The organism is Cerasicoccus sp. TK19100, assembly GCF_027257155.1.
GTDB classification, from domain to species: Bacteria; Verrucomicrobiota; Verrucomicrobiia; order Opitutales; family Cerasicoccaceae; genus Cerasicoccus; species Cerasicoccus fimbriatus.
Window position 1 is genome coordinate 57672 of record NZ_JAPWDU010000003.1, and the last position, 115343, is coordinate 173014.

84 protein-coding genes, 2 tRNA genes and 1 other RNA gene (2 of these 87 cut by a window edge) are annotated in these 115343 nt (G+C 56.0%); 36 read left to right on the top strand and 51 right to left on the bottom strand.

What is annotated here, in order from left to right:
- The 3 genes in view from O3S85_RS06900 to O3S85_RS06910 are tightly spaced (at most 48 nt apart) and all read left to right on the top strand, a layout consistent with a single transcriptional unit that may run on beyond the window.
- On the top strand, positions 1 to 869 hold the 3' portion of the coding sequence (locus tag O3S85_RS06900; RefSeq protein ID WP_269539134.1) for a sensor histidine kinase. 1369 nt of this gene lie to the left of the window's left edge; only the last 869 of its 2238 coding nucleotides appear in the window; its start codon lies off the left edge, out of view; it ends in the stop codon at positions 867 to 869.
- Positions 870 to 917: 48 nt separating this feature from the next.
- Positions 918 to 1346, top strand: a complete 429-nt coding sequence (locus tag O3S85_RS06905) for a response regulator (RefSeq protein WP_269539135.1) — start codon at positions 918 to 920, stop codon at positions 1344 to 1346.
- Positions 1343 to 3979: a hybrid sensor histidine kinase/response regulator gene (locus O3S85_RS06910; RefSeq protein WP_269539136.1), complete on the top strand. Its 2637-nt coding sequence runs from the start codon at positions 1343 to 1345 to the stop codon at positions 3977 to 3979. The genes O3S85_RS06905 and O3S85_RS06910 overlap by 4 nt, the downstream gene beginning before the upstream one ends.
- A 143-nt stretch (positions 3980 to 4122) precedes the next feature.
- Here the strand turns inward: O3S85_RS06910 and O3S85_RS06915 are convergent, their stop codons facing one another.
- The 7 genes from O3S85_RS06915 to O3S85_RS06945 form a co-directional block, all read right to left on the bottom strand.
- Positions 4123 to 6825: a DOMON domain-containing protein gene (locus O3S85_RS06915; RefSeq protein WP_269539137.1), complete on the bottom strand. Its 2703-nt coding sequence runs from the start codon at positions 6823 to 6825 to the stop codon at positions 4123 to 4125.
- A 50-nt stretch (positions 6826 to 6875) separates the two neighbouring features.
- Positions 6876 to 7499: a flagellar filament outer layer protein FlaA gene (locus O3S85_RS06920; RefSeq protein ID WP_269539138.1), complete on the bottom strand. Its 624-nt coding sequence runs from the start codon at positions 7497 to 7499 to the stop codon at positions 6876 to 6878.
- Between the two features lie 127 nt (positions 7500 to 7626).
- Entirely contained in the window at positions 7627 to 9099 is a 1473-nt protein-coding gene (locus O3S85_RS06925; protein WP_269539140.1) for a sulfatase family protein, read from the bottom strand.
- A gap of 36 nt (positions 9100 to 9135) precedes the next feature.
- Positions 9136 to 10092 (bottom strand): dienelactone hydrolase family protein, encoded by a 957-nt coding sequence (locus tag O3S85_RS06930; RefSeq protein WP_269539142.1) that lies wholly within the window; start codon positions 10090 to 10092, stop codon positions 9136 to 9138.
- Complete coding sequence (locus O3S85_RS06935) at positions 10074 to 12041, bottom strand: beta-galactosidase (RefSeq protein ID WP_269539144.1); 1968 nt, start codon at positions 12039 to 12041, stop codon at positions 10074 to 10076. The genes O3S85_RS06930 and O3S85_RS06935 overlap by 19 nt, the downstream gene beginning before the upstream one ends.
- A 78-nt stretch (positions 12042 to 12119) precedes the next feature.
- Positions 12120 to 12830, bottom strand: coding sequence for a hypothetical protein (locus O3S85_RS06940; RefSeq protein WP_269539145.1), 711 nt, complete (start codon positions 12828 to 12830; stop codon positions 12120 to 12122).
- Positions 12827 to 16432, bottom strand: a complete 3606-nt coding sequence (locus tag O3S85_RS06945; protein WP_269539147.1) for a hypothetical protein — start codon at positions 16430 to 16432, stop codon at positions 12827 to 12829. The genes O3S85_RS06940 and O3S85_RS06945 overlap by 4 nt, the downstream gene beginning before the upstream one ends.
- Positions 16433 to 16751: 319 nt before the next feature.
- On the opposite strand from O3S85_RS06945, the gene O3S85_RS06950 reads away from it, so the two are divergent.
- On the top strand, positions 16752 to 18920 hold the full coding sequence (locus tag O3S85_RS06950) for an alpha-L-rhamnosidase-related protein (RefSeq protein WP_269539149.1): 2169 nt from the start codon (positions 16752 to 16754) through the stop codon (positions 18918 to 18920).
- Between the two features lie 14 nt (positions 18921 to 18934).
- Here O3S85_RS06950 and O3S85_RS06955 read toward each other — a convergent pair whose 3' ends face one another.
- The 7 genes from O3S85_RS06955 to O3S85_RS06985 form a co-directional block, all read right to left on the bottom strand.
- Entirely contained in the window at positions 18935 to 20308 is a 1374-nt protein-coding gene (locus O3S85_RS06955) for a sulfatase-like hydrolase/transferase (RefSeq protein ID WP_269539151.1), read from the bottom strand.
- Between the two features lie 112 nt (positions 20309 to 20420).
- Complete coding sequence (locus O3S85_RS06960; protein ID WP_269539152.1) at positions 20421 to 21461, bottom strand: LacI family DNA-binding transcriptional regulator; 1041 nt, start codon at positions 21459 to 21461, stop codon at positions 20421 to 20423.
- Between the two features lie 59 nt (positions 21462 to 21520).
- On the bottom strand, positions 21521 to 22609 hold the full coding sequence (locus O3S85_RS06965; protein ID WP_269539153.1) for a glycoside hydrolase family 172 protein: 1089 nt from the start codon (positions 22607 to 22609) through the stop codon (positions 21521 to 21523).
- A 160-nt stretch (positions 22610 to 22769) separates the two neighbouring features.
- Positions 22770 to 26378, bottom strand: a complete 3609-nt coding sequence (locus tag O3S85_RS06970) for a PKD domain-containing protein (RefSeq protein WP_269539154.1) — start codon at positions 26376 to 26378, stop codon at positions 22770 to 22772.
- Positions 26379 to 26416: 38 nt separating this feature from the next.
- Positions 26417 to 29545, bottom strand: coding sequence for an Ig-like domain-containing protein (locus O3S85_RS06975; RefSeq protein ID WP_269539155.1), 3129 nt, complete (start codon positions 29543 to 29545; stop codon positions 26417 to 26419).
- A gap of 171 nt (positions 29546 to 29716) precedes the next feature.
- Positions 29717 to 30589, bottom strand: coding sequence for a hypothetical protein (locus O3S85_RS06980; protein WP_269539156.1), 873 nt, complete (start codon positions 30587 to 30589; stop codon positions 29717 to 29719).
- Positions 30590 to 30729: 140 nt separating this feature from the next.
- A complete protein-coding gene (locus O3S85_RS06985; protein WP_269539157.1) occupies positions 30730 to 33528 on the bottom strand; it encodes a carboxylesterase family protein in 2799 nt (932 codons plus the stop codon).
- A gap of 321 nt (positions 33529 to 33849) precedes the next feature.
- On the opposite strand from O3S85_RS06985, the gene O3S85_RS06990 reads away from it, so the two are divergent.
- A complete protein-coding gene (locus O3S85_RS06990; RefSeq protein WP_269539158.1) occupies positions 33850 to 34377 on the top strand; it encodes a cysteine hydrolase family protein in 528 nt (175 codons plus the stop codon).
- Between the two features lie 42 nt (positions 34378 to 34419).
- Positions 34420 to 35607 carry a retropepsin-like aspartic protease gene (locus tag O3S85_RS06995; RefSeq protein WP_269539159.1) on the top strand — a complete coding sequence of 396 codons (1188 nt, stop codon included), beginning with the start codon at positions 34420 to 34422 and terminating at the stop codon, positions 35605 to 35607.
- Positions 35608 to 35672: 65 nt separating this feature from the next.
- Here the strand turns inward: O3S85_RS06995 and O3S85_RS07000 are convergent.
- The 13 genes from O3S85_RS07000 to O3S85_RS07060 form a co-directional block, all read right to left on the bottom strand.
- A tRNA-Ile gene (locus tag O3S85_RS07000) sits at positions 35673 to 35749 on the bottom strand.
- A gap of 73 nt (positions 35750 to 35822) precedes the next feature.
- Positions 35823 to 36776, bottom strand: a complete 954-nt coding sequence (locus O3S85_RS07005) for a tRNA dihydrouridine synthase (RefSeq protein ID WP_269539161.1) — start codon at positions 36774 to 36776, stop codon at positions 35823 to 35825.
- Between the two features lie 145 nt (positions 36777 to 36921).
- Positions 36922 to 37605, bottom strand: coding sequence for a phosphate signaling complex protein PhoU (gene phoU / locus O3S85_RS07010; RefSeq protein ID WP_269539162.1), 684 nt, complete (start codon positions 37603 to 37605; stop codon positions 36922 to 36924).
- 140 nt (positions 37606 to 37745) lie between these two features.
- Positions 37746 to 38558, bottom strand: a complete 813-nt coding sequence (gene pstB, locus O3S85_RS07015; RefSeq protein WP_269539164.1) for a phosphate ABC transporter ATP-binding protein PstB — start codon at positions 38556 to 38558, stop codon at positions 37746 to 37748.
- Positions 38559 to 38564: 6 nt separating this feature from the next.
- A complete protein-coding gene (locus O3S85_RS07020; RefSeq protein WP_269539165.1) occupies positions 38565 to 40547 on the bottom strand; it encodes a phosphate ABC transporter permease PstA in 1983 nt (660 codons plus the stop codon).
- The gene (locus O3S85_RS07025; protein WP_269539166.1) at positions 40547 to 42880 is read right to left on the bottom strand and encodes an ABC transporter permease subunit; all 2334 of its coding nucleotides are present in this window, start codon (positions 42878 to 42880) and stop codon (positions 40547 to 40549) included. The genes O3S85_RS07020 and O3S85_RS07025 overlap by 1 nt, the downstream gene beginning before the upstream one ends.
- A gap of 159 nt (positions 42881 to 43039) precedes the next feature.
- Positions 43040 to 44011, bottom strand: coding sequence for a PstS family phosphate ABC transporter substrate-binding protein (locus O3S85_RS07030; protein WP_269539167.1), 972 nt, complete (start codon positions 44009 to 44011; stop codon positions 43040 to 43042).
- Positions 44012 to 44155: 144 nt separating this feature from the next.
- Complete coding sequence (gene serS, locus O3S85_RS07035; RefSeq protein ID WP_269539168.1) at positions 44156 to 45430, bottom strand: serine--tRNA ligase; 1275 nt, start codon at positions 45428 to 45430, stop codon at positions 44156 to 44158.
- Positions 45431 to 45581: 151 nt separating this feature from the next.
- Positions 45582 to 45899: an STAS domain-containing protein gene (locus O3S85_RS07040; RefSeq protein ID WP_269539169.1), complete on the bottom strand. Its 318-nt coding sequence runs from the start codon at positions 45897 to 45899 to the stop codon at positions 45582 to 45584.
- A gap of 60 nt (positions 45900 to 45959) precedes the next feature.
- A complete protein-coding gene (locus tag O3S85_RS07045) occupies positions 45960 to 48314 on the bottom strand; it encodes a carboxy terminal-processing peptidase (protein ID WP_269539170.1) in 2355 nt (784 codons plus the stop codon).
- An 84-nt stretch (positions 48315 to 48398) separates the two neighbouring features.
- Complete coding sequence (locus tag O3S85_RS07050; RefSeq protein WP_269539171.1) at positions 48399 to 51158, bottom strand: [protein-PII] uridylyltransferase family protein; 2760 nt, start codon at positions 51156 to 51158, stop codon at positions 48399 to 48401.
- 61 nt (positions 51159 to 51219) lie between these two features.
- Positions 51220 to 52038 (bottom strand): acetolactate decarboxylase, encoded by an 819-nt coding sequence (gene budA, locus O3S85_RS07055; protein ID WP_269539172.1) that lies wholly within the window; start codon positions 52036 to 52038, stop codon positions 51220 to 51222.
- 4 nt (positions 52039 to 52042) lie between these two features.
- Positions 52043 to 53125: a hypothetical protein gene (locus tag O3S85_RS07060; RefSeq protein WP_269539173.1), complete on the bottom strand. Its 1083-nt coding sequence runs from the start codon at positions 53123 to 53125 to the stop codon at positions 52043 to 52045.
- Between the two features lie 110 nt (positions 53126 to 53235).
- On the opposite strand from O3S85_RS07060, the gene O3S85_RS07065 reads away from it, so the two are divergent.
- The 4 genes from O3S85_RS07065 (at position 53236) to O3S85_RS07080 (ending at position 58011) form a co-directional block, all read left to right on the top strand.
- Positions 53236 to 53850 carry a hypothetical protein gene (locus O3S85_RS07065; protein ID WP_269539174.1) on the top strand — a complete coding sequence of 205 codons (615 nt, stop codon included), beginning with the start codon at positions 53236 to 53238 and terminating at the stop codon, positions 53848 to 53850.
- 122 nt (positions 53851 to 53972) lie between these two features.
- On the top strand, positions 53973 to 55889 hold the full coding sequence (locus tag O3S85_RS07070; RefSeq protein ID WP_269539176.1) for a hypothetical protein: 1917 nt from the start codon (positions 53973 to 53975) through the stop codon (positions 55887 to 55889).
- Between the two features lie 192 nt (positions 55890 to 56081).
- A complete protein-coding gene (locus O3S85_RS07075; protein ID WP_269539177.1) occupies positions 56082 to 57341 on the top strand; it encodes a sulfatase family protein in 1260 nt (419 codons plus the stop codon).
- 88 nt (positions 57342 to 57429) lie between these two features.
- On the top strand, positions 57430 to 58011 hold the full coding sequence (locus O3S85_RS07080; RefSeq protein WP_269539178.1) for a superoxide dismutase family protein: 582 nt from the start codon (positions 57430 to 57432) through the stop codon (positions 58009 to 58011).
- Positions 58012 to 58157: 146 nt separating this feature from the next.
- On the opposite strand, the gene O3S85_RS07085 is transcribed toward O3S85_RS07080, so the two are convergent.
- Positions 58158 to 58847 (bottom strand): hypothetical protein, encoded by a 690-nt coding sequence (locus O3S85_RS07085; protein ID WP_269539180.1) that lies wholly within the window; start codon positions 58845 to 58847, stop codon positions 58158 to 58160.
- Between the two features lie 323 nt (positions 58848 to 59170).
- Between O3S85_RS07085 and O3S85_RS07090 the strand changes: the two genes are divergently transcribed.
- Together O3S85_RS07090 and O3S85_RS07095 are read left to right on the top strand one after the other, a co-directional pair.
- Positions 59171 to 61393, top strand: a complete 2223-nt coding sequence (locus O3S85_RS07090; RefSeq protein WP_269539181.1) for an NADP-dependent isocitrate dehydrogenase — start codon at positions 59171 to 59173, stop codon at positions 61391 to 61393.
- 285 nt (positions 61394 to 61678) lie between these two features.
- Positions 61679 to 62848, top strand: coding sequence for an alginate lyase family protein (locus O3S85_RS07095; RefSeq protein WP_269539183.1), 1170 nt, complete (start codon positions 61679 to 61681; stop codon positions 62846 to 62848).
- Here O3S85_RS07095 and O3S85_RS07100 read toward each other — a convergent pair.
- A complete protein-coding gene (locus O3S85_RS07100) occupies positions 62845 to 63795 on the bottom strand; it encodes a DUF4886 domain-containing protein (protein ID WP_269539184.1) in 951 nt (316 codons plus the stop codon). The genes O3S85_RS07095 and O3S85_RS07100 overlap by 4 nt on opposite strands.
- Positions 63796 to 63912: 117 nt before the next feature.
- On the opposite strand from O3S85_RS07100, the gene O3S85_RS07105 reads away from it, so the two are divergent.
- From O3S85_RS07105 to lptB, 4 genes are all read left to right on the top strand, one after another.
- A complete protein-coding gene (locus O3S85_RS07105; RefSeq protein WP_269539185.1) occupies positions 63913 to 65202 on the top strand; it encodes a bifunctional folylpolyglutamate synthase/dihydrofolate synthase in 1290 nt (429 codons plus the stop codon).
- 113 nt (positions 65203 to 65315) lie between these two features.
- Positions 65316 to 65750 carry an LptA/OstA family protein gene (locus O3S85_RS07110; RefSeq protein ID WP_269539186.1) on the top strand — a complete coding sequence of 145 codons (435 nt, stop codon included), beginning with the start codon at positions 65316 to 65318 and terminating at the stop codon, positions 65748 to 65750.
- Positions 65747 to 66328 carry an LptA/OstA family protein gene (locus tag O3S85_RS07115; protein WP_269539187.1) on the top strand — a complete coding sequence of 194 codons (582 nt, stop codon included), beginning with the start codon at positions 65747 to 65749 and terminating at the stop codon, positions 66326 to 66328. Before O3S85_RS07110 ends, O3S85_RS07115 begins: the two co-directional genes overlap by 4 nt.
- Positions 66328 to 67092, top strand: a complete 765-nt coding sequence (lptB, locus tag O3S85_RS07120; protein ID WP_332107536.1) for an LPS export ABC transporter ATP-binding protein — start codon at positions 66328 to 66330, stop codon at positions 67090 to 67092. Before O3S85_RS07115 ends, lptB begins: the two co-directional genes overlap by 1 nt.
- A gap of 4 nt (positions 67093 to 67096) precedes the next feature.
- Here the strand turns inward: lptB and O3S85_RS07125 are convergent, their stop codons facing one another.
- A complete protein-coding gene (locus O3S85_RS07125) occupies positions 67097 to 68050 on the bottom strand; it encodes a tetratricopeptide repeat protein (protein ID WP_269539188.1) in 954 nt (317 codons plus the stop codon).
- Positions 68051 to 68349: 299 nt separating this feature from the next.
- On the opposite strand from O3S85_RS07125, the gene hprK reads away from it, so the two are divergent.
- The 10 genes from hprK (at position 68350) to O3S85_RS07175 (ending at position 77387) form a co-directional block, all read left to right on the top strand.
- On the top strand, positions 68350 to 69333 hold the full coding sequence (gene hprK, locus O3S85_RS07130; protein ID WP_269539190.1) for an HPr(Ser) kinase/phosphatase: 984 nt from the start codon (positions 68350 to 68352) through the stop codon (positions 69331 to 69333).
- A gap of 556 nt (positions 69334 to 69889) precedes the next feature.
- Complete coding sequence (dnaA, locus tag O3S85_RS07135) at positions 69890 to 71299, top strand: chromosomal replication initiator protein DnaA (protein ID WP_269539192.1); 1410 nt, start codon at positions 69890 to 69892, stop codon at positions 71297 to 71299.
- Between the two features lie 442 nt (positions 71300 to 71741).
- On the top strand, positions 71742 to 72038 hold the full coding sequence (locus O3S85_RS07140) for an acylphosphatase (RefSeq protein WP_269539193.1): 297 nt from the start codon (positions 71742 to 71744) through the stop codon (positions 72036 to 72038).
- A 40-nt stretch (positions 72039 to 72078) separates the two neighbouring features.
- Positions 72079 to 72552 (top strand): hypothetical protein, encoded by a 474-nt coding sequence (locus O3S85_RS07145; protein WP_269539195.1) that lies wholly within the window; start codon positions 72079 to 72081, stop codon positions 72550 to 72552.
- A 27-nt stretch (positions 72553 to 72579) separates the two neighbouring features.
- Complete coding sequence (locus tag O3S85_RS07150) at positions 72580 to 73470, top strand: ABC transporter ATP-binding protein (protein ID WP_269539196.1); 891 nt, start codon at positions 72580 to 72582, stop codon at positions 73468 to 73470.
- Complete coding sequence (locus tag O3S85_RS07155; RefSeq protein ID WP_269539197.1) at positions 73467 to 74312, top strand: ABC transporter permease; 846 nt, start codon at positions 73467 to 73469, stop codon at positions 74310 to 74312. Before O3S85_RS07150 ends, O3S85_RS07155 begins: the two co-directional genes overlap by 4 nt.
- A 3-nt stretch (positions 74313 to 74315) precedes the next feature.
- On the top strand, positions 74316 to 75191 hold the full coding sequence (locus tag O3S85_RS07160) for a tetratricopeptide repeat protein (protein ID WP_269539199.1): 876 nt from the start codon (positions 74316 to 74318) through the stop codon (positions 75189 to 75191).
- Positions 75192 to 75250: 59 nt separating this feature from the next.
- Positions 75251 to 75946, top strand: coding sequence for an HAD family hydrolase (locus O3S85_RS07165; protein ID WP_269539200.1), 696 nt, complete (start codon positions 75251 to 75253; stop codon positions 75944 to 75946).
- A gap of 5 nt (positions 75947 to 75951) precedes the next feature.
- The gene (locus O3S85_RS07170) at positions 75952 to 76299 is read left to right on the top strand and encodes a hypothetical protein (protein WP_269539201.1); all 348 of its coding nucleotides are present in this window, start codon (positions 75952 to 75954) and stop codon (positions 76297 to 76299) included.
- On the top strand, positions 76299 to 77387 hold the full coding sequence (locus tag O3S85_RS07175) for a C1 family peptidase (RefSeq protein WP_269539202.1): 1089 nt from the start codon (positions 76299 to 76301) through the stop codon (positions 77385 to 77387). The genes O3S85_RS07170 and O3S85_RS07175 overlap by 1 nt, the downstream gene beginning before the upstream one ends.
- A gap of 110 nt (positions 77388 to 77497) precedes the next feature.
- On the opposite strand, the gene O3S85_RS07180 is transcribed toward O3S85_RS07175, so the two are convergent.
- Entirely contained in the window at positions 77498 to 80419 is a 2922-nt protein-coding gene (locus O3S85_RS07180) for a PD-(D/E)XK nuclease family protein (RefSeq protein ID WP_269539203.1), read from the bottom strand.
- A 168-nt stretch (positions 80420 to 80587) separates the two neighbouring features.
- Entirely contained in the window at positions 80588 to 80998 is a 411-nt protein-coding gene (locus tag O3S85_RS07185) for an OsmC family protein (protein WP_269539204.1), read from the bottom strand.
- Between the two features lie 100 nt (positions 80999 to 81098).
- Between O3S85_RS07185 and O3S85_RS07190 the strand changes: the two genes are divergently transcribed.
- Genes O3S85_RS07190 through O3S85_RS07205 form a run of 4 tightly spaced genes read left to right on the top strand, consistent with a single transcriptional unit; the run spans position 81099 to position 84130 of the window.
- Positions 81099 to 81881 carry a substrate-binding periplasmic protein gene (locus tag O3S85_RS07190; RefSeq protein WP_269539206.1) on the top strand — a complete coding sequence of 261 codons (783 nt, stop codon included), beginning with the start codon at positions 81099 to 81101 and terminating at the stop codon, positions 81879 to 81881.
- A gap of 18 nt (positions 81882 to 81899) precedes the next feature.
- Positions 81900 to 82253 (top strand): DUF4870 domain-containing protein, encoded by a 354-nt coding sequence (locus O3S85_RS07195; RefSeq protein WP_269539207.1) that lies wholly within the window; start codon positions 81900 to 81902, stop codon positions 82251 to 82253.
- On the top strand, positions 82250 to 82669 hold the full coding sequence (locus O3S85_RS07200; protein WP_269539208.1) for a phosphoribosyl-AMP cyclohydrolase: 420 nt from the start codon (positions 82250 to 82252) through the stop codon (positions 82667 to 82669). The genes O3S85_RS07195 and O3S85_RS07200 overlap by 4 nt, the downstream gene beginning before the upstream one ends.
- A 12-nt stretch (positions 82670 to 82681) precedes the next feature.
- Complete coding sequence (locus O3S85_RS07205) at positions 82682 to 84130, top strand: hypothetical protein (RefSeq protein ID WP_269539210.1); 1449 nt, start codon at positions 82682 to 82684, stop codon at positions 84128 to 84130.
- 434 nt (positions 84131 to 84564) lie between these two features.
- Here O3S85_RS07205 and trxA read toward each other — a convergent pair whose 3' ends face one another.
- The 3 genes from trxA to O3S85_RS07220 all read right to left on the bottom strand — a co-directional run bounded on the left by trxA (position 84565) and on the right by O3S85_RS07220 (position 85936).
- Positions 84565 to 84960 (bottom strand): thioredoxin, encoded by a 396-nt coding sequence (gene trxA, locus O3S85_RS07210; RefSeq protein ID WP_269539212.1) that lies wholly within the window; start codon positions 84958 to 84960, stop codon positions 84565 to 84567.
- 64 nt (positions 84961 to 85024) lie between these two features.
- Positions 85025 to 85642 (bottom strand): hypothetical protein, encoded by a 618-nt coding sequence (locus tag O3S85_RS07215; RefSeq protein WP_269539214.1) that lies wholly within the window; start codon positions 85640 to 85642, stop codon positions 85025 to 85027.
- Positions 85643 to 85861: 219 nt separating this feature from the next.
- Positions 85862 to 85936, bottom strand: a tRNA-Arg gene (locus O3S85_RS07220).
- A 152-nt stretch (positions 85937 to 86088) separates the two neighbouring features.
- On the opposite strand from O3S85_RS07220, the gene O3S85_RS07225 reads away from it, so the two are divergent.
- The 4 genes from O3S85_RS07225 to O3S85_RS07240 all read left to right on the top strand — a co-directional run bounded on the left by O3S85_RS07225 (position 86089) and on the right by O3S85_RS07240 (position 90143).
- The gene (locus O3S85_RS07225; protein ID WP_269539216.1) at positions 86089 to 86829 is read left to right on the top strand and encodes an FkbM family methyltransferase; all 741 of its coding nucleotides are present in this window, start codon (positions 86089 to 86091) and stop codon (positions 86827 to 86829) included.
- A gap of 158 nt (positions 86830 to 86987) precedes the next feature.
- The gene (locus O3S85_RS07230; protein ID WP_269539218.1) at positions 86988 to 87881 is read left to right on the top strand and encodes a rhomboid family intramembrane serine protease; all 894 of its coding nucleotides are present in this window, start codon (positions 86988 to 86990) and stop codon (positions 87879 to 87881) included.
- Positions 87882 to 87946: 65 nt separating this feature from the next.
- The gene (locus O3S85_RS07235; protein ID WP_269539220.1) at positions 87947 to 89284 is read left to right on the top strand and encodes a hypothetical protein; all 1338 of its coding nucleotides are present in this window, start codon (positions 87947 to 87949) and stop codon (positions 89282 to 89284) included.
- A 76-nt stretch (positions 89285 to 89360) separates the two neighbouring features.
- Positions 89361 to 90143: a tetratricopeptide repeat protein gene (locus tag O3S85_RS07240; protein WP_269539222.1), complete on the top strand. Its 783-nt coding sequence runs from the start codon at positions 89361 to 89363 to the stop codon at positions 90141 to 90143.
- 17 nt (positions 90144 to 90160) lie between these two features.
- On the opposite strand, the gene O3S85_RS07245 is transcribed toward O3S85_RS07240, so the two are convergent.
- From O3S85_RS07245 to O3S85_RS07320, 16 genes are all read right to left on the bottom strand, one after another.
- Positions 90161 to 90841 (bottom strand): LON peptidase substrate-binding domain-containing protein, encoded by a 681-nt coding sequence (locus O3S85_RS07245; protein WP_269539223.1) that lies wholly within the window; start codon positions 90839 to 90841, stop codon positions 90161 to 90163.
- A 50-nt stretch (positions 90842 to 90891) separates the two neighbouring features.
- Positions 90892 to 93333: a TolC family protein gene (locus O3S85_RS07250; protein WP_269539224.1), complete on the bottom strand. Its 2442-nt coding sequence runs from the start codon at positions 93331 to 93333 to the stop codon at positions 90892 to 90894.
- Between the two features lie 6 nt (positions 93334 to 93339).
- Positions 93340 to 96468, bottom strand: coding sequence for an efflux RND transporter permease subunit (locus O3S85_RS07255; RefSeq protein ID WP_269539225.1), 3129 nt, complete (start codon positions 96466 to 96468; stop codon positions 93340 to 93342).
- A gap of 4 nt (positions 96469 to 96472) precedes the next feature.
- On the bottom strand, positions 96473 to 97600 hold the full coding sequence (locus O3S85_RS07260) for an efflux RND transporter periplasmic adaptor subunit (protein WP_269539226.1): 1128 nt from the start codon (positions 97598 to 97600) through the stop codon (positions 96473 to 96475).
- A 73-nt stretch (positions 97601 to 97673) separates the two neighbouring features.
- Positions 97674 to 98060: a DUF805 domain-containing protein gene (locus O3S85_RS07265; protein ID WP_269539227.1), complete on the bottom strand. Its 387-nt coding sequence runs from the start codon at positions 98058 to 98060 to the stop codon at positions 97674 to 97676.
- A 10-nt stretch (positions 98061 to 98070) separates the two neighbouring features.
- Positions 98071 to 103446: an RCC1 domain-containing protein gene (locus O3S85_RS07270; RefSeq protein ID WP_269539229.1), complete on the bottom strand. Its 5376-nt coding sequence runs from the start codon at positions 103444 to 103446 to the stop codon at positions 98071 to 98073.
- 138 nt (positions 103447 to 103584) lie between these two features.
- Positions 103585 to 105729: a type II secretion system protein GspD gene (locus tag O3S85_RS07275; protein ID WP_269539231.1), complete on the bottom strand. Its 2145-nt coding sequence runs from the start codon at positions 105727 to 105729 to the stop codon at positions 103585 to 103587.
- A 60-nt stretch (positions 105730 to 105789) separates the two neighbouring features.
- Positions 105790 to 106308 carry a hypothetical protein gene (locus O3S85_RS07280; protein ID WP_269539233.1) on the bottom strand — a complete coding sequence of 173 codons (519 nt, stop codon included), beginning with the start codon at positions 106306 to 106308 and terminating at the stop codon, positions 105790 to 105792.
- Between the two features lie 6 nt (positions 106309 to 106314).
- Entirely contained in the window at positions 106315 to 106890 is a 576-nt protein-coding gene (locus O3S85_RS07285; protein WP_269539235.1) for a hypothetical protein, read from the bottom strand.
- Complete coding sequence (locus tag O3S85_RS07290) at positions 106887 to 107540, bottom strand: hypothetical protein (protein ID WP_269539237.1); 654 nt, start codon at positions 107538 to 107540, stop codon at positions 106887 to 106889. Before O3S85_RS07290 ends, O3S85_RS07285 begins: the two co-directional genes overlap by 4 nt.
- A gap of 6 nt (positions 107541 to 107546) precedes the next feature.
- On the bottom strand, positions 107547 to 108575 hold the full coding sequence (locus O3S85_RS07295) for a hypothetical protein (protein WP_269539239.1): 1029 nt from the start codon (positions 108573 to 108575) through the stop codon (positions 107547 to 107549).
- A 381-nt stretch (positions 108576 to 108956) separates the two neighbouring features.
- Positions 108957 to 109052 (bottom strand): AURKAIP1/COX24 domain-containing protein, encoded by a 96-nt coding sequence (locus O3S85_RS07300; RefSeq protein WP_189511993.1) that lies wholly within the window; start codon positions 109050 to 109052, stop codon positions 108957 to 108959.
- A 107-nt stretch (positions 109053 to 109159) separates the two neighbouring features.
- Positions 109160 to 109984, bottom strand: coding sequence for a pseudouridine synthase family protein (locus O3S85_RS07305; protein WP_269539241.1), 825 nt, complete (start codon positions 109982 to 109984; stop codon positions 109160 to 109162).
- 138 nt (positions 109985 to 110122) lie between these two features.
- Positions 110123 to 110383 (bottom strand): 30S ribosomal protein S20, encoded by a 261-nt coding sequence (rpsT, locus tag O3S85_RS07310; protein WP_269539243.1) that lies wholly within the window; start codon positions 110381 to 110383, stop codon positions 110123 to 110125.
- Positions 110384 to 110461: 78 nt separating this feature from the next.
- An RNA gene (rnpB, locus tag O3S85_RS07315) (RNase P RNA component class A) lies at positions 110462 to 110846 on the bottom strand.
- A 154-nt stretch (positions 110847 to 111000) separates the two neighbouring features.
- The gene (locus tag O3S85_RS07320) at positions 111001 to 111984 is read right to left on the bottom strand and encodes a glycosyltransferase family 10 domain-containing protein (RefSeq protein WP_269539244.1); all 984 of its coding nucleotides are present in this window, start codon (positions 111982 to 111984) and stop codon (positions 111001 to 111003) included.
- Positions 111985 to 112174: 190 nt separating this feature from the next.
- On the opposite strand from O3S85_RS07320, the gene O3S85_RS07325 reads away from it, so the two are divergent.
- Positions 112175 to 114121, top strand: a complete 1947-nt coding sequence (locus O3S85_RS07325; protein ID WP_269539245.1) for a hypothetical protein — start codon at positions 112175 to 112177, stop codon at positions 114119 to 114121.
- Positions 114122 to 114357: 236 nt separating this feature from the next.
- A protein-coding gene (locus tag O3S85_RS07330) for a vWA domain-containing protein (protein WP_269539247.1) crosses the window boundary here: on the top strand, positions 114358 to 115343 show its 5' portion. The gene runs 427 nt beyond the window's last position; the window shows 986 of its 1413 coding nt (coding positions 1-986); it begins with the start codon at positions 114358 to 114360; the stop codon falls past the right edge of the window.

The window sequence follows — 115343 nt, forward strand, 5'->3', positions numbered from 1 at the left end:
ACCGCACCAAACACGGTGAGCTCTACTATGTGGAAACGACGATCGTGCCCTTTCTCGATGAGGATGGCAAACCACAGCAGTTCATCGCCATCCGTACCGACGTCACCTCCATGGAACGCGCCAATGAGGCCCTGGCCGAACAGACTGCGGAACTCCGGCGCTCCAATAACGATCTGGAACAGTTTGCCTACATTGCTTCCCATGACTTGCAGGAGCCGCTGCGGGGCATTGACGGCTGCGTGAGGCTCCTTGCCAGCCGCTACCGAGAGCAGTTGGACGACAGTGGCCGCGAATTCATCGACCACGCCGTTGGCAATGTCGAGCGCATGCAACGGCTGATAAAAGACCTCCTGGCCTACTCCCGCGTGGGTATGCGTGGCTGCAACATCGTTGCGCTCAAGCTTCAGGACGCGCTCGATGATGCGCTGATGAACTTAAATACGCTGATCGCCGAACAAAATGCGGTCATTACGAGCGATCCCTTACCCGTAATTTATGGTGACCGCGGTCAGATCACCCAAGTCTTGCAAAACCTCATTTCCAACGCCCTAAAATTTAGCCGCGACACCCCAAAGATTCATATCGGTGCCCAAGGCAGCGGAGATCTGTGGGAGATAGCCATCAGTGACAATGGCATCGGCATCGACCGCGAATATCATCAAAAAATCTTTGTTATTTTCCAGCGTCTCCACAACCGCGAAGCCTACCCTGGCACCGGCATTGGGCTGGCCCTATGCAAGCGCATCGTCGAGCACCATGGTGGCCGCATCCGAGTGATGTCCCAGGAAGGGGCTGGCAGTACATTCTATTTCTCGCTGCGCCCCGTGGAGGGGCAACCTCGACCACAAGGCAAAACAGTAGCCGTTTAACGACCATCGATAATACCATCCCCCAACCGCCAAACCTTTAAAATCGCTATGAGAACGGCAACCATATTACTCGTCGAAGACAACCCAACGGACATACTCCTGGCCGAAGAAGCTTTTAAGATGGTCGATATCCCCCACACACTCCACGTTGTGAAAGACGGAGTCGAGGCAATCAAGTTCCTGGCGAAGCTAAATGGCTATGCCCATGCACCACGCCCGGATTTTATTTTCCTGGACTTAAACCTGCCCCGGAAAAGCGGCCACGAAGTCTTGCGTGACATCAAGGCAAAAGAAGAGTTAAAATCGATACCCGTCATCATACTGAGCACTTCCGACGCACCTGATGACGTAGAACACGCCTACCGAAATCACGCCAACTGCTACATGGTCAAACCCACGAATTACGATCACTGTATCCAGGCGCTGAACAACCTGCTGAAGTTCTGGTCTAACCTCATCAAACTGCCCAGCGCATGAGCAATCCCCTCAGCCTGCTATTAGTGGAAGACAATTCCACCGACCGTCTGCTTGTTCGCGAGTATCTCGCCGATCAGATGGATGTAGATTACCTGCTCGACACGGCATGTAGCATGGCGGAATGCCTGCAGCAACTTGGCCAGAACCACTACGACGCCCTGTTGGTCGATCTAAACCTACCGGACTCCAACGGCAACCAAACACTGCTCAAGATACTCGACCATGCGCCGGAAATTCCAGTGATTGTCATGACCGGCATTGGGGACCGTGCTGACGGCCTCCACGCCATGCAGCTCGGCGCACAGGACTTCCTCGTCAAAGGAGACTTCCACAGTGAGCTCCTCGTCCGCACCATTCGCTACTCAATCGAGCGACACAACTTTTCCCTGCAGCTTCGCCAAATGGCAGCTCAGCTCAAGGAACGAACCCAACAGCTCAGCAAAAGCGAAGCACACATCCGCGAGCTGATTAACATCAGCGAAGACGCCTTGCTCGTCGTCGACCAGGATGAAAAGGTTCAATTTGCAAATCCGGCAGCCTGCGAGCTGCTCCTTCAGCAATACGATCACCTGATTGGAAGCCGCTTTGACTACGATTGGCGAAATGCGCCCAACCATGAGCTCCTCTTACCTACAAAATCAGGCGAGACATGCTTCGTGGAAGTCCGCCATGCCATCACACATTGGAATGAGCAGAGTGCCTATTTGCTGACGATGCGCGATGTCACCAGTCGCAAACGGGCGCAAGAAGACCTGATGCTCTTCCGTCGTCTGATTGACCAGGCGGAGGACTCCATCGTCGTCATCGACGTCGAAACCGGCGGCATCGACGACTGCAATGAGTCCTTTCTCCAGTGGCTGGGCTACACACGAAACGAAATGCTGAAACTGCACGTGTGGGACATCAATCACGATATAACCCCGAACAACTGGGTCGAGTACTATACCGCGGTGCTCAATAGCCCGATGCGCTATCAAGCGGATTTCACCACCATCGATGGGCATACGATCCAGGTCGAAGCAAGTGTGAAGAGTGTTTACCTCGGCAAGCATTACCTGATCGCACTGATTCAAGACATCAGCGAACGCATGAAGGTCGAGGCCCAACTGCGGCAGGATGCGGAAATACTCTCACGCATCGATGATGCCATCATCATCCTCGATTCAGATTTTAAAGTCACCTACTGGAATGACGGTGCCACCCGCTTGCTCGGCTGGACACCCCGCGAACGCTTGGGTTTGCCCATTATGGACATCGCCCCTCAAGCAGATGATCGCGAGATCGCTAAATTGCTGAATAAAACCTTGGTCGGAGAGGTTCAGCATATCGAGCGCAACATCCTTAATAAAGACCGGCTACAGTTGTGGGTCGAGTGGGATTCACACCCAATTCTCAAGGATGACAAAAACCCGTTAGGCGTCATGATTATCCTGCGCAACATTGAGGAACGCCGCAGCCTGGAAGCACAACTACGGCATTCACAAAAGATGGAAGCTATTGGTACGCTGGCAGGAGGCATTGCCCACGACTTTAATAACATCATGGCGGCCATCCGGGGATATACCGAACTGGCTTACCGACGCTGCGAGGACGAATCGCTCAAGCGCGATCTGGGCACCGTGCTTAAATCCTCAGAACGCGCCACCTCCTTGATCGACAACATCCTGACTTTTTCCCGCAAGCAGCCAGAGTCACGCTCACCCCTATACCTGCAAGATGCATTGGCGGAATGCCTTCAGTTGCTACGCGCGACCTTACCTGCCACGATTTCCATTAAATCGAATATCGATGAATCCGCGCCGTCAATCCTCGGCAATCACGAGCAAATCCAGCAGATAGTGCTCAACCTCGGAAACAACGCGATGCAGGCAATGCCCAACCGGTCAGGCAAGCTTTGCATCTCCTTGGAAACCGTTATCATCGATACCGATAGCTCGCAGAAAAACATTCAGCTACAGCCAGGTGTCTATGCCTGCATATCCATCAGCGACACCGGCATAGGCATGAGTCCGGAAATCAAGGAACGCATTTTCGAACCGTTCTTTACCACTAAAGTTCCGGGCGAAGGTACCGGTCTCGGGCTCTCCATGGTTCACGGCATCATGGAAAGCTACAACGGTTCCATCCAGGTAGACAGTGCACCCGACCAGGGAACAACATTCCGTTTATACTTTCCGGCTCACGGTGACGCGGTTGCGGAGATTGATTCCCAAAACGGAGAGGCCGCGTGGGGAAGTGGCGAGAGAATTTTGTTCGTCGACGACGAAGAGTTGCTTGCCGAACTTGGGCAAGAGGCGCTGCAGGCACTTGGCTACCGGGTAAGCATTTGCCTCAACCCGAAGTCGGCGCTTCAAAAACTGGAAGCCGGCGAAGTATTTGATCTGATCATCACCGACCAAACGATGCCCGAGATGACCGGCTTGGAAATGTCCAAACGAATTTTAAGAAAACGACCGGACCAGAAGATCATTATTTCCACTGGCTACTCGCCAACGCTCACTCTGGAAATCGCCAAAGCAGAAGGCCTCAAGAATCTGATCCATAAGCCGGTTAGCATCACCCAGCTCAGCGAAGCAGTCGCCAGCGCGCTTGGCGATTGCACTGAATCAAGGGCTACCTCGGGCATCAATTAACCGGTCGATTCCAGCAGGGCAATCTCAGCGGCCTTCGATGATTATCCATAAGTCTGGGCGCAACGACATGCTCACCCATAAGCCACCTCAAGGAGGCGTTAGTAATACGTTGTGAGCCAAGATTAGACCTACCCGATCCTGCCTCAATCAACTAGCTTAACGGCACCCCAAGCATGCACACCTGCCAGAATCCCGCTCTCTTTTTCACGAGGCCAAGCAAAGTTCGTAGATCGATTCATCGCACCTTCGACCTTCCGCAAGGCAATAGCCATCGATAAGCGTTCTCCATTTGATAAACTCTCGAAATTGAAAGCGGTTGATGGAATGAATACCATTAACATAACCCCATCCCCACTAGAGGAAATCGTCGTCTTCGAGCGAGCATCATCATATATAGTTTTCTCAATGGCGTTACTACGCTTCCACTCTCCGGAAGACACTTTCCATTGCCCTGAATCAAGATACGGCACAAAGAAAAAATGATGCGTCTTTGAGTTCCAACCACTCTCCGAGCTTTCGTCAGGCCCCAGGAAAACTTCCAGATTCGTCCCTTCCCAGAAACTGTGAGGATTACCAGGGTTCAGTTCCGAGCCAGGGATGCGAAAAGCAAGAAACAAACCCTCAGCATTCCATGCGATGCGAGCGTCCAGATCAGCAGCTGCTTCTTGATCACAAACGAAGTATTCACCGTCAAGGAGACCACCCTTGGGCCAAACCTCAGGGAACAGTCCAGCGCCTGAAACTTCTACCTTCGGAGCAAGAATCGCTGAGGGTATTAGTTGAATATCCTGTGAATAGCCATTCTTCGATTGTGCACGAATAATGACAGGTTCATATAAATCACCATTCACCGAGACCTCGATTTTCCTTTTTTCACCAGGTTTCAGAACAAACGAATCAGGCTGCAACACGACTTTACCGTTAGATGGATGAAGCTCCCACTGCTCTTTGTTCTTTGAAACGGAAGTAATCTCAACATTAGATGAAGCATTCGGCACGTATGGCTCACTGCTTACCTTTAGCAACGACTTCACTTTTAGGGTGATGGCAAAAGTTTTATCATAATCACTAGATCCAACCTTGAGTAACAGAGGATGCTTACCCGGCGGTACACTTTCATCAACATGCAGAGTCAAGTTATCCGCTTTCACACCCTCCGGCAAATCTTGCCATTCAAATTGCGCGCCATCGGGTGCCTCTAATTGAACCGTTATTGAATTACCAGGGATTACCGGCAGCACAGACGTGCTGATCAGCTTGGTCTCGAGCATTTCCTTCCACGACTGAGGCAAACTTTCTACGTGGTAATAGTGCACCTCCGGGCCCAACGATTCAGGCGAAACTTCATTGCCAAACATATCATACGTCGTGGTTGCCATTTGCTTCAACTGTTGCGGAACAGGAATCTTCTGCTCGACCGTCCAAGCGGCGACAATATATCCGCCCTCGCATTTCTCTAAAACAACAGCCCACGCATCGGTGTCTTGCAAATCCACACGCCCCAGCATGCGAGAGGTCGCGGTTTCCCGAGAAATCATAGCGAGAGCCGCGCCCGCCGGACGGACATTTCCCTTCAGGTCAATCAGCCCACAGGAACCAAACTTCTGCTTAAAGTTGGGCACATCACGGTCAAAGTACCAAAACACTTTGTCGGACCCCGCCCAACGCGCAGTCAAATAAAGACGTGGCAACAGAATCGTCTGGTTATAAATACCTACCGCCGGGCCATAGAAGACATCGTAGCCTCCTTCAGTCAGCCATGCCTCTTTACCATGTTCTTTAGCGAGCGCATTAACCAATCGTAATTGATCCAGATAGCTAAAGTCCTCATAGCCGGGATCGACCCCGTTGTTCATGTTTGAGCTGGATACCTCCGGCGGCACGGTACCAGTATAGTAGTGGTAGTTAACGACCGTAAAGTAATCAGCATATTTCGACTCCAGCAGTTCGCGGGTAAAATCAAGATGAATGCCAGCGCGGCCATTCATTAACAGATGCGCTTTAGACTTACTTTGCGCCACCCCTTCATAAGCGGCTTCAATGTATTTGCCCCAGCGCTCCGGCGAATCTGCGTCTACTTTTCTTAGCTGGATATCGAATTCGTTTTCAACTTCCCAGTAGGGCAATTCCGGAAAGGCGTCCGCCAACGCTTTGAACCCAGCTTCTACTTCTTTGAGCGGTATGAAATCAGTCTCGTCTTCTAATCGAAAGGCGTGCTCAAGACTGGGCAGTACAATAACATTAGCACTTCTGGCCTGCTGCACGGTTTTGTTAAAATCCAACCCATTTCTCGCAATCGGAGGCTTTGCCCCCTTTCCCAGCCAACCGAAAGAATAATCGCGCACCCAATGGACGCCTAAGCGCTGGAATAAATCCCAATTCGCATTCGCATGGGCATTGAGCCCAATGGATGATGCCATACGTTGTTGCTCTGTTAGCTCAATCGGCTCCACAAGGCGTATCAACGTCAATTCCTGGCTGGCGACTTCCTTGCCCGTCGCCTTGTCGAGTAACTTCGCCTCGATCGTTTGTGGACCGTAATGTGATGTCTCAACATTCCATTTCGTTACGGTGTTACCGCCTTCATAATTAACGGTAATCTCCTTCGACTCAAGAAGCTCTCCATGCCACCCTCGCAACGAAGCCTTGATGAGATAGTCTCGCTTCTCAGCTTCCCAGCTTGAAAGTTTGATGTAGGCAGTGACTTGCCCGTCGTCAGGAACGAGATTCGAATTGGTGTCCGCAAATACGCTCAAATCGGGATGTACCGATGCCGCTCCAGCTTGCGCTCCAAAAACTAGCATGAAGGCAAATATGTGGGTTAAGAGATAAAGCTTTCTGACCATGGGATTACTTCTTTTTGACTCCTACAACTTCGCTTCCAATTCAAAGCCTACTACCAAGAATCGTTGGTGTCGGTAGCCGCTGAATTCTTGGCTGCCGTCATTTTCGCCTCCGGATCGATTGTCACATCAAACCGGCTCAAATATAAAGTGGTTTCACCCGGCTGTGGGTTATTCCAATCATGAAAAGTGATTCCAGTAATAGTAACCGGCTGCATAATGTTAGGCGGCATTTTCTTCGTAATATTCTTCCATCCTTGAAAGTTAACCTTACCTAAGCCAATTTTTTGCCTTTGCCCGGACGCATCATCGACAATGATTTCACAGAAATGCTCCGTGCCGCTGCCGTTAACCCAAAGGCTAAGCTCCTTAAGCACAAAAGGAATTTTGATGTCGCTTGCAGGCGTTAATGCAAAGAGCCGCATACCTTCGCCACCAGGCCAATCAATTTTAATACCAAGCGACTCTTCCAAAGATGGGTCTTCTTTCTTCAATGCCGGCGGGACCTCCGGTCGCACCGCGATTCGGCCCTCGGCAGTGCTCCATTTTGAAGGTTTCCACTCTCCAGGGATACTGAAATCGGTGATTGTGCGGGTATTGTTAGCGTCCGCTCCCAGCGCGTTTAGACTTACTGCCAACAGGCAAAACAAACTTAAACAAAGGTGTTTCATAATCATCTCCAATCGGATGCGTTTAAAGGGTTAATCGGCCAAGTCGCCGTGTAGATATAAAGACAACGTTCAAAACAATTTCGTCGCAATTGCAGGCATGGTTCAATCAATTGAACCAACCAGAAAGGCGGCATTATGATGGAGATTGCAATGCTCCCTGCCACCACGGTGGATCTTGATAAATCAATCCACTGTCAGGGTCTGATGGGATAGATCGCTTTGGGTATTGTCGCCACGTGCCGCTGCCGTCAGTAGCCTCATGCTCACCGACTTCATGCAACCAATTCAAGCAGTCCTTTCTCAGTCGCAACAACGTTTCTCGATGAGATGGAGACTGCGCTAGATTATGATGCTCACCAGGGTCATTCAAACAGTCGAAAAGATACTCCCGCTGATCAGGCGCGCTGAAAATGTATTTCCAGTTCTTACTCACCATAAGGTAAAGGCCGTTTTCAGCCCGATTATACTGGCTGTAGACATACTCCCGGTTTGCCTTGCCAGCGACAACATTACGCAAGCTGCACCCATCAAAATCTTCGGGTGAAAATGGAATCTCTGCCGCCTCAAGGATGGTCGGGGCAAGATCGACCAGAGATGCCACCTCACTGCAAGTCCGCCCGGCATACTCACCACCAGGCCAACGCACTAGCATCGGAACGCGGGCCGACACCTCGTGCATTCCGCGCTTACCAAAACAACCATAATCTCCAAGGTACTCCCCATGATCGCTGGAAAGCATGATCAGCGTATTATCCCATTGCCCGCTCTCTTCCAGCGCTTTGAAGATCCGCCCTAGCTGCCAATCGATAAAAGATACACAGGCATAGTAGTAAGCCCGTATGCAGCGCACGAGATTCAAATCGATCCCGCGGTCACGATACTTGTATCGATTTTGAAAACGATTAACAAAGCACAACAAGTCATCAAGGCTCTGGGGCATATCCGGCAGTGGCATATTTGGAGCCCGATAGCTTTTATGCCAAGGAACTGGTGGGGCAAACGGAGGGTGCGGGTGGACAAAACTACAGAAGGCATACCACGGCTCTTCAGCCTTACCTTGGCATTCGATATATTGGATAGTGTGATCAGCGACCCAGGTAACCGGATGCGCCCTTTCGGGAAGCACACTGACCTGCGGCACATAATACATTTCCCCACGTACACCATGCGGCTCCAATACCCAGTCGTATCCTTCTTCGACCAACCAACGGGCGTAATCGTCAGCATCCCGGTCTTCTACAATCTCTTCCTGGCTAAACCGTTTCTGAAATCCCCTTAAAGCATGAGGGTCTTTAGTGAAATGGCATTTCCCAATACCAACGGTGTTGTAGCCGTTAGACGACAAATGATGCATATAGGTTGGCGTGTCCTCCGCTGGCATTGCCTGCTCATTGCAGTAGCAGTTCGTGCGAGGCGGATACCAACCAGTGATCATGGAGGCGCGCGCAGGAACACATTCGGGCGATGGAGAATAAGCGCGGGTGAACGCCGTGCCTTCATGGACGAGGCGATCAAAGTTAGGCGTATGAATATGAGGATTACCCAACGCACTGATCGTATCGAAACGCTGTTGGTCCGTGAAGAGGTGAAGTATGTTGGGCCGCATTGTTTAATGGGTTTCGCCATACTGGCGGGCCTAAGTTTAGAGATGCTGCTGCAGGAAATCCAGCGCCTGGCGACGCATGGTCGGCGTTTCTTGGTGAGCGACATCTTCTACAACCAGTTTCCAACGATCCTCTGCTCCGAGGCTGGCATATAGCGCCTTCATCGCTTTATCGATTTTCTCTAAACCGGAAATCGGCGTCAGCGGATCGCGGGCGCCGGCTAATGCCAATCGCGCCCGAGGTGCAGCCATGGCACAGATATCGATGGTGTTGAAATGCTTTAGCAGACCCGGCACAAAATAATAAATACTATGCCCTGTGAGGCCAGACTGCTGCTCAAATGCTTCAAAGTCAGTCAGGCAGCAAAGATCGACTCCGACTTTGATGCGTTCATCTAATGCGGCAAGCCACCAGGTCATCGTGCTGCCCATTGATAAGCCCAAAGAACCGATTCGCCCCGCATCCAATTCATTGCGCGTTTCAATGTAATCGAGCGCCTTCAGACTATCATACACCATCATGCCCCAGACAACTCGCCCACGCCAAATCGACGCTTTAAAAAATTCCAATTCCGACCGCCCATGGCGCTCACCGAACAACCAGTGATCGATGCACAAGACGGCAAATCCAAGATTGATTAAGTCGCTTAAGTAAGGGCGCTCAATGAGCTCTGGCCGCGAACGCCTCAATTCTTCTTTACCCAACGCGTAATCACCTCCGTGCGCGTGATTATAGAGCACGACTGGACAAGGCTTCGTTGCCCGCTTGGGAATCGCAAGGTATGCCGGCGTTGGTTCCATGCCATTGAGGTCCAGCACTAGATGCTCTAACCGGTATTCGTCAGTGTCTTCGATGATACGGCGATCTGCCGACACCTTTCGATCAAGCGGCGGCAGATCACCGAGTAGCGTATAGAGCTTTGAGCGACGCACCGTGGTCGCATCCTTGTCCGATGTTTGATGAAGCGCCATTTGAATCAGCGGGCTACAGCCCATGAGAATGAAGAGAGTGACACGGAATCCGCGGTTTGTTGCACGCCGTCACTCGCTGCAAATATCGTTTTGTCACCAATAGAAACCTGACGGCTTTCGGTCCCGTAATTGCAAAGCCCCCAAGCTTCGTCCCCATCATTTCCCACCAGTGGAATGCAGGAAAAATCCGGAGCTGCGGGGTAGCGCTTAACATTCTCACGTTCAAAAATGCCATCCAAGAACGAGCATCGACTTTGCTCATCCAACTCGGAACCAGGGATGTATATAATGCCTTTGCCATGGGTTCGCCGAAGCCCCCAAGCAATGCCAGCAAATCGCTTGCTGGTGTAAACGCCAAGCACTTCATCCGCTTCGCTGGGCTCAAACATGATCGCGAATTGATTCGTACGGCCTGGTCGACCACCGATCTCCACATCGAGCTCACCTGCCTGCAAAATATAACGAGTGCGGAAGCCGATACGCTTTTCCAGTTGCCCCAATAAATGCTCCTGCTGAGCACCATGGTCTTGAGTGCGGAATCCTGTATAAGGCCCGGCAATCCAAACGGCACCTTCCTCCACCAGCGTCAGCGCGCGTTCAATAAACTCATCGCTAGCGTATGGCAAATAAGGCGACACAATCACGCGGCAATCAGGCAACTCAGCTTCATCAAAAACAACGTCACGCCAAATGCCCAAATTGAGCAAAGTTTGGTAATGCTCACGCACACGCTTGTTGTAGTTGTAGTTCTGCTCCAGCCCTCCGGCCCAATCGGCGAAGAAATAACAACCGTTCACTTCCGATCGCACAAACACAACCTCTGCCTTGGCCGGTCGATATGCTTTGCGAATCGGCTCCAGCTTCGTGCGTGTTTCAGACGACTCTGCAGCATTCATCCAGCCCGTAGCCGGTTGGCCGTTGGCGTAGACAATCGAATTGTTGATAATCTCTGCGCCACCAGGTTGTTGCTTCCAAGGCCAGTAGAAGAAACCAGTTCCGCCCATCATGTAGTTGATAAAGCTGTAACAGCCCATCCAACCTTCGGCATACAATTCGCCCCTCATGAAATCTTCGCTTGCGGTTTCCAGCGTCCAAAACGGTTTGCCCTTTAGAATGTTTCGCAAGGAATCAAAACGGAACTGAATAGCTGTGGTCGACTGGTTATGGGTATACAAGTCTGACGACGCAAAATCCAGCACACGGCTTAGCCGCCAATCATCGGTTAGCGCTGTGCTGTTATGCGTGACGGGGGCATCACTGTGCTGTCGGATAATCTCAGCTTGCTCCCGCTGAAATGATGCGATCGCGTCGGCCATGAACCGGCGATAGTTTAGTGTCAGCGCAAAATTCTGCGTGTAATAGCAAAGCCGGTAAGGCGGCGGCACTTGATCGAAACTAGCATAGCGCTGACTCCAAACAACCGTGCACCATTCTCGGTTTAGTGTTTCAATGTCGCCATAGCGATTCTCCAGCCAGCGATGCCAGGCCCGAACCGAATCCTGGCCGAGACATCTTTGTTGATGCGAACCCAGCTCATTGTCAGTTTGCCAGGCCAATAATGCTGGGTGCCCCGCAATGGCAGGGACGATCGCCTGAGTAATCTTACGCGCATACTCACGAAATACGGTGCTATTGTAGGATGCATGCTGGCGAGCACCATGCTTATGCTGATAGCCATCGGGCTCCACATATCCCACTTCCGGATGTTTCTCCAATAGCCAGACTGGCGGTGTCGCAGTCGGCGTGCAGACTACGCATTCAATGTCGTTGGCATGCGCCAAGTCCATCGCGTCAAGTAGCCAATCGGTTTCGTAGCGACCTTCTTCGGGCTCGAAGCAGGCCCAGCCAAACTCTGCAATTCTGACTGTGTTCAGCCCAAGCCGTCGCATAGCGTGCAAGTCTTCCTCCCAAGTATTGCGCGGATATTGCTCTGGATACCAAGCCGCACCTAAATAAAGTTTATTCGAATCCATTCTATTCTTCGTTAAAAATAATACGCTACCCAATCATGAGCACGACTTTGCGCGAACCAGACCGATGCGCGCCGTTCGTTAGCTATCCGATGCCACGCGTTGGGTTACTGCCTGCATTCTTACTTTGCCGTTCTTTGCATCAGGCAAGAAGAGCACGATTAGCCGAACATTCTCCCGATATTGCCAACGGGAGCTAAAGAACGGCTCCCACTGCTTTTCCAAATACGCAGCCAACTTAATCCCAAAGTTCTGCTCTTTGGCGTTTGGCTTTATCGTTTCATAGCCGCCTGGTGCCAAGCGGATCGTTTCATTGTCGAGCACGCCAGCGATGCTCTTGTCCGTTAAGTTCACGAAGCGAATCTCGCCAACATTCAATGAATGCAAGCTATCATCCATCGCGTAGACTTGCCACGGTAATTGCCCGTTAGCGACCGGCATGGGAGAAAAGCACAGCAGGGCTTCATTCACATCATTAGGGATATCTACCTGCGCTTGAGGAACGCGTTTTTGGCCGCCTTTTCCATCAGGCTCCAAGCGAAAGAAGGTCAACGGATTTGGCCCGTTGTAAGTCTGCCTTGGCCCACGCACTGATCCGCCGGGCTGCAATTTCATTGGCTGCCCATTATCTTCATACCAGAGATCACTGGGCATTGACTCAAAAGCAATCGTTGAAAACGCAATCTGACGTGGTGCCTCCTTTTGAGCAGCCACCGTATGAACTGAAGCCATGATAGCGGCACAACAGACGATGCGGAAACAGCAAGATAATGATTTGAAAAAGGGCCTCATAATTCCTCTTTGCTTAACCAACGGAAAGCAATGATACGGTACTCCCGTCCGAATGTTTGATTTTCGACGCTATTCAAATTTGCCACGCCCTCTTCATTCCAGGGTGGGGTGGTTGCGGCATCTGCAAGCGGATCCACGTATTGTGGCAGTCGCTGCACGATCGCCTCACACCATGCTTGGGCTACGACCTCCCCAGTTAATGGATCAGTCGCGCCACCATAGGAACGAATAGTGAAAGTATCTCCTCTCACGGTAAGAAAGGCACCAAAAGCGGAAAGCAAATCTGCCTGAGTCAAGAAACCGGCGACGCCTGTATCAACCGGAACCTTCGCATGGTCATTGGTTATGTAGCCAAGCATCTCATCTTCCAAAATAGTCGGGCTTTCGGTATTTACTTCGGCATTGTTGATGGCTGTTTGCAACGCCCCCGCTTTCGCTATTTCCGGATCGTTGCTGACTGACCGATTCACAAACTCGGACATTGAAAGAAAAGGTCCACGCAACTTTACCTGCTCAACGATTTCTTGGGCCAGACGTTCAATCGCCGCTTGTGATAATGTAGAGTAACCGGACCATTTATTATCCGGATCGCCCAGAGGTGTGGAAAAACGGCTAAATCGGTATTCTTCAGTTTCATCCCCAGCAACCAGTGCACCGTTCTCATTCAGTCTGGTAAGACTGCCACTGCCAATACTGGACAAGACGGACTTCCATGCCTCCTCAGAAGTCGAGTTGACATTGAACAGGCCCTCCACCCCTAAGTATGCCGCGCTCTCCCGGTGAGCGTTTTCTCGAATTTTGTCATCCTCGTCGATCAATGCATTCTGAAAACCTTCGCTTGAATCTCCGATGAATTTGATTCGAGCATTCGGCAGCGAGAAAGTTTCGGTATTTGAAAAATCTTCCAACACCGTTTGGATCGAACGCTCAGACCCATTGAAGATAGCGGCGTTCTGCGGGGTTATGGATGAAAAATAGTAGCCATCCCAAAGGGCATCATTCGTCAGCCAAGCGATATCGATGCTAGCCCGATCCGGTTCTTCTATGACATCAGGCGCGACCCATGGCGGGGCAAAGGAATTGCCAATAGCGTGCGAAGATTCGTAACCATAAATCGCAATGTCTACATGCTGCAATTGCCCCAGGGACAGCAGAGGCGCTTTCGGTATGTCGGTGCCAGCAACGAAACTGCGGGAGTCCGAAGCAAATTCTCGCGTAGGGCCCCAATAGGCCCGGTTGGTATCACCATCGAAATGCACCGCAAAGTATAAATCACTCACCGGAGCGCGGACCGCGGCAAACGGTGGATTGATGACTCCGTAATCACCCGATGACGCCGACTGCTTATTGGTTTGGAAAGCGTTCATCGAAGATAAGCCAAACATTGGATACGGCCGTAATGTGTCATCTTCCGTTTTCAGTCGCAGATCAATCTGGCCCAGCGATTGTTTCTCATCAGCTAGTTGTTGAAAAACTATGTATTCGCCGAGTTCAGGACGTCTGCCGATATTGCCCATCAAATCTGAATCACCAAAGTTGATGTCAGCCCTGAGTGATGTGTAATGCTGAACGGCTTCCGCGTCCTGATAAATTTGATCGCGCTTATCGTATTCGCCATTGGAGACGAGATAAGCATCAATCACCATCTGGTTCTTCGCGAATGCTTTGTCCAGACGGCTCACCCAGATAACTCTCTCACTCGGCAAGACTTTTTCAAAGTTAACTGCAATTTGATCACTTGCCCGACAAAAGATCATGCCGGTTTCCGCTGAGTCTTCGTCGTCTCCGTATTTATGCCCGTAGTAGGTGCCGTCGCCCGATCCAGGAACGGGTTCCGGGTCTAATTTATCCAGGAAGAATCCGCCATCCGGGACCCACCCTTCCACTGCGTCGATAGGCACATTTTGAACATAAGGTGCCGGCTGTGTATTTCCAGGGGAGTAAATTTTCACCTCTCCAGGTGCCAAGGTAATACCTTCGGGATCACCGATCGTGATGATGCCGAAATTACGGTTAGGAATCGCGTCCTTACCCAGTGCCGAGAAGCCAACGATCTCCTCCAAGCTCAACGTATTTGAAACCTGGCCATTCAATTCCCACTGCAACGAGTTAACCAAGGCAGGCACCTTTACGGTGATTCCCTGAAACCACAGATTCGTGCTGTAGGGATTATACAACGTAATGATTGGGTCTACGATCAGACGCAGTTGATATATACCTGACTCGCCTTTGTATTCCGCCGGCTCAATAATTTTACTGGTGTCGGCGACGGGCTCCGCGTTCAGGCTAAGCAACAATTGAACACGCGCCACGACAGGCGCGACCTTTAACGTTCGCGGACGAATGAGTGGGTCGGACCCACTGAAACCTTTGTTATAACGGTTCTGACCATTGTCATACAGATTACTGATGCTCTTACCATTCTTGTTTTCTAATGGGACGGGTAAGGCATGCCTCGCCTCCAATCTGGGTGCCGTAGTCGTGTTATCCAACTCGCGGTAAAGGCGGTAATAATCGCGCAGTAAATGCCAAGTAGGGCCTTTGTAGTGACCGTTGGTGACATCATCATTGCTAGGCAAATTCCATAAATGCTTTACCGGCAATCCATCTGGATTGTTCGTCGTGTATAAGCTCAATGGGCCACCTTCGCCAAAAGCAAAGTCCGCGTGCGCATCAAATGTCTCTTGGTCCATTTCAAATGCCAAGCTGAGATCCTGCTTCAAACCACCATCCCTAACATTCGTTAAGAGACCAACTGAGTTTAACGACAAATCATGGTAATGCTTACCGAATGCGGTGCTTAGCGCAATGACGCCCGTTTCCGTGTCAGCGGTTAATCCAACTTCCGCCCCAAAGACGATATCGCCCAGCTGAGAGTTATGCGAGTCGAAGTATTCAGCAAATGCTCCTTGTGAGTCCGCGTCACGCCCGATGGAATTGATTCCCCATTGGGATGGCGCGGCCAAGTCGAAAGACTGTTGCAGCAAGTCCGCATATGCCGATGTGGGCTCGACCAAATTATACCGCGCCTTCACACTCTCGTCCCCAATCCAATAGGCGAAGCGCCCAGTACGTATTTCCTCCAAGCCCGCGTAGACCATCTCTGTATCCGTCGCTCCTGCGCCCAGAGTTCCTTCGGCGACCATTGGCACCCAATCGTCTGAACGAACAAAACTCCTAGGCAACGTCAGCTCGGTCACATCGAAATCCTCCGGCACCGACACCAGCCATCGTCGAAATAGCGACTCCTTGTCCAAAGGTTGCGCCGGGGCAGTGATGCTCGCCGAATCAGAATCCCAAACCCCAATCCAATTTGGCTGCGCCGGCGATCCACCAAAGCTTTCTTCAAGAATAGAAGCCGTTGCCGTAACTCTTTGGTCTGGACCGGTGTGCTTCTGCAATTCGCCTAAGGCAATCAATAAGCCAAACTGAGCATTCTCACGGGCCGTCAACAAATCCTTCTCCAGTCGAGTCCCTGCCATATCCACTCGAACAGTGAGTACCATCGACAGCAGCAAAAGTACAATGAACCCCATCAACATAAGCGCCAGCACGAGTGCGAAGCCTCTGCTCTGATTTGATTGTTGGGGTTTAGTTTCCATAGAAGATTTTGTTTAGAAACCCTGCAGTTCAAATATATGGGCAGGACCGTAAACGAACTTCCAAGCTAGAGAATTTCAGCATTACGCTCAATCAGTTCTCCCATTCAAGCAATCGAACAAAGTCGGTTATTAACATTTGCGCGCAAGAAAACGGCTCCCGGCCCATCAATAACTCCAGGATGCGTGGAATATACCGGCACTTGATTCGCCAAAAAGCATACGACTTGAACAATTCAAAAGGTTGAATGAGCGACAAGGCCCCCCTCACACCCATTTACATTGCCGCAGAGGATCCGCTTTGACTTGAGTGATCGTCATCATGGCAAATGAGCGCACGATCGAACCACTCCCCCAAGAGCAATGCAGTCAGTGGCTTTGGGCAACCGAAGAATACCCCAATCAAACCCTACTCGTTCGTTGTCTAGTCGACCTGGATAAAGCGGATGATATTCGGATAAACATCTCATCATGTACACGCTACATCCTGTGGATCGGCAGCAAATACATCGGCCAAGGCCCGTGCCCAGCGCCGTGGCCAGAGTGCGCGGTAGATACCTATAAAGTTCCGCAAGGCGAGATCCGGCATGGCATTCTTCCCATTTCATTCATCGTTCACTGGTATGGTGTTTCCACCGTAAGCCACCCACTTGGGAAGCCTGGCTGGATGATAAATCTCGATGTCCTAAGCAACGGCTCCTGGCGCAAAGTTGAGGTAAAGCCCGAGTTCTTCCGGGTATATCAACAAGGCGGATGGATCGCGCAAGCAGCGCGCCGCAGTTGGGCAACCGGATGGATGGAAAACTTTGACGCCAATCAACACCCGCACGGCTGGCATAAGCCAGAATTCGATGATTCAGATTGGGATATTCCAGCCGTCGTGAATCGAGATGAGATTAATCACTTTCCGCGCCCGACGCCCTATTTGAAAGAATGGATGCAATCGCCTGGTAAGCTGGTTATCGCTGCGAGAACATCAGCAGATACGTCGATTGGCCACGAGGGCGCGGGACTCACCAAACTATTGGATGAAGAGCCATGGGATCCGCTTTCAGAACAAGAGCTAGGGGCGCTCGCTAACCAATGGCAGTCAAAGAACACGATTTCAGTCGAAGGTGGTGAACGCGGGCTTGCCCTTTGCTTCGACTTAGGCGCGGCATGCTCAGGCCATCCGGAGTTCCAGTTGGAATGCTCAGACGGTGTGGTGGATTGCTATGGGGCTGAATCACTGCGCGACGGTCGCCCGTGGGCATTTAAAGGAAACGCAGAGTATGCCAATCGCTGGTTTGGTGCACCCAATGCAGACGCATTTCGCCCCATCAACTACAATGGCTTTCGCTACCTGCTTGTCGTCTTACGTCCCGGCTCATCGACAATGACCCTTCGCCATCTGGGCGTATGGCGACGTCAGGCGGATTTGCCAGACTTACCGAAATTCTCAGGAGGCGACGACAATCAAAAACGATTATGGGAAATCAGCCTGCAAACACTTCGCATCTCCACCCAAGAGACTCTGGTCGATTGCCCAACGCGCGAACAAGGGCTCTACATTGGCGACGGAATTTGGAACGGATTGTGGCTGGCGAAACTATGGAATGAGCCAAGCTATCTCGCCTACACCTTGGAGGCCATTGCGAAGAGCCAACACAGCAATGGCTTATTCACATCGGCCATCTTTGCCAGCATGGACCCACCGCAGTATCTGCTGGATTATTGCCTGGCCTTCATTTGGGGCATCGACATCTATCGAAACATCTCAGGTGATCACACACTGGTTAAGCGACTACTACCTGCGGTCGAAAAAGCCTTAAGCTGGTTCAATGAGCACACCAACGAACAGCAACTGATCAGCGTCGATCCCATCAGGATCGATCAAAAACCCGGCGGCGAATTTCAAGTCGTATTCCTCGACCACCCTGGGGTCGGCTGGCATCATTTTCCACATCCAGATATCGAGCGCGACAAGCTACAACTCGGTTTGCAGGCCTTTTGGATCATCGCCATCGACGCCTTTCAAAAATCATCCAACGCAGTGGCCTATAAGCCGACCACAAGCTTTAAGACGTTTGACATCGATCAACTCCGCCAGTCTTGCCGAGAGACATTCTTCGATGAGCAAAACCTCCACATCGCAGACTGCGTTAACACCAATGGCGATCGCCGCGGCCAAAGCGAATTATCCGCGGCATTGGCCATACTATCCGGCATCGTCTCGCCCGAAGAAGGGCGTGTGATGCTGCAGCAAATGTTGGCTGAGCGCCATGATGGAACCATTAGCCCAAGCACGCCCTACTCCTGGATTTACCTGTCTCAGGCCATGGAGCGCTGCGGCATGCAAAGTGAAATACTCCCGCTCGTAGCCAAAGATTGGGGAGCGATGACTCGCTATCCATGGACCAGCACTTGCTGGGAAACATTTGAATATCGGGAAGAGACCAGCCTCTGTCACCCCTGGTCCGCCCTACCCGCCTGGCTACTCAGTGAGCGATAGTGAAACTCACCAGATCAACTTAGCGATATGTTTTCAGCGACCGTTTCGTCCACGCCAAACCCTCTAGCGACTCGCTCATTGCGGAAAAATGTAATCGCTTCCTGATATTGCGGTTCGCCGATACAATTCGTCATTTCGCCAGGATCCGATTTCAAATCAAAAAGCACTTCTGGCACATCCGGACCATACCACTGATACTTCAAGTGGTCGCGCTTAATCATCAAGTGCGTGCCCCAGTATTCGGCGCTTACCATGTTATCCCAGCTCGTGGCATCGCCATCCATCAGCGGGACCAAACTACGGCTATCCAGCCCTTCTGGAACGGGCAGATCACACATATCGCAAAGTGTCGCGAAGAGATCGCAGAGGCTGACATTCTCCGTTACGCGGCCGCCTCCTGCAAATCGCTTCGGCCACCGGATCACGAATGGCGTCCGCACACTGCCTTCAAAAAATTTGAATTTCTCCCACACACAATGCTCACCGAGCATTTCACCGTGGTCAGATAAATAGACAATGATCCAGTCATCCAAATTTTGACCGGCGAACTCCAAGGCGCTAAAGATTTTTTGGAAATCATCGTCCATCGACTCAATCATCCCATAGTAGGCGGCCACCGCACGGCGGATGTCTCGCTCGCAAACATCTACTCCAGGAGTAAGGGTTTTTTGAGCCAATATTGGATGTTCAAAAATCTCCTGACCTGTGAAAGGTTGAACCCGATTCAAGTAGTATTCAAAACGTTCCTGATCGGTGAAGTAGGGATAATGCGGCCGGGCAAAACTAACCTTCAGCATTAAGGGCTCGTCTGGTGTCGCGTTATCGTATTCCGAATCGATGAAGTAACGTCGAATAAAATTGAGTGCTGCATTCAAGGTAAACTGGTCGTCATCCTGATGCGGCCCGCGCCCGACACCCGCTCGCGCCAGCTCTTTGGCATCGGTCCACTTTAAGGAATAATCAGAATGTTTCTTCGTTTTCACCAATCGCTCGGCGAATTCGTTATTGAGCTTCGTATCGCCAGCAATGCGGCATGTCCACCCCTGTAATTGATCGGGTCCACGATGATGCAGCTTACCGGCGCAAACCGCGTTGTAGCCATATTGGCTAAATCGACGCGCATAAGTCATGTGCCCCGGCTGCAAATCCTGATGAAAGCATTCGCAGCCCGTTGTGTGCGGATATTGGCCCGCCATGATACTTTGTCGAGCCGGCACACAGACCGGCGATGGCGTGTAGGCGTTGTCAAAAGTAACACCAGTGCTGGATAACCAATCAAGAGACGGAGTACGAATAACGGCATCACCAGCATAACCAGAGACATCTGCGCGATGCTCATCACTCATCAAGATTAGCACATTGGGACGCTGCTCTAAAGATTTCCGCATGGTATGCGACTGACTTCAACCATCATTCCGCGGCATCGCAAACCGCCAGCGCATTCAATCATTTGAACGACGAGCTTGTGGCCAACTTTGGCACCAACACTAAGGGTATGCCCTACGTCAAAGCCCGCACATTCCGGTTGTTAACCTTGACCGTATTACCTTCGCGCCAAGTGCCTTCAATCACTTGCGTCATCGGATCTTCGGGGCAACCATGCTGTCGGTTCATCATCTCCATGTGCAACAGGCTGATCGCTTGTGCGCCTGCAATCTCCGACTTCATTTGAATCCCGGAAACCTCACCAGCGCCTTCCAAGCAAAGACAGCTGTAGCCAACCTCATCCGGAACTTTAATACCGGCATCCAGCATGAACTGATAAGGAGCTAATTCGTTGCTGATGACAACGTCCGGTTGATTATCCACCAACCATTCCAGAAAAGACTTCCTATCCATCTGGTCTGGAATAAAAACCGGAAGCTTCGCCATGCTACGTGGGAATTCAAATTGCTTGGCCAAATACGATGCAAGCCAGCGACAACGGTGGAGTTTATTCTCTTTTTCAGACACCGCTAAACCAATGCGCCGGTAACCCATAGTCCGAAGAAAATAGACGGTGAGCTGCATTGCCTCGTAATGATTGTGCGTGACCGTATTCACGATTGGCCAATGTAGCGTTCTGCCGACTTGAACAACCGAGAACTTTGAAAAATCAAACTCCATTTCGTGAACATCCGGTGGCAGCGGCATCAGTAATATGCCCTTGATACCCCGATTGTAGAGAATTGATGCGGTTCTAGCTTCGCCGCCGTGCTCAGATATCCAGAACTCCTCAAGTTTGTAGCCAAGCTTTTCGCTCATCCGTTGTGCGCCAGCCCAATAGTTGGCGATCGTTGGATTCTTTTTCCAGGCATCCTTCGTATCCCAATTCGTTAACACCGCAATTGTCGCATTGCGCGAACTTTGCTCATCAACGCGTCGATAAGAGGACAGCGATGACAACCAGGGGTCTGGCGCATACCCGAGCTCCTCTGCCAATTTTTTAACGCGCTCAATCGTCTCTTTGGGCAGTCGTGGATCATTCCTTAAAGCGAGCGAAACCGTGGAAATCGACACTCCAGCTTTCTTGCCGATATCCTTAAAAGTTACTCGCTTCATGAGCCACTAGATTAAGTTATTGAGCCCTTTACTCAAGAAAGATTCACCAAGTGGAAAGATCAATCGACGCTCAAAGCATCGCGATCCGGCAATGCCGGATATACTGGCGTTTCACCATCTTGATACCAAAAAGCAACGGACGAAATATCATCGCTTAAACAGCGATAACGGGCGCGCTGATTCTCCCACCCCAAAGCCTGGATCGTGACACGAATGCGATTACGGAAACGAATTGGGTCGGTGATGTGCCAACGGTAGAGCCCAAAACGTTGCTGCGACTGATAGAGCCCGTCCGGACTCCACACATGGGGCATACCAGCATAGGCCGTAGTGAACGGCACGTAGCACTTTAGTTTCTGGTTCTCGAAATTATATGAGCCGAGGAAATAATCTTCGGTGCCAGTCCCACAAATCGTCGGGTATGCGTCGTCATCATCCAGGTAGAATTTCACTTCTCCCTCGCCCCACCAGCCGTTGGTATTGGACCCCCAGCCGATCACCGTTCCTACGTAATGCCCCCGTCCATGCACGCCATCGAGGATAGTATGTGTCTCCATGCGCGGCAGCGGATTCACCCTGCGAAACTGGGCATGCAGATAGGCAGCATCTGACGCGACTTCGGCCAGAGCATAGTTGATTTGATAGAACAATACGCGATCTTCGTCGTCCAGGTTTTCAATCGTCATCCGCAAACGACGCTTGAATGGCATCGTCCAAAAGCAATTCATCGCAGACCCGGGATTAACACATACCGGTTGCGAGCTTACTTGAGCAAAACGATCCACGGCACCAAACGGCGATGCAAAGAAATCTCCGAGGGGGCACTCAATGGCGGGGTTGGGGCAATCATCGTAATACACCCGCAAGATCAGCATACGCCATGGCCCAGTGGGCGTCATCCAGATTTGTTGAATCGCGCCCGGGCCTTCAACGTCCGCAAGCACGACAGTGCTACCAGCGGGCAGCGGAACATTCGGGCGACATTTCCAGCCCTTACCCAAATGAGCGGACCACTGCTGCGGCTCAGACATACCGCCTTTGCCGGGCTCCCCAGTGGGATTTTCCGGGGTAATTGAGCGACTGAGCGCATCTGAAAGGGTTGGCAGGGTCGCCAAGTTGTTACTCAAACCATTAAAAGGTAAATTCATCGCTTCAATCAGTTGGTATTTAAACTGTCGTGTGTATTCAAACAGATGAATACAGGGTTGCCGCTGAGCTAATCCCGCAAGATTAACCACATCAACGGCAACCCTTATTCAACCAATTGAGCACCCTGCCCAAACAACCAATAAATAAAGTGGCTACGGCTTAAGGAGCTGGCTGCACAAACCCATCGCTAACCGTGTTGATTACAGTCATCTCTGCGGGAATCGCGCTTAGATCGACTTCGGGGTGATCATCGCCATACCAGAGCACCGGGGTGGCACCACCAACAAACCGCATTTCATCAATGCCCAAAGAATAGAATGGCCCCGCGTTTGCCGAGATCAAGGTGACCTTCAACAACTGGCTTAAGTCAACAGCACCAAAGTCACTCAGCGGTATCGTTACTTTCACCCACTGTCCGTCGATAGTAGTTTCATAATTCGACACCGGAACGGCAATCTTTACCGCAGAGGCATCTGCCAGCTCAATTTTTAGGCGCGTCCAATCAATCGGATAAGTAAGATCGAAGCACTTTAAATAGAACTCAATGTCGGTATTGGAAGGCGATGCGCCAAGGACGTCCTTCGGCAACCTCTCCACATCATAAAGGATGGAGAAGGTGCGCCAATTGGCCGCATTGTGGTCAATAGAAAGATACCCACCGGTATCCTCATAGATTAGTGTTACATCGTCCTCACATGTTTTTCCACTATCATCTGTGGCAGTGAGGCGGAACTCATACGTGCCAAAGGTATCCAGCTCTACCGACAAGTCCGGACCATAAATTCCCGTTGCTTGCACGAGATTCGGACCACTTAACTGAGTCCATTCGTAGCTAGTCACATAACCATCAATATCGTAGACGTTGCTAACGAAAGTATAGCTGTCTGCCAATGGTCTGATTATCACGTCGACACCCGCATCGACAAAGGGCGGCTCATTGTAAGGCGGCAACCAGCCAACGCCACCAGTCGTCTCAAAGGTATGCGAGATGTTACTGTTTGACACCGGATTGATCGGATGAGTCTCACCCATCCAAACGAAGGGATCACTGCCACCGCTGAAAATGATTTCGTCCACTCCAATGTCGAACGCATTGGCACCGGCTGAGTTAATGGCAACGAAACGTATGTGATTCAAATCCACTCCCAAAGCCGCAAAGTCAGTCAGCGGAATTTGCACCAGCGTCCAGTTAACGCCAATGTTCGTTTCGTAATTGCCAATGGTTAGTTCTGCGAGCGTTTGACTGGTGTCTTCCAGCGCAACTTTCAGCTTGGTCCAATCCGCGGTGAGACCAGACGACTCATCAGTCAAGTAAAGCTCCAGAAACTGATTACCACCGGCGAGCACATCCACATCATCCAACCAATTATTTTCATAAAAGATCCGCAGTGTTTGCCAGCCAGAAGCCGTATTGGACAGGCTCAGGTAACCGTCGACTGAGGAGCCATCATCATACGGTTGTATATCGATGGAGTCCAGAACAACGCCGCTTGTGTCAAAATAAACACGCATCACGTGGTCGCCGGCGGTTAGGTTTACCGGCGCGGCGACGTTATCGGCGAACACATCCCAATCCCCGGTTTGAATGACCTGCATCATTCCGGAGACGGTGACACCATCCATCAGGACTTTTACTCGTCGATCGTCATTGTAAGCAGCGATTCGAAGATTCATGGAATATAATCCGCTCTCGACAACGGTCACCGAATAGTCCACCCATTCACCAGCCACTACGTCAGTAATGTAGTGCCCACCACTGGAGAATTTGTTGATGTCGACGTCGTCGTCCAGTCGATACTCGCCCTTACTATTTCCCGTCGTTGTATCGTGGTAGGTAATGCCTTCACCACCGTCATCGTAGTCTTCCGCTTCAATCAGGCCAGGAACCGCAAAACGACTGGATAAGTAAGTCGTTCGATTCGTGACCGAGAAAGCCACGACATCACGCACCGTGGCACCGTCATTGTCAGTAGCTTCAACCTGAAAAACATAGTCACCTGCTGATAGATTACTCAGCTGTGTCGCAGCACTCGCAGGCTGCTGAATCGTTGCCGAAGGCCCGGATAATTGAGTCCATTGGTATGCCGCGATGCTTCCATCCGCGTCGCTCGCCTCACAAGTAACCGTGCAAGCTGTCGCTGGTAGCTGCATTTCGAAATCCTTCCCAGCACTGACTTCAGGTGCCAGGTTGGGGCGGATGTTTTGCGTTCCGCTCAGTTTTAGGAATACTGGCGTTTCACTCAACAATGGGATCGTTACGGAAGCTCCCGACTGCCCAGCTTGGGACACATTTAATACCGACGCGACACCGCCAATGATGTCATCTGTAGGCGTGATGAGCTCGCAATCTTCAACGTAGGGAACCGCCAGTGTATAATTAGTGGTCGTGGTTCCGTTATCAAAAAGCGTATCACGCTCACGGCACCAGATCATCAACACGACGTCTGTGTCTGACTTGGAAAACAAGTAAGCGTAAATCTCTGGATCGCCCTGACCAAAAAAGTGGGCACCATCATAAGCATACTCACCAATGGCCTGCGACATAGCAGTCATATAAAAATACGAGGGCTTCGATTCATGCCCAAGCGTTTTGTCTTTAAAAATCCCTGAGCTGGAAAACATCTTGGGACTCGTCGAATTCGGATCAAAGTCATAGAAGAGAAACGCCTTATCGACACCGATCTTCTTGAACAGCGGAAATGTCCGCATGATGTAATTCGCCTGAGACACCTCCGGCGCATAATTCGTGGAATGCGTACCATCCGGTTTTTCGAAAGTATCCCAACCAAATTCAGTTACCCAAACGGGTGTTCCCGGCAGGTTTGCGTCACGCCACTCTATCGTCTGCTGAATCTCTTCCAGTCCACTTTCGATAATATAGTATTCGGGCGAAGTTCCTTTGGCTTCTGGAGGCCAGGGCCACGTATTTGCCGGGTAGAGGTGAGTATTGCGGCAATAAGTGTGGATGTTAATAATGTCGAATGCTTGGCGACCAGCCGAGAGAAACATCATCTCCAGAAAAGTATCGTCGATACCATTATTGTTTAGTCCACCGGCCACGTGAAACGCATTCGGGTCCCCCTGCTTGACGCCCGCGATCGGCATGGACCCATCGCGAATTACGCCCCGTCCGTCATGAAAAGCATTTAGATACTGTCCGTAGTAATCAGCCGGCCAGATATCCTCTCGCCAGTCCTGATTGGGCTCATTGTGATCCTCAAAATAACGGACATAGTCCAGTCCTTGAACCTTGTCCGATGTCTCAAGACGAGACGCAGAAAGTCCGCCGGTTGGGCCATAACGCGCCGCCATCTGAGCAACATACTCAGCGCGCTCACGGTAATGATTAGGTTCTTCGCCCGTGCCATTATCAATTGGCAACTGAATGCTACTACCGACCCATAATGGAGGATCCATTGGGACCACGACTAAGTTGACGCCGTCTTCGTTCAGTAAGCGGTAGTACTCGTCGAAGTAAAAAATACGACCGCCATCTTTACTCATCCATTGATAGTCGTCATTCTCCGGCTCAAACTGATCCCAACGCTGATAGTTACGCGCCCATTTGAATGCCTGGCTGATATCGGTGTGAGAAAACCCGATGCTGGGATCGTCGATGTCTTTATAATAATCCTTCCACAGCACGGAGTGGATATTAATTCCCATGAAGTCATTCATGGTTCCAGAGTACTCCGTGTAAGCTAACACGGAGGAGGCCCCGCAGGCCAGCGACATACAAGTCGTAATGGTTTTGAGGATCGAATTCATAGTGGGGTATCGGGTTGTGGGGTTAGTTAAAATAAAGCTCAAGGTCCGTCATTGCGAATGATCCGTAGCCGCATAAAACGGCCACTGGGCGATATGCTGATTGGCGTGGCGTCGACGACCGAAACGCTAATTACCTCGGAGCCAGTTTCGGCAATCGATTCCGTTCCGCCATCGACATCCAAAAACGGAGCGCCTCCCACGCTACGGGCAATAACCGTCCAGGGCCCGCTAAGGCCATCAGCGGCAATTACCTCGTAAATCAGATCTGTGCGCGCGGGTATTCGCTTAAAAAGAAAACTGAGATGAGCCCCATCGAATGCCGCCGCAGGACGGCTTACTGCTGAAGGTTCCTTGGGGTCGTGCCCCAACGCATATTCAATCAGGTTGGATAGGCCATCGCTATCGGGATCTGCCTCATCACTGCTTATTGCAGGATCGCCCAGTTCTTGTTCAGTAAAGTGCTCTCCTTGCCAATCGTTGTATGGATCATTGTTCTCAACGATGATCGTCACCGAATCACTGCCACTCAGCTCGCCATCGTTCGCCAGCAATCTCAATTCATACTCACCGGTCTCGGAGAAAGTAGCCGTCGTCACTGCGGCTGCAGGATCTGCAAAAACAACACTTCCCGGACCGCTAACTTTGCTCCACAAAGTCTCGGGCACGGAATACAAAGGCAGACCATCATCATCCACGGTTCCAGTCAGCGAAACGCCAACCCCGAATGCGACAGTTTGAGCCGCTCCCGCATCCACCACCGGAGCCAAGTTATCCGGTAGCGATTCGACGTGACTGATCGTGAAGTTATCAAGCAACATGGTAAAATCGCCGCCCACCGCGACACGCAATCGCATGTCCACCGGAGAGGTGTTGGGATAACGTCGGCTCACATTTTCGATCAATGGCTCGACGCCCACGAACAAGCTTTGAGAACCCGCATCGATCGTACGCACAACGCCATTGGGGTCGATGAAAGGCGCAGCCTCGGAGGTGGTATTTACGTACCAGGAAACCGTTTGCAGAGAGCCGTCCGATGGATAGTCCCCCCGGCGGTCTCCCTCGATGCCAAAGCGAAAACGCCCCGTCGTGTTACCCGCAATTTCCAGGCGGGCCGATCGTTGATAGGATGGCGTGTCCGCATTGTAGCCCACTATTTCATCGCCGAAGCTACCGATATCGATGTGGGCCAGCGTATTCTTTACGTTGGGCGTATTGAGGAAGCCAACGTCAAACGTCATCCGTATGACTTGCGGCGTAGGGCTAAGATCTGTCCAACGCATTAGCCCTGCCCCATTCGCACTGGATGTGCTGTTTGCGCGCACCAGCTTAAGAACGCCGTTATCAATGCTCCAGTTGCCTCCATCAGCATTAGCGCCAATATTATTCCACTGACCACCATTGGGAGCTGACGCATCGTAGTAGTCGCCAAGCAGCGATGAGGCGTCAAAGTCTTGGGCGAATAAAGCTGTTTGAGGTGCGGGATAAGCATCGCCGACAATCACCGACACTGCCGCCGTCGCGTTTTCGAATCCGTCCGTCACGGTGTAAGTGAAGGAGTCCTCACCGCTAAAGCCAGGATCCGGGCGGTAACGAATGACGCCATCATAAAGGCGCGCCTGCCCATGCTGCGGCGCATCCACTGAAAGCAAACGAACGATAGTAGGACTCTCGTCCGGATCACTGTCATTGAGCAAAACCGGTAAATCTACCGCCACATCTTGGTAAGTGGCCAATGTATCATCCTGCGGCGCAGGTGGCTCATTTTGCCAAACCCGCAGAAAAGCCTGCGCATAGTTGCCTGCATTATCAAAAACAGTGATCGTGATGAAATTCACGCCGCTTAGGAGCGGTATATCATTGGCCGTCCATGAGGAGGTTCCGACTCCCGAACCGGAAAAGCCACGATCAGACGACCACACGACATTCGTCACGCCGACATTATCTGACGCGGTTCCACTGATTGTAATACTGTCCAAGGTAGTTAAATAACCGCCATCGGTGGCTACCGGCGTAGCGATGGTCAGCATAGGCGGTGTTTCATCGCCTGACGGCACCGAGAAATCATTGACCACAATCGGCGCATTGAAGGTAGTGCTACCACCCGCCAAACCAGGCGCGAAATCAGTACCGGACGCGATGATATTGATTAGATTGTCCCCACTTCGCAGTGGCACATCACTCACAGTCCAGGTATCGGTTCCCGTCGCAATGCCACTGCTTTCCGCATCGCTCTCCCAGCTAACCTGCGTAGTCTGCAGGCTGCTGTCGCGGATAAAACCTTCCGCACTCAACGTGGCACCGACGCGAACCAACGTCATCTCCACAAAAGGAAGCGTCATCGACTGCTGTCCGCGCCGCTGTGAAAACATCCAGTCGACCAAGGGCGGCGTCGCGTAAGCTTCACTCCATATTGCGTGACCACCTTCGTCATAACGCGTGTAAATCGCGCGGTCTCCATTGTTTCGCGTTTCCTGAATGTTGGCATCTGTGCCATTGCCTGCCGTTGGGTCGATCACTCGATCATTACCGGCATGCAACGCCCAAACCGGAATGCCTTGAATATTGTGATTGGGACCCCACCCGCACACTGGCACCATGGCTGCGATTTGACCTGAGTTTCGGTTTACGAAGTCCCAAGTGGAATTGCCGCCCAGCGAAATGCCCGTTACGTAGATGCGATCCGGGTCGATGTTATACTCACTCAGTATTTGCTGAAGCAGCTCCTCTTTCTGTTCACGTCTCAGTGCGTCCACCCATGTCTTTACCGGAGTCTGCGGGGCCAGCATGAATGCTGGGTGTTTTTCACGATTCTCCGCCGTGACAAACACCAGCGGATCTGGAATCCCGTCTAGCTGCGATTGATTATTCGTGCCATACTCGCCTTGTCCGTGGAAGAAATACACTAACGGATATTTCTTAGCCGGGTCATAATGCGTTGGGACGAATAATCGGTAAGGCAGGTCATCGGTGTTACTGTTCGGGTCACTCCCCTGAATGATGCCCGTTATAAAATCTTTCGTCGTCGCATCAGCGTCCGCCGAAATGCCCGTTGTAACGGCCTCGGTTCTGGTTATCCCAAGCAGAAGCGAACCGTAAAGCAACACTCGAGCAGTCGCACGAATCGGAGAGAACAATGACCGAGGAAGATTTTTTAGGGGGGTATCCATATCGCAGCAGGAACACGCCGATTAATTTATTTAGACAAGGCTCCGCCCTGCTGTAGGGCAAACGCGCCTCAACGCCTGATCCATTTAACGCCGCCCAACCATAAGGCGGTTAAAGCCTGATCAGCAGAGCCGGACCATGGCGTCTACCAAGGTCCGGCACTCAAGCTAAAGTTATCCGCGACGATGGCGAATGACCAAGGCACCAGTCAGCATGAACATGCCGGTAATGAGTGCAAAAGTAGTCGGCTCAGGAACAGTGGTAAACGGTGTCACTGAATCGAAAGTCGAGCCCATGCGGAACTCGTCGATATTCAAGGAGTCATTGTTTCGGCTCTGTATAATGGAGCGACTAATGGCGGCTTCCGTGAGGTTAAAGTTCTGCTCACGGCTAAGGTCGCCCGAAGCGATTGGAGCAATCGCCAAATCAGGGTTCACCCAGATATCCAAAACATCGTCACCATTTGTGCCAACACCTTGCTGCAGACGCCCCAGGATAAAATAGGTTTCCCCTTGGGTCAGCGATACCGAGCCAGTGCTTGTGCCACTATTGAAGACTGCCTGAAGACTGCCATCGGTCACACTGAAGCCAGGGCCATTAATGACCGTGTCTCTACTAACCGCACGGAAAAATACATCGGTAGTAGCTTCCATTGCAAAGACTACGCTAAACCACAATTCCGTGCTGGAATTGCTGAACGTTGAATCGTAAATGGTCTTATCAAAATCACGTCCGATGATACGGTTTGCCCCCGGTGCCTTGTAAAGAGACCCTGGAGTAGTAACCAACGAGTTGCCACCACTTGAGTAGTTCAGCGAAGAAGTTACGGTATTAAATTTAGGATCCGACGTTCCCGTGCTGCCGGTCACAAGAGTCCAACTTGAGCCGCCCCAATCGCCTGAGCCACCACCAGTCTGGGTGGTCACGTTTGTGTCCGCCGTGTAGTCGCCAGGGGTCTCAAAGCCGTCATAAATGGCAAATTGAGCGTTCGCTGCCGTAGCAAACACAGTGAGTGATATACCGAGTGCGTAATTAGATATTTTCATTAGTAATGTGTTGAGGGGTTAAGCGTTTCAAATTGATCATTTTAAGGCTCTAAAATATAAGTGGTTTTTGCAATCAGGAGCCCAATTCGAGCTGTTGAATAAGGCTGGCGCATTGGCATCCAGCCTCTGATTTTCGAGCGCTATGGCAGCGAAACAGCCGAAAGCTCCAGAACATTAATTTGGCCGAAACGGGAAGTCGTACCTGGCGTCGGATAGACTTTGATGCGGACCTCTCCAAACGCGTCAGCGACGCAATTGTTGAGCACTGCGGTACCAGTAGAGTTATTGTAGACCTCAAGGTCAGCCGTTGCCGATCCGACCTCATAGCGGCTCATGCGCCCGCGATTATTATCACTGCTCGGATTGGTCGCAAAGATCTCTAAGCGATACACGCCGCCTGGAACTAACCCAGACACTGCCAGCTCACCGAAGCCTGCCGTTTGAGTGGCGTTTACCGCAGTCAGCCAACCGTCCGACGCAATGTTGTTATCATACGGCGTTCCGCTGGCTACGCCATTAGTCATATGTGATTCGAATAAACCATCGACGTTTACAGAAACAGCAGTGTGGCGGCCAGTAATCGTCCCGGCAAATGGCAGAGCCGTGCCGTAGGTTTCGTAGTAGTGCTTGTCCGTGCTATTCCAGTAGCGGCCTTGACTGTCATTAGATAACACCTGCGCGTTACCAAAATCGAACAGCATCAACTCCGTCGGCAAAAGGTCCTGATCCGCAGTAGATTGCGACAAGAGCCATGCATAGGTGTTCGCGTCGGCATAAACCTGCGTCCAAATATCATGCGCATTGGAATTAAACTCCGAGTAACGCAAACCATCCTCTTCGTAGTAAGTGGAACCATCGGAATAGTAAGGCGAGCCATCACTGTAGTAAGGATCGTTAGGATCACTATCCAGAGGGAACGAAAGCGAACTTTTACCTGCCTCCGCACGAATCCAATTTACAGCGCTGCGTGGATTCCAAACGGGCACGACGGAATCGCCTTCTGAATGGAATGCCCAAATCGACAGGCCAACGATATCAGCATATACAGTGGCCCCGCTGGTATCGCCACACACTGGCATCGCCGCAGCAAAGGCTTCTGCATATCTTGAGAATGCGTTCCAAACGCCGCCACCGCCGATTTCTACACCGGTTAAAGAGATTTTGCTAAAATCAATAGTGTAGTAGCGGGTGATATCTGCAGCGACCCGAACAACCTTGTCAATTTCGCTTGAGTTCCAGCTGCCTAATGAATCTGACAACTGCGGAGCATAGATAAAGAAGCCTTCGCTATCGGCATTCGCAATCAGGCCATCAAGTTTGGCATTGATCTGGGCAACATTGTCTACTCCGCGTTCATTATCACCATGAAGGTAAATCACCATGGGCCAAAGTGTGTTTTCGTCGTAACCCGAGGGGACATACAACTGTCCGGGCAAATCAATGTTTCCATCGTTGCGGTGATCAAAACTGTAAACTTCGAAATGTCCTGGAGTCGGTCCCGTTGGCAACGAAACCAGAGCCATCTCCAGCGTGTTAATCTGCCCATAGCGTGAGCCACTGCCCGGTGTTGGATAGACCTTGATTGAGATTTCTCCGTCAGCATCAGCCGTCACCGACGCAAAGGTAGCGATGTTGGCTACATTCTGATGCACTTGAAGGTCGCGCGTATCCGTGCCAACCTCATAACGAGACATGCGCCCGCGACCACCATCGCCATTGGGATTCGTCGCGAAGATGTCCAAAGAATACTCGGCACCAGGGATCAATCCGCTCAGGGTAAGCTGCCCGAAATCAGTCGTGTCGGTTGCATCGATTTCGGTAATCCAGCCGTCCGTACCGATCTTGTTATCGTAGGGAATGCCCGTCGCTGAACCATTGGTCATGTGAGTGGGAAAAATGGCGGACACTTCGATACAAACATGGCTGCTATCGCCATTGGTCTTTTTCGCAAATGGCAAAGCCACGCCTTCTACTTTAAACAAATTTTTGTAGGTGCTATTCCATGTATTTCCGTTCGTATCCGGCACGCTCACTTGAACGTTACCAAAATCGAAAAGGAATGTATCGCCAACGGTCACATCTGGCGAAGAGACTTGCGCCAACAGCCAATCATAAAGGTGCGGTTCATTGTAAGCAGCTCCCCATCCGCCATGATAATTGCCCTCGTACTCACTGTAGTGTAAACTGTCTTCCTCGTAGTAAGTGGACCCATCGCTGTAGTAGGGCGATCCGTCAGAATAATATGGATCGTTGGGATCAGCATTGAGCGGGAAATTCAAAGCACTTTTTCCGTCAGCGTTACGAATGTCATTGATGTGCCCACGGGTAAAGCCCGTCCAGACTTGTGGATCGTTCTCCACATGATACGCCCAAATTGGCTTACCGACCAGCCGTGCGTTATCCATCTGCTTGCCTTGTATGCCTGCGATCGGCACCGCACCTGCCAATCCTTCAGTGTAGCGCGAAATCGCAGTCCAGGCAGCTCCCCCGCCAAGCGACAAGCCGGTTACATAAATTTGCTTGCGGTCGATATTGTATTCACGAGCAGCATTCATCGCCATGATCATTGAATAATCAATGTTCGGGATGCTCCATGAGCTTACATTTGCGGGCCCTTGCGGCGCATAAAGAAAGAAGTCACGCGATTTGGCATTAGCGACAAGGTTGTCGATATTTGGTTTCTGCACGTGTATGACGTTGTCCGTTCCTCCTTCTTGTTGGCCATGGTAGAAAACCACCAATGGATAGGACTGATTCGGGTCGTAGTTTGTCGGCACAAGAAGGCGACCAGGAAGATCGACGACACCGTCGGCATTGTAATCGAGGCTGTGCACTTCAAAATCAAGCGGGTTGGCCGCATAGCCATGATGGTGCAATAAAGCGATGCTGGCAGCCACTGGCAGCCAACGAATGCTATTCGTCAAAGATGAGAGTTTCATACGAGAGTGGGGTTGAGGTTGTAAGCGCAGTTAGCCGAAAGAATGAATTTCCAATGCCTGTCCACGCTATGCTCAACCGAATAGCTCGACTCCTCGCCCTACGGCAACCCCACCTTGCATTCGATCATTTGAACAATCAAAATGACTGCCAATCCCCATAGCGCAATCAAGGCCGCCCTTGAACAATGCCAGTACCGGCTAAGCCATCTATTAAATTGCTCGAACAAGAATACTTCAGCTAAGACTTGATCAGGAATTTTATTACATCAAAAAGACGACCTCCATCGCACCTTTAACATCCTACCATTAACAGTATTTAAGATGAGATCCGCGCTACTCATTATCGATCTACAAAACGACTTCACGAGAAAGGACGGCAAGCTACCCGCCTGCATCGAACAAATGGAGCAAGTCATAGAATCGATAAACCGCGCCGTAGCTCGTCGCAACGCTCAGCAGGAACTGAGCGCAGCAGTCATTACTCAATGGTCGAATCCAATCATACGAATTTTGACCAAAAACAGTGTAAAGCCCGGCACCCACGGAGCCGAGCTAGACGCCAGATTAAATCCGGGAATTACAAACTGCTTCACCAAAAGCAACAAAGACATCTTTTCGAGTAAGGACCTCACTGAATGGCTTCAAGCAAACCACGTTGAGGAAATCATCTTAAGCGGACTTGCCTTGGAATACTGCATAAAAACTTCTGCGATCGCAGCGATCAACCGTGGATATTCTGTGTCCGTACTTCGGGATGGAGTCGCCTCATACCAGTGTAAAAACCGGGAGAAACGATTAGAAGAATTGCTCACAGCTGGCGCTAAGATCCACGCAGGATCGGAAGGCTAGTAATTTAGTAACACGATCTGCCTTAGCCCAGTTCTTTAAAAAATGAAAGCATCGCTGGCAACCATTGTGATGTTATCCCTTGCTAGCCACCTATTCGGGCAAACGTCCCCGCCAAGTTGGGTCACAGAAGGCCCATCCATCCGCGAAGATCCAGCTGCATTTTCAATACCATACTCAGAGCTTGGTACAAAGATATATGTTGTTGTCGAAATCGGCGGCCAGCCGAGGAAACTGGTGTTCGACACCGGCTCCCCTTCGATGATCGACTCAACGATCGTAGATGAAACAGGCATGAGCCTCGTTGGAAAATCCAGCGGGATCGATGCTCACGGAGCCGTCATCGAAAGTAAAATATCTCAGGGCAACCTAAAGATTGGCGATATGGAGATTAACAAATTGCCAATGTTTGTGGCCGACTTTTCCGCGTCACACGCAACTCAGTCGTTAATAGGCGATGGAGTTCTTGGCTCGGACATACTACCTCTGGGCGCTTGGCAAATAGATCCCACCAGCCGCACCATCCGCTTCGCCGCGAAAGCTTCAGACCTGCCGCACGTCTCAAAATCCCACCGCGTCCAACTCCATCATTTTGGCTACCCATACACACCGATCCTGGACGTACACTTTTCCGAAAACGCAAGAAGCAAGGCGATGCTAGACACAGGCTCCCCAACCTACTTCTCGATTTCACCAGCTGATTTCCAAGGAGCAAAGGCATCAAAAGCAATCGGTCGAACTATCAGCGGCTTCGGATCTCCCGGAGCTTCACTTGGCGGTCAAGCAACGGCACAGAATCTACTCATGCTTGAGCTGTCTTCGTTCTCTATTGCTGACCTTGATCTTGGTCGCGTTGAGGCAATACGCAGAGAGATTTCTCCCAGTCTAATCGGTGCCCGAATCCTGGATAACTATGTCATAACTTTAGACATAAATAATGGTGATGCATTTTTCTATAAATTCTCCAATGCACCATTCTCGCACTCGACATTTGGATTTACCTTATCATTCGACGAATCAGTGAATGTAGCTGCGGTATGGGACGATTCTCCGGCTCAACAGGCAGGCTTACGCGCGGGAGACAAGCTAACTAGCCTCAATGGAGAAGCATGCATCACCACCAGCGACTCGATAAAAAGATTCATCAAAATGATGGGAGAAGATAAGATTCGTGTTAGTTGGCAAGGCCAAAGCACCACACTAGACGAAAAGCTAAACTTGCTCTCTAATTGATGAACCCAGCTTAGAGCGTCCATCTTCATAACGACTCAGCATGGGTAAAATCCCGCTTCATTACTTGGTGGGCCCACTCGGACTTGAACCGAGGACCAAGGGATTATGAGTCCCCTGCTCTAACCGACTGAGCTACAGGCCCCAAGCAAAGTTGCAGACAATGATAAGTCAGATTGTGATGGCAAGCCTAGATCGCGGCCTTGTAGCAAACGTGACTATGAAGCGATGCCCGGAATGCGCTCGGCGACCTCGGCCAAGTGGCGCTCAGCGATGACGGGCAGCTCATCGACGTGCGTCATGCCGTCGATGATCGGGCGCAGCTTTCGGCCCAGTGGCATGTCTTTGGTCAGCGCTTTTACTTTGGCGCGCAACCAGCCAACATCCCCGCGATCCTTGTCCGCATAAGGACCGGCGTAGAGCAGCTCCACGAAGCGGAAAATAGTCTGCCAACGCTCTTCGGCCGGTGGTGGTGGCGGGATTTCACCGGTTTCCAGGTAGTGCTTGATCTCGGCGAACAGCCAGGGGTAGCCCAAGGCGGCACGGCCGATCATAATGCCACTCACCGGCGAATCCTTGCTCAGCGCCGCGACATCGGCGCAGGTCTGCACGCCGCCGTTGCCCACTACGGGTATGTCAATTGCGGCGGCCACTTCGTTAATCAGCGCCCAGTCCGCATTACCACGATAGCCTTGTTCTTTGGTGCGGCCATGGATCGCCAACAGCGCTCCACCGGCATCCTGCACGCGCTGCCCGACCTCCAACGCCACGATTTGCTCGTGGTCCCAGCCCGCGCGAATCTTCACCGTTATGGGTAGCTCTGGCACAGCATTGACGCAGGCGCGGGTGATTTTTTCCAGCATCGGCGGGTCCTTGAGCAGCGAGGAGCCGGCGTTTATATCCGTCACCCGACTGGCCGGACAACCGCAGTTAATATCAATAAAGTCCGGCTTCACGCGATCGGCAATCGCGCGGGCGGCGGCGGCCATCCGATCCGGCATCGAGCCGAAAATCTGCACGCCCATTGGCCGCTGCTCTTCGGTAAAGTCTACGTTGCGCCACGCCTTTTCCGTCCGCAGCAGGCTCTCGGCCATCACGAACTCCGTGGTCATCACATCGGCCCCCTGCTCTTTGCACAGTTGTCGAAACGCGCTGTCGGTAAAGCGCGCCATCGGTGCCAGAAATAACGGCATTTTCCCCGGGCCCACCCAAGGTAACGTGTGACTGGATTTTTCCGTGCTCAATGGTCAGTAATCAATATTCAAACAGGTTTAGCCCGCATTGAAAATTGATCACCCAAGTCCGCCAATGAAAATCTTACTGGCGTTCCGGTGCGCGGCGCACGAGATCGGAGTGGCGAATGTCCTTGGCCTTGATCAGGTAGGCAACTTCCTCGCCGAGATTCACGGCGTGGTCACCAATGCGCTCCAAGCTCTTGGAGATGAAAATCAGCTCCACGCCAATGGACACATAGTTCCCGTCGTCGGCGGAACGGCTCATCAGCATGTCGAAATTCGCGCGATTGAGGTCATCCACCTTGCGGTCAAGTTCGGGCAAGCTGAGCGCCAAATCGTAGTCTTCGTTTACGAAGCAATCGATGCTCTTGCGGAGTAGCTCCACCACCATGTCAGTCATCTGCGGAATACCGGCCAAGTCGCCAATCGGCCTACCTTGCCGGGCCAGACGACGCACGCGCTTGGCAATGGACGATGCCTCGTCCCCCACGCGCTCCAAGTCGTGGCAGCCCTTCATACAAATGGTCAGCATGCGGACATCGGTAGCCACCGGCGCGCGCAGGCTCAGGTAGCGCACAGCCTCGGCGTCGATTTGTAGCTCCAACTCGTCAATCTCGTCATCCATCCCCAAAACGCGCTGAGCGATGCTCAGGTCGTTGTCCTCCAATGACTTAAGCGCCAAGCGCGAGATATCCATACACTTTTCGCCCATCAGGACGAGTTTGCGGCGGATGTCTTCGAGTTCGCTTTCGTAAAAATGTTGCATGCTGAAGGGGGAGTTAAAAGGAGTGGATATTTTGTAGCTTAAGCTACATCGGATAACTTCACAACAATAATCCGATAATCTACCTCAATTGTTCCGTATTCCTATACGGAAAAAAGACGGTGAGCACCAAGAATCGCTGATTAACCGAAACGACCGGACACATAATCCTCGGTCTGCGGATTCTCAGGGTTCATGAAGATTTTTTGTGTCTCATCGTATTCGATCAGCTTGCCCAGATAGAAGAAGGCCGTGCGATCGCTCACGCGGGCGGCCTGCTGCATGTTGTGCGTAACGATGACGATCGTAAACTGACGCTTGAGCTGGTGGATCAGCTCCTCGATCTTACCGGTGGCGACAGGGTCCAGCGCCGAGCAGGGCTCGTCCATCAGCAAAATTTCCGGCTGGTTGGCAATCGCGCGGGCGATGCACAGGCGCTGCATCTGACCACCGGAGAGGCCGAGCGCGCTGTCCTGCAGGCGGTCTTTCACCTCTTCCCACAGGGCCGCATTGCGTAAGCTGCGCTCCACGACTTCGTCCAGCTCGCTCTTCTTGTTGCGGCCAGCAACGCGGAGGCTGTAGACGATGTTTTCGTAAATCGACTTTGGGAACGGATTGTATTTTTGGAAGACCATGCCCACCCGCTTGCGCAGGGAGATCACCTCCAGCATCGGGTCAAAAATGCTTTCGCCGCCCACGGTGATGTCCCCATCGTGCTTAATGCCGTCGATGAGGTCGTTCATGCGGTTGAAGCAGCGCAGGAGCGTGGATTTACCACAACCCGATGGCCCGATAAACGCCGTGACCTTCTGCTTCGGCATGGCGAACGACTGGTCGAAAATCACTTGCGACGAGCCATACCAGAACGAAAAGTTTTTCACCTCGATGTATTTCTCATCGGGCGAAGGCGCGCCATGTTCGGTGGTGGTTTGTTCGGATGGTGTGACGTTGGCCATGGCGAATTAGAAAGTTCCGGTAGCGTATTTTTTGCGGAGATGGTCGCGAATCAAAATCGCGCCCAGGTTGAGAACGACGACCAGCAGGATCAGCAGGAACGTCGTTGCGAACACCATTGGCTTGGCCGCCTCGGAGTCAGGAGACTGGAAGCCCAGGTGGTAAATGTGGAAACCCATGTGCTCGAACTTGCGCTCGAAATGGAAGAAGGGATACGTGCCATCGATGGGTAGCTCGTCCACGGCGTTAATGACGCCCACCAGCATCAGCGGGGCCACCTCGCCCGCGCCACGCGCCATGGCCAGGATCAAGCCCGTCAGGATACCCGAGGCCGAAGCCGGCATAACGATGCGCTGAATGGTCTGCCACTTCGAGGCACCGCAAGCCAGGGAGGCTTCGCGCACGCCGCGCGGCACGGCAGCCAGCGCTTCTTCGGTTGCCACGACGACCACCGGCACCGTCATCAGCGCCAGAGTCAGCGAGGCCCAAAGCACGCCACCGGAGCCGAAGGTAGGCTCGTTGAGCATCGCGCGGTCAGCAAAGAATCCGTGGAAGAACGGACTGTAATAAATCAGGCAACCCAGAATGATGATGAAGATGATGGACAAGAACGACACCGCTTGTTGGCGCGGCTTATCGGGCATCCACGAAACCGTTCTCCAAATATGCTCCTGTGCGAGAACGATCACGAAGCCCAGGATCACCAGCGCCACGACCAGCCATACGATCCACAAGGCCACAGCCATCGGGTCTTCGGCACCGCTATCGATCCAGCTACCCATACCGTAGATAAAGAAGCCCAGGCCAAACACCCCGTAAACAATCGACGGCACGCCAGCCAAGTTGTTCACCGCGATGCGAACGGCCTGCGTAAAGAGGCCCTGGGCCGCGTATTCGCGCAGGTAAATCGCCGCCAGCACGCCAAACGGCATCACCGCAGCAGACATCAAAACCGTCATCACGAAAGTGCCGAAAATCGCCGGGAAGATACCGCCTTCGGTCGCCCCTTCACGCGGCTCTTCACTGACAAACAGCCAAAAGTGCGTGATGAAAAACAGCACCTTGTCGATCGCACTGAATTCATTGGGCTGGTAAACCTTCAGCATTTGACCGGAGACGTATTCACGCTCCGGACCGCCGACTACCTGGTAGCGCAGCGTGCCGTTGTTAATCGATGCCTTGAGCGCGTCACTCTCGTCGAAGTAGTGCTGGTATTCTGCGCGCAGAGCCGTGGATCGCGCATGGATGTCCTTCAACTCGGCAAAGGGCCCACCGCGCGCGGCAAACTCATCATACTGTGTCTGAAAATCCTGACGCGCGTCAGCCGCCGAATCATCGAGCATGATCATGCGTGAGTAAATTTCGTCCATCGCCTGGAGCTCTTTACGTTGCTCCAGATTATTGTTCTGCAGCAGGCGGATTTCGAAGGTCAGCTTTTTATTCTTCGCGGCGTAATCACGAATCGGGCCGCGGTCGATTTCCTCTGCCTCGTGGCGCGCTTTCTCGGCCTCGTCGATGAGGCGCTGCATCTCCGGCATAAAGTCCGGGCTGTCGGCGCTGATCGTGGTGCCATCAGTCAGCACCAGCTCAATCGGGTAAAAGACCGCCTTACCGCTACCTTCGCGGTCGGCCATCCAAATGCCATCCGCGACTTCCATGGACTCGATGGAGTCGTGGTCCACGTAGCGGAACTGCGCGCTCACGTCCTTATTGCCGGTAAACAGCTTATACTCGTGCTTAATTTCGCCGCCTTCTTCCGCGACTTTCTTTTCGCGGTCTTCGACGATGGAGGCCGCGACCACCGAACCGTCTTTAAACTTAATTTCGTAAACCGTGCGCGGCCAGAAAACCTCGACGCCATTGGCAATGATGATCCACAGCAGCCCGAGAACCATGATAATACCCGCGGCCAAGCCCATGCCGCACAACCAGACATACATCTCGCCAGCGGGGCGCATCTTTTTATCAAAACCTGGATTCGTGCTGCTCATTATCCGACGGTTTTATAGCGGTTGCGGAGGCGGACGCGGGCCACTTCGGCCACGGTGTTCACGAGGAAAGTCATCAGGAAAAGCAGCAACGCACCGAAGAACAGGATGCGGAAGTGCGTGGACTCCTTGGGCGCTTCGGGCAGCTCCACCGCGATGTTGGCCGAGAGCGTGCGCATGCCGTTGAAGATGTTCCACTCCATGATCGGCGTGTTGCCGGTAGCCATCACGACGATCATCGTCTCGCCCACGGCGCGGCCAAAGCCAATCATCATCGCCGAGAACATCCCCGGAGACGCAGTAGGCAGCACGACGCGTGCGGCAGTCTGCCAGCGGCTGGCACCCAGGGCGAGCGAGGCAGAGGTGAGGAACTGCGGCACGTTGGACATCGCATCCTCGGCAATCGTGAAGATGATCGGAATCACTGCAAAGCCCATCATGAAACCGATCACGACCGAATTGCGCTGGTCGTAAGGCACATCAAACGCCTGCGGCCACCAGAGGCGGAAATCCGCGATTTCCTGGCCCGTCGCGGCGTCCCGGTAAACGAAGATCGCGTTTTCCACAATCGGCCCAAGCGTCCAGCCCGTGTAGGCGACGATCAGCAGTAGCGGGATAAATACCAGGAACTCCTGCCCCGGCTTCAAATAGATGCGGTAGCGCTGCGGCAGCGCGCCAAAGGCGTAGCCAATGATGAGCGCCGTCGCCGGAACCATGAGCAGGATCATCAGCACCGACGGGTAGCGCGTATCCAAGATCGGAGCCAGCCAGAGCGCGCCCAGGAAGCCCAATACCACCGACGGCAGCGAGGCCATGATTTCCATGGTCGGCTTGACGACTTTCTTGTATTCCGGCTTAAGAAATTGCGAGGTGTAAAGCGCCGCCAGAATCGCGATCGGCACGGCAAAAATCATGGCATACAGCGTGCCTTTGAACGTCCCGAAAATCAGCGGAACCATCGAAAACTTCGGCTCCGTAGAGGCGTCCGCCGCCGAGGACTGGTAAATATACTTTGGCTCGTCCTGGCCCTCATACCAGATCTTGCCGAAGAACGCGCTCATGCTCGCCTCGGGGTGCGGGTCATGGATTGAGTAAAAATGCAGGCTACCGGCGTCGTCAGCCAGGAGCATGGTTTCGTAACGCGAACCGAGGATGCCCGCCTTGGGCGTGAAATCGAGCGACTTCTGCCAGCGGATGGAGCCCGTGGTGCCGTAGCGAATAGACGCCTCGCTCCCGCTGGCGAGCAGGAAGGCGCGGTTACGCATGCTGTGCGAGTAGATATCGGCTGCGCCCTGAAGCTTCGGGAAGCTGTTGATTTCCGCAAACTGGCGCTCCGGGCGTTCATCGGCGGCCAGTTGTTCCTCGGTCGCCTCGGGCAGGTATTGCGCGTAGATCACGTTGTCTCCGTCGTCCGAGGTAAAGACCAGCGACTCGTTGCCCAGCAGCCAGTCCATCGATCCAATCCCCTCTTCACCAAAGGGTTGGAAAACCTGACGCAGGCTGACTTCGCCGCGCGAGAAATTGAAGAAATACACGCTGCCTTCACGGGTCGAAACGAGGACGCCATTGCCCTGCCCTGTCACGAGCACCTTGCGCGGCACTCCCTGCACCTGCTCGGTGAGGTTGAATTCGTCGGCCAGCTTCCACGGCCCGACGCCAAACGGAGTCTTTTTGCGATTAAAAGAGGTCACGCGGACTTCCAACCCGCCATCGCCCTCGACCAGGGCCGCGACCAGGCGGTCTTTGTCCGCTGCGTAGGAGTCGATGCTGCGCACGGCACCAAGCCCCTTACCGAGCGAGAATATCTTATCCGCGTTGAGCTTAGCGTTGATCGTGCGGTTGCTGTAGTCGTCAAATTCCGGCGTATATTCGACCTGCACCAGCGTGTAGCGCCCATCGCTCGTGCCAAAGATCACCTCTTCGGTCTGGTGGTGATAAAGCGCGGAGGTAAAGGTGATGTCTTCGCCGTAGTTGGGCTTTTCGTTGTAAATGCCACGCGGGCCGATGACCGGCTCCAGCCCTTCTTTGCGCTCAATGTCGATGAACGTGAACGAGCCGTCGGCCAGATTGACCACAAAAGGCAGCTCACCCCACTCATCGACGCCGATAATCTCGAAATCTGCCACGCCAGTATCGATCACGGCCTGCTGGTGGACCTCAGCCGACTGAAACAGCGGCATGACCTGGGCAGCGATAAAGATAAATATCGCAAACACCGCCAGGATAATGCCGACGCCCCCCACCTTGATGAAGTGCGTCATGAACGTATCCAGCCGCAGCGTGCCCTTCGATACTTCGAAGCGCTCAGGATCGGGTGCTGCAGATTTGTTGGGCATCTTGTCTAATTAAAGAGCGAAGTCAGGCGTGTTAGGCTGTATTGCGTTTGGCTCAACCCTTAAGTGACTTTCGTAACACAACTGTTTCAATTCGGCCTATGTCGATAAGAAAGGCGAAGTATCGAAACTTCGCCTTTCCGCAATTGACCCGCTCTCCAATTAGTTGGTGAGCTCCGCAATGGTCGACTCAACCGCCATGGCTGGCAGCGGATAGTAGCCATCCTTCACGACCACTTCCTGCCCCTGCTTGGAAAGGATAAACTTAACAAATTCCAGCGTCAACGGGTCCAGCGGCTGGTTGGGAGCCTTATTAACGTAGACGTAGAGCAGACGCGCCAGCGGGTAATCGCCCGTGAGGCAGTTTTCCGCGGTCGGCTCGTAGAGCTTGCCGTCCACTTCTGAATCAGCCAGAGACAGGGCCTTCACGCCGGAGGTCTTGTAGCCGATGCCGGAGTAGCCGATGCTGTAAAGATCGCTGGCCACACCCTGCACCACGGCGGATGAGCCGGGCTGTTCCTTGACAGTCGAGCGGTAGTCACCGCCGCCGAGGGCCACCTTCTTGAAGAAGCCGTAGGTGCCGGAGGCGCTGTTACGGCCATAAAGGCTGATCGGGCGGCTGGCCCAGTCACCCGTTAAGCCCAGGTCACCCCAGTTATTGATCGGGCCGCCACCACGCTTGTAGGTGCTGGAGAAAATGTCGTCGACTTCCGTCAGGTCGAGGCCGTCGATGGGGTTGTCTTTGTTGACGAAAACCGCCAGGGCGTCGAGCGCGACGGGCACCGCCGTGGGCTTATAGCCGAACTTGGCCTCAAACTTGTCGATTTCCTCAGCCTTCATCATGCGGCTCATCGGGCCGAGCTGGGAGGCACCCTCGATCAGTGCGGGCGGCGCGGTGGAGGAGCCCTTGCTCTCCACCTGCGTGTTGACGTTCGGGTAGAGCGTATTGAACTGCTCGGTCCACAAAGTCATCATGTTGGCCAGGGTGTCCGAGCCAACGGAGTTCAAGGTGCCGGACACGCCGCTGACCTTCTGATAGGAGGGCAAATCGGGATCAATCAGATCCGAGGCGTTAGCCAAAGGGGCCACAACAGCGGTCAGTCCAATCGCGAGTGAAGATAGAAATCGGTTCATGAGGCAAAGATTCCCTAGTGATTATAGCTCAGGGGCAAGGCAAATGCCCAAAAAAGGCGTAACAATTTAGCGATCAAGATTACAGTTTGATGACGTCTGGGGCCTATCGGCTCCAATTACTCCAAGGTTCTAATGAGAACTTGATTAGAGCGGCCCGAGGCGATCCGAGCCGAACCACTTCTGCAGGCAATCCGGCACGAGGACCGAGCCGTCTTCCTGTAAGTTGTTCTCCAACAACGACGCAAGCACCCGCGGAACCGCCAGGCCCGAGCCGTTGAGCGTGTGCACGATCTCGGCCTTGCCCCCGCCCGATGGACGGTAGCGGATGCCCGCGCGGCGCGCCTGGAAGTCGGTAAAGTTCGAGCAGGACGAGACCTCCAGCCAGCGCTTTTGGCCGCCGGCCCAGACTTCGAGGTCATACTGCTTGGCGTGCGGGAAGCCGATATCCCCCGAGCACATGAGCAGCACACGGTAAGGCAGGCCGAGCTTCTTGAGGATGCCCTCGGCGTCACCACGGAGCTTTTCCAGCTCGTCAAAAGAATTGTCCGGGTGGACCCACTTGACCAGCTCCACCTTGTCAAACTGATGCAGGCGGTTGAGACCGCGCACGTGCGCGCCCCAGCTACCGGCCTCACGGCGGAAGCAAGGCGTGTAGCCGCAGCGGTAGACCGGCAGATCCTTCTCCTCGAAGGTTTCCTCACGGAAGAAATTCGTGACGGGCACTTCGGCGGTCGGGATCAGGTAAAGATCGTCCTTCACCGCGTGATACATCTGCCCCTCCTTGTCCGGCAGCTGGCCGGTGGCGGTGGCGCTGGCCGAGTTGACCAGCAGCGGCGGCAGCACCTCGGTGTAGCCGTTGGCGTGCGCCTCATCCAGGAAGAACGAGATCAGCGCGCGAACGAAACGCGCCATGTCGCCCACGTAAAAGGGGAAACCTGCACCGGTCGCCTTGACGCCGCGCTCGAAGTCAATCGCCTGGCTGAACCACGGGATGTCCCAGTGCGGCTGGGCGTGCGGGGAAACGTCAGCTGGGCTGCCGACCTCGGCGGCGACAACGTTGTCCTCCTCCGTCTTGCCCACCGGCACGCTGTCGTGCGGGACATTCGGGATCTGCAAAAAGAGCGCCTTCCACTGACCTTCGACTTCGGCGGCGTCGGCCTCCAGCGTCTTCACTTCCTCGGCCATGGCCTTCATGTCCTTGAGCGCGGCCTGGGCTTCGTCGGACTTCTTGTCCTTGATCTGGCCGAACTTCTTACTGGCGGCCTTTTGCTCGGCGCGGCGAGTTTCAGCCTTGGCAATCGCGGCGCGGCGCTTGTCGTCGAGCGCGTAGAGCTCGTCCCAGTTTACGTCGAATTTCTTCTTGGCGATGGCTTCGCGAAGAGCTTCGGGTTGGTCGCGGAGGAGTTTTAGATCGATCATGGGATTTTCCGGTCAGTGTTTAGGACCAGCAACCGTTCATAGGGAGCTTCTCGCAAATGAACAGAGAATTTTTTAGGAAACCTTGAGCAACGCCGTCCGCAAGCGGGCAAAATTTCCCACCCAAAACATCCGCCATAGAGCGGAAAGTGCTCTAGCTGTTGGTCTTGGACATGCCAAGCGCGTCCCACAGACCAGCCATTTTGAAGACTTTCTTCACCTCTGGCTGGACGTTGATAATCGTGAAGCCATCCTTCGCCTTGGTGCGGTTAACCGTCAGCACCGTGCGCAAAAAAGAAGACGCGACAAAGGTCACCGCGCCGAGATCGAACACCACGGGACCGTCGTTTTCCTCGACTGCCGCCATGAGGTCGTCGTTCATGGCACCACACGCCGCGGCGTGCAACTGGCCGGTGAAGGTAAACAGCAAACCGGAATCGGTTGCTTCGACAGAAAAGTTCTCCGTGGACATAGTAGTGGGTGAGAGTTAGCGGCAGCCTGCCTGCGTTGGCAATCGAAAATCTGGCCTTCTCTAGCTGCGCGGCTCACCGGCGGGCGTGGAAGCCAGCGCCTGCGAGCTGCCATCCTTGCTGATCGCGATCCAGTCCGCCATGATGCGGAGGCTCTCGCGGAGCTGGATGTCAAATGTGGCCTTCGCGGCTTCTTCCTCTTCGGCCTCGGCCACGACGTCGTCGCCAAACTCCTCAGCTTGTGCGGCCATCAGCTCGTCGTGCTCGCGGTTCTGCTCTTCGGTAACGCTGAGCAGGACTTCGTTTGAGCTGAAATTCAGGCTCTCGGCCAGTGCGTCATACATGGCCTCCATTTTGTCGCGGAAATCGTTGTCCGAGGCGCGGCGTTCGCGGCGCTCGTTCAGGTTGAGCGAGAATTCCTTCTGCTCCTGGCGGTTTTTCACCCAGTCAATGTTCTCCTGCAGGTAGGTAAACTCTTCCAGTGACGACTGGCGCGACTGGCTGCGGTCGGTGAGCTGATCGACAATGGCTTGGTTGACCATGAAGCCCTCGACGTGCGAGTTGTCGTAATCCCACTCCAGCGAGTTGATCGAATCCCACTCCATCGCGTGGTCGAACTCTCCCTCGCCAATCGCAAGGTAGCGGTTTACGGACGGCAGAACGATGTCCGACTTGACACCCTCAATCTGCGTGGAGGAACCGTCGGGCAGGTAGTATTTCTGCACGGTTACCTTGGCCGCGCCCTTGCGGGGGCGGAGCGAAGTGAACCAGTTACCGCCGCGATTCATGTCGAACACGGCCTGCACGGTGCCTTTGCCGTGAGTCAATTCGTCACCAACGATCAATGCGCGCTGGTGATTCTTCAACGCACCGGCAGTAATCTCTGAAGCCGAGGCACTGAAGCGGGAAACGAGCACCATCAGCGGGCCGTTCCAGGCGACTTTGGGGTCGTCGTCCAAAAATTCCTGCACCTTTCCGACGTAATCACGCACCTGCACCACGGGGCCAACCGGGATGAACAGGCCGGTCAGGCGAATCGCCTCGGAGAGGAGACCGCCGCCATTGGCGCGCAAGTCGAGCACGATGCCTTCGACACCCATGTCCTTGAGTTTGCCGATCAACTCTTCCACGTCTTCGGTGGTGCTGTTGTAGCCGGAACCGGGCTCGCCGGAGCCATAAAACGCGGGCAAATCGATCACGCCAATGGTGACCGTGCGGTCGCCGGCGGGTACTTCAAAAACTTCGGCCTTGGCCAGCTTGGCGGTGAGCTTGATTTCGTCGCGGACCAAAATGATCTCCTTGCGGACGGATGGGTCGCCATCGCCGGGGCGGATACGCAGGCGCACCTCGGTGCCCTTCTTACCGCGGATCATTTTAACGATTTTGCTGAGCTTCATGCCGATGGTGTCGACCATCTCGCCATCTTTGCCTTGGGCGACGCCCACAATCTGATCTTCGGGCTGTAGCTTGCCGCTGCGCTCGGCCGGCCCCCCGGGCAGGAGCTCACGGATCGTGCAGTAGCCGTCGTCATCGGACAGCACCGCGCCAATACCCACCAGGGAATTGCGCATGGCGATGGAAAATTCTTCCAGTGTGTCCGCGGACATAAACGTCGAGTGCGGATCGTACTGGTGAGTCAGCGCGGTAAGGAAAGTTTCCTGGACGTCGCTGGCTTCGATCTCCTGCACCCACTTCAGCAGGCGATCATAGCGCTTGTTGAGGTTTTCACGGGCCTCAGCCATGGCTTCTTCGACCGACTTGGGCGCATCGCTGTTGTCAATGCCCTGGTCTTCGAGACCTTCGGGGGCAACCTTGTCGAGCTCCGGGCTGATTTCGCGCAAATCGTCCAAATCAGTTCCCGGCTCCAGCAGGGCCAGGAGCTCGTTGAGCATTTCAAACTGCAGACGGCGCTCCCAAAGCTGGTTAGCCTCGGTGAGGCTTGCGGGCCACTCTGCCTCGGAGCGATCCGGCGCATAGGTAGCGGCGCTGGCGAAGTCAAAGGGCTCATTGATCCGATTTTGGATCCACACGATGCGGCTCTCCACGTTGGTGCGGAACTTGAGGAAAATCTCGAACGCCGGCATCAGGCGGCCGTTGCTGAGGAGCTTGTCCAGGCTAGGTGCAAAGCGGCGCTGGAAGTCAGCCAAGTCGGTCTGCAGGTAGAACATGCGCTGGCTGTCCCAGTCGGTCATGTAGTCCGCAATGAACTCTGCCTGATCAATCTCAGAAATATCCTGGCCGAGATAATGGCTGTTTTCGAGGCGGCTCACGACTTCCTTGGTCTCGTCGCGCATGGTCGACGTGGTCTGGAAGCTATTGACGTCCACGGCCTCGGCGTGGAGCGAAGTGATCAGTAGAATGGTCGCGCTGAAGAGCATCAGCGCCCGGCGGAGGGTGGTTTGGTTGAAGTGACTCACGGGAAAAAAGTGACTAAGAATGCGACCGGTGACGTGTTGGAAGGTTTCACTATAATCGAATCATTTAGTCTGTCGAATAAGAACTTATATAACTTCGGTAGCGGGCGGAGCACTGGCTGGTTCTGGCGGCAGGCTTTCGCGGAGCCAGTCCTCCAGCGCACGTCGGTTCGTGGCGAGCATTTGGGAAAACTCACGCCAGAAGGCCTCGATGTCGCAGAAGTCGTGCCAACGCGCCAAGGTTCGCCGAATCGTTAAATCATCGGGAAGTTCAATAATCGGCTGGAATGACTGCCGCCTAAGCGAGAACTCGATCTGGCGGAGTTTATTCCAGTTCTCGTTGAGCTCGTCAGCAAGTTTTTGCGGAAAAAGCCCCTTGGTGCCCGCCGCCAGCAGGCAAGTCCGCGCGTGGGGCTGCCGCAGTTCCATATTCGACGGACCGTGCGTCATCGCGAGCGCCTCGGTGAGAAATTCCAGGTCGAGCAGGCCGCCGGCCCCGGTTTTAAAAGCCCGCTGCGCCGGGGGTTGGCTGGCGGGCTTTTCCTGCTCAATTTTTTGCCGCATGCGCCACAGCTCGCCCACCTCGGCCGCCGTCATCGGTTTTTGGTAAAGCATTTCGTCGCGCCAGGCCACAAATGCCGCCTGCACTGCCTCCGGGCCAGCAATCGGCCGCGAGCGTACGAGAATCTGCTTTTCCCAGGCCTTCGCGGTGCTGGCATGGTAGTCCCGCAGCGCGGGCAACGTGACCGCCAGCGGACCGGCCTCACCGTGGGGCCGCAGCCGCAGGTCGACGACAAACATCGGGCCCAGCCCGCCGTTGTGCATCAGCAGGGCGCACCAGTCCCGCAGACGCGCAGATGAATCGTCGTCGAGCGGCTCGGGCGCGATCAGCATCAGGTCCAGGTCGGAGCCCAGCGTCAGCTCTTCCGCGCCGAGCTTGCCCAGGGCGACGACGGTAAATGCCTCCACCTGCGCCAACGCCATGGTCTCGCAGACCACCGCTTCGGCCAGCTGGCTAAGCGCCCAGCCCACGGCCTCCAACGAAAGCCCGTGGAGCAGCTCACCGATGGCCATACGGACTTGCTCCGCCTTCACGTAAAGCCACAGCCGCTGGGCGAAACCGTCTTCCCCCGGGGCGAGCAGCTGGATTTCGTCGCGGCAGTCGCGGCGAGTTTTCAGCCGTTTGGGTGCCTCGTGCAGCAGCTCCTCCATAATGCCCGGATGGCGGCACAGCAGCTCGTGGATGAACTGACTGCGGTCAAACAAGAGGCTCAGAATCTCGAATAAAGTCGGGTTGGCCGAATCGCGGAAAAAGTGACGCCGGGCACCGTAGTGCTCCGCAAAACGCCCGATGCGCTCCAGGGTCAACATCGGCCGCGCCAGCCGCGGCAGCGTGCGGTCAAAGTGATGCGCCAGATCGAGAAAACGCAGCACGGCATCGCGCGTAATTAATCCCGGTGAGTCGCCCAGGACAAATTTGCGCAGCCGCGCCTCGACCTCGTCTGAATCCGGGAACCAACGCTCCAGATCGGCGCGCAAGCTGGGCTCTGGTGCCTGCCCAGCCAAAAAAGTGGTCCATGCCTGAATACGCTCCTCCTGCGGATCCGCCGGGAAGCGGGCCACGTAGCGCGCACGGATGCCCGCTCGCCAGTGCTCCATGTCTGCGGCAAACGTATCCCAGTCCTCGTAGTCCATCGCACCGAACAGCCAGCGCTGCTCCTCGGCGTTGGATGGCAGGCAGTGCCTCGGCGTCTCGCCCCGCATTTGCAGGCGGTTTTCCAATTTGCGCAGCCAGCGGTAGGCGTGGTCGAGGAAGCAGGCGTCATCCAAGGGCAGTACCTCGTAGCGCGCGAGCTTCTGGATCGCCTTGACCGTCGAGTTGGTCTGCAAAAACGGATTTTTCCCGCCGTGGATCAACTGCAGCGCCTGCACGATGAACTCGACCTCGCGGATGCCCCCCGGGCCGGACTTGATATCCCGCGCGAGCTCGTCAGCGGGGACTTCTTTCTCGGTCCGCAGCTTCACCCCGGCCACTTCGTTCATTAGGTTATTCGGGGGAAAGCGCGGGTAGCGAAACGGGTTAATCTCCTCCATCACGCCATGCCCCAGCGCCAGGTCTCCCGCGATCGGGCGCGCCCGCAGCCACGCCAGCCGCTCCCAGGTCTGACCCGCCGTCCAGTAGTAGTTGACGAGGCTCGACGCCGTGCGCACCACCGGCCCGCTATCGCCCTCGGGCCGCAACCGCAGGTCGATGTGGTAGAGTACGCCATCCTCGTTCGGTGCGGTCATGTCCGCCGCAATCTGGCGGAAAAACGACGCGTAAAACTCCCGCGTGGTCACGCCCGTAGGGCGACCGTTTTTGCGGCAGTGCCCGCTACCGGCCTTGCAGAATATCAGATCGAGATCGGAGCAGAAATTCAGCTCGCCCGCCCCCAACTTACCTAGAGCAAAAATGCAGTAACCCGCGCGCTGGTCTTCCGCGTCGCACCAGGGCTCACCGAAGCGGTGCAGCCACTCCGCGAAGCGCCACTCGCACAGGCGGCGGACCACGAACTCGGCCAGCATGGAGAGCTCGCGCCAACTGGTCTCCACGTCCGCCAACCCGTTGAGCTCCCGGTAGGCGATCCGCAGTGACATCCGGCGCCGGAACTGCCGCAGCGCCGCCAAGCTGAACCCATCCGGGCAAAATCGCCGGCGCCAGAGGTCCTCCAGCGAAGCGTAGCGATACGGATAATCGCGGTTCTTCGGCTTGTCGAGCCAGTCAATCCAGTCCGGGTGCAGGCGCAGTTGCTGGGCGTAAAACGGGGACGCATCGCCCAATCGCCTGACTCGATTTTCCACGGACATAAGCCGCCCAGTTTACCCGCGCATCCCCTTAGTAAAAGGATAAACAATGATTGTGGATAACTTATTGACCGCGCCCGCGCTCCACCGTTTCCAGCTCTTCGGCACGGTCGGGCGTCAGGTCGACTTCGGCGAAACCGGCGTCATCGGGCAGCTTGAGCACCAGCTCGTCGAGCAATTGCCAGGCAACTTGCACATCCCCCGCTTTGGCGATGGAAAAATCCAGCACGTGCCCGCCAAGCTGACGATCTTCACTGATAAAGTGAAAATGCCAACCAGGCACATTCACGCCACGCGCAAAGGGCGGGCAATAAAAGCCGACCATGGTTCCCTCGATTTCAGCGAAGTTAAACACATTCTGCTCCGCGACCACATCGGCTAGTGCGACATAGGGCGGCGTCTGTTTCGGCACGCTGCGCGCCTTAATCGCCGCGAACGTGCCGGTTAACCGCACGGCGTAGAATTTGTTTTCGCTGAGAGGATCAGGCTGCCGAAAATACATGACGCCAGGCACCGTAGACAAGGTCTGCCAGCGGTGGTCAAAATCACTAAACGAGCTCACTGGCCAAAGCGGAAAAGACATCTCCGGCTCAAACCGGCACACCGTTGCAAACGGCGTTTTCTCGCGGGGGTGCTTCACTCGAACCCGACCGCTGTGCGCCACCTGGTAGACCACGCCATCGAGCATGAGCAGCTCGCCGTCGAGCGCGTTGAAGGTGCCGATGCCAAAATCGCCGGCCTCTTGGAGGTCGGCGATTGTCGTGGGGCCGTTGTAAACTCCGGCCAATAGCGCATCGATGACGGAGAACTGCGTGATTTCGCCCCGCGCCAACAGACTGGCTGGCAGCGCGAGGCAAAGCAGGATCCGCAATAGAGCGCGCATGGTATTACATGCCGCCGCCAGCCGGAGCCGGGCCTTGCATATTCTGCATCTGCGACAAGATCAGCATCGGCAGCATCATCAGCATTTGCTGAGATTCACCGGCGTTCATGCCAGTGCTGAAGGTAACGGCTTCACCGTCTTCCGTCACCGACATGCGGTTGACCAACGGTACAAAGAGTGACGTCATCGGGCCGGGCTCCATCGGCTCGGACTGAAAGTCGGCCACGGCCTCGCTGAGTGCGTTGAAAGCTTCGTTGGCAGTTTCCTGATTCGCAAACTTGATGCCGCTGAGGATGTTCAGGCTGTCGGTGATGTTGATGCCAAAGAGGAATTGCTCGGCTTCTTCCACGAACACCGTGTCGTCTTCGCCGTCCATGTTTTCCTTGGCCGAGGCAACGAGCTGTTCCTTCCAGTCCGCGGAGGGCGAGGCCATGATCGCGATGTTTGGCAGGCTGGAGGACAGGCTGGCTGCGGTGGCCAGCTTGGCCGGGAGCTCGCCCTTACCAGTTTTGAGCCCTGAGGTAACGCCGGTATCCGAGCCAATCATGATCAGCGTTTCGGACTCACCCGGCAGGAAGCCCATGGCCAGGCCGGAGTCATCCGTGGAGGAATACATGACACCCTTGCCCACATCACTCTTGGTGGTCTTGTCCTTCTCGGCAGGCGGCGTTTGCATCTCGACCCACTCGTTAAACTTGGCTGCGTCGATCGCCTTGTTAATTTGAACGGTAATCATCACGCCGGTCTTTTCCATCTGCTCCTTGGTGACCTGCGATGGGTCGTTAATTTCCTGAAGCAGCAGCACATCACTGGCGGAGAGGACGATCTTGCCCACGTCCTGGCTGGTTGCGCCGGTGTAGGTCGTCAGCTCCATCGGCAGCGAGTTGGGGTCGCTCTCCGGGTCAAACTGCTGAACCATGGCCTGAATCTGCTGGACCAGCGGCGAGGCTAGCAGCGACTCCAGATTGGCCACGAGGACCATTTCGGCGTCCGGGTTGATCCCGGCGTAATAGGACTCCGACTCGGCGCGGGCCACACCAGCCAGCGCGAGGGGAAACAAGAACATCGACAATAAACGTTTACGCATAAGTTCGCGCAACATAGCAGAATTGATTAATCCTACCAGATTAATTTATTGGCGTCTCAGAGACAAAAGTCGTGCTCGCCGCGCCCGCCGATCCCCCTTATGCAACCTCTATGATGAAACGCTTGCCCGCCATTTGCCTTTTGGCCCTGTGCCAGTTCACGTTCGCCAAGGACTACACTTTGAACATCAACGGCCAGACTTATGATATTGGTCTGGATCAGCCAGAGACAATCACCCTGCCCGACGGTGCCGAGCTGGTCCTCGATCTCAAGCTAAAGGACCAAATCGAATATACCCGCCCCTACTACTCGTTTTCCCACACCAACAAGCTTCGCCCGGCCTTCTCGGAAATCAACGAGATCGTCAGCCAGACGAATATGGCCACGGCACTCGGCGTCATGGTGCTCGTGCAAGAATACCAGGGTGCCGACCCGGCAACACTCGTCGACCGCATGGCCGAGCAATTGACCAAGGAGGAGGTCAACTACGGCTACACTTATCAAGAGGAAGAAATGACCCGCAAAATCGGCGACTACACCCTCGTCGGCAAAAAGGTCGTAACCGAGCTCAAGGAAGATGACGACCAGTGGGTTCGCGAAGTGTTGACCGTTTACAATGGCGAAATGGGACTGCTGATCATCACCATGATTGACGAGACAACCAACGCTGGCGAAAAACAGATCATCACGGATTTCTGGGACACGCTGAAAATCACCCTCGACTAGCCACAACAGCGACCCTCTAAAATTCATTTAAGGCAATGCAAACCAGTGCCTCGATGTCTTTAATTAATCGTTGAATCTGCCGGTGTTTGCGGAAAATATTCTTCCCGTAACAACCTCCCCCAATGCGACTGCATACCTCAAGATTCACCGTAGAAGATATCGAGCACGCGCGCCAACGCGCTACCCTACCGCGCTGGTCGGCCAGCCGCGAACAACTCGCCGCCAAGGCTCAGGCCTTTCACTCTGAGGGCATTGCGATCCCGGAGTTTGACGCCTCCTGGTATGATCCAGACGTCCCCTACAGCGAGACCTACCAGCAGTTTCATGGCTACATTTTCGGGCACCGCCCGCTGTTCGCCAACATCAGCACCCAACTGCTCGCAGGGCTGATCCTCAACAATGACGCCTACCGCCGCCAGGCCATGCAATTCGCGCTGAGCCTGGCCGAAGCGATTGATTTTCGCGTCATGCATTACGACTCCGGCATGGAGTTTGGCAACGTCGGCTGGATGCTTTGTGACGCCCTGCTAGCCGCGCGCGACTTACTACAGGACGACGAGGAATCACGCCTGCTCGCGCAGATACGGAACGCCGCCGACGCCGTCACCCGCTGCAACGAATACTGGCGCGAACACCTGGCCCAAATGGCCTTCAGCAACCACCTGATCTGCCACCTCGGTGCCAGGCTCGCCATGGGGGCGGTGCTGGGCGATGACTCGCTCATCGCGCCAGCCTTCGACCCCACCGACGATCGCTGTTTTCTGAACTACCTTGATGGCGCGGTTTACGATGACGGCCTGTGCTACGAGTCGAGTCTGCATTATCACTACGCGACGACCAGCTTTCTGGTAAAAGTCGCCAGTGCCCAGCGCGCGCTGTTGCCGGATCGGCCGGACCTCTTTCACCTGCGCGGAGCCAACGGCCGCTCGCTGGAGAGCTACTTAAGCGGCCCGCTGGCAACGGCGTTCCCCGACCTCGACATGCCTCGCGTCGGTGATAACTACGGTGCCTCAACCACCGTGCGCTGGCCGATCTATTTCATCGGTTACGCCATTTACAACAACCCAATCTACGGCAGGCTTGCGCAGGAGCAAGCGGACCAGCATCCCGCGCTCGCGCTCGCCTTCGCGCCCGACGAACCAATCAACGAACCCTACCCCGCCCCAACTTCGCGCCTTTTCCCGGAGCACGGCTACGCCTTACTTTGCGATGCAAAGCCAGTTTACCGTCAGGCCTTTCTGGCTGGCGACCGCTCCGGCATCCACCATCAGCACGATGGGCTCCAACTTCAGGTAATGATCGGCGACGAGATCGTACTCTACTGCACCGACATTAAGCCGAAGTCGCTCCACGGATTTTCCGACAGCATCCACAAGGAATACAACCACTGGGCCCAGGCGCACAGCCAGCTGACCGTCGATGAGCTCGACCAAAAGACCTACGCCTCGCCCATCCCGATTCACGAATGGAGCCCGGACGCGCGCATCAAGCGCATGGCCATGGTCGATGAGTTTGCCATGCTGCAGGACGGCGTTCACCAAGGCCGCTTCGTCAGCATGGCCGACGACTGGGTCTGCGACTGCGTCATCGCCGCCGCCACCGAAGAGCGCACCTGGCGTTTGTTCTACCACTTGCCCCAAGGCGCACCAGAAGTCGACGCACCGGACTCTGCGTTGCAAAGTAACTTTGCCCTGCAGAGTCCCAACCAGCCCCCTTGGCACCTCATGCAAATCGAGGGCGGCAGCGCCCCGGCCAGTGCGCACACCTGGCCCAGCGGCAAAGCAAATTTCCAACTCGCGACCAACGATGAATCCGTCCTGCAACGCTTCAGCGTGCCGGCATACGAGGGCGGCCGCGTGGGCCTATTCGCCCAGCAGCGCGGCCAGCACGCCGTTTACATTACGCTGATGTCCCCCAGCGCTGGGCACCGCATCAGCGGCCTGGATGTCCGGGTGTTGGGTAATGAACTGGTGGCCCGTTGGTTCGTGGATCACCACGGCGAACGCACGCGTTTACAGGCGCGGATTAATCTGCCATAGGAACGCGCTGATGGCGGAACGCGAACCTCTGTGTTCGCCTATATTCTACGACTTATCAACCCAGTAGAATTCAGTTGGGTAGTATGCGAACACAGAGGTTCGCGTTCCGCCACTCCGCCGCCTCTCCACCACTCCACCGCCCATGAAATCCGCCTTGCCACACAACTGCACCGACACATAGCATTACCTAACATGAAAGATTCGCGCCCCAACATCCTGCTGTTGCTCACCGATCAACAACGCGTGGACACTATTTCCGCCCTCGGCAGCGCCTTTAGCGTGGAGACGCCCAACATCGACTCGCTCGTTCGCGAAGGCATTACGTTTACCAACTGCCACTGCACCGCGCCGATATGTTCGCCCTCCCGCGCGACACTCATGACCGGGCGCTATCCGACGGAGGCCGGCATGCCGGGGAATCTATATGCGCCGGCCCCACCGCTGGACCCCAGCAATGTCGGCATTGGCAAGCTGATGCGCGCGGCGGGTTACGAGACGGCCTACCACGGCAAGTGGCACCTGGGCGGCAGCATCGAGGCGCACGGGTTCGACATCGCCGCCGAGTGCTCGCACGACGAAACCACCCGCCAGCTCGCGAGCCGCTATTGGCGCGACCGCGACTGGGTCGAGCACGAGCGCCCGTTCTTCCACGTGGTGTCGTTTCTCGATCCGCATGACCTGTATTTCTACGATCCGGAGAAGACCGTCGACGGCTTTGAACGTCCGTGGGAAAACTGCGACCGCCCCGCCGAGGAATACCCCGCCATCGCCGCCAAGAAGCGCGCCGACTGGCCCGAGGAACGCTGGGGTGCCTACCATGAGTTTTACGCCGAACGCGTCGCCAAGGTCGACCGCGACATCGGCCTGCTTCTCGACGAGCTGCGCTGCAGTGGTTTCTTTAACAACACATGGATTATCTTTGCCGCCGACCATGGCGACATGGCGGGCGAGCAGAATATTCCGTTCAAGGGTTCATTTATGTATGAAGGCGTGACCCGAGTGCCACTGGTCGTCGTGCCGCCGCGCAAACGCTTCCTGGGCGACGTCACCCGACCCGTGCTCAACGACCCCATCCCCGCCAAGCAAACCGACTCACTTTGCAGCCTGATCGACATCGTGCCAACCATCCTCGAACTCGCAGGCCAGCAATCGACGCCCGAAATGTCGGGCACGAGCCTGCTGCCCTGGATTCGCGAAGACCGCGCCGACGCACCGCACGACTACGTGTTCGCCGAATGGCACAACCCCAGAGTATTTATGGCCCGCCGTCAGGACTGGAAATACGTCCGCTACCAAGACGGCGGCGAGGAACTTTTCTGCCTCACCGATGACCCACATGAGACCCGCAACCGCGCCAGCGATCCGGCGGTTGCCACCGTCAAAGCCGAGCTCAGCGAAGCCCTCGATGGCCACATCGCTCAACTGGAGCGCAATGCCGTGCGTCTGTTTTAAGTTAACGAAAACCTAACGCCCGAGGTTGATTGCCAGGCACATCTGCCATAGGGTAAGGAAAGCCATCACAAAAATCACCACACTTATAATGAGAAACTTACTTACCACTTCGTCACTCGCACTCATCACCGCCCTGGGCTTGGCGACCGCACCGCTCTCCGCCGCCCCGGAGATGAACCATGCCCACGACCACGGGCATGCGCCTCAAGCCGTAACGCCCATCACTAAGGCAATCGCCGTGATGACCCCCACCAAGGGCAACACCGCCAGCGGCGTCGTCACCTTCGAGAAGCAAAAGGACGGCGTGAAAGTCTCCGGTAAAATCAGCGGTCTCACCCCCGGTGAGCACGGCTTCCACGTCCACCAATATGGCGACATTGACTCCGACGACGGCACCGCCACCGGTGGCCACTACAACCCGTTGGACACCGAGCACGGCGGCCCGGAAATGCCGATGCACCACGTAGGCGACATGGGCAACATTACCGCCGATGAAAACGGCGTGGCAGAATTCAGCTTTGTCATGCCCAAGATGAAGCTCAACGGCCCGACTTCGATCATTGGCCGCGGCCTGATTGTCCACGGCGGCAAAGACGACCTGACCTCCCAGCCCTCCGGTGCCGCTGGCCCCCGCGTCGGCCAAGGCGTCATTGGCGTGGCCAAGGACTAAGCGTCCCAAGATTCCTTTTCAGCAAACTGCGGCCGGGCCTGTGCTCGCCGCAGTTTTTTTGTGAATTGAGGTAGCGGGGATTCTGGTAGCGCGCGAACGTCCTGACGAGACCTCCATCCAAATTTGCGCATTCCGCCAATGGCCAACTACGGATTGGGCAATTGCGCTTCGAAGTCTCTGAGTTTTTTGAGCAAGGAAGCCTCTTGTATTTCGGCATTCTCTGCTAGCTGCACCAAGTCTTCACCTATCTCTACAATCTCCAGACGAAGGCCTCCCTCGGGACTCCAGGTTTTTCCATAAATGAAGCCCATCGCCCAAACCCACACCGAAAATTCATAATTACAACCATCGCTCCCCACAAGGACCTGACGCGGATAGCGTGTTTGTTGGACCATCCGCCCCCAGGAACGTTGAATAGCAACTGCGAGCTCGAAGCTGATCTCGCGATCCACCCGAATAACTTCCAGTGATTCGAGCTCACCCGGGTCGTCATTGCGAGGCATAGCACTCCAAATACTTTTGTTAGCTCTCGTCAGTGTTAAGTGATACAGGCGATCCTTATCCTTAACGAACCGATGATCCTTTCCAATGTCAGCAGGGGCAACCGCTGCATCCACCGAGACACTATACTCAGCCTGAAAGGATGGCTTCACTAGAAATCGCCCGTATTTTCCCTCTGTGACAACGAGCATGTCTCGAACCAGTTGGTCATATTGGGAAGCCGGATACCTCAACGGCGTCAGGTGGTCCGGAAATTCGCCCATCTGGCACCGGTAGAACTCCTGCGCTTGGGCATCTAGTGACAGCATTACCAATAGGAATAAGACATATTTCATGATTAAGATTCACATCCCGCATATTCAACTTCAACAATATTTGCATAAATCCAACTCCTGCGCGACAGCCTGTCTATCCCACCAATGAGCTAATCGAATAAAGACAGTTGCTACCTTCCCCACTCCACCGTAGCGGCTCGCTTGTAAGCGTCGCCCTACCTTTTGCCGCTCTAAAGCACCTGCCATTTGCCCAATGGGTAAATCTACCGGTCCACACTTCGGCAAGCTCAGCATACAGTGGGACGCTGGTTTGAGAGTTGACCTAGCGCGTGTGGGGTTCTTAGTTGGCGGGCTCAAATAAAATACCATTCTTACGACAAACCATGTCTGCACCCACGATTATCTATACCAAGACCGATGAGGCGCCCGCGCTGGCGACTTACTCGTTCCTGCCCATTATCGAAGCTTACGCGAAGCCCGCTGGCGTCAATTTTGAGACGCGCGACATCTCGCTGGCTGGCCGAATTTTGGCCCTGTTCCCGGAGTTCCTGACCGAAGAACAACGCATCGGCGACCACCTTGCCGAACTGGGTGAGCTAACCCTCAAGCCCGAGGCCAACATCATCAAGCTGCCGAACATTTCCGCTTCCGTGCCGCAGCTCAACGCTGCCATCAAGGAGCTGCAGGCAAAGGGCTACAAGCTGCCTGACTACCCGGCCAACCCCGCCACCGCCGAAGAAGAAGACATCAAGGCGCGCTATGATAAGGTAAAGGGCTCCGCCGTGAACCCCGTCTTGCGTGAGGGTAACTCCGACCGCCGCGCCCCGAAGGCCGTGAAGGACTACGCCAAGAAGCACCCGCACTCCATGGGTGAGTGGTCCAGCGAGTCCAAGACCCGCGTCGCCACCATGGGCCAAGACGACTTTTTCTCCAACGAAAAGTCCGTCACCCTGCCCGCCGCAACCGTGGCCAAGATTGTTTTTGAAGCTGCCGACGGCTCCACGGAAGTCCTCAAGGACGGCCTGAAGCTCGAAGCCGGTGAGATCCTCGACGGCACCAAGATGAGCGTCGCCGCGCTGGAAAAATTCCTGGCCGAGCAAATCGCCGCCGCCAAGGCCGAGGGCGTGCTCTTCTCCCTCCACATGAAGGCGACGATGATGAAGGTTTCCGACCCGATCATCTTCGGCCACTGCGTGAAGGTATTCTTCAAGGAACTCCTGACCAAGCACGCCGATACTTTTGCCGAGCTGGGCGTGAATTTAAACAACGGCTTCGGCGACCTCGTGGCCAAGATCGACTCCCTCCCCGCCGACAAAAAGGCCGAGATCGAAGCCGACATCCAGGCAGCCTACGCCGCTGGCCCCGAGCTGGCGATGGTCAACTCCCACAAGGGCATCACCGGCCTGCACGTGCCGAGTGACGTCATTATCGACGCCTCCATGCCCGCGATGATCCGCGTAGGCGGCAAGATGTGGGACAAGAATGACTCCACCCAGGACACCCTGGCCGTCATTCCAGACAGCTCCTACGCCGGTGTTTACCAGGCCACGATCGACTTCTGCAAGAAGAACGGCGCACTCGACCCAGCCACCATGGGCTCCGTGCCTAACGTGGGCCTCATGGCCAAGAAGGCCGAGGAATACGGCTCGCACGACAAGACCTTTGAAATGTCAGCCGCGGGCAAGGTGAAGGTGATCGACGCCGACGGTGCCGTCCTCCTTGAGCACGACGTGGAAGCGGGCGACATCTGGCGCGCCTGTCAAACCAAGGACGCTCCGATCCGCGACTGGGTAAAGCTGGCCGTTAACCGCGCCCGCGCCACGGGCGACCCCGCCGTTTTCTGGCTCGACGAGACCCGCGCCCACGACGCCAACCTGATCAAGAAGGTCAACGAATACCTGAAGGATCACGACACGGCCGGCCTAGAAATTAAGATCATGGCTCCGGCCGACGCCTGCCAGTTCAGTCTGGAGCGCATCGTCGAGGGCAAGGACACGATCTCCGTCACTGGTAACGTGCTCCGCGACTACCTGACCGACCTTTTCCCGATCCTCGAAGTCGGCACCTCGGCCAAGATGCTCTCCATCGTTCCGCTGATGAACGGCGGCGGCCTCTTTGAAACCGGTGCCGGCGGCTCGGCCCCGAAGCACGTCCAGCAGTTTGTCGCCGAGAACTACCTGCGTTGGGATTCCCTGGGTGAGTTCCTCGCCCTGGCCGTCTCCCTTGAGCACCTCGGCGAAACCTTCGACAACGCGCAGGCCAAGGTCCTGGGCAAGGCCCTCGACTCCGCCACCGGCACGTTCCTGGAAAACGACAAGTCCCCGACTCGTCGCCTCGGCGGCATCGACAACCGCGGCTCCCACTTCTACCTCGCCCTCTACTGGGCCCAGGAGCTCGCCGCGCAGGACGACAACGCCGAGATCAAGGCAGTCTTTGGCCCCATCGCCGAAGAGCTGGCCGCCAACGAGCAAAAGATCGTGGACGAGCTGATCGCCGTCCAGGGCAGCCCAGCCGACATCGGCGGCTACTTCCAGCCCTGCGACGAAAAGGCCTCCACCGCCATGCGCCCGAGCGCCACGCTCAACGCCATCCTGGCAAAGATCTAAGCGCGTCACTGAAGTTCATTTAAACAAAAGGCCGTCCCGTTGCGGGGCGGCCTTTTTGTTTGTCGTGCCCCGTGCCATCAGACTAATTGCCTATGGCTTAGTTGTTGGTGTTCGGAACCAAGCTAATCGAAGTAAAAGAACCATCGTAAAACGACGATCGAGACGGGCAAGCAGCGCTGGTCGCCAGGGCGCACTTTAGCGTGGCATTGAATAGGTTTAGGAAATTTGGCGGGCTTTTCATTTGCCTGGATTTCCACGGCGGCGAGATACTGATGGATGCTTGTTATGCCAATCAATCAAATCATCCGCGACCCGAAGTCTCTGGAACTGGCCCAGAAAAACATCGACGCTGGCGACCCCGATACGCTGGCCCAATTGGAAAACCTGCGCGCCGCCGCCGAGGATACGTTGCGCAAGGAGCCGATGACGATCGTCAACAAGGCGCTCACCCCGCCCAGTGGCGACAAGCATGACTACATGAGCGTCGGCCCCTACTGGTGGCCCAACCCCGACACCGCCGACGGCTTCCCCTATGTGGTCCGCGATGGCGAGAAAAACCCCGAGGCCGACCGGACTGATCGCCCGATTATGCGAGACGCGGTCGAGAGTGTAGAAATTCTTTCGACGGCGTGGCTGTTCCTGAAGGAGCCGCGCTATAGCGAACATGCAGGCTTGATCCTGCGCACGTTCTTCCTCGACGCCACCACCCGGATGAACCCCAACCTGAACTTCGGCCAGGCGATTCCGGGCAAATGCGACGGCCGCGACATCGGCATCATCGAAAGCCGCATCTTTGCGCTGTCGCTGGTCGACTCCCTCCTCCTGCTCAAAGGCGCGCCCGGCGTGAACGAAGACGACATCCACGGCATGAAAACGTGGATCGCCGACTTCCTTGACTGGCTGTTGACCAGCCCCAACGGCATCGGCGAATCCAGCAAACGCAACAACCACGGCACCGCTTACGATGTGCAAATCGCCGCGCTCGCGCTTTACGTGGGCGAGGTGGACCTTGCCCGCAAGACGCTCTGTGAAGCCCGCGAACGGCGCATTAAACCGCAGCTAGAACCGGACGGCAGCCAACCACACGAGCTGGGCCGCACCCGCGCCCTCAGCTACTCGACCATGAATTTGCGCCTCTACTGCGCCCTGGCCCAAATGGGGGACAAGCAAGGCATCGACCTTTGGAACTACCGCGATGAAGAAGGCCGCAACATACGGGCAGCGTTCGACTTCCTGATCCCATTTTGGCTTCAGCAAAAAGAGCTGCCGTATGCGCAGATAACTCCCTTTGACTACACACATGCCGAACGCCTCCTGCGCATGGCGGCCGGCGCTTACGCCGCCACCGAATATGAGGCGGCGGCGGAGCAGGTAAACCGGTTTACCGATTACCAAAACCCGGGTGAGCCGGAGCCCAGCTGGCCCCTGCTGCTGCACCCGCGGCGGTATCGTTAGCTTTCGCTTTCGGCGACCAGCGTTTCGTGGGCGACTTCGCGCAACGAGGCGGCTTGGGCTTCGCTGAGTGATTTCGGCTTGTAGGTGACGCTGTTGGCGTCGTGCCCGGTAAAGAATTCAAACCAAACCAGTGCGCCGAGGTATTCGCCAGCGGTGTTGGCGTGGAAGCCGTCGCTGCCGATGTACCATTCGCCGTCCTTCTTCTTCTTCCAGGAGTAATCACTGTTGAGGCTCTTAGGGCTGTTGGGCAGGTTGTCTTTGTCCTCCGGGTAAGTCAGGCTGTGGTTCTTCGGGTCAAAGCCGTCGGGCTGCAGATTCCACATTTCGGTGGCGCGGGCATTCTGAAAGCTGGTGCCCACCGGGATGATGCGCAGGCCATACTCGGCACCGATCTTGGCGTAGTTGGCGTGGAGCTTGGTATACATTTCGTCGGGATCGAGCTTCCAGTCCTTGGCGCGGTAGCTGTTGACGCTGTGCGACCAGGTTTCGTGGATGACGATCTCTGCCTCCGGGCGATACTTGCGCACGTAGTCGATGAGTTCCTTGGCGTAGGGGTAGAAAGTTTCTTCCTTGTAGCTCTTGGTGCTGACCTGCTGGATCGTGATGTAGTCCCACTCTTCGGCGAGGAGGATTTCCTTGAGCGAGGCACCGCTTTTAACTTTCTTGGAATTGAGCTGGTAGTCGTATTTCTTGCCCTTCTCGGGGTCAGCTTCGTGCTCCTTGGCGAGGTTAACATGCTTATCCAGCGGGCAACCACCGATACCGGCCACGGCAACATCGGCATCGACGCCGGGCGTGCTCTCGCAGATGTCGTCCAGGTACTTGACGGCGTTAAACGTGAAGCTGTTGCCAATGCCGAGGATCTTAACCTTCTCGGTGTCGGCTGAAAGCCCCGTGGCAAACAGCAATACAAATGTGAGGATTTTAACGAGGGTAATCGCTTTCATAACGAGCAAGTTTGCCAGCGATCAGCAGGCAAAGGCAAGTTTTGGCTGAGGTGAATCTGTATAGTTAAAAACCAAGCTTGCACGCTCGATAAGGTTTGGTGTTGCTAGAAGATCACTATGCCGACCTATGCCGAGACCCAGGAGTATCTCTTTTCACTGCGCAATCGCGGGGCAAAGCTGGGCGTGGAGCGCATGGAGCGCTTTAACTACGCGCTGGGTCGGCCAGACAAGCATTACCCGATCATCCACGTAGCCGGCACCAATGGCAAAGGCTCCGTGTGCGCCATGCTGGAGGCGATGTATCGCCGTGCGGGCTACAAAACGGGGCTCTTCACCTCGCCGCACCTCGTCCGCCTGGGCGAGCGCGTGCAGGTAAACCGCCAGCCGCTGACCGACGCACAAATCGTCCACTACACGGAAAAACTCCGCGCCACCGCCGAGCGCCTGGCCGAGTTTGACCCCGAGGCGCACCCGACGTTCTTCGAGTTCATGACGGCCATGGCATTCCTGCATTTTGCTGAAGAAAAAGTAGACGTCGTAATCCTCGAAACCGGCCTGGGCGGACGCCTGGACTCGACCAATGTCATCATCCCGCGCGTGAGCGTGATCACCTCGGTCAGCTTCGACCACATGGACCAGTTGGGCGACACGCTTACGAAAATCGCCGGGGAAAAGGCGGGCATTCTCAAACCCAATGGCAACCTCGTCCTCGGTCGCCTACCCGAAGAGGCCGAAGTGGAAATCCGCCGCAAGGCCGACTCCCTCCGCTGCGGCGTGACGACCGTCACCGATGTGTTCGAGGACGATATCGAGCGCTACCCGGAGACCAATCTCGTCGGCGAGCACCAACGGATCAATGCCGCCGTTGCCCTGCTGGCCATGTGCCACGCCGGGCAAGACCTGGCCGTCAGTGATGAGGTCGCCCGCGCTGCCCTAATGGACGTTGACTGGGCTGGCCGCTGGCAAAAGATCACCCTGCGCGACGGCCGCACACTCATCCTCGACGCCACCCACAACCCGGAAGGCTGCGAGGCGCTGGACAAAAATTTGGCCCGCCTGATCGACGAAACCGGCCGCAAGCCGGTCATCATCTGTGGCACATTGGGCGAGGCCCGTGCCCGCGCACTGATGGCCGTCGTCACCCAACGCGCGAAAGACATCTGGCTCGTCCAGCCCGATCAGCCCCGCGCATGCACCCAAAGCGAGCTCCGCGCACTGGCGGTGGGTAAGTTCACCGGCGGTCTCGAGGACGCCAGCGTCTCCGCGCTTTTCCCCGAACCCGGTGTCTGCCGCGCCGGCAACGAGGGCGATGTCATCGTCGCCACGGGTTCGATCTACCTCCTCGGCGAAATTCTCACCCGCCTGGAGGAACAAACCAGCGAAGCGGGCTTACAGGATAAGCTCTGAGCAACGTGCCGTTGCATCCATAGATTTTTGCTAAGCAAAAATAGCCGTGAGGCAATTTTCGGAGCTATGTTTTACCTCGACCCCATCGCACGTTCGTCACTTTAATTAGCACCGTGAAACACACATGGCTCATTTGGTTCCTCTTGCCCCTCCTGCTGGGCGGGCAATCGCGCACGCATATTGGCGCGCCAATTGAGAACTTCCGCCTGCCTTCGTTTGGCGAGGACGGTAACCGCATTTGGGACCTGCGTGGCGACAAGGGCCTGTATCTCGAAAACGGGGAGATCGAAGTCGAGCGTATGATCCTGCGCACTTTCTCCCCCGGCAACCCCAAGGACGCCGACCTGACCATTGAAAGCCCCAAGGCGCGCATTTATCCGGAAGAAAACCGTGCCGCCGGTCCGGGCTATCTTTTCCTGGAGGCCAGTGACGGCAGCTTCGCCATCGTCGGGCGCAACTGGCAGTGGTTCAACGATGAGCAGAAAATCGTGATTGGCGAAGAAGCCCGTGTAACCTTTAAACAAGCCATTGGAAGCATTTTGGAATGAAGCACTTTATTCAAACCCTGGCCCTGCTGGCGCTCCTTGCCACCCAAGCCTTCGGACAACAGGCCACCACCGAGCTCCCCGCTCAAAACACCGTCATCACCAGTGACAATCTGGAGCTGGTCGGCGGCGATAGCGAGAACCGCTTTTTCTTCACCGGCAACGTGAAGATCACCGGCACCAACATGCTCGCCACGTGTGACGAGATGGAAGTCATCGCCGCGCGCTCCGGTTCCACGGAGAAGACGGTGGGCGAAATGGGCGCAATCGAATCCATCATCATGATGGGCAATGTCGTCATCGAGCAGTCCGGGCGCAAAGCTACCGGCGGCCGGGCCGAAATCCTGCCCAACGACGACAAGGTGATCCTTTCCGAAGGCCCGCGCGTGGAAGACAGCCGCGGCGTCGTCAGCGGCTGGAAAATGATTCTCCACAAGGGCGAGCGCAAGGTGGAGGTCTTATCCGACCCGAATGCCACCGGCGAAAGCGGCCGCACCCGCGTGCAATTGCCCGGCTTTAAGGACCTCGGCTACGACGACCCGGAAACCAGTTTCCGCAACCCCGGGAGCAACAGCCAGTAATGGACACCGTCGAAACCACGCCGGAAGTCGCCACCGAAGCGCAAACCATGATCCACAGCAAGGGCTTGGTGAAGGTTTACGGGAAGCGCGAGGTTGTTTCCGGCGTCGATCTAAACGTCAACTCCGGCGAGGTAGTCGGCCTGCTCGGGCCCAACGGCGCGGGTAAGACCACCACGTTTTACATGATCGTCGGCCTCGTCCCTGCCACACGCGGGCAGGTCTTTCTGGACGATCAAGACATCACCAAGCTGCCCATGTATCGCCGCGCGCGGCTGGGCTTGGGCTACCTGCCGCAGGAGGCCAGCGTCTTCCGCAAGCTTTCGGTGTATGACAACATTTTGGCCATCGTCCAGACGCTGAAAGTGCCCCGCAAGGAGCGCCACGACTACGTGATGGCTCACCTGGAGGAGCTCGGTCTCGATCACCTGGCCAAGCAAAAGGCCTACACCCTTAGCGGCGGCGAGCGTCGCCGGTTGGAGATAACCCGCGCCATGGTTTCGCGCCCGCGCTTCATGCTGCTCGACGAGCCCTTTAGCGGCGTCGACCCCAAGAGCGTTGACGAGGTGCAGGACATCATCCTGGGCCTGAAGAGCAAAAACATCGGCATCCTCATCACCGACCACAACGTCCGCGAAACCCTAAAGATCGTCGACCGTGCCTACCTCATCCACCAGGGCAAGGTTCTCTCCGAGGGCACCAGCGACTTCCTCGTCAACGACGAGAAAAGCCGCGAATACTACCTGGGCCGCGGGTTTACGCTGTAGTGCGTTAATATCCCGATGTATACATCGAGCGGCGCCGGTAGGTCCTTAATCCATCCGGCGAAGGCGCCGGGTAGTAGTAGTGTTGCCCATTGGCTATTCGCTGGTAGTGGTCCGGGGGCAATATTTCCAACTCAATCAACTTTTCGATGCCTTGCTTAAGCTTTTGCTCAGCCGCATCTTTATCCCCACGCTCATCGAGTATCTTGCTCCATCTTATATTGTAGTAGGCACCCCGCTTTTCGTCAGCCTGCGAGATGGCGGTTTCCATGGCTCGGTCTGATTCACCATAGCGTTGCATGGCATTGAGAATGCGCGCCTCGAAGTAATAATCGTAGTACTGGAAATTTTCCGGTGCTATTTGCTGAACGGTAGCTAGGGCCTCCGGATATTGCTCCAGATCATAGTATTGGCCAGCGAGGTTACGGCGAATGATGTCCGGCCCAGGGTTCCAAAAATCAAGCAGCACCTTATACTGCTCCACCGAAGCCTTTTTGTATTTTGCCTCTTTGCCATCGGACGCCACCGTGGCAAAGGTCCACACGACAAAAGGCTGGCTAGGATACTGTTTCGCCAATGCATAGAACTGCTCGAAGTCGGTATCGAAATCAGTGTTATTCATCATACGCACCGCGTACAGTGAGGAGCGCCCTTCAAGTGTATTTGGCAATGCTTTGCCAATAGTCAAGTAGAGCTTCTCGGCCTTCTCTTCCTTGCCATAAGCATTGTAGACCGTGGCCCGCAGGAAGATGGACCGGTAGTCAAAGTCGGTCAATTCTCCCTCCTCATGATCCTTGCTAAACTGGTTTAGCCAGCGGTTTACCGATTTTAGGTCGTTCGACTGAATCGAAGACTCAAACCAAATATTATCATTCAGGTATCCCGGCGGTTCTTCGATCGGCTTGATCCCGCCCATCGGCTCCGCTTGGGGAATCGATGGCGAGTCGTCACAACCCCACATTAAACAAACCAGGAATATTAGGCTACATCTGATAATCACAAGGTTAGGAATCTACGACGCATGAAATCATGTCCAGAGATAATCTCGTTTTCTGCTAAAACTTAATAATCAGCGAGACTTCAATGACAACGTAGCGCATGGCTGACCTAACTTGGTTAGTTTTTTCTCCTTAACCATGCGGCCTAGCGGGCGACCTTCAGGATTTAGCCAACGCAGGTATTGCCAGCCTTGGACGAATGCGTCTAATCTTTTTGAAACCTGCCCGGGAAAGGCAGGTCTTTTAATCCACGCAAACCACGATGCCCCGCGCCGAAACCAAAGCCAACGAGACCATCTCCGTGAAGGACTTTTATCAGTCCTACCAGGCAGAGCTTGGGCTGGAGCTGGTTACCGGTCAGTCGGGGCTGGCGAAGGTCATCCGCGACACCAGTATCAACCGCCCGGCGCTGGCGCTGGTCGGCTATTTCCGCTACTTTGCCAACAAGCGCATCCAGCTCTTTGGTGCGGGGGAAATGGCCTTTCTGCGGGATATGCCGGCGGAAAAACAGATCTCTGTGCTGCGCGATATCTTTGCCAAGCACGTGCCCTGCGTGATCATCAGCCGGAACCTCGCCCCCACCAAGCCCCTGCGCGACGAAGCCGAGGCCCACGGCGTGCCCCTGCTCCGCACCCCGCTTTCGACCAAGGAATTTCTCACCCAGGCGACCATTCTACTGGAGTCCCGCTTCGCGCCGACCACCACCTGCCACGGCACCCTGCTCGACGTGAAGGGCATCGGCGTGATTATACGCGGCCGCAGCGGTGTGGGCAAAAGCGAGTGCGCGCTGGCCCTCATTGAGCGCGGGCACAGCCTCGTCGCGGACGACCTCGTCTATGCGCGCCTGGAGTCGGAAAACGAAGTCATCGGCAGCGCCGCCGAGCTTGGCCGGGGTTACATGGAGTGCCGTGGCCTGGGCATCATCAACGTGGCCGACATGTTTGGCATCCGCTCCGTGCGGATGGATAAGCGCATCGACCTGGTGATCACTTTTGAAGAATGGCGCCCCGGAATGCCTGAAGAACGCACCGGTCTAGAGAGGAATTATTACGAGATTCTCGGTGCCAAAATTCCCCATATCGAGATCCCCGTTAAGCCCGGCCGCGATATGGCCCGCCTCACCGAAGCCGCAGCCATGGTCCAAGCGCTTCGCAACATGGGGCACGACTCTGCACAAGAGTTTAATGATCAACTCATTGCGCACATGGAGAACATGGGCGGCACCAGCGCTGGAACCCCAAAGTAGCCCACCATGCACGACATGAACCAACTTTTCCGCCAATTCGTAACAGAAAAACACACAGACAATGTGTTACATTTTTGTGGGGATTACGTCAGAAAATAAAGTTGAACCAACACCGGGTATAAATGCTGCTTCTGAAACACATCTGTAACTTGTTCACTTTGCGTCAGTTCGAAAGACTTTCGCAATCGGGCGAATTGCAACTACAGGGTGACAAACAATACACTTTCCCGATGTGGATAAGATGCGAACAACTTCAACTCGACAATTCACAGCCCGCCAAATTTACTCATTCCCTTCTGTTCTACTGAAGTTGCGGCAATCCCGACCCGACCTAATGCGCACGGCATTGCCTACCCACCATCCAAACAAGCTCTAATTTTATAAATTCATAACAAACAACAACTTAACATCTTGAAGACCTAATTATCATTTCCCGGCAAACCTCTCGGCACCTAGGTTGGCTATACACCCGCCATCTCCAACCCGCCGAAACCCCAGGTTCGCCTTTCCGAATTTTTAGTAACTGTGAATAAACCTGCGAATTTTTGTGACAGGAATGCTTAACGAAACTGTAAATTTCCAACTCTGGGACACCGTAAAAAGCGACTTTTCCGGCCTTTTCCCCAGCGATGTGTTTCGAACCTGGTTCGAACCACTGCGTTGCGTCAGTGAATCTGACGATTGCGTCACGCTGGGCGCGCCCAATGACTTTGCCGTCATTTGGATTCAGGACAATTATATGGACCTGATTACACGTCGCCTTCAGGAAGCCGCCGGACGCACGATCAAGCTAAACGTCGTCGTGGACGACGAAGCTGCCGCCAAGGCCGAGAGCCTCGAGCGCGCCAAAGTGGAAACCGCCTCCAGCATGCGTCCGGGCGTGGAAGCCGCCGCACCGGTCAACCGCGTCAGCGTGTCCGATGCCAACCGTCCCAGCCTGATCCTCAACCCGAAGAACAACTTCGAGAACTTCGTCATTGGGCCCGGCAACCAAATGGCACAAGCCGCGAGCTTCGCGGTGGCCAATACCCCGGGCAAGGCCTACAACCCGCTGTTCCTCTTTGGCGACACCGGTCTGGGCAAAACCCACCTGATGCACTCCATTGCGCACCATATCCTGACCACCCGTCCGGATACCCGCATTGCCTACGTTTCGACGGAGAAGTTTACCAACGAGTACATCGAGGCCATCCAGCACAACAACGTGACCCGTTTCCGCCAGCGCTACCGCCAGGTGGACGTGCTGCTGATCGACGATATTCACTTCCTCTCCGGCAAGGAACGCATCCAGGAGGAGTTCTTCCACACCTTCAACGAACTCTTCGAGCGCCAGAAACAAATCGTGCTTTCCAGCGACCGTCCCGCCAGCGAGATTGCCCGCCTGGAGGCGCGCCTCGTATCCCGCTTCCAGTGGGGCTTCATGGCCGACATCCAGCCGCCGGACTACGAAACGCGCATGGCGATCATCCGCAAGAAGGCGCACAACATGAATCTGGACCTGCCGGACAACATCCTCGACTTCCTGGCCGAGCGCGTGTCCCGCAACGTCCGCCGCATGGAAGGTGCCCTCACCCGCGTGGCTGGCTACGCCGCTCTCATGAAGGGCACGCTCGATATCGACACCGTTGAAACCCTCCTCAAGGACATCCTCCACGAGGAAGCGCAGACACAGGTAACGATCGAGAAGATTCAGCAAAAGGTGGCCGACTACCACAAGCTCCGCCTCGGAGATATGGTCAGCAAGCGCCGCCCGGCCAACATCGCCTTCCCGCGCCAGATCGCCATGTATCTCAGCCGCGTGCTCACCAGCCACTCGCTGCAGGAAATTGGCGACGCCTTCGGTGGTCGCGACCACGGCACCGTGATCCACGCCTGCAAGACTGTGGAAAACATCATGGACCAGGACGACTCCGTCACCCGCACCGTCGACTACCTGAAAAAGCAACTCACCTCCGGCCGCTCCTAAAGCAGCGTGCCGGCCCGGGCTGAGCCTGTCGAAGCCCTGCACCCAGAGTTTTACGCCTTGCGCAAATGCGGCGGGGCAAAGAGCTACGAGAATAAATTTAGCCCGACCGTCCAGTAAATGGCGGTCGGGTTTTTCTTGGAATGCCACCTTCTCCGGCACCGTTGCCTTGCCCGCTGGAATGGTTATGGAGTGCGCCAGCCCTCTGGCGCTTTAGCATTTTGGACGACGCGCAACCCTCCGCCGCGAGCGAATCCTGCCTGCGTTTCATCCACCTTGGCATGCGCAGAAAATCCTATGCGGCAGAGGCCTGCCGCACGCCAAAGCCTGCTAAACGCATCGCTCGAATGACCGCTCCCTGTAGCAAACTTGGAACCGTTTTCCAGTTGAAAACCAGTGCGATAGAGTTAAATTTCCAACTTGTTCCCATACCACTACGCTAACCATGCCTGAATTCACCATGTCTGAGAAAATCTACCGCGAAGAAGTGCACTTCACTGGTCGCGTGCAGGGCGTCGGTTTTCGCTACGCCACGCTCCAGGTCGCCAAGGAATTCGAAGTCACTGGCGAGGTGAAAAACCTGCCCGACGGCCGCGTTTACCTTTGCGCAGAAGGCGCTGAGCGGGAAGTCGTGGCCTTCCGAGAAGAGCTGGAAGACCGCATGAGCCCCTTTATCCGCGAGTCGGAAATAAAATCTGACTTCCGCCCCTCTTCCTACAAGAGCTTCGAGATCACCCGCTAAGGATCGATGTAAGCTCAATCATACGAGAAGAACGAAACTTATGAGCAAAGCCGATTATGTCTCGTATTCAGGATTTGGAAAACGGGAGTATTTTCTGACGGGACAGACCCTGACTATTAAGGGTGAAGTTCCGCAAAAAGGTGATTTCGAAGCATCATTCAATCTGAAAGATACAAGTCCAGAATTTGACCGTTTAAATATCCGTGCAGATCTGCCAGTTGTTTATTTTTTAGTGGTTGGGGTGATTGGCTTTGGGGCATATTTGATGGAAACCAAAGTCTTAAATTTAGACAAATTCGACGTGCTTCCAATCTTGACCATACTTTTCACGTGTTTGTGGATTATGTTCATGGTGGTGAATGCCTTGCAAAAGCATAAAATAGCACGTTTCAAAAATCACAGTGGCACCGTTCTTTTTGACATCATTTCCTCCATAACGAAGGTCGATACCTATGATGAGTTTGTTGCAAAAACCATAGATGTGATAAAAGATACCCAGCAAGCAACCAACTGATGAGACTTCATTAATTGCCCCAAATAGATGAGCGAACCCGCAATCCGCATCAACAACCTCACCAAGGACTTCCGTATCGGCGTCCGCGGCGTCAAGCTGCGCGCCGTCGACGATGTGTCCCTAGAGATTCACGACAACCAGATTTTCGGCCTGCTCGGGCCCAACGGCTGCGGCAAAAGCACGACGATGAAGATCGTCCTCGGCCTCCTGGAGCCAACCCGCGGCGAATGCTCGATCTACGGCGTCAACAGCCACTCGGTGAAGTCGCGCATCAACGTGGGCTTCCTCCCCGAAGCGCCCTATTTTTACAAGTTCCTCTCCGGCCGCGAGCTCGTGCGCTACTACGCGCGCATCTGCGGCGTGGCCAAAGACGAGATCGGCGACCGCACCGAGGAGGTGCTCAAGCTGGTCTCGATGGAAAACGCCGCGCATCGCCGCGTGGGCACCTACTCCAAAGGCATGCTCCAGCGCATCGGCATTGCCCAGGCCCTTGTGCACGATCCCAAACTGATCGTGCTCGATGAGCCCACTGCCGGCGTCGACCCCATCGGCTCGCACGCCATTGCCGAGCTGATCATGGCGCTCAAGGAGCGCGGAAAAACCGTCATGCTTTGCTCCCACCTGCTCGCACAGGTCGAGGGTGTTTGCGACCGCGTGGCCATCATGAGCCGCGGCAAGCTGGTGCTTGAGGGCGGGGTGGACGAGCTTTTGGAAAAAGAAGACCAGCGCAGCCTGATCATTGGCGACTACAACGCCGAGGCGCAAAAGGAGATCGAAGCCGTGCTCGAAAAATACGGCTCCAAGCTGATGAAGGTCGAGGCACCGCGCATCAGCCTGGACCGGCTCTTTTTGCAGCACACCGACGCCGCTGCGATTGGCTCGGGGCAGGATGTTAAAGACAAGGAGGACAAACGATGAACGGCTCATCCGTAGGACGCGTGGGGCTCATCGCCCGCAATACATTCCTGGAGGCCGTCCGCCAGAAATTCTTTAACGTGCTCGTGATCCTCTCCATCGCGATGATCGCCAGTGCGAACTTCTTCCGCCAGTTCGATTTCGGCAGCTCGGAGCTCAAGTTCATTGCCGACTTCGGCATGGGCGCGGTGTTGCTGTTTGGCTCGATCCTGGCCGTGGTGGTGACCGCCCAGCTCTTCTTTAGCGAGATCGAGAACCGCACTGCGCTGACCATGCTCGCCAAGCCGGTTCACCGCTGGGAGTTCATTGCGGGCAAGTTCCTCGGCGTGTTTTGCGTGTTGTTTGCCTTCGTCGGGCTGATGCTGCTCTTGCTGGCGGCCGTGCTCTACTGGCGCGAATCCTCGCTGATGCATCACCATGATCACCAAGACGAGTTCGGCGAGCACCGGCTGGTCAATTACGTGGGCATGTTCCAGTTGGTCTTCTCCGAAGTGCTCAAGTTTGGCATCCTCGCCGCGATCACGCTGTTCATCGCCAGCTTCTCCAATACCAACCTTTACACGGTCATCATCTCGTTCTTCGTGCTGATGATCTGCCAGCTCCAATACATCGCACGCGACAGCTGGACGAACCTCGACAACCCCATCCTGCGCGGGCTGGTCTGGTTCCTCTCCCTGCTCTTCCCGAACCTGCAAATGTTCAACGTCGGCGAGCAGCTAACCTTTCCCACGGCAGACGCCACGCTATCCACCGGCGGCTACCTCGGGCTTCTGGCCTACGGCGCGGTTTACATCACCGCGCTGCTGGCTCTGTCCGCCTATTCCTTCCGCCGCCGCGAGATCTAACCCATGGCAATCGACCGCGAAAGTTGGCTTTACCGCACCGGCCAGCGCCTCCTGGTGACAACAGCGGCGCTCTTTGCGCTGGGCCTCGTCTGCCTGCCCTTGCAAAACCGCGTCTGGGGCGAGGTAAAAACCTTCCAGCCCGAGCTCAACCTGCGCGACGTGGAGTCCGCCCTCGGCCAGGGCATGGTGATCGGCCTACTCGGTGGCTTCCGCACACTACTGGCGGACTTCGTTTACCTGCGGGCCAATTTCTACTGGGAGAAATACGACCGCCCGAACACCGAGGCCCTGCTCGCGTTAACCACCTCCATCGACCCGCGGCCCATGTATTTCTGGCTCAACGGCGCGCGCATCATCAGCTACGACATCCCCGTATGGCGCATCCGCGAAAAAGGCGGTTTCCAGGAAACGCCTCAATTTTACCAGGACGAAATTTTCCGCGAGCAGGTGGAGCGCGCCATCGCCATGCTCGACCGCGCGGAGAAATTTCACCCGGACGACCCGAAGATCCCGCTGGAAAAAGCGCGCATCTATTTCGACAAAGCCAAAAACTACAGCGAGGCCGCCAAGAACTACAAACGCGTCATCGAAATGCCCGGCGCACCTCAATACGCCAACCGTATTTATGCCATTGCCCTGGACAAAGCAGGACGCCCTAAGGAAGCCTATAATTTTCTCAAAAAATACTACCTCGGCCTCGACACGCAGGACCCCCGCACGATGCCAGAGGTCGTCCTGGAGCGCATTCGCGAACTTGAAGACCGGCTCAACATCCCTTACATAGAGCGGCTTCCAGCGCAACCTGGTGAGGTTGGCGACCAGTTTGACCTCGCTCCATTCAGCCAATCGGCATCGGGGTCATCCGACTCTGAAGAGTGAGCAGTAACCACCCGGTTTTCACATTGCAAAGCGCACACCGATCCCCAATATAGCGTCCCATGCCATCCATGCTACAATTGGCGAACGTTCGCGGAGTCATCTTCGACATGGATGGCCTGTTGCTCGATACCGAGCGCCTCTTTAAGAAAGCCTACCAGCGCAGCGCTGCCCGCCATGGCATCGTTCTGGAGGACGAAATTTACGATCAAATGATCGGCCTGCGCTCCGACGCCAGTCAACGCGTGCTGCGCGAACAGCTTGGGCCCACCGCGCCCAGCGCCGCCATTATCGAGGGTGCCCGCCACTACTATTACATGCAGATTGAGGAGGAGGGCATCCCGCTGCGCCCCGGCGTGTTGGAGATGTTTGACTACATCGAGTCCCTTGGGTTTCCCATGGCCGTGGCCACCTCCACCCACCATGAGCTGGCCATGATCAAGCTGCGCTCCGTCAGCTTGCTGGACCGCGTGGTCGGCATCGTCAGCGGTGACCAGGTCGAGCACGGTAAGCCCGAGCCCGATATCTATCTCGCCGCCGCCAAGCTGATCGACATCGAGCCCGAGAACTGCCTGGCCCTCGAAGACTCGCCCCCGGGCGTCATCGCCGCCCGCAAGGCCAACTGCGTGACGATCATGATCCCCGATTTGCAGGCCCCCAACGCCGTCACCCGCTCGATGGCCAACTTCATTTACGAGTCGCTGCATGATGTCGTCCGCGAGCTGAAAAACGCCCGCGCCGCCGAGCTGTCGACCTAAGGCCCATGAAAAAATACTTCATGGTGTATTTAGCCAGCCTGCTCCTGCAAGCACTGGCGATACTCGTGCTTTACCTCTCCGATCACAATCAAGTCAGCGGCATGCCGACAGCTCTATACGCTGTGCTCAGCTTTTTGCTCATGCTGGGGGGCTTGGTGACGCTGAGTGGTTTTTTCGTCAGCATTTACCTGATATGGCGCTATTTGGAGAAAGATTCACTGATCTGGTTTTTAGGCGTGTTCTTTGCCCCCATCTTTGTGATTCCGGTTTTCCTATATCGCGCCGCTTATCAAAAATCGCCTTTCGGGAACGGCTCAACACTGAGCGCGGAACCCTCTGCCAGCGTTAGCTAATGAACCACACCGGCCTCATTTGGGCCATCGTGCTCTTGTTTGCCGCCCTGACGGCCCATGCGGTCGACTGGCGGATTGGCGATCAGGTTTACCGCAATGTCCGGGTGAAGGAAGTGACGCCGCGCGCGGTCATCATATTGCACAGCCAAGGCATCAGCCAGGTGCTTCTCAGCGATCTGCCCCCCGAGGCACAAAAGCACTTCGGCTACGACCCCGAAGCCGCCGCGGCTGACGAACAACGCGCCGATGCCGAACAGGCCGCCGCCCTCGCCCGCCAAAAGGCCGCGCAAGCCGAGCAAGCGGGCACCAGTTCCACAGACGCCCGCGACTCCATGGCGCAGCTCAAGCAGGCCTTTCGCCAACCGGCCGAAATCCGCCCCGAGGTCGACCTGCGCCCCGAGTTGCGCGAGCTCGGCCTGTTTTCCAAGAGCCAGGGCCGACGCCCGAGTTGCTCGATTTTTGCCATCGTTGGCGCGCTGGAGTATCAGGCTTCCAAGGAGGGCAAGCCGACGCAGTTTTCCGAAGACTACGCCATCTGGGCCACTCGCCAATACCTGGCGGAAAGCCCACGTGGCCGGTCCGCCGCCTACGCTGAGGGCGATGCCGGCTTTGCCCTGATCGACGTCATCAGCGCCCTCGCTAAATACGGCCTCGCCGACCGCGAGGACGTGCCCAATACCTTCGGCACCGGCATGGAGCGCATCGAGCCACCGGAGCCCGAGCTGCTTCAGCAAGCCCAGGACCGCGTGCAGCTGAGCGCCCTGCGTATCGACTCCCGCGACGGAGCGGCATCCGTCAACCGCATCATTCATACGCTCAACGCGGGGCTGCCAGTGGTGATCGGCGTCGCCTGGCCGCACGAAAACACCCTCCGCTCCGCGCCAATGATTTCCGGCCAAAACCCCGTCAGCATGCACGCGGTGACCCTGGTTGGCTACCGCTCAGATGAGGGCGGCGAAAACCTGCGCTTCGTCTTCAAGAACTCCTGGGGCCCGCTCTGGGGCAGCGGCGGCTACGGCTGGATAACAGGCGATTATTTAGAAGAGCACCTCTCCACCGCCTACGTGATGGACCCGGCTTTTGAGTGATCGGCAGAAAATCTAAGGTAGGGACGCACCTCCGGGGCGTCCGTGTTTCAATTCGTTGACCCAATGTGACGCAGCGGACGCCCCGGAGGTGCGTCCCTACCAATTTCCAGTTAAAACTCTTCACCCATTGCCTCGCCGCCAAAGGTCAGCGCCCACTTTTCTTCGAGCACGCCCGGGTCGATCGCGAGGTGGGCCAGCGGGTAGTCGCCGACAAAGCGGAAGTCGTCACGCTGGGCACCGCGGAGACCGATTTGGCCCGTGGTCGCCATCCGACGAATCACTTCCCACGGCTCGCCGAGGTCGCGGATTTTCTCCAGCGACATCTGCGACTCGATGGCGTCACCCGGCTTGAGCAAAGTCGTGCAAACCTGCTCGCTGCCCAGCGCGTTCATCGCCAGAGCGTATAGGGCAATCTGGATGCCGCTCCCCTTCTTTAACTGACCGGGCGTGAGCTTGGCGTCGCTGCCGGTCTTAAAATCGATCACCCAGGCGCGCGCCATCGTCGGCCAGGCACCTTCGGGAAAGTCATTTAGCGTGTCCGCGCTTTCGTTGCTAAGCACGACGTCGATGCGGCCCGTCAACACCAGCCCATCGAGCGCGTGGCCGGGCAGGTTGAGCGGCTCGCCGGGGAGCGGCCACTCGGTGCGGATCGACTGCCAATCCAGCGCCTCCAGCGAGGCGGCAAAGCGCAGCGCATGGCTGCGGGCAATCGACCAATCGAGCCGCCACCAATCCGGCAGCTCGCGCTTCGCCGCGCGAAAGGCGTCGGTGATCCGGAAAAAAACAGCCTGCGCCTGCCGCTGGATGTCGAGCGTCCAATCCTCCGCCTCGGGCTTGCCGCGAAAGGCGCGAATCGACTCCGGCGGCTGTACCCAACTATGCGCCCATATGCCGACCGCGAGGCTGCGCGGGTCGTCCTCCTGCAGCTCCTTCAGCGGCTTCACGCGCAGGATGTTTTCCAGCCAGGCGCTGGCCGGCCGCGTAATGGCGTTTTCCCAGGCCTTGCTGGGCAGGGTCAGCGGTTCGCTAAACTCTTCACCAAAGCCAAACGAAAATTCATCGAATGGCTCGCTGATGTTTCGCCGCCAAACGAACGTGCCGGTAATGTCGGGAAAGACCTCCCTAGAAGGCTTTTCGGCAAAGGTCGCCGCAAGCGCCTGGCTGGCGGCGTGCAGCTCGCCATCGCCCGGAATCTCGCCAAAGCGGGCGTGAAAGAGGCGGACCAGCCAGTCGGCCAAGTCCTGCTCGCGCCCGGGGTCGGCGGGGTTGTCGCGATGTGCGGTGAAGAGCGCCGTGGTCCGCACGTTGCGCAGCAGGCTCAGGCAAGAGTCGGTGAAGCGGCGGCGCTCGTCGAGGCTGGTCGGCAGCCAGCTTATGCCCGGGCGCAGGCATTGCTGCCCCTGTCCCACCGGGCTGTCCATGCTGGCACGCTGGTTCAGGCGGCCGCAGAGCTTGGCGTCGAGCAGCAGACTGTCGCTTTGTTCGGCGGGCCAGTCACCGCGGTTGAGCCCGGCAAACACCAGATACTCCCAGGATTGCGCGGCAGCGCGTTCGACAGTCGTTAAAACAATTGGCGCAAAGGCCTCACGCCCAAACGCGGACCGCGTCCGCCCGGGAATGCGTACCACTTCCGCCAGCCAGCGCAGATACTGCGCGCGCTTGAGCGGTCGTTTCAGGTTCTCCACCAACGCGCCCGCACGGTGCTCCCAGGCATCGAGCCGCTCCGGCCAGCGCAGCAGCTTGAGCACGGGCAGGCACTTTTCGGTAAACTCGGCAAAGGTCGCCTGCTCCGGCAGGAGCGGCCATTGGTCGAGCACGCGGGCCGCCGCCTCGCCGTGCCGGTGGGACGGCAGCAACGCGCGCAGCACGGCAACATCCGTCACCATCGCCTGGCTAAACGCATGCTCCAAAGCCTGCCAAACGGCGCGTTCTTCGTCGGCGGTCAGCCTGCCCGCGCGGCGCAATTCGCGGACCAAGCCACGGGCGCTATCGGCGTCGGCCAGCTCCTGGTAGCGTCGCCAGGCCTCCACCAAAATCTGCCCCGGTCGCTGCCCCGGCAAATGCCCGATCTCGTCCTGATGCGCGATGCCGGCCTCGTTCAAACGCCGGGCCACGGCGCGCGCCAGCGGCAGACCGTCTTGCGCAAAGACCACGCCGATCCGTTCACCGGCAGCCAGCTTCGCGCGCCAGCGGTGGATTTCGTTTTCGATGACGCGGGCTTCGCAATTGATATCCGGTGCGATCGCGGCGATAAACGGTGCCTCCGCGGACTCGACTTGCTGGTGAAATTCGACAGCGGTCGCGAGGTCCGCCAACGGGTGCGGATCACCGGGTGCCATTTCATCGGAGTCGCCCAGTTGTTCGAGCGTGGAGCGCCAGATAAGCTCGTCCCGCTGGTCGCCATTGACGGGTAAACAGTAGGCCGCGGAATGCGCCAGCTGCGGCAGCGCGCGCAGCAGAGTCAGGCTGCCGCCGTGCCCTGCGCCAAAGCCGTAGGCCATCACCTGCGCCATCACGGGGCGCTGAGCACCGGCCACGAGCGCGCGATCCGCCGAGGCCGACGTTTGCAGGCCAGACTCGTCCAGCACTTGTTTAAAGCGCTCCGCCAGCGCGCGGGCCTCTTCGATCTGCAGGACACTGGCGTCCCAACCAGCGGCTTCCAGGCGGTCCACTTGCCGCAGGAAATCGCCCGGTTCGCGTGCTGTGGCCTGGGCCACGAGGTTGTCCGGCAAATCGCCTGCAGCGAGCTCCATCAGCAGGCGCAGGTCTTCGCGCAGGGCCAGCGGCTTGGCCTCCAGTTGCTGCCTGAGCAACGCGCGCAGGCCACCGGGGGTGAAAAACTCGATCCCCAGCGCGGGCACGCCAGCCTGCACGAGGCGATGCTTCACCCAGGCGATGGTCGAGCTGTCCGGCGCGAGAAACACCACCGGCAACGCCTGCCGCCACGCCTCACGCGGCCACACCCGAAACCACGGCAACAGCGTCCGCCGCCAAGCGGCGTCTGGGTCACGGTAGAAGATTAGGCGAGGCATGCGGTGGGAAGTGCGTTACTTTACTGGAGGGCAACGCTCTGTCGTCGCCACCCCTTGGAACAATCAAGATAGAAAGATCGCTTCGCGTCGCTGAAGGTTAGCGTAGTTTGTTGCAATGGGTGGCGACGACAGAGCGTCGCCCTCCAGTTTGAAGGATGGTCGATTGGTCTACACGTCCCAATGAAAGTGCAGGGTCTTGTCGATGGCCGGGTGCAGGCTTTGGAAGACCGGGCAGGCGCGGCAGGCGCGCTCCAGCGAGGCACGGTGGTCGGCGGAGACGGAGGCCGGCGCGTGGATTTCTACCGGCAGGGCGGAGATGCGGCGGGGCGGGTCCTTGGACATGTGCTTGGCCACGCTCAGCTTCATGCCCGTCAGGTCGATGCCCAGGCTGTTCGCCTTGATGCCCATGATCGTCGCCATGCAGCTAATTAGCGCCGTGGCGCAAAGGTCAGTCGGGGAAAAGGATTCGCCCTTGCCTTGGTTGTCCACCGGCGCATCGGTGGTCAGCTGGACGCCCGAGGGGCCGTGCGTGGCGATGGTGCGCAAATTGCCTTCGTAAGTCGCGGTGATCTCTACCATGAGGCGATCTTGAGGCGGAATACTCCGGTGCGCAAATCGAAAGCAGAAGATTGCATTCTCCTATTGCCGCGCGGCGGAATTTTACCAATGCTTGGCCAATATGCGTCTACTTAAACTGATCGCCTTACTGGGTTTTGCCGTATTCCTGCAACTGGGCCACGCCTTCGCACAGGAGGAAAAAGCCATGCCGCCTAGCCCCTTTAAAAAGGAGCCGCTCAAGGTCGGCGTGACGCCCGACAGCCCGCCACTCGTCTTTAAGTCCGGCGGCGAATACCAGGGTGTCGAGATCGACCTCGCCAACCTCCTTGGTCGCGAGCTGGGCCGCCCGGTGGTCTTTGTTGACGTCGCGTGGGACGAGCAGTTCAAGGCGCTCGAAGAGGGCAAGACCGACATTATCATGAGCGGCATGACCGTGACCCGCGAGCGCGAGGAAGCAGTCGCCTTCTCCCCGCCCTACCTGAATTTCGGCCAAATGTCCCTCGTCCGCAAAGGCGAGCGCGCGCGCTTTACCTCGCTGCGCAGCCTGCTCGACACCACCAGCAAGGTGGGCGTGATTCCCGAAACCACGGGCGCGGACTTCGTGAAGAAGAATTTCAAGAACGCCGATGTGCAGGAGTTTGACACGCCGGACTCCGCGGTGGACGCCGTCGTCAAGGGCGACTCCGACATCTTCGTCTATGACTCGCCGGTCATCCTTTGGCTGGGTGGCAAGCGCGAGATGGAGCAAGTTGCCCCGATCAACATCAACCTGACCATTGAATACCTCGCCTGGGCCATGCGCAAAGACGACCGCAAGCTGCAAGACCAGGTCGCCAAGGCGCTCTTTACTTTTGAAAACGACGGCCGCCTGCAAACGGTGCTCAACCGCTGGCTGCCACGCTAACCCAAACACCGATACGCCATGCCTGAAGCTGCCAGTAAAGACGAACGCACGTGGGAGATGTTTTGCCATCTTTCCGCATTGCTAGGATTATTTACCGTCAACCTCGGCAGCATCCTCGGGCCGCTGATTGTCTGGCTGATCAAAAAAGATGAGATGCCCGGCGTGGACCGCCACGGCAAGGAGTCGCTGAATTTTCAGATTTCCATGTTCATCTACATGGCCATCTCCGCGATTCTCATCATTGTGGCCGTCGGGCTGGTCTTAGTGCCCATTCTGGCCATCGTTAACATCGTCTGCGTGATCATCGCCACGATCAAGGCCAACAACGGCGAATTCTATCAATACCCGATAACGATCCGTTTCTTAAAATGAGTCGCGAACTGGAAGAAGGAACCGAGCTCAAGCTCGACTTTACGAAGCTAAAGAAAGTCGCCAACTGTGGCGAAGACGTGCTGCCCGCCGTGGCCCAAGACGCCCATTCGGGTGAGCTGCTCATCGTCGGCTACGCCAACCAAAAGGCGCTGGACACCGCGCTGGCCGAGGGCTTGGCGACATTTTGGTCCACCTCGCGCAACGAGCTGTGGATCAAGGGAAAGACCTCCGGCGACACGCTCAAGCTGGTCGAAGTCCGCGTCAACTGCGAGCAGAACAGCATCCTGTATCTCGTCGAGCCGCAGGGTACGGGCTCCTGCCACACCAAGGGAGGCGACGGCAAGGCGCGCAGCGGCTGCTACTATCGCAAGATCGAAACCGACGGCAGCCTGAGCTTTGTGCCTGGCAAAGCGTAACCCTTCCGCACCATGAGCGCCTCACCCAAATCCAACAATCTGGCCGGCGCGATTTTCCTGTTTCTCTTTGGCGGGTTCTTTGCCGCGATGGGCGTCTTTGCCATCGTGCAGACCGCGCAGGGTAACACCTCCGGCAACGATTCGCCCACTGTCGCCTACATCGTGGGCGGCATTTTCACCCTCGTCGGTGGCGGCATCATGGCGGGCGGAGTGTATACACTGGTCGCCGGTAAACGCACGGCCGCGCTCGCCGCCGAGCATCCCGACGCCCCCTGGATGCAACAAAAGGACTGGGCCGAGGGACGCATTGTCGATAGCAACAAGGGCGCGTTTTTCTTCCTGCTGGGCGTTGCGATTTTCTGGAACGCCATTGCGTGGACGGCGACCATCGGCGTCTTCAGCGAAGGCTCCGATGCAGAGGAGGCGGCCAAATGGGTCGTGCCGCTGTTTCCCCTCGTCGGCCTGGGGCTGGCGTGGGCCGCCATTTACCAACTGATTCGCTGGCGGAAGTTTGGCTCGTCGACTTTTGAGATGGCCGTCGTCCCGGGCGTCATCGGCGGGAGCCTCGGCGGCGTTGTGCTGACCAAGGTAAACGTCGCCCCCGAGAAGGGCTTCCTCGTCAGCCTGCGCAACGAAAAAATCGTCACCACTGGCAGCGGCAAAAACCGCTCCACCCACACGACCGTCATCTGGGAGAGCGAGCAGTGGGTGAAGGAAGACGCCTGGGCCGACGATCCCAGCCAGAGCGCGATTCCCGTGCTGTTCAACATCCCCTACAACACCCAGCCCCCCGGCCACGTAGATAACCGCACCGAAGTTCGCTGGGAGCTCAAGGTAAAGGCCGACATGCCCGGCGTCGACTACGAGTCGAGCTTTCGCGTGCCCGTCTTTAAAACCGACCAGAGCGACCCCAACTTCGACGCCAAAGCCGTCCGCGCCAGCGAGCCCGCCGCACCCTTGCCGACCGTGGACTGGCGAAAGGCTGGCATCACCGTGCGCGACGACCTCTCTGGAGCCACCCTGATCGAAACGCGCATGGGCCGGAATTTCCTGTTTCTGTTTGTGCCGACACTGATCGGCGTGGGCATGCTCGTGGGCACCTACTTCGCCTGGAACAGCAACATGCCCAAGATTTTCCCAGTGTTCCTGGCGCTGTTCGGCGTGCTCGTCACCCTGGCCTGCGGCGGCTCGCTGCTGACCTCGCTCCGGCTCAAGGTCTTCCCTGACCGACTGGAGTCCGAGCGCCGCTTTTTCGGTATCACCAAGCATTCCCGCGTCTCAATCGACGAAATAAGCAGCCTCGACACCAAGTCCAACATGAGCTCGGGCGACGTCCATTTCTACGACATCATCGCCCTCAAGCGCAACGGCTCCAAGGTGCGCTTCCCGCTCAGCATCAAGGGCAAATCACGTGCCGAGGCGATGCTCAAGCTGATCGAAAACAAGTTGGAAGCGCGCTGATCCGCCCCACACCGATTGAGTCATTTTTCATCGCCATGGACCACTATTTCTGCCACACTTTCAGGATGAAAAGTCGGCCCGTAGCCGTCACCAGAGCGCATTAAGCATCGACGACTGAACAAGCCAGCGTCGCCGACTGTTGCTCGAAGTGTCGCCGACACTTCCATGGAGCGTCACCGACGCTTCAGCCGACTTAAGGGCGACTGTTAGGACGAAACACGCTCGTAACTCTCCCTGACTCTCGGGCGTGTCTTGGGTTAACTTCCGGGCGACATTCTTCCCTACGACGGCCGTCGCAGCTTGAACAAGCTGGCCTGAGCTACTGGCAGGAAAGTCAGTGTTTAGAGGCTGAAACCAGAACCTTTCCTTTCCGCCACAAGCACCTGAACATGCGCTTTTGCACGCCGGTGATGCTGCTCGTTGACCGAACGGCTCTAGAAGTGCCGCGTCAGGCGGGACTCCGGCACGACACCGACTTCCTGGCCGACCAACTTGCCGTTTTTAAAGATGAGGAAAGCCGGGATGCTGCGGATGTTGTATTTCTGGGCAAGCGCGGGCGCGTCATCAACGTTGACCTTATACACCGCGACCTCGCCACTGTAGTCGTCCGCGATGTTGGCCAATACGGGGTTCATCGTCTTGCACGGGCCACACCACGGGGCCCAGAAATCGACGAGCACCGTCTCCTTGTTTTGCACCGCCTGCTCAAAGCTGCCCTGGATGATGTTTTCCGAGTGGCTGCTCGCATCCGAGCCACCATCGGACCGCTTTTTCGTCGCCATGAACAGGAACGCCAAAATCGCGCAGAAAATGAGAACCGCTTTACCCATGGCTCAAACCAAATCACAGTAATGGCGCTGAGGCAATTCCCGTCGCCCCTAAATTTCTGCGGCTTTAGGCCGAGCCCGTGCGGAATTTGCGCTGCTCCAGCTCGTCGCGCTCCTGCTCGAGCTCGTGGCGCTCGTTTTCCAGCGCATTGGCCTTCTCGGCCACCATTTCCTCGGCTTCGCGGAGGTAGCGCTCACGCTGCTCCAACTGAGCAATGAGGTCATTGGCAGAAAGTAATTTGTCCACCTTGGACTCCAGGCGAAGCAAAATCTCCTCCATCTCGTCCATGCGCTCGGAAACGCTTTTTTGCGTCTTGGCGATTGAAGGCTTTTCGACCGGTTCGGCGGGAAATGGCGAGGGCGACTCCGGCTTCTTAAAGGCCATTGGCGTCTTCGGCCCGGGGGCAGCGGCGCGAAAAATCGTGGTATTGCCGCGGCTCTCCACCTTGCGCACCGGCGCGGCAGCAGCACCCAGCTCGAACCAGCAATTCTCGTCCTCGCCGTCATCACGCACGTGGCAGACCTGGTAGTCGCCCTGCGGGTTCTTTTTCAAGGTGAGCTCGATCGCCTGCAGACTCATCGGGCTGCGGTAGGTAACGCCATTACGGGCCAACCACCACATGTCTTTCAACGACTGTTGAATCATCCGCTCACGCAGATCGCTCAGTGTGACTTTGCTACTCACAATTCAGACAATAGGGTGTTACTCAGTGCTATTCGAAGAGGTCAGAAAATATACGTTGTGCAAAATGCAATCCGCGTCAAGGCCGTATGACCCTAACAGCGACTACCGGTAAATATTTAAAAACTATTTACAAAGCAAGTAGCGCACCCAAGCGATTGCCGATAATACGTTATCGGCCAAATCTTCGCCCCCTTAACCCATCCCCCAACACGGGCCAGATGGTACTCCCGCCGGGAGTCGAACCCAGATCGACGGTACCGGAAACCGTTGTTCTATCCATTGAACTACGGGAGCAAAATCAAAGGCGATAAACTTGAGCGGTTCGAGTGGGGTTGACAAGGCATTTGTGCGAGGGCGATGGCGATGTTCAACCGCGGCGCAAAATGCTTTACGCTGGAGGGCGCATGCCTAATCCTTGGCTGTTTATCCGTCACCCACCTCGCACGATGAGCCTGAATCATGACACCAACACCAACCAGTCCTATGCCCAATGGGGCGAGGACCGGCTCGTATGGGACTTCTTCGGGCACCAGGCCAAGGGCGTGTTCCTGGAGATCGGTGCCAACCACCCCACCCTCCTCAGCCAAACGTATTTGCTGGAGCAACAGGGCTGGACCGGTGTGCTGATCGAGCCTCAGCGCGAGTGCTACGAGTTGCTCGTGGCGCAGCGCCCCGGCAGCCAGGCTTTCCGCTGCGCTGTCACCAGCCCGGAGGGCGTCGGCCAGGCCTACATGAAGATCCCTCCACGCGAGCTCGGCGGCCACGTGATGGCCGAGGTGGTTACCGAGCGCGTCGAAAATGACAATCACTGCTACGAGGAGATCGCCTTACGAACGATCAATGACGTGCTGGCCGAAGCCAAGGTGGGTGCCATTGACTTCATGTCGATCGATATCGAGGGCCTGGAAGTGCCAGCAATGCAGGGGTTTGATTTCGCCAAATACCGGCCCAAGCTGATCTTGATCGAAGACCACTTGGAAGACCTCGGGCGGCATCGTTTTCTGGTCGGCAAAGGCTACAGGTTTGTTCACCGCCTGGGCTCCAACAACTGGTATGTGCCCGCCGACTTCAGCGATTTCACATTGGAAAACCCAATCAGCCGCTTTGAGTATATTCGCAAATTTCACCTGAGCATGCCCTTCCGCAAGCTGCGCATTGGCCTGAAGCGATTGCGGGGTAAGGCCTGACACACAAATCCCAGCGGGCCGTGTATTTAAGCTCTAAAAAGCCGCATCGGCTTGCGATTTAAAATAACCATTGCCTCAATAAACTGAAATGACAGTTTTAATGAACAAGCAGGTTTGCAGATAGTCTTAGCTTAGCGATGTTATATGACCGGCCATACATGCGGGATCGGGCGCCCATTCGTCATGTGGACTACTTTTGGTGGTCCTTCTGGATCTTCGTAGGCGCTTTTCTGATCCAAAACATGCTCGGCGTATGGCTGAATATGGCCGGCTTTCTGTATGAGTGGTTTGCGCTCTCTCCGGCTAACGTCGGCCAAGGCAAAGTGTGGACGATTTTCACCTACAGCCTGATGCACCGCGACTTGTCGCATTTCTTCTATAACGGCCTCATTTTCTTTCTGGCTGGACGCTGGCTATCGCGTGAACTGGCCCCAAAGCGTTACCTCCACCTAATCCTCGGCTCAGTTTTTCTAGGGGGATTAGTATGGCTTGTGCTCCACACGGTGCTGGGTTCATCGGTCGTTCGCGAGATACCCGTAATCGGCTTCTCCGCAGGAACGTCTGGCTTGCTCATGGCCATGCTGCTTATTTGGCCACGAGAAAAGATCGAATTCCTGTTGTTCTTTGTGCTGCCGGTTTCATTCCGCACCAGATCCTTGATCTACGTGTTGCTGGGCATCGAAGTCCTGGGCTTCGTGTTTGTCGAGTTGGCCCTGCTGCTCGGGTTCACCCCAATGCTGCGAGACTCCAGCATTGCTTTTTCCGCGCACTTGGGCGGGGCGCTGGCGGGATACCTGTTTTACCGGATGCTGCAGCGACCGACGCCGATTTTCGAGTCCGTGGCTAAAAAGGTCAGCATTGAACCGGCCAAATGGACCAAAAAGCGCACCCGCGCCTCGACGGGGAAGTTCAAGGTCAACCTCACCAACCGCAAAGACCTGCGCCTCGAGGTGGACCGCATTTTGGACAAGATCAACAAGGAAGGCTTCCAGTCCCTCAATGATGAGGAGAAAAAGGTGCTGGATGATGCGGGAGATTTGTTGAAAAAATAGTCTTTTTCGGCGATAATACCGATTATCCCGCAACTAAATCTGCTAACACTGGTTTCCCGTACGTTATGAACTCCAAGTTGTCACTCTTTGCAGCGCTATGGATTGGAAGTCTCGCTGCCGCTTATTTCGTTGGTCAAAGCACCTCCGAGGAAGCTGAACCATCCGCCGCCACCTCCGCCAGCCAGAAATCCGCCAATGCCAAAATGGTCGACAAAGACGGCGCGCTGATCGCCATCGATGAGGAAGCCGCCGCAGGCCTGATTGCGGAAATCGAAAAAGAAGCGCAGGAGCAATCGCTGGCCGGCTTCACCGCATTGCGCAGTGGCGACTTTAGCCGCACCTCCTGGATGCAGGCCAACGTCGACGCCATGGGCATGAGCGCCAGCCAATTGCAAGACGCGCTCAACGAAGTCCTTGCCATGCCCGCTGGGCGCGAGCGCAACATGCTCGTCTATTCCATGCTGGAGCGCTGGGGCATGCTCGACCCGACCAACGCCCTCGCCTACGCCGATTCACTGACATCGATGGAAATGCGCAGCCGCGGCATCGGCCAGGTGCTCGAAGGCTGGGCCGCCAACGACCCGGTATCGGCCATCAACTGGCTCAACCAGAACGGCTCCGAGCTGTCGGCCCGCATGTATGGCGACTATTTGAATGACATCGTGCAGGGCTACGCCCAGAGCAGCCCGCAGTCCGCCTTTCAGTTTGTCCAGGGCCTGCCCGAAGAAACCGTAGGCGACCGCCGCATCAAGAGCGACGCGCTGGACGAAGTCATTGAGATCATGGTCGAGCAGAACCAGATCAACCAAGCGCTCGAAATGACCCTCGCCCTCGAGCCCGGCAATGCCCGCAACCAGGCACTGGAAGACCTCGTGGACGAATGGGCCGATGTGGACCCGCTCGCCGCCAAAGCCTTTGTCGATAGCATGATTGACGACCCCGCATACGGCGACATGCAGCGCGAACTGCTCAGCGCCTGGGCCGATGACGACCCCGCCGCCGCAGCCGAGTGGCTGAGCAGCCTCGACCCGGAAACGACCGACCAGGCCCGACTGGCCACGTCTCTCGTCGCCAACTGGACACGCTACGACATGGAGGCCGCCGCCAACTGGCTCAACTCTCTGCCGCAAACGCCCGAGCTGGACCGCGCCGTGGGCATCTTTTCCATGCGCGCCGCTCAGGACGATCCGGCCACCGCCCTCACCTGGGCCAACTCCATCAGCAACGAGCAATCCCGCGACCGCCTGGAAAGCATGATCCTCCCCATGCTCCGCGAACAGGACAACGAAGCCTTCGAGGCCTACCTCGCCGACTCCGATTACTCCGACGACAAGAAGCAGCAATTCCGCGAACAGCCTGTCCGTGAGGGTGGCTATCGCGGCTGGGGACGCTGGGGGCGCTAAATTGTCGCAGCCCATCACATTCTCTTTCGCTTGACTACGCGGACAGGTAATTGCAACCTGCCCGTTTTTCCGCTTCATGAATCGCCCTCCCAAGAAAAAGAAGACTCACCAAGATGGACTCGTGGAAGACCCCCGGTTTTCCCGCGAGGAGCTTGAGAATGCCGCACCCCAGCAACCGAAAGCCGAGGGAGACGACCGCAACTTGGTGGAAATCGACGACGCCTTTGCCGAGGCCGATATCGAGGATCGCGCGTGGCTCTACTGGCAGCGCAACAAGGGCACGATCATTGCCGCCATCGTCATCGCCATCCTGGGCGTGGTCGGCGTCAATACCTGGAAGTTGATGCAGGACAACCAAACCGCCGCGCTCCAGGAGGAATACAGCCAATCTCTCGGCGATGCCGAAAAACTTCAGTCATTCGGAGCGGCCAACAGCGACACCACGCTCGGTGGCATCGCGCTGCTCAAGACCGCCGATGACAAATACGCCGCTGGTGATTACCAAGCCGCAATCGGATTTTACCAGCAGTCCCTCACCCCGCTGAAGGACACCATCATCGTCGGTCGCGCAAGCCTCGGCCAAGGCATGGCCCAGATCAAAGCCGGCCAGATTGACGCTGGCAAGGTCACCCTGACTAAGCTGATTGAGTCCACCAGTGTGCTGACTGCCATTCGCGCTGAAGCCGCCCTGGAAGTCGCCCAACTGGAGCTTGCTGCCGGAAACCGCGACGCCGCCAAGGCCCTGCTCGAACGCGTCACCCAGATGGAAGACATCACTTTTTGGAAGAGCATGGCTGAGGGCCTAATCCGCTCGGAAAAGCTCGGCAGCACGGAAAGCCAAGCGAGCCCAAGTCTGTAAACGACTGCGATTACGCGTCAGTTCCGGTCCAGCCGGTCTTCCTGCAGATGACCACGTAGCTGTTTTTCCAGCTGTAGCTGCTGGTTTTCGCGATGCAGGTAGTCCAGAAGCCGCTGGAATCGACGCCGCGCATCCAGTGTTTCAAGCAGTTGCTGCTTGGTATCGATATCCTGGCAAAGCGTGTAGCTGACGAGGTCCACATACGTCTGCGGATCTTTCAACTCCGCGAGAAAATCATACATCTCCTCCGGGTCCTGCTTGGTCAGCTGTTGGTGCAGAGTCACGGCCGCAGAGAGCTTGGACTGATAGCACGAAAGGTGCTCGGCGTCATCCCCGGTCGTGCTCAGCGGCTCAAACTCCGCAACCCGGTAAGGCTGCTCGCTCACAATCCGCACGAAGCGCACCCGGGAAAGCCCCTGGAGGATCAGGTGCGACGCGCCGTCATCCTCACGGTGGCTTGCGCGCACCACGCCGACTGTGGCCACGGGATACGGCGGTTCAAACTCGCCCGTCGTCTGCCCACGCAACTCATCCTCGCGAGCAACGACAAACAAGCGGTCGCCCGAGAGCACATTTTCCAGCATTTGCCGATAGCGCGGCTCAAAGATGTAGAGCGGCAGCATAGCATGCGGGAAAAATACGGTGTTGCTCAGCGTCATGACCGGCAACTCACGCGGAATATTAATCTCTGCGGTCACGTTTAAAACTTAACCGCATCACTGCCGTTCGCAAATCAAAGCTGGGAATATTATTGCGGGGCCACGGTGGTCGTCGTCCGGGGGCGCGAGGGCTCGATGAAGGACTTCACCGAGTTCAGCCACATATCCTGCTGCTCCGGCGTGGAGAGGAACTCAAACCAGTTGATCGCGCGCATGTAATCCACTAAATCCTCCAGGAAGCCGTAGGTGGAAAGCACCTCGTTTTGCTTCTGCACGAAGGCCTGGTTTTGCGCATCGAGCAGATCGACAATGCTCACCCGGCCCACGCGGTATTTCTCGGTGACGATGTCCAAATTCTTCTGGGCGCGGTCAGCGGCAATGCGGCTAAAACGGATGTCGCTGTAGCTGGAACTCAGCGAATACAGTGAGACCAGCACGCGCTCCTCGATGATCTGACGCGTCAACGAGCGGTCGTATTCCCGGCCACGGACGAGCGCCTTTTGCCGCAACACGTTGAAGACGCGGTTGCCCCCCTCGAAGATCGGAATGCTCGCCTGGAAGACGAACTGCCACTCATCCTTGGGCGTATTGGCCGAGCCCGGCAGCGACTCATAGGTGTCCTGCTGGAAGGTGTTCAGGTAATTAAAATTCACTCCGACATCCGGCACGAGGAAGCTGCGCTTGGCGGCACCGAGGCTTAGCTCCTGCGCGGTCACGCGGCGGTCAGCGACCTCCAGCTCCGGCGCGTGAGACATCGCATACTGCATCGAAAACAAGCGGAAACGCTGCGAGCGGGCTTCGCTGGTCAGCAGCTCCACCACGCGGCGCGAGGTGGTGTCGAACGCATCCGAGGACAGACCGATCTGCTCGGCGTCCCAAGTGGTGGCGAGATCGTCCTGCCCCATCACGCGATTCAGCGAGGTCAACGCGGTTTGCACCTGGCTTTCGGCCAACGCAACGGTCGCACGGTCGGATGCCTCAGCCGCTTCAAAACGGTAAACTTCCTCCGGCCCCGAGGTGCCGACATCCAGGCGCACGCGCGCCAGGCCGAGGTTCGTCCGCGTGACGTCCAGATTTTCTTTGGCGATGGCCAGGATGGACTTCGCGGTCAGGTAGCGCAGGTAGGCCACGGAGGAGACTTGGATCACGTCGGACTCCAGGCTCTGCTCCTGGTATTGCGCCACGTAGGATTCTTGCTCGGAAATACGGTAGCCGGTCACGATGTCGTCGTCGTAAACCATCTGCGACACGCCGATGCCCACGCTGTTGGACTGCCGCGGAATGGTGCCCAGCGAGTCGCGCGCGGCGGCGTCGTTGTTGCGCGTGTATTGGTAAACCGCGTTCACCTGCGGCAGCATTTGCGAGAGCGCCTGACGCTGCGCTTCGTAAACGGCCTCCGTGTCTTCGCGGCGGGCGCGCAACTCGTAGTTGGCCTTGATTGCTAGCTCGACGGCCTGCACCAGCGTGAGCGGCACCGCGTTGATCTGCGGTGCCTCGCCACCGATTAGCACGGCGTCGAAGAGCATATCCGTCGGCAGGTCGAAGTTAATCCCCGAGGCGGTGACTATATTCACGTAAAGCTTCTTTTCCACGCGAAAGAGCGCATCGATCTGCGTGGAGGTGCGCCCCTCAAGGAGTTCCTTGATATTGAGCGCGGCGCGGCGGGCCAGCTGTGTGCGGAGATCCGGCATCGTGCCAAACAAAAATCCTTCAGCAACGCCGGACTCCCCCGTCATCGCAAAGGTCGGGATCGCGCGGGCGTTGATGCCGGTAATGTAGTCCTCCAGCTGATCTTCACTCGGGAAGCGAAGTGGCGGGAAAAAGAACACCGCCTCGGCGCGGTCGGGCGTAGCGCGGAGGGAATCCGCCGCCGTTGCGCTGAGCGGAATAAAGCCGTGCGTGATGCCCAGGTCCGTGTCCATCTTGTTGAGCAGCGCGGCGATCTGGCCGTCTTCCTTCACGTCGTTCAGGTAGGCATCCGTCACCGCGTAGAGCACCTTGTCAAAACCGACCAGGTCGTGGAATTTCTTCACGTCGTCCTGCAGCGAAATGTCGGACACGATCACCGATAAATTTTCAATCTGCGAACGGCCGTTCTTAATAAACGGCGCGACGATCTTCGGGTCCTGCACGTATGCACCGATGCAGGGCTTGTTGAGGGTCAACGCGCCGCTGGCCGCCTCCTCCAGGCTGAAGTAGCCTTGCAGGATGACCATATCGATGGATGGATCGTCCAGGGCCCGCTTGAGCGCCAAACGAGCGCCGCCGGGAAACCAGTTTGCATTGAAGTCGGCATCTTCGCGGAAGACCACGGTGTGCTTGCTTTTGAGCAGCGCTGTCGTCTCCTTTTTCACCGCTTCGATCATGGCGTCGAGGATGTAGGACGGCCCGTCGCGCACGATGGCGATGGTGAGCGTAGGCGGGGCTTCCTCCACCGTCACATCAGGACTTTGGGCATAGGAAACGGTGCTCGAGAGCAGTCCGAGACATACAAGGCGCAGCAGCGCGTGGAACCAATTTTTCAACGACATGGTAAATCAAGTAGGTTCTTCAATCGGCTTGGGCTTGCGACCGAATTTCTCCGAAACGGATTGAACGACGTAATAAAGCATCGGCACCACGACCACGCTAACCACGGTGGCGACAACCATGCCGCCAAACACCGCCGTACCAATCGCCTTGCGGCTTTCCGCGCCAGCACCCGTGGCGATGAGCAAGGGGATGACCCCGAGGATAAACGAAAACGCCGTCATCAACACCGCGCGGAAACGCAGACGCGCCGCCGAGAGGGCCGCGTCAAAAATCGGCATCCCGTCGTCACGCTGGGCCTTGGCGAACTCCACGATAAGAATCGCGCTTTTGGTGGATAGGCCAATGAGCAGCACGATGCCGATCTTGGTGTAAATATTGTTGTCGTAGCCGCGCGCCATGAGCGCCGCGACCGCACCCAGCAGCGCCGTGGGCACCGCCAGACAGACCGAGATGGGCAGCGTCCAGCTTTCATACTGCGCGGCAAGCACCAGGTAAACGAGCACGATCGCCAACCCGAAAATCACCGCCGTGCCGCCCTGCGCGATCTTCTCCTGATAAGAGAGGTCCGTCCAGTCGTAGCCAAAGGCCGCGGGCAAATTCTTCTCCGCCATGTTTTCAATGACCTCCATCGCATCACCCGAGCTGAAACCCGGTGCTGGACTCCCCAGGATTTTCACCGACGGATACATGTTGTAACGGGTGATCGTTTGCGGGCCGAGCGTCTCCTGCACATCGATGAAGTTCGCCAGCGGAGCCATCTCGCCGCTCGGCGTTTTGATCTCCAGCTTGCCGATGTCTCCGGGCTGCGCGCGATAATCACTGCCAGCCTGCGCATAGACTTTGAACACGCGGCCAAAGTCGGTATAGTCGTTAATGTAATTCGAGCCGAGGTAAGTCTGGAGCGCACCCCAAATGCTACCCAGCGGAATGCCGCGATTCATGACTTGCTCGCGGTTCACGTCGATAAACAACTGCGGGACATTCGCACGGAACGGCGTGTACATGCCTGTGAGCGCGGTCTGGGCGTTACCGGCCTCGATCACGTAATCGGCGGTTTGCTGCAATGCCTGCAGCCCGACACCCTGCCGGTCCTCCAGCATGAAGGTAAAGCCGCCGCTCAGGCCCAAGCCCGGCAGCGAAGGCACGGGGAAGCTGAACGCCAAGGCATCCTGCAACTTGCTGAGGCGCTGATTGAGCGCTCCAATAATCATCGACTGATGCTCCTCGGGTGGGCGCTCGGACCAGTCTTTAAAGACCACCACCGCGAAGCCGGTGTTTGAGGCAACGGCACCGTCGATCAGCGAATAACCGGAAATCGTCAGGTAGCGGGCGACGCCGGGAATATCCTCCACGACACCATCCACCTGCTCCATCACGGCGCGGGTGCGGTCAAGTGCGGAGGCCTCGGGCAGTTGCACACTCGTCAGGCAGTAGCCCTCGTCTTCCTGCGGCACGAAACCACCGGGCAGATTAATGAAGCCCCAACCCGAGAGAACCACGAGGCCTACAAAGACCACAATGCCGATCGCCGCCTTGCGCAGCGCAAACTTTACCACGCCATGGTAGCCGCTGGTGGTCGAATCCATGCCACGATTGAAGAGGCGGAAGAACCATGGTGTCTTGCCGCTGGACTTCTTGAGCAGCACACCGCAGAGCGCCGGGCTGAGGGTGAGCGCGTTGATGGAGCTAAAGACCGTCGCGATGGCAATCGTCAGCGCGAACTGGCGGAACAGTGTGCCGGAAATACCGCTCATGAACGCTGTCGGGATAAACACCGCCAGCAACACAAGCGTCGTCGCAACGACCGGCCCGGTCACGTCGACCATCGTCTTCATGGCGGCCTCCTTCGGGCTCATGCCATGCTCCTCGATGTTGATCGTGCAGTTTTCCACGACGACGATGGCGTCGTCCACCACGATACCGATCACCAGCACCAGGCCAAACAAAGTCAGCGTGTTAATCGAAAAGCCCATCACCGCCATGACCGCAAAGGTGCCGATCAGCGACACGGGAATCGTCATCGAGGGAATCAGGGTCGCGCGGAAATTTTGCAGGAAAACATAGACCGTGAACACCACAAGCAACAGCGTGATGAACAGCGTCTCGACCACCTCGGAAATCGACGCGCGGATGGCCACGCTGTCGTCATAAACGATGTCGTAGGATACGCCCTGGGGAAAATTCTTTGAGAGCTCCACGAGCTTGGCTTTCACACCGTCGACAACGTTGATCGCGTTGGCACCGGGTATCTGGTAAATCGCAAAAGCGGCGCAGTCCTTCCCGTTGAAGCTGGATGCGAGGCGATACGACTCCGAGCCGATCTCGACCCGCGCCACGTCCTTGATACGCAGCGCACCGCCATCACTCGTTGAGCGAATAATGATTTCCTGAAATTCCTCGGGGTCGACGAGGCGTCCCTGCACATTGACCGTTAGCTGAAACGGCTGGTCCTTGGGGGCGGGTGGTTCCCCGATCGAACCGGCGGCCACCTGCACATTCTGCTGCTGCACGGCGGCAACGATTTCATCAACGGACACCTTGCGGGTCGTCATTTTCTGCGGGTCGAGCCAAATGCGCATGGCGTATTTACCCACGCCGAAGGTCTGCACCTCACCAACGCCGTTGACGCGGGCCACTTCGTCCTTGATGCGTAATTCAAGGTAGTTGGACAGGAAAACGTCGTCATAAGAGCCGTCGGGCGAGGTCAGCGCCACATACATGTTGGCGACTGAAGACTTCTTTTTGACCGTGACCCCCATCCGCTGGACCTCTTGCGGCAGCTGTGACTGCGCCTTGGAAACGCGGTTCTGGGTGAGAACGTTCGACATGTCCTGATCCACACCGGACTCGAAGGTGACGGTAAGGCTCATCGTGCCGTCGTTCGCCGACACGCTGGACATATAAATCATGTTTTCGACGCCGTTGACCTCCTGCTCGATGGGCGAGGCCACCGTCTCGGCGACCGTTTGCGCATTGGCACCGGGATAGACCGCGGAAATCGTCACCTGCGGCGGGGCGATCTCCGGGTAGCGCTCGATCGGCAGCGAAATGAGCGCAAACGCGCCCAGCAGCATGATCACAATAGAAATGACCGCAGCAAAGATCGGCCGGCGAATGAAGAAGTGGCTGAACATCGGATTATTCCGGTTGTGGGACGGCCTGTTCTTCGATTTTGACCGGGGCACCCGGGCGGGCGCGCTGGATGCCGTTGACGATCAATTTTTCCCCGGCTTCCAATCCCTCCTCCAAGATAATGCCCTGCTCCACACGCGGACCCTTCTTGACGTAGCGGATTTCAACGATGTTGTTCTCCCCCACAACGAGCACGAAATCACCCGCCAGGTCCTTTTGGATGACCGTTTCCGGCACAACGATGGCGCTCTCCCGTTTGTTGGCAAAACGCACATTACCGAACAACCCGGGATAGAGCATGCGGTCGGGGTTCGGGAAAACGGCGCGGATCTCGATGGTGCCCGTCTGGGTGTCCACCTGGTTGTCCGCGTAGTCGACCTCGCCTTCATGCTTAAAAATGGAACCGTCCGCCAATTCAAGAGACACCTTGATGCGGGCGTCCTTATTCTTGGCCTTCATGGAGCGGTCGATCTTCTGATATTGCAGAAAAGTCCGCTCATCGACGTTGAAGTAAAAGTAAATCGGGTCGAGGCTCACGACGCGCGCCAGTTGCTGGCTAATGCCCGGCCCGACGAGGTTACCCGGGGAGACAAACTCGCGCGACATCTGCCCGGCAATCGGGGACTTGATCTTCGTATAGCCGACATCCAGCTCGGCTCGCGCGACATCGGCTTTGGCCTGCTCGACACCGCCTTTGGCCAGATCGAGATCCGCCTCAGACTGGAGCATTTCCAGCTCGGAAATCGCCTGCGTTGCGAACAGCTCCTTGTTGCGCTTGTAGGTGGTGTCCGCCAGATCGCGCGAGGCAACGGCGCTGGAGAGCTTGCCCTGCGCGGCCTCGAGATTGGCCTGAAACTCGACGGGATCGATCGTGAACAGCACCTGGCCCTTCTCTACAATCGCTCCGTCCTCAAAATCCTGTGATTCCAGGAAGCCCTGAACGCGGGCCACGATATCCACGACATTGACGGCGGCGGTTTGGCCGGGCATGCTATCGTAAACCGTAACCGCTTGCGGCTCGACATCCTTAACGGAAACCGATGGCGGTGGAGGTTCGGCGAATTCGTTGCGCTTGGGACAGCCAGCCAGAACCAACATCCCAAGCATAGAGATCGATAAAATGTGCAAACGCATAGCAACAGTGTTCTAAACTGATACTTAGCCTGACACAATGCGGACTGCAACCTCCGTTTCGCCTCAATTGCCCTTAAGACTTTTTACCGGGGAGCAAACAGAGCGGGGCGAGAATCAGCGCGCCCAAGACCACCACGGCAATCATGAGCCCTGAAAGCTTGGCACCATACAGCGCCAACAGCGCAACGGCACCGGCCGGAAAAACCAACAACATCGAATACATGCCGTTCCATCCCATGTCATTCAATCGGCGGATGGCCTGAGTCAACAGGATGGACGCCCCCACCACTCCGGTGAGGATGCCCAGGAATACGATCAGGCCGGATAAATGATGATTGGTGTGCAACCACTGATAGATGCCCTCCATCACCAAAACGGATACTGCTGCGATAGCGACAAACGAAATAATGAAGCCGAGCGGCCCACGCTTGCCGCGCATATCGAGGTAGGAATTTATCATAGGGGTAGGATTAGTTTGTCGGAACGCTCACCACCGCGTCATTGGAATAGTTCGAAGTGCCGCCCGTTGACACTGCACGAACGCGGTAGGTGTAGGTATTACCTGGAGAAGCAGTATCGTCCTCAAAGCGGAAGTTGCCATTGGACGATGCGTAAAGAACCACCGCAATGATTTCAGCATCATCATTACCCGTCTGACGTTCAATGTGGTATGCGCCATTAAGAGCAGCATTAGACTCAGAATATACCTGTGGGCCCGTCCAATTCAAAACGACATGCTGGAATTCGCCGTCGAAATAAAAGAGACTGCCCAGGAGATTGGTCGGATCGCCAGTCGGTGCTTGTGAAGTCGGGGTAATGAGCAAGCGCATGAAGCGGCTTCCATTGTATGGGACCTCATCACGCACCGTAACCCGTGCCGTGTAAACTTGCTGGACGGAGCTGACGTTACCCTCAACGGCCATCACGAGTGGGTCGTATAGGAGACCATTGAAACCTGTAAGGCTTCGCTCACCCTGAATTTCGTTATATGGAGGCGATATCGTGGTAATCGTCGACAAGTTGTTTGGATCATCACCAGCCTGAACATCGATGCGGAAGTCCGATGCGCGGGTATTGAAATCAAAGCTCATGACAAGGAACTCATCGTCACCGAAGGGCTCGACGTCATAACTCAGAAGGCCGTTGCTATAATCCGGGCGATATAAAACCGGCAACTCTTGTCCCGCAGGTGATGGCGTCGGGTTCAACCCGAGAGCGTATGACATAAAACTCGTCTGATTCGGAAAGCCCGGGAGCAGGGACACATTTGGATCCGTGAGACTGTCGTCACCAGGGGCCACAATGACATAGTCGCTGAAAGCAGGCTGGCCCGTATAAAGTCCAAAGTTTTCAAAAAACGCAAAGGCCACTTGTCCTTGCGCATTAACAATCCCATAAGGCACTGGCACGATATTGAAATCGGTGTTGAAGAAGAAGGTGTTCGTCTCACTGGATTCCAGAATGTCATCGTTGATATCTACAGTCGCGATGAAGTAATAATAGTATTTGTTCATCTCGTAGAGATTCTCATAAATTTCATTCGAATCTTCCGGTTCATCGGCATTAACAGCGCCAATGCCAACGAGCACTTCTAGCACGGTGGGTAAGTCGAACTGATGAATAATACTCGTAGTGCCGCCATTGGGATATTGGGCGCTTACTTCCGGTAAGAACAAGCTTTGCTCGACGGGCTCATAGATCTTGATGGGCAATTCGTTAGTGAATTCATCGCTGGTCTTAAGCCGCGCGTAGAGCCCCAACTGAACCGAGAAAGTATCCGATTCCGTAATCGTGCCTAAACCGATATTAGTAATATCGTAAGTGATGTAGGCTGGTTGCTCCGGATGGTAAGGATACGTGCTCGACAGTGTCCTTTCATTGCGGATCACCAGATTTGGCGCACGCACGATGATAAAGCCCGGGCCTTGCGTCGAGGTGTTGTTCGACAGAGTGAATTCACCAACCGTCGTCGACGCATCAAACTGCAGCAGAACGAAATAATTTCCGGCCGGAGTCGTAAATGGCAGATTCAGGTTCGCCTGGAAAATGATCTGGTTACCGTTATTGAGCACATTGGACTGTGCAAAGTTACCAAGATCCACATCATCTTCGTTGCCAAAAATTTGGTCGAGAGACAGGTGGACGGACAGATTGGTCGGGTCCAGAAAATCATTGGTCGTGCTGTTGGGCGGTCCGACATTAAAGTTCGCGCCACGGTTAATGACCGACACCGAGACGGGCAGACGACCGGTGCCGTTCGCATCATCCAAAATGTAGGTGCCCGGAGTGACGACCACCGACTGGATGGACATGTCCACATTGCTCACCGGAATATACTGGAAATTGTAAGGCGTAGGAGCGACACGGGCAAATGCATTGGCATCGGCGCTGTTTTGCTCGTAGGTCCACTCAATTCTCCAAGGGTAAGCATAAGCGCCACCATCGTATAACTCGGAATTTTCATCGATAACGATGTTCACCATCTGGTATCCGTTCACACCGCCCTTAAGCTCTACCTCAAAGGCAATGGGGTTAGTCGGTGTGCTCCCAGCTGCCATGATGGGATTGTTGCCCGCATCGAATAGACGATAAGACAATGCATCCGCGTCGGCGTCATCCTCATCCGTCGTTGAGCTAATCAGCCACGGCGCATAAATCACCACTGGGCCAGTGTTCATCGTGCCTTGGTCGGCAAGATCATAGCTGAAGGATTGCGACGTGCCTTGCGCTAAACCACTAACTTCGTAGGTAAGTTCATTCGGTGCACTGGTATCAGGAATCGAAACCCAAGCTCCGGAATTAGTGACATTTGCCAACAGCGATGGATCCGGGTTGGAGCGGTTAAACTCGTTGGTGTCCGGCAGGGGGTCGAGAATCTGCAAGCCGTCGATAAATGCATTGGCATCCGGATTGTCGCTGAGCTTGGTGAAATTCCAACGCATCGTGTGCGGGCCGCCACTTACAATGAAGGCAACTTGCTGCCAACCGGTGTTGCCAGAGATGCTCGCATTACTCGCATCGACGGCATACTCCTTCGTCGGCAGGGTTTGCACCTCACCGTCGACCGAGAAGCTCAGCGTATCGAGGTTGGTGTCACCATTGGTCCGCCACCAGAATTTAACCAGTGAAGGCCGGGTGAAATCATAAGTCAGGTTCATTACGGCCGACTGGCCTGCCTCCATGTTGCTCTGATTCAAGTCAATCGAGACCACACGCCCATCGCCCAGCGGTGAGCTTTCGTCGTCAATACCGAGGAAGACGAATGAATTCGAATCCGGCACAAAGTTCGGTGCCTCCAGATCAACTCGCGCATAGCCGGTGGTGCTGCTCGGCGATTGCGTAAATGTCCAGGTAATCGTCCAGGGATATGGGTGATTCGTGCCATTCACATAAAGTGGTGAATCTTGGTCGACCACGATCTCCACCGGCTGATAATTTGGCTGGTAAGAACTAAGCATCGGTGCGGCTCCAGCAAATGCGATGTCGACGCCGCCTGCATCTTTGAGGGTGTATTCCAAGGTCGCGTTACCACCGGCATTTAGCAACCAAGGGGCGGTGATCGTAGTCGGCCCGTAAACCGGCAGCGACATGGAAGCGGTTCCGCTGGCTGCCAAATCCGGAGATTGCAGCGCATCGCCATTGAGTGCAAACTGGTCGGAAACGTAGCTCCATTCGCCCGGTTTGCCGATGTCCAGATTCTGCCCCATCAAATCGCCAAAGCCGATCGCTGGAGCCACAGAGTTTGGCGAAACAATGCGCACACGCTGAGTAATATAGTTATTCTCCGTCACGCCATCTTCCTCACCAATGACCACGTATTCCGAATCGGGGTCGGCGCGATTAACGACAAACACAATCAGGAAGTATTCGCGGCTATTTTGGGTTTCGGGCACATCCAGCGTGCTAAAGTCCAAAGACACCGTAACGGGCGGGTCTGCATCGGTCGGTGCGTTGAATGCGTTCAAACCATCTGAGTAAAGTAAATCACTTGTCGGAATAAGCTGGGGGGAGCCCTCCGGGATGACGTCGGAAACCGGGTCGAAGTCCAGATTACTCAAAAGAAAGGCTTGGATATTGATGTCGCGACCGTCCGGGATGATGCCGATGGTGCCGTTGGTCAGTTCCACTGAAACATCCGTAAAATCTTGGCCGAGATCAATGGTCGTGCCGTTGGCAAAATTCAGGTTCTGCAGCTTGATGTCCGGGCGAACGAGAGTCACCGGCTTGACGCCAATCGATGTATCCGGCGCATTTTCCGCATTTTCATTGGCGAAAACCGCACGCGCAATCAGGTAGTAGCTACCAGAGACCTTTACCGGAATCAGGACATCGGAAAAGGGAACATTCTCCGAGTCACCGATTGCCAAATCCGCATCGACGGCTTTAGAGGCAATGGGATCACCTGACGTGCTTGAATTGTATGTCGCCGTGGGGGACAAATAAAGGGTGACGGTGTAGTCTTCCGTAATGTTTACTGAACCAGTGTTGGCAACGGATACCGAAATTTCCTGTCTCGAGTTCACCCCGAGCACATCAGCATCAATGCTGGGCACGCCAACCTCGATGGAAGCACCATCAGCCGAAGTGCGCACCGGAATAGGACTGGTGGTAAACGACTTAACACCCGTGCCAAGCTGGCCGGAATAGTTACCCCCAATGGTGTAAATGCCAACACTAGTGGCCGAGAGAGGCGTCCCCGTGAGGATGCTAAAGCCCGTCACTTCGGTGCCATCGGGCAATGTGCCAACTTCGCCCGGGTTGTCGCGACCGCCATCAACGGCCTCGGCGACGCCCTGCATTGCCAGCATGGGAGTCAGCACCATGTAATTGATTGGAAGGCCGGCACCGGGATTCAGCGTGACTTCCTGGCCAAGCTGTTCACTGCTATTGAGACCAAAAGCGTAGAGCTCTCCACTGCTGTTAATGGCATAAGTTTGGTAAGAGCCGGTGGAAATATAAGTCCAGTTGGAAGCCGCGCCAACGCGCGTCGGAGCCGTACGGCTGATGGTGTCGCCCAAGCCGAGCTGACCAGTTGCATTGATGCCCCAGGTATAAATCTCACCGTTCGCGGTTAACGCGATCACGTGCGCATAGCCTGCCTCGACTTGCGCCCAGGTAATCCCCTGGCTGCCAGGGACTTCGACCGGGGAAAGATACTGAGATGTCAGGCCCAAAGTCCCCAGAGCGCCGCCACCCCAGATGAAGAGCTTACCATCGTTACGCACCGCGACACTGAACTGATTGCCCGCGCCGATGTCGAGCCAAGTGGAGGTACCGACTCGCTGAGGCGTTTCCACAACGGTGTCGTTAAAATCTTCCGGGACGGGGTCCTGGAAGACGCCGAGGCCCAATTGGCCAACGGCAATACTGCCCCAGGCATAGAGCGCGCCACTCTCCGAGAGTGCCAAGGCATGGTCCGTGCCTGCCGCAATGTCGGCAATCGCCACATCACCAGGGAAGATTACGGATGCCGGTGTCGACAAATTGGTTGTGTTGCCGGTGCCCAACTGCCCGAAAGAGTTGTCTCCCCAAGCCGTCACATCGCCATCACCGCTGGTGATACCGAAGGCAAAGTTCGGGCCCGCTTCGGCTTTGGCGTAGGACAATGTCGAATTAATGCGGGTTGGCGTCGGATTATCGCCACCGGTAGTCCCCTGGCCAAGCTGGCCGACACTATTGAGGCCCCATGTGTTGATTTCATTGCCGGACACGGCAGCACCAAACTGGTTGCCAGCGGTAATGGTGTCCGCCGCATACGCGCTGGGCGCGAGCAGAGAGACGGCGGAGGCGAACAGAAGAGATGTCGCTGTAAACGATATGGACTTCTTAAAGTATGGTGAATTCATAGTCATGTCCTTCCATTTTGCCTAAACGACAGGATGGCCAACCTACCAGACCGCAGGGCAATCGTGAAGGCTGGAGTTGCATGTTTCATAAAGGGGAACGGCATTAATGATTTTTTTACGGCGATTTACAGAGGGGAATTACTCCTTATCCGAACCTTCGCCGTTTTCATCATCAATGTCGCCAAGCGTGCTGACGCGCTCAAGCAGTTCGAGCTGAGCCTTGTCGTTGGAGAATTTGGTCTGCAGATCCATGATCTGATTGTAGGCGCTCGCTTGCTCTTCCGGCAGAACATACCCGGGAATTTCGTTCTCGAGAATACCCATTTGGTAAAGAACCCGCGGATCGATGATGTCCTTGTAAGTCGTGCCGTCAGGATTGAGCGTCTTGGCGGTGACAAAGATAACCAGGTTGCGGCGTGAAGTAACCTTGGTGGAATGCTGGAACAGCTCACCCAGCAGCGGAAGCTCGCTGAGGTAAGGGACGCTGGAGTCCTGATCGCTGGTCAACTCTTCGATCAAACCACCGATAGCCAACGTGAAGCCGTCCTTGAGGATCACGTTACTCTCGGTAGAGGTCGTTTGGATGACCGGGATCTGAGCACCACCGGCACCACCGAAGCTCGTAGTGCCATCACTGCGGGAAAGGACCGGGCGGACATTCAGGCGAATAAAGCCGGCACTATTCACATTGGGCGTGACCGACAGAATCGTGCCGATGTCCTTGTATTCAAAACCGCTAACTTCGAAAGAGCCGGTTTCGTCATTGAAAGTGTAACTTGGAATCGGGAATTGCTCGCCGATAACCAACTTAGCCTCTTCGCCGTCGAGAGTAACCAGCGTCGGATTGTTCACCAGCTTGGCGTCCGTGTTAGATTCCAGGAAGCTCAGGATAACGCTGAAAGCGTCGGCCGAGAAGACTGCTGTATCCGAGCGGGTGACGTTGTTGATCCAGTTGGTATCGCCGAGGACTGAGTAGTTGAAAGCGCTGTTAGCGATGTCCTGCATCGAAGATGCAGTGTTCGAGGACAAGCCACCCGGAATATCGAGATTAGTGCTGGAAGAGTTGCTGGTTTGACGATCAGCCAGAGTCGTGCGGTCAGTCAAGACGCTGTCATCCGTATTCTTGCTCTTCTCGGCGGTGTAAGCGCGGTTAAATGGACCTGCATTGATTTGATAACCTTGCAGGGACGCCCAGTTGACACCGATGTCGCTACGGTCTTCGTCGTTGATTTCAATAAACTTGGACTCGATCATGACCTGCGGATTCGGGCGGTCGAGACGCTCGATGATCGCCTGAATGTCGTTCATGCGCGAAGGGCGTTCGGTGATAAGCAGCGCGTTCGTGCGCTTGTCTACCTGAACGCGACCACCGTTGGCGGAGTCGATCAGGGGAGCCAGAGAAGATTGCAGTGTGTCGGCCACGGCGTAGTTAATCAGGAACACGCGGGTGACGGTCGGCTCGTTGGTGAGCTCGTCGATACTCTTGATCTTGATGATGTTGCGGTCGACAATGTAAGTGTAGCGCAGCGGTTCGAGAACGACTTCAAACACTTGGCGCCAAGTGACATTGCGCAGCTTGATCGAGGTGCTGCCTTGCAGCGTGTCGGGGATGACCACGTTGAGGTCGTAAAGGTCTGCCACGTTGCGGATAATGGTGCGCACTTCTTCGTCCGGGAAGTCCACCGAAATGGTGTCGTCCTCGCCCATGAGCGCTTCCATACCAGCCTCTTCGGTGGGGAACTCGACCGTGGCGGAGCCGCCACCACCGCTAAAGTCAATTTCCATGGCCGGGATTTCCACGGTCTCCTCCTTGATCGATGGCGCGCCATTTTCGCCGACAACCTGCTCGGTAACCTGCTTCTGCTCCTTAACCTCGCGAATCGTCATACCAGACTGATCCGGTGCGTAGGCATCGGTAGGAGTGGCAGGAGTCGTGCCGGGAGTGCTGCCGGTGCTCGCTGTGTCGCTGCCGCCGGTTGCGTCCCCTGGGCCGGTTGTATTACCGGAGCCAACGGCCATGGCACCTCCGTTGGTCGCCTGGATCGGCTTGCTGCTTTCCAGGCTGGATCCAGCGTAAGGAATATTCGTGTTTGCTGACGGGATCGACGTGCCGATCATGTCCTCAGCATCTTCGTCCGTAGGCTCGACGGTAGGGTCGTCAGCGGCCGTCCGCTCATCAACTGCGTCAATTTGTTGTTGGGTTTGAGCGTAGCCCGCGGGAGTCGACGCGATGCTGGCAAAGATGGCCAGCAAAGCCAGGAGCGAGAGGTTCAAGTGCTTCATATCGGTCAGGAGTTTGTCGTTCAGGCAGTGGCGAATGTTAAAAGGGAGAATACAGAGAATTTATTTGTCACGAGTTACCCCGCGGCCGGACCCCGCATCGATTTGTCGCACAAGCGAGGCGTCGTCCAGTCGGAGGGTAAAGGAATCAGTGGTTACATCAGTAACCCTGATGAGATATGGCTTGCCGGCATAATTAACGCGAATCGCGCTGCCATCAGCCAACTGGCCCTTGGGCAAAATGAGCACGCCCTTGCCACCTTCTTTGAAGAGCACACCGGTTGGCTTAATGTTCGGGGCGATTTTATCGAGGATCTCCTCATTGGTGATTTCCACCGGAGCCACTTCAACGGGCTTGTTGTCCACCACCTGGACCGGGGCTTTGACTTCCTCCGGCTTGAATTCGAAGGGGTAGCGGACTTCGGAAATTTCCGACTTCAGCTCGGGATCGGCCAAATTCATGTATTGGCGGGTCTCCTTGAGCATATTAATGCGCTTGGTGCGCGCGACCACGCGATCAGACGCCTGGACGCAAATGGGTGCCAGCAGGAGGAGGAGAAAGATGCGGTGAGGTGTTTTCATGGCGGCTTACTTTTTCTTCTCTTCCTTTTGCTTAGCCAGGCCAACGATGTTCAGGTTGGCCACGACCTCGTGCTTTTTTCCACCTGTCTTGGGTGAGATGGAAATGAAATCTACGCGCATCAGGTAATCCCCCGTGCGCAGGAGGTAGAGGTAGTTGAGCACATCCTCGTATTGGCCGCGGATGGACACATTGGTAAACTCCGCCATCGCATATTTCTTGAGCGAAGTGGAGCTCTTGTAGTTCGCAGCAGGCGGGTCGGCGACGTAGCTGATGTTCGACCGTTCGCCAAGGCTGAGGAAATAGCGGTAGTTGGCGGTGATCGCATCAGCGTCAATCAAGCGGGAATCGACATTCTCGACCAACTTCTCCAACTCGCTGAGGTTTGCGGGCAAATCGACGGCATTGCTGCTGTTTTGGCGCACGGTCTCAGCCTCGTTTTGCAGCGTGTCGTACTGGGCGTTGAGCTCGGGTAAATTACCACTGCGCACGAAGCTCAGGCCAAGCATCACAAGGATGATCAGCGAGCAAATGACGGCCAGCGGATACTGCTTTAGTTTGGCAATGAGTTGCTGGGAATTCATGACGCCTCCTTCAGGTTGATGACGATGGTGAATTCGAAGAGCCCGAGATCCTCATTGCGCGTGGGACGGTCTTCATCGATCGAATCCAGGCGGTCCTTGAAAATCTCCAAGTCGCCCAAAATTGTCTTATATTTGCTCACCTGCTCCAGGGATTCCTCGTTGTTCCCCTTGAGAACCACCCGCAAGGTGTAGCGAGGAACCATAATCATCTTGGGCTTGCGGTTGGTGCCGATATTTTTGGCGAAGCTACCGAGGGAAATGCTCTGCAGCGCGATCGTCTCAGGGCGCGATTCCGATAGGGCCAGGGCGACCTCCAAAGGATCCTGGTAACCCTTGTAAAACTCCAGCAGGTCCTCCGCTTGCGGTGAAAGTTTCTTAAACTCGGCGCTTTGCTTGAGGTTGGCCCGGTTTTCCGCAGCTTTGCTTTGAATCTGAGCCTGCAGATCCTCCATTTGCGAGTTCATTGAAAGGCCTTGGAACTCCTGGAAGCCAAACCAGCCGACCACCAGGATCGCCAGCGCCAGCGCCACGAAGTTAACGAGGAAGTTGGTGCGGACCGCCTTGACGTCCGGCAGGACGTCGTTGTCGCGGAAGTCCGGGCGCCAGTTAGGAGCGAAGCCTCCAGTGTCTTTGGATTTTTTCTCTGCCATCGTCGATTAAGATTTCGGCGCGTAATTGCCCATGAGACTGAAGAGACCGAACCAGCGTGGGCCGAGATTGCCCAAATCCACGCCGTTCGCCACCTTGATGCCCTGATGCTCCAGCCAATCCTCGTAGTTTGGCTTCAGCACGTGCACGCCCAACGTCTTGGATAATGTTGTGGCGATCCAACCCAGGTTATCGGGCGCAAGCCCGAGGAAAATGTTGCCAATGGTCTGCCCCGTCTGCACCTCGTAAAAACCGGTGGACGCCTGCAGTTCCTTCATTAGCTTCTTAAGCAGTGTGGGTCCCATTTCCGCAAAATCAAAGGTCGCCGAGCCAAAAAGCTTCTGGGCAGACTCCTCGTCCTTCAGGCCAAGTTCTTTCTGCACGATCGGATACATGCTGCGGAGGCCGTAGGGAACCGGGCGGGCAACGTCGAGCGACTTGCCATTACAGACGAGCACCATGGCGTCGTCGTAGCCCATTTCGAGAATCAGCGTTGGCGATTTCTCACCCTTGAGCTGCTGGTAGTCGAGAACCGCCCCCACCGTGGAGATCGATCCGATGTCCACGCGTGTCGGGAAGATGCCAAAGTCGACCAGGCGCTGTTGCTCACGGGCGAGATCCACGCGCGGGGCCCCGCAGAAGACGAGTTCCTTGCCGGAAGCCTTGTCCGAGCCGAACTCACCACCGCCATTGGCGTTGAGCACAGACATCGCGTAGGTGGCGACGTCGATTTTAAATTGGTTTTTGAGGAACTCCGGTAAGTAGGCCGGGTCTTTAGTTTTAGCCGGGTTATCCAGCGTAGCCCGTCGGACTACACGGGTCGGTGGATAAATACCACAGACCGCATATGCGTATTGAATCTTAGGATTACCGACCAGAGACAAAATCGTGCTTCGGACCACCTCTTCACCCTCGTTTAGAGGAATCTCTTCAACGCCTTCAATGGTGAAAGGCGGCTCCAGCCCCGAAACCCGGGCCACGAGGAGCGAGAACTCAGAGAGCTCGACAAATAGCGCTTTGGAACTTCCCTTGGACATCGTTAGATAGCAGTCGCCGCCTGCCAACCCAGGGGGGTCAAATCGCAGCGCAAGTTGGAGTGATCAGAGTGACGAACGTTTCGCATAATAGCCAGACAGCAAGAGATGAACTACCCGCCGACCCCTTATTTCACAAGGAAAAAAAATTCGTCTGACAACGTTTTTGTCCCGATCTATGAACGGTTTACACTTGTTTCACCAACTGGTGATTCCGAATAAACCCTACCCCCCAGAAACCCCAAAAGAACAGGCTAGTGATCCAGTTCAGAAAATCATGGAGTCACACATGCCACGTCGGGGCCAATAAACACAAAAAGCCGACGGAAACTTCCGTCGGCTGAGCAATGATCGTCTTGCGGCGCAAAAAGCCGCGACCCGGAATTACCAGGTGCGCTTCTTGTGACGGTTAGCGTGTGAGCGCTTGCGACGCTTGTGCTTGTTCATCTTCAGACGACGCTTCTTCTTGAGATTGCCCATGTAAAGTTAAGGTTGTATTGACTGGTTGGTGCTAAGTTGGAATTTGGAAAAACCGCCTATCTTGCGCTCTGATTGCCATTTGTAAAGGCCAAATTACGGTATTTCGACTATCGCGAAAATGCCGACCACAAACGCCCGATACGCCCCTCCAAAGGAGCCACGACCGGAGTCAGCCCCAGCGACTCAAGCGTCGCCTCCACCCTGGCCAAATGAACCAGCGGCCGTTCCTCGACAACGCTCGTGTCGCCATGCTTACCCTTTCCCTCAAAGGCAGACCAAGTCAGGGCTGGCGTCTTACCGTAACAGCATTCACCGGGGATACTCAGGCCGACCTCCATCGCGTGCAAGCGGATCTGGTGGACGCGCGGCATGGCCGTGGTCGCCGACCAGAGATCGTAGCGACCCTGTCGCGCCAGGCGACGAAACTCCGTGCGACACTTTTTGCCGGTTTTGTGCGAAATCAGCATGCGCGACTCCGACTTATGCCGCGCCTTGTGCCGGGCCACCGGCAGATCGCAAACAATCTCATCCCCCAAGTCGTCACTGGCCAGCGCCACAAACTCATAGGTAAATGAAAGCTGTGAGGAGCCAAATGCGTTGCGCCATTTTTCGATACCAGGCCGGGTAATGCCGACCAAGAGCAACCCACTAACCTCCGGCTCAATGAAATTAACCCCCAGCGCAGCCTCCATGCCCAGACGAGCCAGCTCCGGCTTCTCCGCGCGCAGCTGCGCCTGCAAGCTGGCGACAACGTTCAACGCGCCCGGATAAAACGGATGCGCATCGGAGACCACACCCCCCGGCAGCGTGAGCGCGACTACCCCCTCACCTGGCTGCGCGACCGGCAGGCGTACGGGCTCACTGCCCAGCAATGGCGGCGGAAAGCCGATTTTGAGCTCAGTTTGCGAATCGAGTGTGATTGGGTCGGGCATATTAGTAGCACAGGCGTCTCGCCTGTGTCGTTTCAGAAAGATTAGGGCACAGGCGAGACGCCTATGCTACTTGAAAAACACAAAAACTCCCACCGCAATAGGCAATGGGAGTCGTGGAAAGCGCGTGCTGCGCGAGCCTTACTTAGCGGCTTCGAAGAGGTACTTCGAGATCGCGGACTTGTGACGGTTCGCGGTGTTGGTGTGGATGATATTGCGCTTGGCAGCCTTATCGAGGGCCGAAGCGTACTCAGTCGCCACCTTCTTCGCCTCTTCCGGTTGCTCGGCGAGAGTCTTGATCTTCTTCGCCAGCGTGCGCAGGCGGCTGCGGACGGCGCGGCTGCGGTCCGTGCGGGTCGCGGTCTTACGAATGTACTTCTGGGCTTGTTTGGTGTTAGCCATGATCTGGTAAAGGATTTGAAATGTGGAAAAGCCGTTCAAAAAATGGGGTTTGGAACGGTCTGTCAATGGTGAAAATGAAGGTTTTCGGAAAGCGTAAGCCGGATTCTGTTCGCGGCGGGCCGAAACCCACTGCGTGCTCTCATTCATCTGTCAGGCCGAAGCCTAGCCTCCGCCGAAGCGAAGTGCGACTTACCCGGGGCCTTAGCGGGCGGGCAACCCGGCCCCCTACATAGTCTTGCACCGGAATGGGCTTGCCGTGCCGCCTTGGTTACCCAAGACGCGGTGGGCTCTTACCCCACCTTTTCACCCTTACCCCCGAGGGGGCGGTATATTCTCTGTGGCGCTATCCGTCAAACGGCGCTTAAACGCCGCCTGCCCCCACTTTCATGGGGAATCCTGCCCTATGATGTCCGGACTTTCCTCAACTGTCTCAAAGAACGGCTGCGAGAGCTGCCTCCCGAAAACCAAGCGATGACCGTCTAGCATTTAACGGAAAATAGCAATACCGGATTGGGGGAGGCAGTTTGAAGGTTGGAAAGTTCGGATGTTCGAAAGTTACTGACAAACCTCAACCTTCGAACTTTCCCACTTTCGAACCTCCAAACCTTCAAACCTTATCACTCCACTTCCTCGTTGGCGAAGCGGGGGCCGAGCTTGCGGTTGGGGTCGAGGAAGGGGGCGTGGAAGCCCCAGCGCTTGCGGAGGTCGTAAACAATGTCGCCCACGTAAAAGCGCGAGCGGCGGCGCTTGGGCTCTGAGAATATCTTCTCCAACTGCGGCAGAAGGTAGTCGTCGCGGAAGTATTTCGTCGGCTCGTTGTCGGGAAAAAACGGCTCGCGGTGATACTGCGCCTGTAACGCCTCGTCCCGGTCGGCCGCGACAATGTATTCGACGGCTTCCGCGTCGCTGGCGAAATCGGCAACGTTGATAAAGCTGGCGGGATTGAAGTCCTGAGCGATGTCGGGGTTGCCCCAGTAAATCGGGATGCAGCGAGCGAGCATCGCCTGGTAAATCTTCTCCGTGGTGTAGCCAGGGCTGGCATAGTTCTCCAGCGCCAGGTTGAACCGGGCCCCGCGCAAGAAGGCGTCTTTGTCCTCAACCGGCCCGCCCACGTTGTTAAAAGCCCGGCCACCGGAGTCCACGTGGCGTTCCGCCCGCAGCTTATGAAAGATCGACAGCCGCCGGGCCGTCCGCCGCGGATTGGCGTTGGACGCCACGAAGGCACAGAAACGCCGACGCTCACCGCGCAGCCGGGCCTCCTCTGCCTCGCTGCCTTTAATTAACGCAGCCGGGCCATCACTGATTACCACATAGAACGGCAGCCGTAGATTGCGGTCGTCCTCCATGTCGCGAAATGTGAACGAATAATCGCAGACGCGGTAATTCGGCACGCGGTCCTCAATCGCCACAAAGACGCGCTTAGCATCGATCTGACGGTGATGCTGCGACTGCGCATCCGAGTAGAAAACCACATCCGGCTGGTCAGAGATTTCGACATGGCAGAGCTTTTGAATCTGTTGCGCCAGAAAGCACTTTTCCGGGGTAAAGTTCTCCCAGAAATCCACGAAGGCGATCTTCAGCTTTGGCCGGACGGTTTCCATCAAAACCGCCCAACAAACACAGAATGCCCCGCCGCGCCAAGCGTGATTTTGACCACACGCCGCAGGGCTCGGAAATTCCACCACCCGCGACAAATCGAATTTGTGCGCTTTACAACGACGCCTTCAGCGCTTGAGGTTATATAACAAGATTGATTCCTTTATTAATCAACCGCCCCCAACCAGCATACCCATGCCAACACCCACCCCCTTCCTGAATCGATTATTCCGGGCAATCAGCCTCGGCAGCGCAGCCGCAGGCCTGCTCGCCGCAAACATCGCCCACGCCGAGCTGAGCGTGGCGGAGATTTTCTCCAGCAAAATGGTCCTCCAGCGCGATAAGGACGTCCCCGTCTGGGGCTGGGCCGACGCCGGCGAATCCGTCAAGGTCAGCTTCGGCGGGCAAACCGCCACCGCCCAGGCCAACGCCGACGGCAAATGGATGGCCAAGCTTTCGCCAATGGATGCCAACGCCAAGGGCCAAACGATGACCGTGGAAACCGCGGGCGGCGAGAAGACGGAGTTTACTGACGTCCTCGTGGGCGAAGTCTGGCTTGCCTCCGGCCAGTCCAACATGGTGGCCGGCGGCCCAGACAAACCAACCGGCGTCTATCCGCACTACCAGAGCCCGGACACCGCCACCGCGCCCATGCGCTTTCGCACCTTCGGCTTTGGCACAAACCAGGAGCCCGTGGAGCGCTTTCCCGCCGTTTACAGCCAGGACGAGGACCGAGAATGGAAGGACCTGGAGTTCGGCGACGAGTCGGCCATCCCGCAGTTTTTCGCCCGCGTGGTGCGCGACGGCATTAATGTGCCCGTCGGCATGATCCGCGTGGCCTTCCCCGGCACCAACCAGACCGCCTGGATGTCCAAGGAAACCCTGGAGCAATTCGACGGCGAGGGCGGCAATTACTACCTCGATTACAAATCGAAGAAGGACAAAGACCTCGCCGAAAAGCCCAAGAAAACCAAGGACGGCACCACCATTTCGAGCTACGAGGAGTTCACCGAATACCAGAAGCAATGGATCGACGACCCCAAGGGCAAAGGCCGCTACCCTGGCGGTGGCCTGCGGGAGATGGATTTCGTCAACTGGCCCACCACGCTTTACAACACCCGCATCCACCCACTCGCGCCGTTTGCGATGCGCGGCGTCATCTGGCACCAGGGTGAGGGCGGCCCACGCGGCGGCTACGACGAGCGCCTGATTGCCATGTTCAAGCAGTGGCGCGAGCTCTTTGGCCAGGACTTTTACGTGATTTGGGGCACCCTCAGCCGCGACAACCGCCAAAGCCCGCCGCTGGACCCCGTCCGCAGCAGCTTTTACCGCTCCTGGACCAATAATGAGCTTCGCGACGCCATTAACATCGCCGACGACAAGATGGAGTACGTCGAGTTCTACGATCTCGGCCACTGGAACACCCACTGGATCCAAAAGGCCGAGTCTGGCCGCCGCATGGGTCTGGCTGCGCTGGACCTCGCCTACAACCAGTCCCACATCTACACTGGCCCGCGCATGGCGGACATCAAGGCCGACGGCGGCACCGTCTACGTAAAGTTCAGCCACGTCGGCGAGCGCCTCATCTACGAGCCCAGCATCAACGGCGTGAGCGGCGTCATCCTCATCGACGCCAACAAGGAGCCGCGCTGGGGCAACGTGGAGGTCATCAACACCGACACCATCAAGGTTTCCCACCCCGACATTACCGATGTCGCCGTGATCGCCTATGGCGAGGCGTCCAATCCATTGGAGACGCTGTTTAACTCCGCCGGCCTCCCCGCCTCCCCTTTCAGCAAAGCCTTCAAGGATCTCGGCCGCTTCAAGGAGTCCAGTGATGCACCAGACATCGTCAAACTCATGGAAAAGGCCAAGGTCAACCTCGGCATCGGCCACGTGCGCCGCGACGGCTATTCCTTCGACGTAACCGGCAAGAAAACGCCAGACGTCCAGGTGCAGGCCTACATCCCCGCCGAATGGACCAACGTCGCTGTGCAAACGCAAGGCGAGCCAGTTCCCTTTGAAACGGTCGATATCGAAGGCCAGAAGTTCGCCCTCTTCACGGTTAAGACCAACGGCACACCCTACGCCGTTACCACCAAAGAGAGCGCAGCCAAGTTTGCCCCGATTCACCGCTATTAAATTAGCTCTTAGCCCGCGCAATCGTCTCCGCCTTGGGCGGCATCCATTTTCTCACACCTGAGCCGACAATTTAAAGTGCAAGCAATCATTAGCTTTAATGCTAAACCCCTTATATCAATTCTATGATATAGATTGACAAGCGGGTTTTTAAAGACTGATATTGACTCTCCGGCTCCCGCCATTGTGCTGGCAAGCTTTGGCAAACGCCATTTTCACCTCTTTGCCCAGTCTTACCCATGCCCAGAAAGAAAAAAGTTAACCTGCCTCTGATTGAGGTGGTTATTATCAGCCTGATCGCGCACGTCGCAGGCTTATTTGTCCTTGGCGGTCTGACCATTTGGCAGGCCATGAAGCCCGAAGAGCCAGAGCTCGAGGCACCGGCGATTCCGCCGCCACCCCCCGAGCCACCGCAGCACCAGGTCACCCTGAAGGACTCCCAAAAGAGCAGCGCACGCCCCAAGGCCCGCATTGCGGTAACCAACATTTCGCAGATCAACCTGCCCGACCTCGACATCAACATGCCCGTGGTCGAGTCCAAGGTAGCCGTCGGCACCGGCGGCGTAGTGGGTGGTCGCGGCGGATTCGATGGCGGCGGCGTGGACTTCTCCCGCTCCTCGGTCGACTTCTTCGGCATTAAGGACAACGGCGAGAACGTGGCCTTCATCCTCGACACCGCCAAGAGTATGGTTGAGAAGCAGCGCGGCGACGTCTGGGGCTACGACGTAGTGAAGACCGAGATCGCTGGCATGATCAACAACCTCAAGCCCGGCACCCTGTTTAACATTTACGCTTTTGACGATAACCTGGAAGTCTTCCGCCCCAAGCCAGTCGCCGCCAGCGAAGCCAATCGCCAAGCCGCCGGCCGCTGGATCGAGCGCTTCTGGAAGTGGGAAAACAACCGGTTCTCCTATCAGGGTGCCCGGGGTTTTGACATTGTTCCCGACATGACCGGCCTGCCGATCCGCCGCGAAAAGCTCGTTCGCATTTCCGGTGAGAAGGATTCGCCCGACGCCAAGTTCGAGCTCCAACCACTTTCCGAAGATGAGCAAAAGCGTGGCGAAGGCAGCTCCCGCATGGACCTCGCGATTCTCGCCGCCGCTGAAAACGGCGCTGACGCCATCTTCATGATCACCGACGGCACGCCCAGCTTGGCGCGCGCCGTGGATGATAAGGATCTCCGCGCTTACCAGAATGCCTACGAGGACTACCACCGCAAAAAGGA

Coding starts and splice junctions, on each gene's coding strand:
- O3S85_RS06905 (WP_269539135.1), top strand. CDS start 918: ATGAGAACGGCAACCATATTACTCGTCGAAGACAACCCAACGGACATA.
- O3S85_RS06910 (WP_269539136.1), top strand. CDS start 1,343: ATGAGCAATCCCCTCAGCCTGCTATTAGTGGAAGACAATTCCACCGAC.
- O3S85_RS06915 (WP_269539137.1), bottom strand. CDS start 6,825: ATGGTCAGAAAGCTTTATCTCTTAACCCACATATTTGCCTTCATGCTA.
- O3S85_RS06920 (WP_269539138.1), bottom strand. CDS start 7,499: ATGATTATGAAACACCTTTGTTTAAGTTTGTTTTGCCTGTTGGCAGTA.
- O3S85_RS06925 (WP_269539140.1), bottom strand. CDS start 9,099: ATGCGGCCCAACATACTTCACCTCTTCACGGACCAACAGCGTTTCGAT.
- O3S85_RS06930 (WP_269539142.1), bottom strand. CDS start 10,092: ATGGGCTGTAGCCCGCTGATTCAAATGGCGCTTCATCAAACATCGGAC.
- O3S85_RS06935 (WP_269539144.1), bottom strand. CDS start 12,041: ATGGATTCGAATAAACTTTATTTAGGTGCGGCTTGGTATCCAGAGCAA.
- O3S85_RS06940 (WP_269539145.1), bottom strand. CDS start 12,830: ATGAGGCCCTTTTTCAAATCATTATCTTGCTGTTTCCGCATCGTCTGT.
- O3S85_RS06945 (WP_269539147.1), bottom strand. CDS start 16,432: ATGGAAACTAAACCCCAACAATCAAATCAGAGCAGAGGCTTCGCACTC.
- O3S85_RS06950 (WP_269539149.1), top strand. CDS start 16,752: ATGGCAAATGAGCGCACGATCGAACCACTCCCCCAAGAGCAATGCAGT.
- O3S85_RS06955 (WP_269539151.1), bottom strand. CDS start 20,308: ATGCGGAAATCTTTAGAGCAGCGTCCCAATGTGCTAATCTTGATGAGT.
- O3S85_RS06960 (WP_269539152.1), bottom strand. CDS start 21,461: ATGAAGCGAGTAACTTTTAAGGATATCGGCAAGAAAGCTGGAGTGTCG.
- O3S85_RS06965 (WP_269539153.1), bottom strand. CDS start 22,609: ATGAATTTACCTTTTAATGGTTTGAGTAACAACTTGGCGACCCTGCCA.
- O3S85_RS06970 (WP_269539154.1), bottom strand. CDS start 26,378: ATGAATTCGATCCTCAAAACCATTACGACTTGTATGTCGCTGGCCTGC.
- O3S85_RS06975 (WP_269539155.1), bottom strand. CDS start 29,545: ATGGATACCCCCCTAAAAAATCTTCCTCGGTCATTGTTCTCTCCGATT.
- O3S85_RS06980 (WP_269539156.1), bottom strand. CDS start 30,589: ATGAAAATATCTAATTACGCACTCGGTATATCACTCACTGTGTTTGCT.
- O3S85_RS06985 (WP_269539157.1), bottom strand. CDS start 33,528: ATGAAACTCTCATCTTTGACGAATAGCATTCGTTGGCTGCCAGTGGCT.
- O3S85_RS06990 (WP_269539158.1), top strand. CDS start 33,850: ATGAGATCCGCGCTACTCATTATCGATCTACAAAACGACTTCACGAGA.
- O3S85_RS06995 (WP_269539159.1), top strand. CDS start 34,420: ATGAAAGCATCGCTGGCAACCATTGTGATGTTATCCCTTGCTAGCCAC.
- O3S85_RS07005 (WP_269539161.1), bottom strand. CDS start 36,776: ATGGCGCGCTTTACCGACAGCGCGTTTCGACAACTGTGCAAAGAGCAG.
- phoU (WP_269539162.1), bottom strand. CDS start 37,605: ATGCAACATTTTTACGAAAGCGAACTCGAAGACATCCGCCGCAAACTC.
- pstB (WP_269539164.1), bottom strand. CDS start 38,558: ATGGCCAACGTCACACCATCCGAACAAACCACCACCGAACATGGCGCG.
- O3S85_RS07020 (WP_269539165.1), bottom strand. CDS start 40,547: ATGAGCAGCACGAATCCAGGTTTTGATAAAAAGATGCGCCCCGCTGGC.
- O3S85_RS07025 (WP_269539166.1), bottom strand. CDS start 42,880: ATGCCCAACAAATCTGCAGCACCCGATCCTGAGCGCTTCGAAGTATCG.
- O3S85_RS07030 (WP_269539167.1), bottom strand. CDS start 44,011: ATGAACCGATTTCTATCTTCACTCGCGATTGGACTGACCGCTGTTGTG.
- serS (WP_269539168.1), bottom strand. CDS start 45,430: ATGATCGATCTAAAACTCCTCCGCGACCAACCCGAAGCTCTTCGCGAA.
- O3S85_RS07040 (WP_269539169.1), bottom strand. CDS start 45,899: ATGTCCACGGAGAACTTTTCTGTCGAAGCAACCGATTCCGGTTTGCTG.
- O3S85_RS07050 (WP_269539171.1), bottom strand. CDS start 51,158: ATGTCCGTGGAAAATCGAGTCAGGCGATTGGGCGATGCGTCCCCGTTT.
- budA (WP_269539172.1), bottom strand. CDS start 52,038: ATGCGCGCTCTATTGCGGATCCTGCTTTGCCTCGCGCTGCCAGCCAGT.
- O3S85_RS07060 (WP_269539173.1), bottom strand. CDS start 53,125: ATGCGTAAACGTTTATTGTCGATGTTCTTGTTTCCCCTCGCGCTGGCT.
- O3S85_RS07065 (WP_269539174.1), top strand. CDS start 53,236: ATGATGAAACGCTTGCCCGCCATTTGCCTTTTGGCCCTGTGCCAGTTC.
- O3S85_RS07070 (WP_269539176.1), top strand. CDS start 53,973: ATGCGACTGCATACCTCAAGATTCACCGTAGAAGATATCGAGCACGCG.
- O3S85_RS07075 (WP_269539177.1), top strand. CDS start 56,082: ATGAAAGATTCGCGCCCCAACATCCTGCTGTTGCTCACCGATCAACAA.
- O3S85_RS07080 (WP_269539178.1), top strand. CDS start 57,430: ATGAGAAACTTACTTACCACTTCGTCACTCGCACTCATCACCGCCCTG.
- O3S85_RS07085 (WP_269539180.1), bottom strand. CDS start 58,847: ATGAAATATGTCTTATTCCTATTGGTAATGCTGTCACTAGATGCCCAA.
- O3S85_RS07090 (WP_269539181.1), top strand. CDS start 59,171: ATGTCTGCACCCACGATTATCTATACCAAGACCGATGAGGCGCCCGCG.
- O3S85_RS07095 (WP_269539183.1), top strand. CDS start 61,679: ATGCCAATCAATCAAATCATCCGCGACCCGAAGTCTCTGGAACTGGCC.
- O3S85_RS07100 (WP_269539184.1), bottom strand. CDS start 63,795: ATGAAAGCGATTACCCTCGTTAAAATCCTCACATTTGTATTGCTGTTT.
- O3S85_RS07105 (WP_269539185.1), top strand. CDS start 63,913: ATGCCGACCTATGCCGAGACCCAGGAGTATCTCTTTTCACTGCGCAAT.
- O3S85_RS07115 (WP_269539187.1), top strand. CDS start 65,747: ATGAAGCACTTTATTCAAACCCTGGCCCTGCTGGCGCTCCTTGCCACC.
- lptB (WP_332107536.1), top strand. CDS start 66,328: ATGGACACCGTCGAAACCACGCCGGAAGTCGCCACCGAAGCGCAAACC.
- O3S85_RS07125 (WP_269539188.1), bottom strand. CDS start 68,050: ATGTGGGGTTGTGACGACTCGCCATCGATTCCCCAAGCGGAGCCGATG.
- hprK (WP_269539190.1), top strand. CDS start 68,350: ATGCCCCGCGCCGAAACCAAAGCCAACGAGACCATCTCCGTGAAGGAC.
- dnaA (WP_269539192.1), top strand. CDS start 69,890: ATGCTTAACGAAACTGTAAATTTCCAACTCTGGGACACCGTAAAAAGC.
- O3S85_RS07140 (WP_269539193.1), top strand. CDS start 71,742: ATGCCTGAATTCACCATGTCTGAGAAAATCTACCGCGAAGAAGTGCAC.
- O3S85_RS07145 (WP_269539195.1), top strand. CDS start 72,079: ATGAGCAAAGCCGATTATGTCTCGTATTCAGGATTTGGAAAACGGGAG.
- O3S85_RS07150 (WP_269539196.1), top strand. CDS start 72,580: ATGAGCGAACCCGCAATCCGCATCAACAACCTCACCAAGGACTTCCGT.
- O3S85_RS07155 (WP_269539197.1), top strand. CDS start 73,467: ATGAACGGCTCATCCGTAGGACGCGTGGGGCTCATCGCCCGCAATACA.
- O3S85_RS07160 (WP_269539199.1), top strand. CDS start 74,316: ATGGCAATCGACCGCGAAAGTTGGCTTTACCGCACCGGCCAGCGCCTC.
- O3S85_RS07165 (WP_269539200.1), top strand. CDS start 75,251: ATGCCATCCATGCTACAATTGGCGAACGTTCGCGGAGTCATCTTCGAC.
- O3S85_RS07170 (WP_269539201.1), top strand. CDS start 75,952: ATGAAAAAATACTTCATGGTGTATTTAGCCAGCCTGCTCCTGCAAGCA.
- O3S85_RS07175 (WP_269539202.1), top strand. CDS start 76,299: ATGAACCACACCGGCCTCATTTGGGCCATCGTGCTCTTGTTTGCCGCC.
- O3S85_RS07180 (WP_269539203.1), bottom strand. CDS start 80,419: ATGCCTCGCCTAATCTTCTACCGTGACCCAGACGCCGCTTGGCGGCGG.
- O3S85_RS07185 (WP_269539204.1), bottom strand. CDS start 80,998: ATGGTAGAGATCACCGCGACTTACGAAGGCAATTTGCGCACCATCGCC.
- O3S85_RS07190 (WP_269539206.1), top strand. CDS start 81,099: ATGCGTCTACTTAAACTGATCGCCTTACTGGGTTTTGCCGTATTCCTG.
- O3S85_RS07195 (WP_269539207.1), top strand. CDS start 81,900: ATGCCTGAAGCTGCCAGTAAAGACGAACGCACGTGGGAGATGTTTTGC.
- O3S85_RS07200 (WP_269539208.1), top strand. CDS start 82,250: ATGAGTCGCGAACTGGAAGAAGGAACCGAGCTCAAGCTCGACTTTACG.
- O3S85_RS07205 (WP_269539210.1), top strand. CDS start 82,682: ATGAGCGCCTCACCCAAATCCAACAATCTGGCCGGCGCGATTTTCCTG.
- trxA (WP_269539212.1), bottom strand. CDS start 84,960: ATGGGTAAAGCGGTTCTCATTTTCTGCGCGATTTTGGCGTTCCTGTTC.
- O3S85_RS07225 (WP_269539216.1), top strand. CDS start 86,089: ATGAGCCTGAATCATGACACCAACACCAACCAGTCCTATGCCCAATGG.
- O3S85_RS07230 (WP_269539218.1), top strand. CDS start 86,988: ATGCGGGATCGGGCGCCCATTCGTCATGTGGACTACTTTTGGTGGTCC.
- O3S85_RS07235 (WP_269539220.1), top strand. CDS start 87,947: ATGAACTCCAAGTTGTCACTCTTTGCAGCGCTATGGATTGGAAGTCTC.
- O3S85_RS07240 (WP_269539222.1), top strand. CDS start 89,361: ATGAATCGCCCTCCCAAGAAAAAGAAGACTCACCAAGATGGACTCGTG.
- O3S85_RS07250 (WP_269539224.1), bottom strand. CDS start 93,333: ATGTCGTTGAAAAATTGGTTCCACGCGCTGCTGCGCCTTGTATGTCTC.
- O3S85_RS07255 (WP_269539225.1), bottom strand. CDS start 96,468: ATGTTCAGCCACTTCTTCATTCGCCGGCCGATCTTTGCTGCGGTCATT.
- O3S85_RS07260 (WP_269539226.1), bottom strand. CDS start 97,600: ATGCGTTTGCACATTTTATCGATCTCTATGCTTGGGATGTTGGTTCTG.
- O3S85_RS07265 (WP_269539227.1), bottom strand. CDS start 98,060: ATGATAAATTCCTACCTCGATATGCGCGGCAAGCGTGGGCCGCTCGGC.
- O3S85_RS07270 (WP_269539229.1), bottom strand. CDS start 103,446: ATGAATTCACCATACTTTAAGAAGTCCATATCGTTTACAGCGACATCT.
- O3S85_RS07275 (WP_269539231.1), bottom strand. CDS start 105,729: ATGAAGCACTTGAACCTCTCGCTCCTGGCTTTGCTGGCCATCTTTGCC.
- O3S85_RS07280 (WP_269539233.1), bottom strand. CDS start 106,308: ATGAAAACACCTCACCGCATCTTTCTCCTCCTCCTGCTGGCACCCATT.
- O3S85_RS07285 (WP_269539235.1), bottom strand. CDS start 106,890: ATGAATTCCCAGCAACTCATTGCCAAACTAAAGCAGTATCCGCTGGCC.
- O3S85_RS07290 (WP_269539237.1), bottom strand. CDS start 107,540: ATGGCAGAGAAAAAATCCAAAGACACTGGAGGCTTCGCTCCTAACTGG.
- O3S85_RS07295 (WP_269539239.1), bottom strand. CDS start 108,575: ATGTCCAAGGGAAGTTCCAAAGCGCTATTTGTCGAGCTCTCTGAGTTC.
- O3S85_RS07300 (WP_189511993.1), bottom strand. CDS start 109,052: ATGGGCAATCTCAAGAAGAAGCGTCGTCTGAAGATGAACAAGCACAAG.
- O3S85_RS07305 (WP_269539241.1), bottom strand. CDS start 109,984: ATGCCCGACCCAATCACACTCGATTCGCAAACTGAGCTCAAAATCGGC.
- rpsT (WP_269539243.1), bottom strand. CDS start 110,383: ATGGCTAACACCAAACAAGCCCAGAAGTACATTCGTAAGACCGCGACC.
- O3S85_RS07320 (WP_269539244.1), bottom strand. CDS start 111,984: ATGGAAACCGTCCGGCCAAAGCTGAAGATCGCCTTCGTGGATTTCTGG.
- O3S85_RS07325 (WP_269539245.1), top strand. CDS start 112,175: ATGCCAACACCCACCCCCTTCCTGAATCGATTATTCCGGGCAATCAGC.